At 41.2% G+C, this 111,087-nt stretch carries 125 protein-coding genes, 3 tRNA genes and 1 CRISPR repeat array (2 of these 129 cut by a window edge); of the genes, 73 read left to right on the top strand and 55 right to left on the bottom strand.

The genetic code is table 11. From position 1 onward, the window contains the following. The 10 genes in view from CP948_RS03620 to CP948_RS03575 are tightly spaced (at most 27 nt apart) and all read left to right on the top strand, a layout consistent with a single transcriptional unit that may run on beyond the window. Positions 1-526, top strand: the 3' portion of a protein-coding gene (locus CP948_RS03620) for a CoB--CoM heterodisulfide reductase iron-sulfur subunit B family protein (protein ID WP_096601187.1). It extends 434 nt beyond the left edge of the window; 526 of the gene's 960 nt are visible here — the last part of the coding sequence; its start codon lies off the left edge, out of view; its stop codon occupies positions 524-526. A gap of 8 nt (positions 527-534) precedes the next feature. After that, positions 535-1,008, top strand: coding sequence for a glycine cleavage system protein H (gcvH, locus tag CP948_RS03615; protein ID WP_096601185.1), 474 nt, complete (start codon positions 535-537; stop codon positions 1,006-1,008). Then, complete coding sequence (locus tag CP948_RS03610) at positions 1,008-1,265, top strand: thioredoxin family protein (protein WP_096601183.1); 258 nt, start codon at positions 1,008-1,010, stop codon at positions 1,263-1,265. The genes gcvH (CP948_RS03615) and CP948_RS03610 overlap by 1 nt, the downstream gene beginning before the upstream one ends. Next, positions 1,262-1,651, top strand: a complete 390-nt coding sequence (locus tag CP948_RS03605) for a DsrE family protein (RefSeq protein ID WP_096601181.1) — start codon at positions 1,262-1,264, stop codon at positions 1,649-1,651. The genes CP948_RS03610 and CP948_RS03605 overlap by 4 nt, the downstream gene beginning before the upstream one ends. 27 nt (positions 1,652-1,678) lie before the next feature. Then, positions 1,679-2,125 (top strand): glycine cleavage system protein H, encoded by a 447-nt coding sequence (gene gcvH, locus CP948_RS03600; protein WP_096601179.1) that lies wholly within the window; start codon positions 1,679-1,681, stop codon positions 2,123-2,125. Continuing rightward, positions 2,116-3,120, top strand: a complete 1,005-nt coding sequence (lipS1, locus tag CP948_RS03595) for a LipS1 family lipoyl synthase (protein WP_096601177.1) — start codon at positions 2,116-2,118, stop codon at positions 3,118-3,120. The genes gcvH (CP948_RS03600) and lipS1 overlap by 10 nt, the downstream gene beginning before the upstream one ends. Continuing rightward, a complete protein-coding gene (gene rdgB / locus CP948_RS03590; RefSeq protein WP_096601175.1) occupies positions 3,111-3,722 on the top strand; it encodes an RdgB/HAM1 family non-canonical purine NTP pyrophosphatase in 612 nt (203 codons plus the stop codon). Before lipS1 ends, rdgB begins: the two co-directional genes overlap by 10 nt. Beyond that, a complete protein-coding gene (locus tag CP948_RS03585) occupies positions 3,719-4,834 on the top strand; it encodes a radical SAM protein (RefSeq protein WP_096601173.1) in 1,116 nt (371 codons plus the stop codon). The genes rdgB and CP948_RS03585 overlap by 4 nt, the downstream gene beginning before the upstream one ends. Continuing rightward, the gene (locus CP948_RS03580; protein ID WP_096601171.1) at positions 4,831-5,121 is read left to right on the top strand and encodes an FUN14 domain-containing protein; all 291 of its coding nucleotides are present in this window, start codon (positions 4,831-4,833) and stop codon (positions 5,119-5,121) included. The genes CP948_RS03585 and CP948_RS03580 overlap by 4 nt, the downstream gene beginning before the upstream one ends. Then, complete coding sequence (locus CP948_RS03575) at positions 5,121-5,492, top strand: DUF309 domain-containing protein (protein ID WP_096601169.1); 372 nt, start codon at positions 5,121-5,123, stop codon at positions 5,490-5,492. The genes CP948_RS03580 and CP948_RS03575 overlap by 1 nt, the downstream gene beginning before the upstream one ends. On the opposite strand, the gene dnaE is transcribed toward CP948_RS03575, so the two are convergent. Beyond that, the gene (dnaE, locus tag CP948_RS03570; RefSeq protein WP_096601167.1) at positions 5,469-8,942 is read right to left on the bottom strand and encodes a DNA polymerase III subunit alpha; all 3,474 of its coding nucleotides are present in this window, start codon (positions 8,940-8,942) and stop codon (positions 5,469-5,471) included. The two genes, CP948_RS03575 and dnaE, sit on opposite strands and share 24 nt — an antisense overlap. Before the next feature lie 33 nt (positions 8,943-8,975). Here dnaE and leuD point away from each other — a divergent pair, with 33 nt between their 5' ends. The 3 genes from leuD to CP948_RS03555 are packed head-to-tail and all read left to right on the top strand — an operon-like array spanning position 8,976 to position 10,705. Next, entirely contained in the window at positions 8,976-9,479 is a 504-nt protein-coding gene (gene leuD / locus CP948_RS03565; RefSeq protein WP_096601293.1) for a 3-isopropylmalate dehydratase small subunit, read from the top strand. Further along, entirely contained in the window at positions 9,472-10,023 is a 552-nt protein-coding gene (gene pyrE, locus CP948_RS03560) for an orotate phosphoribosyltransferase (RefSeq protein ID WP_096601165.1), read from the top strand. The genes leuD and pyrE overlap by 8 nt, the downstream gene beginning before the upstream one ends. Positions 10,024-10,030: 7 nt before the next feature. Continuing rightward, a complete protein-coding gene (locus CP948_RS03555; protein ID WP_096601163.1) occupies positions 10,031-10,705 on the top strand; it encodes a Crp/Fnr family transcriptional regulator in 675 nt (224 codons plus the stop codon). On the opposite strand, the gene CP948_RS03550 is transcribed toward CP948_RS03555, so the two are convergent. Both CP948_RS03550 and CP948_RS03545 read right to left on the bottom strand, forming a co-directional pair. Beyond that, the gene (locus CP948_RS03550; RefSeq protein WP_245810074.1) at positions 10,702-11,898 is read right to left on the bottom strand and encodes a M16 family metallopeptidase; all 1,197 of its coding nucleotides are present in this window, start codon (positions 11,896-11,898) and stop codon (positions 10,702-10,704) included. The genes CP948_RS03555 and CP948_RS03550 overlap by 4 nt on opposite strands. A gap of 53 nt (positions 11,899-11,951) precedes the next feature. Further along, complete coding sequence (locus CP948_RS03545; protein ID WP_245810073.1) at positions 11,952-13,205, bottom strand: M16 family metallopeptidase; 1,254 nt, start codon at positions 13,203-13,205, stop codon at positions 11,952-11,954. A 114-nt stretch (positions 13,206-13,319) separates the two neighbouring features. On the opposite strand from CP948_RS03545, the gene CP948_RS03540 reads away from it, so the two are divergent. From CP948_RS03540 to CP948_RS03520, 5 genes are read left to right on the top strand one after another with little or no spacing between them, the layout of a single operon-like run. Continuing rightward, positions 13,320-14,321: a substrate-binding domain-containing protein gene (locus CP948_RS03540; RefSeq protein WP_096601157.1), complete on the top strand. Its 1,002-nt coding sequence runs from the start codon at positions 13,320-13,322 to the stop codon at positions 14,319-14,321. Positions 14,322-14,335: 14 nt separating this feature from the next. Beyond that, positions 14,336-15,094, top strand: a complete 759-nt coding sequence (gene modA / locus CP948_RS03535; protein ID WP_096601155.1) for a molybdate ABC transporter substrate-binding protein — start codon at positions 14,336-14,338, stop codon at positions 15,092-15,094. Further along, complete coding sequence (locus CP948_RS03530) at positions 15,091-15,492, top strand: TOBE domain-containing protein (RefSeq protein ID WP_096601153.1); 402 nt, start codon at positions 15,091-15,093, stop codon at positions 15,490-15,492. The genes modA and CP948_RS03530 overlap by 4 nt, the downstream gene beginning before the upstream one ends. After that, positions 15,485-16,153, top strand: coding sequence for a molybdate ABC transporter permease subunit (gene modB / locus CP948_RS03525; protein ID WP_096601151.1), 669 nt, complete (start codon positions 15,485-15,487; stop codon positions 16,151-16,153). The genes CP948_RS03530 and modB overlap by 8 nt, the downstream gene beginning before the upstream one ends. Positions 16,154-16,164: 11 nt before the next feature. Further along, entirely contained in the window at positions 16,165-17,040 is an 876-nt protein-coding gene (locus CP948_RS03520; protein ID WP_245810072.1) for a sulfate/molybdate ABC transporter ATP-binding protein, read from the top strand. Here CP948_RS03520 and CP948_RS03515 read toward each other — a convergent pair. Further along, positions 17,016-17,669, bottom strand: a complete 654-nt coding sequence (locus tag CP948_RS03515) for a septal ring lytic transglycosylase RlpA family protein (RefSeq protein WP_096601147.1) — start codon at positions 17,667-17,669, stop codon at positions 17,016-17,018. The genes CP948_RS03520 and CP948_RS03515 overlap by 25 nt on opposite strands. Next, positions 17,666-18,901, bottom strand: a complete 1,236-nt coding sequence (locus CP948_RS03510; protein WP_101495084.1) for an RNA-guided endonuclease TnpB family protein — start codon at positions 18,899-18,901, stop codon at positions 17,666-17,668. The genes CP948_RS03515 and CP948_RS03510 overlap by 4 nt, the downstream gene beginning before the upstream one ends. 481 nt (positions 18,902-19,382) lie before the next feature. Then, a CRISPR array of direct repeats spans positions 19,383-20,208; the repeat unit is 29 nt; unit sequence GTTTCTAATGTACCGTGTGGAATTGAAAG. A 27-nt stretch (positions 20,209-20,235) separates the two neighbouring features. Between CP948_RS03510 and carB the strand changes: the two genes are divergently transcribed. Then, positions 20,236-21,834: a carbamoyl-phosphate synthase large subunit gene (gene carB / locus CP948_RS03505; protein ID WP_096601291.1), complete on the top strand. Its 1,599-nt coding sequence runs from the start codon at positions 20,236-20,238 to the stop codon at positions 21,832-21,834. After that, a complete protein-coding gene (locus CP948_RS03500) occupies positions 21,831-22,367 on the top strand; it encodes an NTPase (RefSeq protein WP_096601145.1) in 537 nt (178 codons plus the stop codon). The genes carB and CP948_RS03500 overlap by 4 nt, the downstream gene beginning before the upstream one ends. Here CP948_RS03500 and CP948_RS03495 read toward each other — a convergent pair. Further along, complete coding sequence (locus tag CP948_RS03495) at positions 22,341-23,093, bottom strand: prepilin peptidase (RefSeq protein ID WP_096601143.1); 753 nt, start codon at positions 23,091-23,093, stop codon at positions 22,341-22,343. The two genes, CP948_RS03500 and CP948_RS03495, sit on opposite strands and share 27 nt — an antisense overlap. 17 nt (positions 23,094-23,110) lie before the next feature. On the opposite strand from CP948_RS03495, the gene CP948_RS03490 reads away from it, so the two are divergent. The 4 genes from CP948_RS03490 to CP948_RS03475 are packed head-to-tail and all read left to right on the top strand — an operon-like array spanning position 23,111 to position 25,871. After that, a complete protein-coding gene (locus CP948_RS03490) occupies positions 23,111-23,569 on the top strand; it encodes a hypothetical protein (RefSeq protein WP_096601141.1) in 459 nt (152 codons plus the stop codon). A gap of 25 nt (positions 23,570-23,594) precedes the next feature. Further along, entirely contained in the window at positions 23,595-24,596 is a 1,002-nt protein-coding gene (gene ilvC, locus CP948_RS03485) for a ketol-acid reductoisomerase (protein ID WP_096601139.1), read from the top strand. Then, a complete protein-coding gene (locus CP948_RS03480) occupies positions 24,593-25,216 on the top strand; it encodes a CDP-alcohol phosphatidyltransferase family protein (protein WP_096601137.1) in 624 nt (207 codons plus the stop codon). Before ilvC ends, CP948_RS03480 begins: the two co-directional genes overlap by 4 nt. Continuing rightward, on the top strand, positions 25,209-25,871 hold the full coding sequence (locus CP948_RS03475) for a 2,5-diamino-6-(ribosylamino)-4(3H)-pyrimidinone 5'-phosphate reductase (protein WP_096601135.1): 663 nt from the start codon (positions 25,209-25,211) through the stop codon (positions 25,869-25,871). Before CP948_RS03480 ends, CP948_RS03475 begins: the two co-directional genes overlap by 8 nt. Here the strand turns inward: CP948_RS03475 and CP948_RS03470 are convergent. Both CP948_RS03470 and CP948_RS03465 read right to left on the bottom strand, forming a co-directional pair. Continuing rightward, a complete protein-coding gene (locus CP948_RS03470) occupies positions 25,864-26,160 on the bottom strand; it encodes a hypothetical protein (protein ID WP_245810071.1) in 297 nt (98 codons plus the stop codon). The two genes, CP948_RS03475 and CP948_RS03470, sit on opposite strands and share 8 nt — an antisense overlap. A 40-nt stretch (positions 26,161-26,200) precedes the next feature. Beyond that, positions 26,201-26,449, bottom strand: coding sequence for a hypothetical protein (locus tag CP948_RS03465; protein ID WP_096601134.1), 249 nt, complete (start codon positions 26,447-26,449; stop codon positions 26,201-26,203). 36 nt (positions 26,450-26,485) lie between these two features. Between CP948_RS03465 and CP948_RS03460 the strand changes: the two genes are divergently transcribed. Continuing rightward, positions 26,486-27,061: a tRNA threonylcarbamoyladenosine biosynthesis protein TsaB gene (locus CP948_RS03460; protein WP_096601132.1), complete on the top strand. Its 576-nt coding sequence runs from the start codon at positions 26,486-26,488 to the stop codon at positions 27,059-27,061. Here CP948_RS03460 and CP948_RS03455 read toward each other — a convergent pair. After that, positions 27,058-27,669 carry a 7-cyano-7-deazaguanine synthase gene (locus CP948_RS03455; RefSeq protein ID WP_245810070.1) on the bottom strand — a complete coding sequence of 204 codons (612 nt, stop codon included), beginning with the start codon at positions 27,667-27,669 and terminating at the stop codon, positions 27,058-27,060. The genes CP948_RS03460 and CP948_RS03455 overlap by 4 nt on opposite strands. After that, on the bottom strand, positions 27,659-28,378 hold the full coding sequence (locus CP948_RS03450) for an SDR family oxidoreductase (RefSeq protein ID WP_096601130.1): 720 nt from the start codon (positions 28,376-28,378) through the stop codon (positions 27,659-27,661). The genes CP948_RS03455 and CP948_RS03450 overlap by 11 nt, the downstream gene beginning before the upstream one ends. Before the next feature lie 173 nt (positions 28,379-28,551). On the opposite strand from CP948_RS03450, the gene cimA reads away from it, so the two are divergent. From cimA to tsaD, 4 genes are read left to right on the top strand one after another with little or no spacing between them, the layout of a single operon-like run. Next, positions 28,552-30,135 carry a citramalate synthase gene (cimA, locus tag CP948_RS03445; protein WP_096601128.1) on the top strand — a complete coding sequence of 528 codons (1,584 nt, stop codon included), beginning with the start codon at positions 28,552-28,554 and terminating at the stop codon, positions 30,133-30,135. Between the two features lie 3 nt (positions 30,136-30,138). Next, complete coding sequence (locus CP948_RS03440; protein ID WP_096601126.1) at positions 30,139-30,525, top strand: hypothetical protein; 387 nt, start codon at positions 30,139-30,141, stop codon at positions 30,523-30,525. Next, a complete protein-coding gene (locus tag CP948_RS03435) occupies positions 30,522-31,760 on the top strand; it encodes a S41 family peptidase (RefSeq protein WP_096601124.1) in 1,239 nt (412 codons plus the stop codon). Before CP948_RS03440 ends, CP948_RS03435 begins: the two co-directional genes overlap by 4 nt. Then, positions 31,757-32,755, top strand: a complete 999-nt coding sequence (gene tsaD / locus CP948_RS03430) for a tRNA (adenosine(37)-N6)-threonylcarbamoyltransferase complex transferase subunit TsaD (protein WP_096601122.1) — start codon at positions 31,757-31,759, stop codon at positions 32,753-32,755. The genes CP948_RS03435 and tsaD overlap by 4 nt, the downstream gene beginning before the upstream one ends. On the opposite strand, the gene CP948_RS03425 is transcribed toward tsaD, so the two are convergent. Next, positions 32,726-33,133 carry an NUDIX hydrolase gene (locus CP948_RS03425; RefSeq protein ID WP_096601120.1) on the bottom strand — a complete coding sequence of 136 codons (408 nt, stop codon included), beginning with the start codon at positions 33,131-33,133 and terminating at the stop codon, positions 32,726-32,728. The genes tsaD and CP948_RS03425 overlap by 30 nt on opposite strands. Positions 33,134-33,168: 35 nt before the next feature. Here CP948_RS03425 and CP948_RS03420 point away from each other — a divergent pair, with 35 nt between their 5' ends. From CP948_RS03420 to CP948_RS03410, 3 genes are read left to right on the top strand one after another with little or no spacing between them, the layout of a single operon-like run. Next, the gene (locus CP948_RS03420; protein ID WP_096601118.1) at positions 33,169-33,444 is read left to right on the top strand and encodes a hypothetical protein; all 276 of its coding nucleotides are present in this window, start codon (positions 33,169-33,171) and stop codon (positions 33,442-33,444) included. Positions 33,445-33,447: 3 nt separating this feature from the next. Then, positions 33,448-34,506 (top strand): threonine synthase, encoded by a 1,059-nt coding sequence (gene thrC, locus CP948_RS03415; RefSeq protein ID WP_096601116.1) that lies wholly within the window; start codon positions 33,448-33,450, stop codon positions 34,504-34,506. Then, the gene (locus CP948_RS03410; protein ID WP_096601114.1) at positions 34,503-35,117 is read left to right on the top strand and encodes an L-threonylcarbamoyladenylate synthase; all 615 of its coding nucleotides are present in this window, start codon (positions 34,503-34,505) and stop codon (positions 35,115-35,117) included. The genes thrC and CP948_RS03410 overlap by 4 nt, the downstream gene beginning before the upstream one ends. Here the strand turns inward: CP948_RS03410 and thyX are convergent. Beyond that, positions 35,107-36,033: an FAD-dependent thymidylate synthase gene (gene thyX / locus CP948_RS03405; protein WP_096601112.1), complete on the bottom strand. Its 927-nt coding sequence runs from the start codon at positions 36,031-36,033 to the stop codon at positions 35,107-35,109. The two genes, CP948_RS03410 and thyX, sit on opposite strands and share 11 nt — an antisense overlap. Positions 36,034-36,061: 28 nt before the next feature. On the opposite strand from thyX, the gene CP948_RS03400 reads away from it, so the two are divergent. Next, positions 36,062-36,133, top strand: a tRNA-Val gene (locus CP948_RS03400). Positions 36,134-36,135: 2 nt separating this feature from the next. On the opposite strand, the gene lspA is transcribed toward CP948_RS03400, so the two are convergent. From lspA to purB, 3 genes are read right to left on the bottom strand one after another with little or no spacing between them, the layout of a single operon-like run. After that, the gene (gene lspA / locus CP948_RS03395) at positions 36,136-36,627 is read right to left on the bottom strand and encodes a signal peptidase II (RefSeq protein WP_096601110.1); all 492 of its coding nucleotides are present in this window, start codon (positions 36,625-36,627) and stop codon (positions 36,136-36,138) included. Continuing rightward, a complete protein-coding gene (gene purL / locus CP948_RS03390) occupies positions 36,585-38,825 on the bottom strand; it encodes a phosphoribosylformylglycinamidine synthase subunit PurL (RefSeq protein ID WP_096601108.1) in 2,241 nt (746 codons plus the stop codon). Before purL ends, lspA begins: the two co-directional genes overlap by 43 nt. Positions 38,826-38,836: 11 nt before the next feature. Continuing rightward, a complete protein-coding gene (gene purB, locus CP948_RS03385; protein WP_096601106.1) occupies positions 38,837-40,144 on the bottom strand; it encodes an adenylosuccinate lyase in 1,308 nt (435 codons plus the stop codon). 50 nt (positions 40,145-40,194) lie between these two features. On the opposite strand from purB, the gene purF reads away from it, so the two are divergent. After that, entirely contained in the window at positions 40,195-41,586 is a 1,392-nt protein-coding gene (gene purF, locus CP948_RS03380; RefSeq protein ID WP_096601104.1) for an amidophosphoribosyltransferase, read from the top strand. Here purF and kdsA read toward each other — a convergent pair. Genes kdsA through CP948_RS03355 form a run of 5 tightly spaced genes read right to left on the bottom strand, consistent with a single transcriptional unit; the run spans position 41,556 to position 45,997 of the window. Further along, a complete protein-coding gene (gene kdsA, locus CP948_RS03375) occupies positions 41,556-42,326 on the bottom strand; it encodes a 3-deoxy-8-phosphooctulonate synthase (protein WP_096601102.1) in 771 nt (256 codons plus the stop codon). The two genes, purF and kdsA, sit on opposite strands and share 31 nt — an antisense overlap. Before the next feature lie 11 nt (positions 42,327-42,337). Beyond that, positions 42,338-43,096, bottom strand: coding sequence for an oxygen-binding di-iron domain-containing protein (locus CP948_RS03370; protein WP_096601100.1), 759 nt, complete (start codon positions 43,094-43,096; stop codon positions 42,338-42,340). Between the two features lie 38 nt (positions 43,097-43,134). Further along, a complete protein-coding gene (locus tag CP948_RS03365; protein WP_096601098.1) occupies positions 43,135-44,385 on the bottom strand; it encodes a beta-barrel assembly-enhancing protease in 1,251 nt (416 codons plus the stop codon). Continuing rightward, complete coding sequence (locus tag CP948_RS03360) at positions 44,382-45,113, bottom strand: PP2C family protein-serine/threonine phosphatase (protein ID WP_096601096.1); 732 nt, start codon at positions 45,111-45,113, stop codon at positions 44,382-44,384. The genes CP948_RS03365 and CP948_RS03360 overlap by 4 nt, the downstream gene beginning before the upstream one ends. Next, positions 45,113-45,997: a KaiC domain-containing protein gene (locus tag CP948_RS03355; protein ID WP_096601094.1), complete on the bottom strand. Its 885-nt coding sequence runs from the start codon at positions 45,995-45,997 to the stop codon at positions 45,113-45,115. Before CP948_RS03355 ends, CP948_RS03360 begins: the two co-directional genes overlap by 1 nt. Positions 45,998-46,059: 62 nt before the next feature. On the opposite strand from CP948_RS03355, the gene galU reads away from it, so the two are divergent. Continuing rightward, a complete protein-coding gene (galU, locus tag CP948_RS03350; RefSeq protein WP_096601092.1) occupies positions 46,060-46,950 on the top strand; it encodes a UTP--glucose-1-phosphate uridylyltransferase GalU in 891 nt (296 codons plus the stop codon). Here the strand turns inward: galU and CP948_RS03345 are convergent. Then, positions 46,916-49,507 (bottom strand): BamA/OMP85 family outer membrane protein, encoded by a 2,592-nt coding sequence (locus CP948_RS03345; protein ID WP_096601090.1) that lies wholly within the window; start codon positions 49,505-49,507, stop codon positions 46,916-46,918. The two genes, galU and CP948_RS03345, sit on opposite strands and share 35 nt — an antisense overlap. Before the next feature lie 22 nt (positions 49,508-49,529). Here CP948_RS03345 and CP948_RS03340 point away from each other — a divergent pair, with 22 nt between their 5' ends. Then, on the top strand, positions 49,530-50,648 hold the full coding sequence (locus CP948_RS03340) for a pyridoxal phosphate-dependent aminotransferase (protein WP_096601088.1): 1,119 nt from the start codon (positions 49,530-49,532) through the stop codon (positions 50,646-50,648). Here the strand turns inward: CP948_RS03340 and CP948_RS03335 are convergent. Further along, a complete protein-coding gene (locus CP948_RS03335; protein WP_096601086.1) occupies positions 50,633-51,286 on the bottom strand; it encodes an OmpA family protein in 654 nt (217 codons plus the stop codon). The two genes, CP948_RS03340 and CP948_RS03335, sit on opposite strands and share 16 nt — an antisense overlap. A gap of 158 nt (positions 51,287-51,444) precedes the next feature. On the opposite strand from CP948_RS03335, the gene frr reads away from it, so the two are divergent. After that, entirely contained in the window at positions 51,445-51,999 is a 555-nt protein-coding gene (frr, locus tag CP948_RS03330; protein ID WP_096601084.1) for a ribosome recycling factor, read from the top strand. Here the strand turns inward: frr and CP948_RS03325 are convergent. Both CP948_RS03325 and CP948_RS03320 read right to left on the bottom strand, forming a co-directional pair. Then, positions 51,986-53,320 (bottom strand): glycosyltransferase family 2 protein, encoded by a 1,335-nt coding sequence (locus CP948_RS03325; protein WP_096601082.1) that lies wholly within the window; start codon positions 53,318-53,320, stop codon positions 51,986-51,988. The genes frr and CP948_RS03325 overlap by 14 nt on opposite strands. 33 nt (positions 53,321-53,353) lie before the next feature. Next, entirely contained in the window at positions 53,354-54,484 is a 1,131-nt protein-coding gene (locus CP948_RS03320; protein ID WP_096601080.1) for a glycosyltransferase family 4 protein, read from the bottom strand. A gap of 316 nt (positions 54,485-54,800) precedes the next feature. On the opposite strand from CP948_RS03320, the gene CP948_RS08975 reads away from it, so the two are divergent. From CP948_RS08975 to CP948_RS03280, 8 genes are all read left to right on the top strand, one after another. Then, on the top strand, positions 54,801-54,905 hold the full coding sequence (locus tag CP948_RS08975) for a winged helix-turn-helix domain-containing protein (protein WP_101495083.1): 105 nt from the start codon (positions 54,801-54,803) through the stop codon (positions 54,903-54,905). A gap of 98 nt (positions 54,906-55,003) precedes the next feature. Next, positions 55,004-56,275, top strand: a complete 1,272-nt coding sequence (gene glyA, locus CP948_RS03310; RefSeq protein ID WP_096601285.1) for a serine hydroxymethyltransferase — start codon at positions 55,004-55,006, stop codon at positions 56,273-56,275. 32 nt (positions 56,276-56,307) lie between these two features. After that, positions 56,308-56,793, top strand: a complete 486-nt coding sequence (locus CP948_RS03305; RefSeq protein ID WP_096601078.1) for a roadblock/LC7 domain-containing protein — start codon at positions 56,308-56,310, stop codon at positions 56,791-56,793. Beyond that, positions 56,790-57,359 carry a GTP-binding protein gene (locus tag CP948_RS03300; RefSeq protein WP_096601076.1) on the top strand — a complete coding sequence of 190 codons (570 nt, stop codon included), beginning with the start codon at positions 56,790-56,792 and terminating at the stop codon, positions 57,357-57,359. Before CP948_RS03305 ends, CP948_RS03300 begins: the two co-directional genes overlap by 4 nt. Next, on the top strand, positions 57,337-58,473 hold the full coding sequence (locus CP948_RS03295; protein WP_096601074.1) for a DUF8082 domain-containing protein: 1,137 nt from the start codon (positions 57,337-57,339) through the stop codon (positions 58,471-58,473). The genes CP948_RS03300 and CP948_RS03295 overlap by 23 nt, the downstream gene beginning before the upstream one ends. Then, complete coding sequence (locus CP948_RS03290; protein WP_096601072.1) at positions 58,470-59,366, top strand: c-type heme family protein; 897 nt, start codon at positions 58,470-58,472, stop codon at positions 59,364-59,366. Before CP948_RS03295 ends, CP948_RS03290 begins: the two co-directional genes overlap by 4 nt. Positions 59,367-59,385: 19 nt before the next feature. Continuing rightward, entirely contained in the window at positions 59,386-59,919 is a 534-nt protein-coding gene (gene mog / locus CP948_RS03285; RefSeq protein ID WP_096601070.1) for a molybdopterin adenylyltransferase, read from the top strand. 15 nt (positions 59,920-59,934) lie between these two features. Next, on the top strand, positions 59,935-60,993 hold the full coding sequence (locus CP948_RS03280) for a DnaJ C-terminal domain-containing protein (protein ID WP_096601068.1): 1,059 nt from the start codon (positions 59,935-59,937) through the stop codon (positions 60,991-60,993). Here CP948_RS03280 and CP948_RS03275 read toward each other — a convergent pair. The 6 genes from CP948_RS03275 to CP948_RS03250 are packed head-to-tail and all read right to left on the bottom strand — an operon-like array spanning position 60,983 to position 64,074. Continuing rightward, on the bottom strand, positions 60,983-61,558 hold the full coding sequence (locus CP948_RS03275) for a 3'-5' exonuclease (protein ID WP_096601066.1): 576 nt from the start codon (positions 61,556-61,558) through the stop codon (positions 60,983-60,985). The genes CP948_RS03280 and CP948_RS03275 overlap by 11 nt on opposite strands. Before the next feature lie 17 nt (positions 61,559-61,575). Beyond that, positions 61,576-62,073 (bottom strand): peroxiredoxin, encoded by a 498-nt coding sequence (locus tag CP948_RS03270; RefSeq protein ID WP_096601064.1) that lies wholly within the window; start codon positions 62,071-62,073, stop codon positions 61,576-61,578. Between the two features lie 36 nt (positions 62,074-62,109). Then, a complete protein-coding gene (locus tag CP948_RS03265; RefSeq protein ID WP_096601062.1) occupies positions 62,110-62,520 on the bottom strand; it encodes an NUDIX domain-containing protein in 411 nt (136 codons plus the stop codon). Positions 62,521-62,523: 3 nt separating this feature from the next. Then, the gene (gene trxB / locus CP948_RS03260; RefSeq protein ID WP_096601060.1) at positions 62,524-63,465 is read right to left on the bottom strand and encodes a thioredoxin-disulfide reductase; all 942 of its coding nucleotides are present in this window, start codon (positions 63,463-63,465) and stop codon (positions 62,524-62,526) included. Then, positions 63,465-63,785 (bottom strand): thioredoxin, encoded by a 321-nt coding sequence (gene trxA, locus CP948_RS03255; RefSeq protein ID WP_096601058.1) that lies wholly within the window; start codon positions 63,783-63,785, stop codon positions 63,465-63,467. Before trxA ends, trxB begins: the two co-directional genes overlap by 1 nt. 1 nt (position 63,786) lies before the next feature. After that, complete coding sequence (locus CP948_RS03250; RefSeq protein ID WP_096601056.1) at positions 63,787-64,074, bottom strand: ArsR/SmtB family transcription factor; 288 nt, start codon at positions 64,072-64,074, stop codon at positions 63,787-63,789. Between the two features lie 89 nt (positions 64,075-64,163). Between CP948_RS03250 and CP948_RS03245 the strand changes: the two genes are divergently transcribed. Then, entirely contained in the window at positions 64,164-66,149 is a 1,986-nt protein-coding gene (locus CP948_RS03245; RefSeq protein ID WP_096601054.1) for an LPS-assembly protein LptD, read from the top strand. On the opposite strand, the gene rpe is transcribed toward CP948_RS03245, so the two are convergent. The 9 genes from rpe to CP948_RS03200 all read right to left on the bottom strand — a co-directional run bounded on the left by rpe (position 66,127) and on the right by CP948_RS03200 (position 72,217). Continuing rightward, the gene (gene rpe, locus CP948_RS03240; protein ID WP_096601052.1) at positions 66,127-66,795 is read right to left on the bottom strand and encodes a ribulose-phosphate 3-epimerase; all 669 of its coding nucleotides are present in this window, start codon (positions 66,793-66,795) and stop codon (positions 66,127-66,129) included. The genes CP948_RS03245 and rpe overlap by 23 nt on opposite strands. Positions 66,796-66,799: 4 nt before the next feature. Then, a complete protein-coding gene (locus CP948_RS03235; RefSeq protein ID WP_096601050.1) occupies positions 66,800-67,372 on the bottom strand; it encodes a CDP-alcohol phosphatidyltransferase family protein in 573 nt (190 codons plus the stop codon). Positions 67,373-67,384: 12 nt separating this feature from the next. Next, positions 67,385-67,472, bottom strand: a tRNA-Ser gene (locus tag CP948_RS03230). Positions 67,473-67,488: 16 nt separating this feature from the next. Beyond that, the gene (gene pstB / locus CP948_RS03225) at positions 67,489-68,262 is read right to left on the bottom strand and encodes a phosphate ABC transporter ATP-binding protein PstB (protein ID WP_096601048.1); all 774 of its coding nucleotides are present in this window, start codon (positions 68,260-68,262) and stop codon (positions 67,489-67,491) included. A 4-nt stretch (positions 68,263-68,266) separates the two neighbouring features. Continuing rightward, positions 68,267-69,154, bottom strand: a complete 888-nt coding sequence (pstA, locus tag CP948_RS03220; RefSeq protein WP_096601046.1) for a phosphate ABC transporter permease PstA — start codon at positions 69,152-69,154, stop codon at positions 68,267-68,269. After that, a complete protein-coding gene (pstC, locus tag CP948_RS03215) occupies positions 69,151-70,128 on the bottom strand; it encodes a phosphate ABC transporter permease subunit PstC (RefSeq protein ID WP_096601044.1) in 978 nt (325 codons plus the stop codon). The genes pstA and pstC overlap by 4 nt, the downstream gene beginning before the upstream one ends. Positions 70,129-70,140: 12 nt before the next feature. Continuing rightward, entirely contained in the window at positions 70,141-71,136 is a 996-nt protein-coding gene (pstS, locus tag CP948_RS03210) for a phosphate ABC transporter substrate-binding protein PstS (RefSeq protein ID WP_096601042.1), read from the bottom strand. Next, entirely contained in the window at positions 71,133-71,372 is a 240-nt protein-coding gene (locus CP948_RS03205) for a hypothetical protein (RefSeq protein ID WP_096601040.1), read from the bottom strand. Before CP948_RS03205 ends, pstS begins: the two co-directional genes overlap by 4 nt. Positions 71,373-71,422: 50 nt before the next feature. Next, positions 71,423-72,217, bottom strand: a complete 795-nt coding sequence (locus CP948_RS03200) for an SAM hydrolase/SAM-dependent halogenase family protein (protein ID WP_274536691.1) — start codon at positions 72,215-72,217, stop codon at positions 71,423-71,425. A gap of 220 nt (positions 72,218-72,437) precedes the next feature. Here CP948_RS03200 and CP948_RS03195 point away from each other — a divergent pair, with 220 nt between their 5' ends. Next, the gene (locus tag CP948_RS03195) at positions 72,438-72,785 is read left to right on the top strand and encodes a hypothetical protein (RefSeq protein WP_096601037.1); all 348 of its coding nucleotides are present in this window, start codon (positions 72,438-72,440) and stop codon (positions 72,783-72,785) included. On the opposite strand, the gene CP948_RS03190 is transcribed toward CP948_RS03195, so the two are convergent. The 3 genes from CP948_RS03190 to CP948_RS03180 are packed head-to-tail and all read right to left on the bottom strand — an operon-like array spanning position 72,778 to position 75,444. Further along, positions 72,778-73,758, bottom strand: a complete 981-nt coding sequence (locus CP948_RS03190) for a glycosyltransferase family 9 protein (protein WP_245810068.1) — start codon at positions 73,756-73,758, stop codon at positions 72,778-72,780. The genes CP948_RS03195 and CP948_RS03190 overlap by 8 nt on opposite strands. Then, the gene (locus tag CP948_RS03185; RefSeq protein ID WP_096601033.1) at positions 73,697-73,930 is read right to left on the bottom strand and encodes a MoaD/ThiS family protein; all 234 of its coding nucleotides are present in this window, start codon (positions 73,928-73,930) and stop codon (positions 73,697-73,699) included. The genes CP948_RS03190 and CP948_RS03185 overlap by 62 nt, the downstream gene beginning before the upstream one ends. A 5-nt stretch (positions 73,931-73,935) precedes the next feature. Continuing rightward, positions 73,936-75,444 carry a hypothetical protein gene (locus CP948_RS03180; protein WP_245810067.1) on the bottom strand — a complete coding sequence of 503 codons (1,509 nt, stop codon included), beginning with the start codon at positions 75,442-75,444 and terminating at the stop codon, positions 73,936-73,938. A gap of 60 nt (positions 75,445-75,504) precedes the next feature. Here CP948_RS03180 and CP948_RS03175 point away from each other — a divergent pair, with 60 nt between their 5' ends. Next, the gene (locus CP948_RS03175; protein WP_096601031.1) at positions 75,505-76,290 is read left to right on the top strand and encodes a CsgG/HfaB family protein; all 786 of its coding nucleotides are present in this window, start codon (positions 75,505-75,507) and stop codon (positions 76,288-76,290) included. On the opposite strand, the gene mgtA (CP948_RS03170) is transcribed toward CP948_RS03175, so the two are convergent. After that, positions 76,287-78,968, bottom strand: a complete 2,682-nt coding sequence (gene mgtA / locus CP948_RS03170; RefSeq protein ID WP_096601029.1) for a magnesium-translocating P-type ATPase — start codon at positions 78,966-78,968, stop codon at positions 76,287-76,289. The genes CP948_RS03175 and mgtA (CP948_RS03170) overlap by 4 nt on opposite strands. 132 nt (positions 78,969-79,100) lie before the next feature. On the opposite strand from mgtA (CP948_RS03170), the gene rpmF reads away from it, so the two are divergent. Genes rpmF through mgtA (CP948_RS03150) form a run of 4 tightly spaced genes read left to right on the top strand, consistent with a single transcriptional unit; the run spans position 79,101 to position 83,627 of the window. Continuing rightward, positions 79,101-79,286, top strand: coding sequence for a 50S ribosomal protein L32 (rpmF, locus tag CP948_RS03165; protein ID WP_096601027.1), 186 nt, complete (start codon positions 79,101-79,103; stop codon positions 79,284-79,286). After that, complete coding sequence (plsX, locus tag CP948_RS03160) at positions 79,286-80,299, top strand: phosphate acyltransferase PlsX (protein ID WP_096601025.1); 1,014 nt, start codon at positions 79,286-79,288, stop codon at positions 80,297-80,299. The genes rpmF and plsX overlap by 1 nt, the downstream gene beginning before the upstream one ends. Then, complete coding sequence (locus CP948_RS03155) at positions 80,299-81,222, top strand: beta-ketoacyl-ACP synthase III (RefSeq protein WP_096601023.1); 924 nt, start codon at positions 80,299-80,301, stop codon at positions 81,220-81,222. The genes plsX and CP948_RS03155 overlap by 1 nt, the downstream gene beginning before the upstream one ends. Continuing rightward, the gene (gene mgtA / locus CP948_RS03150) at positions 81,195-83,627 is read left to right on the top strand and encodes a magnesium-translocating P-type ATPase (RefSeq protein WP_096601021.1); all 2,433 of its coding nucleotides are present in this window, start codon (positions 81,195-81,197) and stop codon (positions 83,625-83,627) included. Before CP948_RS03155 ends, mgtA (CP948_RS03150) begins: the two co-directional genes overlap by 28 nt. On the opposite strand, the gene CP948_RS03145 is transcribed toward mgtA (CP948_RS03150), so the two are convergent. After that, positions 83,624-84,721, bottom strand: a complete 1,098-nt coding sequence (locus CP948_RS03145; protein ID WP_096601019.1) for a DEAD/DEAH box helicase — start codon at positions 84,719-84,721, stop codon at positions 83,624-83,626. The two genes, mgtA (CP948_RS03150) and CP948_RS03145, sit on opposite strands and share 4 nt — an antisense overlap. An 83-nt stretch (positions 84,722-84,804) precedes the next feature. On the opposite strand from CP948_RS03145, the gene CP948_RS03140 reads away from it, so the two are divergent. Next, positions 84,805-84,894, top strand: a tRNA-Ser gene (locus CP948_RS03140). A gap of 1 nt (position 84,895) precedes the next feature. Here CP948_RS03140 and CP948_RS03135 read toward each other — a convergent pair. Next, positions 84,896-85,186 carry a 2Fe-2S iron-sulfur cluster-binding protein gene (locus CP948_RS03135; protein ID WP_096601017.1) on the bottom strand — a complete coding sequence of 97 codons (291 nt, stop codon included), beginning with the start codon at positions 85,184-85,186 and terminating at the stop codon, positions 84,896-84,898. 50 nt (positions 85,187-85,236) lie between these two features. Further along, entirely contained in the window at positions 85,237-87,081 is a 1,845-nt protein-coding gene (gene mnmG, locus CP948_RS03130) for a tRNA uridine-5-carboxymethylaminomethyl(34) synthesis enzyme MnmG (RefSeq protein WP_096601015.1), read from the bottom strand. Between the two features lie 21 nt (positions 87,082-87,102). On the opposite strand from mnmG, the gene CP948_RS03125 reads away from it, so the two are divergent. After that, on the top strand, positions 87,103-87,879 hold the full coding sequence (locus tag CP948_RS03125; protein WP_096601013.1) for a glycosyltransferase family 2 protein: 777 nt from the start codon (positions 87,103-87,105) through the stop codon (positions 87,877-87,879). Further along, on the top strand, positions 87,870-88,823 hold the full coding sequence (gene mtnA, locus CP948_RS03120; RefSeq protein WP_096601011.1) for an S-methyl-5-thioribose-1-phosphate isomerase: 954 nt from the start codon (positions 87,870-87,872) through the stop codon (positions 88,821-88,823). Before CP948_RS03125 ends, mtnA begins: the two co-directional genes overlap by 10 nt. Here mtnA and epmA read toward each other — a convergent pair. Continuing rightward, positions 88,813-89,694, bottom strand: a complete 882-nt coding sequence (gene epmA / locus CP948_RS03115; protein WP_096601009.1) for an elongation factor P--(R)-beta-lysine ligase — start codon at positions 89,692-89,694, stop codon at positions 88,813-88,815. The genes mtnA and epmA overlap by 11 nt on opposite strands. Positions 89,695-89,726: 32 nt before the next feature. Between epmA and CP948_RS03110 the strand changes: the two genes are divergently transcribed. Continuing rightward, on the top strand, positions 89,727-90,341 hold the full coding sequence (locus CP948_RS03110) for a histidine phosphatase family protein (protein ID WP_096601007.1): 615 nt from the start codon (positions 89,727-89,729) through the stop codon (positions 90,339-90,341). Here the strand turns inward: CP948_RS03110 and CP948_RS03105 are convergent. From CP948_RS03105 to tsaE, 5 genes are all read right to left on the bottom strand, one after another. Continuing rightward, entirely contained in the window at positions 90,338-91,081 is a 744-nt protein-coding gene (locus CP948_RS03105) for a carbon-nitrogen hydrolase family protein (protein ID WP_245810066.1), read from the bottom strand. The genes CP948_RS03110 and CP948_RS03105 overlap by 4 nt on opposite strands. 247 nt (positions 91,082-91,328) lie before the next feature. Beyond that, positions 91,329-92,120, bottom strand: a complete 792-nt coding sequence (locus CP948_RS08840; RefSeq protein ID WP_180764082.1) for a hypothetical protein — start codon at positions 92,118-92,120, stop codon at positions 91,329-91,331. Between the two features lie 65 nt (positions 92,121-92,185). Beyond that, positions 92,186-92,617, bottom strand: coding sequence for a transposase (locus tag CP948_RS03095; RefSeq protein WP_180764081.1), 432 nt, complete (start codon positions 92,615-92,617; stop codon positions 92,186-92,188). A 24-nt stretch (positions 92,618-92,641) separates the two neighbouring features. After that, positions 92,642-92,860 carry a carbon-nitrogen hydrolase family protein gene (locus tag CP948_RS03090; RefSeq protein WP_096601003.1) on the bottom strand — a complete coding sequence of 73 codons (219 nt, stop codon included), beginning with the start codon at positions 92,858-92,860 and terminating at the stop codon, positions 92,642-92,644. Next, entirely contained in the window at positions 92,817-93,239 is a 423-nt protein-coding gene (gene tsaE, locus CP948_RS03085; RefSeq protein ID WP_096601001.1) for a tRNA (adenosine(37)-N6)-threonylcarbamoyltransferase complex ATPase subunit type 1 TsaE, read from the bottom strand. Before tsaE ends, CP948_RS03090 begins: the two co-directional genes overlap by 44 nt. A gap of 23 nt (positions 93,240-93,262) precedes the next feature. Here tsaE and CP948_RS03080 point away from each other — a divergent pair, with 23 nt between their 5' ends. From CP948_RS03080 to hisIE, 4 genes are read left to right on the top strand one after another with little or no spacing between them, the layout of a single operon-like run. After that, positions 93,263-93,730, top strand: a complete 468-nt coding sequence (locus CP948_RS03080; RefSeq protein WP_096600999.1) for a hypothetical protein — start codon at positions 93,263-93,265, stop codon at positions 93,728-93,730. Next, positions 93,708-95,057, top strand: a complete 1,350-nt coding sequence (gene hslU / locus CP948_RS03075) for an ATP-dependent protease ATPase subunit HslU (RefSeq protein ID WP_096600997.1) — start codon at positions 93,708-93,710, stop codon at positions 95,055-95,057. Before CP948_RS03080 ends, hslU begins: the two co-directional genes overlap by 23 nt. After that, positions 95,054-95,530: a hypothetical protein gene (locus CP948_RS03070; RefSeq protein ID WP_096600995.1), complete on the top strand. Its 477-nt coding sequence runs from the start codon at positions 95,054-95,056 to the stop codon at positions 95,528-95,530. Before hslU ends, CP948_RS03070 begins: the two co-directional genes overlap by 4 nt. After that, positions 95,527-96,147 carry a bifunctional phosphoribosyl-AMP cyclohydrolase/phosphoribosyl-ATP diphosphatase HisIE gene (gene hisIE / locus CP948_RS03065; protein WP_096600992.1) on the top strand — a complete coding sequence of 207 codons (621 nt, stop codon included), beginning with the start codon at positions 95,527-95,529 and terminating at the stop codon, positions 96,145-96,147. Before CP948_RS03070 ends, hisIE begins: the two co-directional genes overlap by 4 nt. Position 96,148: 1 nt before the next feature. On the opposite strand, the gene CP948_RS03060 is transcribed toward hisIE, so the two are convergent. From CP948_RS03060 to CP948_RS03050, 3 genes are read right to left on the bottom strand one after another with little or no spacing between them, the layout of a single operon-like run. Next, on the bottom strand, positions 96,149-97,231 hold the full coding sequence (locus tag CP948_RS03060) for a 5-(carboxyamino)imidazole ribonucleotide synthase (protein WP_096600990.1): 1,083 nt from the start codon (positions 97,229-97,231) through the stop codon (positions 96,149-96,151). After that, on the bottom strand, positions 97,231-98,937 hold the full coding sequence (locus tag CP948_RS03055; RefSeq protein WP_096600988.1) for an FAD-dependent oxidoreductase: 1,707 nt from the start codon (positions 98,935-98,937) through the stop codon (positions 97,231-97,233). The genes CP948_RS03060 and CP948_RS03055 overlap by 1 nt, the downstream gene beginning before the upstream one ends. A gap of 23 nt (positions 98,938-98,960) precedes the next feature. Further along, on the bottom strand, positions 98,961-99,614 hold the full coding sequence (locus CP948_RS03050) for a DUF202 domain-containing protein (protein ID WP_096600986.1): 654 nt from the start codon (positions 99,612-99,614) through the stop codon (positions 98,961-98,963). A gap of 51 nt (positions 99,615-99,665) precedes the next feature. Between CP948_RS03050 and CP948_RS03045 the strand changes: the two genes are divergently transcribed. The 13 genes in view from CP948_RS03045 to CP948_RS02985 are tightly spaced (at most 11 nt apart) and all read left to right on the top strand, a layout consistent with a single transcriptional unit that may run on beyond the window. Beyond that, the gene (locus CP948_RS03045) at positions 99,666-101,060 is read left to right on the top strand and encodes an Rne/Rng family ribonuclease (protein WP_096600984.1); all 1,395 of its coding nucleotides are present in this window, start codon (positions 99,666-99,668) and stop codon (positions 101,058-101,060) included. Further along, entirely contained in the window at positions 101,038-101,952 is a 915-nt protein-coding gene (locus tag CP948_RS03040) for an outer membrane protein assembly factor BamD (RefSeq protein ID WP_096600982.1), read from the top strand. The genes CP948_RS03045 and CP948_RS03040 overlap by 23 nt, the downstream gene beginning before the upstream one ends. Continuing rightward, complete coding sequence (gene rsfS / locus CP948_RS03035; protein WP_096600979.1) at positions 101,949-102,281, top strand: ribosome silencing factor; 333 nt, start codon at positions 101,949-101,951, stop codon at positions 102,279-102,281. Before CP948_RS03040 ends, rsfS begins: the two co-directional genes overlap by 4 nt. Further along, a complete protein-coding gene (locus CP948_RS03030; protein ID WP_096600977.1) occupies positions 102,278-103,432 on the top strand; it encodes a DUF1049 domain-containing protein in 1,155 nt (384 codons plus the stop codon). The genes rsfS and CP948_RS03030 overlap by 4 nt, the downstream gene beginning before the upstream one ends. Continuing rightward, on the top strand, positions 103,422-103,994 hold the full coding sequence (locus CP948_RS03025; RefSeq protein ID WP_096600975.1) for a GTP-binding protein: 573 nt from the start codon (positions 103,422-103,424) through the stop codon (positions 103,992-103,994). The genes CP948_RS03030 and CP948_RS03025 overlap by 11 nt, the downstream gene beginning before the upstream one ends. 1 nt (position 103,995) lies before the next feature. Continuing rightward, positions 103,996-105,408, top strand: coding sequence for a hypothetical protein (locus CP948_RS03020; protein ID WP_096600973.1), 1,413 nt, complete (start codon positions 103,996-103,998; stop codon positions 105,406-105,408). After that, positions 105,389-106,063 carry a response regulator transcription factor gene (locus CP948_RS03015; RefSeq protein ID WP_096600971.1) on the top strand — a complete coding sequence of 225 codons (675 nt, stop codon included), beginning with the start codon at positions 105,389-105,391 and terminating at the stop codon, positions 106,061-106,063. The genes CP948_RS03020 and CP948_RS03015 overlap by 20 nt, the downstream gene beginning before the upstream one ends. Next, a complete protein-coding gene (locus CP948_RS03010; protein ID WP_096600969.1) occupies positions 106,053-107,372 on the top strand; it encodes a sensor histidine kinase in 1,320 nt (439 codons plus the stop codon). The genes CP948_RS03015 and CP948_RS03010 overlap by 11 nt, the downstream gene beginning before the upstream one ends. A 3-nt stretch (positions 107,373-107,375) precedes the next feature. Further along, positions 107,376-108,083, top strand: coding sequence for an energy transducer TonB family protein (locus CP948_RS03005; protein WP_096600967.1), 708 nt, complete (start codon positions 107,376-107,378; stop codon positions 108,081-108,083). A 2-nt stretch (positions 108,084-108,085) separates the two neighbouring features. Then, positions 108,086-108,883, top strand: coding sequence for a 2-amino-3,7-dideoxy-D-threo-hept-6-ulosonate synthase (locus CP948_RS03000; protein ID WP_096600965.1), 798 nt, complete (start codon positions 108,086-108,088; stop codon positions 108,881-108,883). Between the two features lie 11 nt (positions 108,884-108,894). Beyond that, positions 108,895-109,707, top strand: a complete 813-nt coding sequence (locus tag CP948_RS02995) for an enoyl-ACP reductase FabI (protein ID WP_096600963.1) — start codon at positions 108,895-108,897, stop codon at positions 109,705-109,707. After that, positions 109,704-110,885: a pyridoxal phosphate-dependent aminotransferase gene (locus tag CP948_RS02990; protein WP_096600961.1), complete on the top strand. Its 1,182-nt coding sequence runs from the start codon at positions 109,704-109,706 to the stop codon at positions 110,883-110,885. The genes CP948_RS02995 and CP948_RS02990 overlap by 4 nt, the downstream gene beginning before the upstream one ends. Before the next feature lies 1 nt (position 110,886). After that, positions 110,887-111,087, top strand: the beginning of a protein-coding gene (locus CP948_RS02985) for a high affinity choline transporter 1 (RefSeq protein ID WP_096600959.1). Its footprint extends 1,185 nt past the window's final position; the window shows 201 of its 1,386 coding nt (coding positions 1-201); the start codon lies at positions 110,887-110,889; its stop codon lies off the right edge, out of view.

Below are 111,087 nucleotides of genomic sequence, written 5' to 3'. Positions count from 1 at the left end.
CAAAAGACCTCTAAGAGGACTCAAAGTTGCCAATTACTACGGATGTCTTTACACAAGACCTCACTTCTACGCAAGGACATACGCACACGCAGGAGGTCAAGATGAAGAAGCAAGGCCAAGAAAGAGAGACACCGCAGATGATGACGAACACCCCTATTATATGAACGCTCTGCTGGAGGCAGCAGGAGCTACCAATGTGGAGTTTGAGCCTATGCACACCCAATGTTGCGGAGGACCCCACTCACTGTCTGATGAGATGGTGTCTGAAAAGTTCGTAATGATGATCCTCCAGACAGCCAAAAGAAACGGAGCGGACATAATAGCAACGGAATGCCCGCTATGCCATGCTTCCCTTGAGATGTACAGACACAGGCTTATGATGAAGGGAGTTCCCGATGTAGATGTGCCTGCTGCATACTTCACTCAACTGCTTGGTTTGGCTTTTGGTTATAGCGCTAACGATGTGAAACTCAAGGATAATCTCTCAGACCCACTTCCTGTGCTCAAAAGACTTGGCCTTGCGTAGGAGGCTTGATGGGACTGGGTGGTCCTACCAGTAAGGAATGGGAGTACAACGGTTGCGTTGTACCCCTTGACCTTTATTACGATATAGAAACGCAGACATGGTTTAGGATAAACGAAGACGGAACTGTGACCATGGGTCTTACCGATGTGGGACAGGTAAGAGCAGGTAGGCTTTTGCACGCGAGAATAAAAGAGCCAGGCAAGTACATAAAGAAGGGCAAGCCTGTGGCTTCCTTAGAGAGTGGTAAGTGGGCAGGACCAATAAACGCGGTTATAGAAGGCGAGGTGATAGAAAGAAACGAAAAGGTCCTTGAACAACCTGATATAATAAACTACGACCCTTACGGAGAAGGCTGGGTTGCTAAAATAAAACCTGCGGACTTAGAGAGGGATATTAAAGACCTTGTCACTGGTGAAAAGGCTATAGAAGAAATGAAAAAGTACATAGATGAATGGGACATAGTCTGCATGAGGTGCACATGATGGGAGCAAAGGATAAGCATGTGATCCTTTTGGTATCCCAATGGTGTGCCACATGTCCCGATGCGGATATGCTTTGGAGAAAATTACAAGCTGAATACGGTTTTAAGTACGATGTGCTTGATGTGGCTCAGCCAGAAGGTAAAATGTGGGCAAAGAAGCTTATAATTAGGTCTGTGCCTTCTACTATAATAGATGGGAAACTCGTGTTTGTAGGTGTGCCAGATGAGGCAGAAGCAAGGAAGGTAATAGAATCATGAAGGTGGTTATCCTCATGACCAGTGGTCCCAGAACACCTTGGAGATGTGCATCGCCTTTTTATATAGCAGCTCTCATGGCTTCTAACGAAGCGGAAGTGGAGATGTTCTTTAATATGGATGGTACAAATCTTCTTAAGCGCGGTGTGGCTCAAAAGATAGTTCCTGCAGAGCCTAATTGCCTTTCTCCCAACGGGAAAAAACCAAAAACGGTCTATGACTTCATGAAAGATGCCAAACAGGCAGGCGTTAAGTTTTACTCCTGCAAGCAAGCAGTGGACTCTTTGGGGCTCACCGAGGAAGACCTTATAAAAGAACTTGATGGGATTGTTCCAGCCAGTGAGTTTGCCCTTAGGGCACTGGAAGCGGATAAAGTGTTAATATTTTAAGAAATCTCATACATGGGAGGTATAGATATGGCAGTAGTTAATGGGTGCAACATACCCGAGGACTTGCTTTACGATGTAGACCCAGAGGCTAACGCCTTCACTTGGGCAAAGGACAACGGTGATGGCACTTTCACCATAGGGCTCACCTCTGTAGCCGCTGCTATGGCAGGAAGGCTCGTAGCTTACACACCCAAAAAGGTAGGTAAAACTGTAGACAGGCGCAAAAGCGTTGCTACCATTGAAAGTGGAAAGTGGGTGGGACCTGTGCCTTCTCCATTAACAGGCGAGATAGTTGAGATAAACGAAGCATTAAAGGGAAACCCAGCTCTTGTGAACGATGATCCCTACGGTGCAGGATGGATAGCAAAGATAAAGCCTTCTAATCCTGACGAGGTGAACCAGCTTCTTAAGGGACAGTCTGCGGTGGAAGCCCTGACTAAGGTAATAAACGAGAAGGGTATAAAGTGCGGTTGATAGACCTTCCTGAGGGTGTGTCTTTGGACCACACCCTCCTTGAAGAACTTCAAGAAGGTTTTGAGATAAGGAAAAAGTTTTTTGGCAACACTATATACTTTCATAGTCCAGGCTTTAAACACTACGAGGTAGATGACTTTAAGGTGAGTTCCGGTCCCAAGTTTGTGGACATTTCCATAACGGGGAGACACTGTGAGCTCATGTGTGATCACTGTGCTTCTAAGATCCTTTGGCACATGATACCAGCAACCACACCGGAAGAGCTTATAAAAGTGGGAGAAGAACTCAAGAAAAAGGGCATACAAGGTGTTCTCATCTCAGGAGGATCTAACAAAGACGGTGTTGTGGAGCTTATGCCCTTTCTGAAGGCTATGAGATACTTAAAGGAAGAGCTGGGTATGATCCTGACTTGTCATGTGGGACTTGTGAGCAAGGGGCTCGCAGAAGGCTTAAAAGAAGCACAGGTAGATGCAGTTCTTTTGGACATAATAGGTGATGACAGAACTATAGCGGAAGTTTATAAAATGCCACACAAAAGCGTAAAAGATTACGAAACATCTTTGAGAAATCTCAAAGAATACGGACACAACATAGTCCCCCATGTTATTATAGGGCTTCACTACGGGAAAATTTTGGGAGAATACAGAGCTATAGACCTTATCTCGGATTTTGAACCCTCAGCCTTAGTATTAGTAGTAGTCATGCCTTACTATGGAAAAGCTAAGTTCCAATTGCTACCACCACCAAAAGCAGAAGATAGTGCAAGAGTAATATTGCATGCAAGGAAAAAACTACCTACAACCCATGTGGTGATAGGCTGTGCCAGACCTGCTGGCGAGGAAAGGCTTAGGTTAGATATGTACGCTCTCCATGCTGGAGTCAATGGCATCACTTTTCCAGCGGAGGGTGTTTTCTCTTACGCAAGAAAAATGGGTCTTTCGCCTGTAGTTTCCCAAAACTGCTGTTCAACTGTTTTTATGCCACAATGGAGCTAAAGAGGATACTTTTAGCAACGAGCAATCTAAGAAAGGCAGAGGAGATGAAGAGGCTATTAGAAGCTTATTCCTTTCAAGTAGAAGTTCCTAAAGAGGAGATAGAGGTTCAGGAAGTGGGTTCAAGCTTTTTGGAAAATGCTTACATAAAGGCACAAGCTTACTACGAAAGGTACCGTATGCCTACCCTTGCAGACGATTCAGGGCTTGTGGTTTATGCGCTTGATGGCTATCCGGGAGTTTTTTCCAGCAGGTTCTACGATCATGAGTATGGAGGAAAAGAAGAGGTAAAGACTTCAAAGGATGAAGCCAACATAAGGAAACTACTTAGATTGATGGAGGGTATAAAAGACAGAAGAGCCAAGTTTGTAGCTTTCCTCATCCTGAGTTTGGGAGACGCCGGGTACTGGTCAAAAGGTGAGTGTGAAGGCAGTATCCTTGAAGAACCAAAAGGTTCAGAAGGCTTTGGTTATGATCCCGTCTTTCAGCCAGAAGGTATGCAAAAGAGCATGGCACAGCTAAAGTCAGAAGAGAAGGATGCCATATCCCATCGTGGAAAAGCCATCAGAAATCTTATTAAAATACTTAGAGGAGGTAAGTTATGAATAAATTGGTACTTGAAAAACTCACAGAGCAAAAGGAAAGTCCCGAATATCTTCAGATAAGTATGGCTGCCGCTATGACTTTAGGTTTAGTTCCCGGACAGTTCTATAGGAACACTAAGCTAAGCTGTATAAATACGCTTTTGACCTATCCATCTGGATGTCATGCAGACTGTGCGTATTGTGGTCTTCAGAAAGCAAGGGATATGGAGTACTCCAAAAAGAACTTCATAAGGGTGGAGTGGCCTACCGTAAAACTGGAAGACATCATAGAAAGGTCAAAAAGTGTAGGTCATGTAGAACGACTCTGTATAGCTCAGATCACGCACCCAAAGGCTATAAGGGATACTAAGTATGTGCTCAAAAGGGTTTTGGAAGAGCTGGGAGATAAAATCTTCGTATCTTTGCTTATAAACGCAACGGGAACCACATACGAAGATATGGAAGACTATAAAAAGCTTGGTGCTGATACTGTTACTGTAGCTATAGATTGCGCAACACCAGAGATATTTGAGAAGCTAAGAGGAAGACCCATGAAAAGCCCTCACAGGTGGGAAACCTTTTGGAAGGTGTTAGAGTGGGCTTGTGATGTGATGGGAGATGGTTATGCAGGTTGTCATCTGGTAGTAGGTCTTGGAGAAACAGAGCAAGAAATGATACAAACCATACAGAGGGTCAGAGATTTAGGCGCAAGAACTCACCTCTTTTCCTTCTGGCCAGAAGAAGGCTCCATGATGGAAAAGGAAAAGCCATGTCCAGCACCACAGTACAGAAGAGTACAGTTCGCCAGATACCTTATAGACAACAAGATAGCTCGGTACGAGGACATGAAGTTCAACGAAAAAGGACAGGTGGTACACTTCGGCATAGACCAAGATACCTTTGAGGAGATCTTTTGGAGTGGAAGACCCTTCATGACTTCTGGATGTAGAGGTAAAACTACTGAGGTTGCCTGCAACAGACCTTTTGGTGATAGTTCAGTAAGCGACATAAAAAGCTATCCCTTCAAGCCAGAAAGAAGCGACCTTAAAAAGATAAGGAAACAGTTGTTTGATTACGAAATGAACACAAATTACCCAGATATTTTGAATCCAAGCGTGCTCAGATACCAATGAGCGTTGAGGAGCTTGTAGCAGACTTGGGCTACGGAGGTTTTGCAGGTTTTGTGGTAGGTTTTGCTGTAAAGAGAGTGTTAAATATTTTCCTTATGCTCTTGGGGCTTTACATACTCTCTTTGCTGTGGCTCAAGAGTAAGGGTATAATAGACATTCATTGGTCAGCCTTTTTGAATATTTTTAAAGGCATGTTTGAAGGTTTTAACAGCTTCATTTACGGAATAGTTAGACAGGTAGCTTTTTCTTCTGCTTTCCTTGGTGGTTTTTATCTGGGGTTTAAAATGTGATGAGTGTAGAAGAAGATATGCTTCTTACTGTCAAGAAGCTTTGGGAGGAAGGAAAGTTTTACGAAGCTCATGAGGTGTTGGAAGACATATGGCGACTTTTCCCCAAAGAAGACAAGCTTTCAAGAAACTGCTATCAGGGGATTATAAGGCTTGCCATAGCGTACTACCACTACAAATGTGGAAGAAAAGACAGCGCTTTGAGAGTACTCAAAAAAGTGCAAGCCCAGCTAAAAGAATGTCCAAAGAATTTTAGATACATAAACATAGATTACATGCTCTCTTTCGTAAGCTCCTCCATAGAATGTTTGGAGAAGGAGGAGGACATAAAGGATTTTCCTAAGTTTCATTTAAACTATCAGTTTGATGTCTAACTTCTTTAGTTCTTCTAATAGTTCCGCGGAGGGCAGGACCTTTATGCTTGGGTCCGCCTGTAGTAGTGTTCTGTAGCCGTTTATCCGAAGGTCTAAGATAAGCTCTTTTCCTTCTTGATTGCTGTGCTTTGTAAGGCAGTTTTTTAGTTTTGTGAGCTCCTCATCTGAAAGCTCTCTGGTGAAAACCAAAGTTAGATACATGCTCTCTCCTTTTATGAACTCCTCTGGTTTGTAAACTTCTCTGACTATAAGCTTAGTCTCTTCGTACTCTTCTTCGTGCTCCACATCGCACTTTAGAACTACGAGGGCATCTTCCTTTAGGATCTCTTTATTGCTTTCGTATATATCTGGAAAAGCTACTGCCTCAGCTATACCCGTTTTGTCCATAAGGTAAAAGCTTGCCATGTAAGTGCCGTTTTTGGTCTTTTTCTCCTTTAGCTCTGATACTACACCCGCAAAGTAGTAAGTGCCTTCTTCTAACTCTTCAAGTTCCTCAAGCCATTTTACCTTCCCAAGAAGCAGTTTTTCTATGGGGTCTATGGGATGTTTAGATACGTAAATGCCTAACACTTCCTTTTCGTACTTTAAGGGATCTATGGTGTTATCCTTGTTTGTGTCCTTTGCACCAAAGAGGTCTCCTAAGGGAATAACACCGTTCTTTAAGGTTTTGTCTATGTTAGAGAGTAGTTTCTCCCTGCTTTCTCCTGTAAAATCAAAAGCGCCTGCCTTTATGAGAGCTTCTATCACCTTTTTATTAACCTTCCGCTGGTCTACGCTTCTTAGAAAATCGCTTAAACTGTTCCATTTTTTCTTTCTACATTCCACTATGGATTTGGCTGTATCTTCTCCTACACCCTTTATTCTTGCAAGACCAAACCTTATTTTCCCCCTTCCCACTATGGTAAAGTCCACTTGGCTCTCGTTTATGTCAGGTGGTAGTATGGTAAAGCCCATGTTTTTTGCATCTCTTATGAGGTTTATAAACTTTTTATCGCTTTTCTCTGTGGAGAGCTTTACTACAAAAAACTCTTCTGGGTAGTGTGCCTTCATGTAAGCGGTCCAATAAGATATGTATCCGTAAGCTACTGAATGAGATTTATTGAAAGAGTAGCTGGCAAACTCCTCTATGTCTTCCCACAGCTTTCTTACTTTTTGCTCGTCATAGCCTCTCTCTACTGCCCCTCTTATGAACTTCTCCCTCATCTCTTGCATGACATCTTTTTTCTTCTTACCTATAGCTTTTCGTAGAGTGTCCGCTTCACCCGGAGTGAAACCGCAAAGTATCTGAGATATTTTCATTACCTGCTCCTGATACACTATGATGCCGTAAGTGTCTTTTAGAACTGGCTCAAGCTCTGGGAATATGTACTCTACAGGTTCTTTTCCGTGCTTCCTGTTTATGTAGCTATCTACAAGACCACTTTTTAGTGGTCCTGGTCTGTATAGTGCTAATACTGCCACTATGTCATCAAAGTTATCCGGCTCCAACCTTTTGAGAAGATTTTTCATACCTACACTTTCAAGCTGAAAGACACCCGTAGTGTTTCCTGCCCTTAGAAGCTCATATACTGCAGGATCGTCCAAAGGCAATCTAAGGTAGTCTATGCTTATTCCATGCCTTTCTTCTACTAACTGCTTCATCTTTTTTAACTCGGTGAGGGTTTTGAGTCCCAAAAAGTCCATTTTTATGAGTCCCACTTCTTCCAACTTGGTCATGTCAAACTGGGTCGCAAGGGTTTTGTCTTTGTCGTAATAAAGAGGTATGCGTTCGCGCAAGGGTATAGGAGATATGACTACTCCTGCAGCGTGCAAAGAAGTATGCCGTGTGAGCCCTTCAAGCTTTAGAGCTATTTCCACAAGGGTTTTTATTTCTGGGTTTTCTTGACACATCTTTCTGAACTTGCTCACGCTGTCCTCTATGTCCCTTCTGTGCTGTCCGTATTTTTCCAAAAGCTCCTTTATAGGTGTTATGTACATCTCCTCTAAGGAAAGCCAAGTACCTTGAACATCACCCTGTGGTATAAGTTTTGCAAGGGTGTCTGCGGTGGAGTAAGGCACTCCCAAAGCCCTTGCCACATCTCTCAGGGTTTGTTTTGCCTTCATCACATTGTAAGTTATGATCTGTGCCACATTCTCTTCGCCGTATTTTTCCTTCACATACTGTATAACCTTGTCCCTGTTTTCCATACAAAAATCCACATCAATGTCTGGCATAGATATCCTGTCTGGGTTTAAGAACCTTTCAAAGAGAAGACCATGCCTTATAGGGTCCACATCCGTTATACCAAGAGAAAAAGCAAGCAAAGAACCAGATGCAGAACCTCTTCCGGGACCTACGGGTATCCCCTGAGACTTAGCCCAGTTTATAAAGTCCTGCACTATGAGAAAGTAGCCCTCAAAACCCATCTTTGAGACCACTTCCAATTCGTACTCCAGCCTATCCCAGTATTCTTTCGTATCTTTTGCAAGCCCCTGCTGTATTCTCTGTTTTAACCCCTTTATGGCAAGTTCTCTTAGAAAATCTCCGGTAGTCTTATCACCCGTATCGTATTTTGGCAGTAAGTACCCTCCGCTTTCTAAAAGTTCAAAGGTATCTGATGTTTTTTCTGCTACTTCAAGAGTGTTAAGAAGAGCCTTTTCCCAACCTTCAAACTTGCCTTCAAACTTCTTCCACACCTCCTCTGGACTTGCAAAGTGTAGCCCTTCGTTCGCACACTTAAAACCTACACCTTGTTGTATTTCCATCAGGGTTTTTTTCATCTGTATAGCCATAAGAACCTGATGAGCAAGTCTGTCGTCAGGATTTAGATAATGGGAATCGTTAGTAGCGATCAGCTTAACTCCCAAACGCTTCGCTATGTCTATAAGGACTCTGTTAGCTCTTTCTTGCTCCTCAAGGGAGTTAGATTGCAGTTCAAGATAGAGGTTTTCTCCAAATAGATCTTTGAATTTTTTTACCCAATAGCCTGCCTTCTCCTCATCACCTATGGATGCGTAGTAAGTAGGCACGCCCTTTAGACACGCAGTTATGGCGATAAGACCTTCACAGTATTCACTTAGAACTTCGTAATCTATCCTCGGCTTGTAGTAAAAACCTTCTTTGTAAGATATGCTTGAAAGCGCCATCAGATTTTTAAGCCCTACATCGTTCATTGCTATTAGGATGAGGTGATGGTTATACCTATCTGTTATGTTATCTTCAGAACCCTTTCCTCTTTTCTCGTGGCGTGAGCCTGTGGTAAAGTATGCCTCCATACCTATGAGAGGTTTTATACCTTCCTTTTTCATGCTTCTGTAAAAGTCAAGAATGCCAAAAAGATTCCCGTGATCCGTTATGGCAACCGCTTTGTAGCCTAACTCTTTGGCTTTTAGTGCAAGGTCTTTTATCTTTATTGCTCCGTCAAGAAGCGAATACTGAGTATGAAGGTGCAGATGCACAAACTCTCTCATGGTTATAAACCTATTATAAGTTATAATTTTCACATGGTTATAAGAGGAAAGGTTTGGAAGTTTGGCGATAATGTGGATACAGATCAGATAATACCTGCCAGATACTTAAATACTTCTGACCCCAAGGAACTTGCCAAACATGTCATGGAAGATTCCGAACATCCTGACTTTGCACAAAAGCACAATCCAGGAGACATAATAGTTGCAGGAAAGAACTTTGGTTCTGGCTCTTCCAGAGAGCACGCACCCATAGCGATAAAGTATGCTGGTGTGCCTGTAGTTATAGCCAAGTCCTTTGCAAGGATATTTTTCAGGAACGCCATAAACATAGGCCTTCCCATTGTGGAAGCTCCTGAGGCAGTTGACGAGATAAACCACGGAGATGAGGTAGAGGTTGACCTTGATAAAGGCATAGTTAGAAACCTAACGACTGGTAAAGAGTATACAGCTACCAAGTTCCCCAACGAACTTCAGGCTATACTAAAAGCAGGTGGGCTTATGGAGTATGCAAAACAGAAACTAAGAGGCAATGCTTGAAGAAAAACTTAAGAAGATGATCTTAGAAAGATCCCTAAGAGTAGCGCAAGAACCCATATTTAAGTTATCCTCGGGAAGATACAGCAGGTATTACATAGACCTCAAGCAGATAACCCTTGATCCAGAAGGAGCACACCTTGTAGGTAGCGTAATGTACTCTGCTATAAAGCCTCTAAAACCACACGGAGCAGGGGGGTTAACTCTTGGAGCTGACCCCATAGCTTATGCGGTAGCTTTCGTATCTTATCTGGATGCAAACCCAATAAAACCCTTTGTGGTTCGGAAAGAAAAAAAGATGCACGGCACCGGGAAACAGGTTGAAGGTCTGCTGAAGCCCGGTGAAAAAGTTGTGGTCCTTGAAGATGTGGTCACTACCGCAAGTTCCTCCTTGAAGGCTGTAAGAGCATGCAGAGAAGAGGGTTTTGAAGTACTAGGCGTTTTTTGCATAGTTGATAGAGAAGAGGGCGGAAGGGAAAACATAGAAAAGGAAGGACTAAAGCTCTATTCTCTTTTTAAACTTTCTCAGCTTTTGAAGGAGGTATAATTTTCACATGGTTGAAGAGAGAGAAAAAGAGATATACTATTACGCGCACAAACTGTTTCCTTTTGCACCAGAAGACTTTAAAAAAGAACTTTCTACAAGATCTCAGAAGGTGCATGTACCGGCAAACACCATAGTGGGATCTCCGGGAAGTTTATGCCAAGCATCCCCCATAGTTTTGGAAGGTTCTTTAAAAGTTTACTTACTTTTAGAAAGCGGAAGGGAGATCTTCCTGTATCGCATAACTGCAGGTGAGACTTGCATGTTTACCAACATCTCCATACTAAAAAACATCCCTTACCCGGCTTACGCAGTTGCTGAAGTAGATACAACAGGGCTTCTTTTAGATGTGCGCGCGGTGAGAGATCTTTTTGAAAAGTACTCTTACTGGAGAAACTTTGTCCTTGAGATGATAGCCAAAAACTTTTACGAGCTGTTTGTTATGCTCAACGAGCTCTTGTCAAAAAGGGTGGACAAAAGACTCATAAAGTACCTTTACGAAAAGTCTCTAAAGAGTAAGATTCTTAGACTAACGCACGAAGATATAGCTAAAGACATAGGAACCGTCAGAGAGGTTGTATCAAGACTCTTGAAGGATTTAGAAAAAGATGAAATAATTCAGCTGGGAAGGGGTGAGATAATAATAAAGGATGTGGAAAGATTAAAGAAGGAGCTTAGTTTTTAGGGCTCCACCACAACACACTGATGTTTGTCTAAATATTTCTTCTGAACCTCAAGAACCTCCTGATAGCTTACGCTTTCTACTTTCTCTGGATAGAGTTCATCCATCTTCCAACCCAAACCCATGATCTCGTAAAATCCTAAATACCATGCCTGTTTGAGTCTTGTTTGATGATCAAGGAGGAAATCACCCACAAGCTTGCTTTTAGCAAGCTTTACATCTTCTTGAGTAAGCTCTGAAGATTGAACTACTTTTATGAGGTCTTCTAAAGCGGATTGACTTTTTTCAGGTGAGGTTCCCACATAAGCAAACATTCTAGGAGAAAGGAGCCTCGTAGGATAGTAAGCGTAGGTGGCATAAGCGTATCCCTTCTTTTCTCTTAACTCTTTGAAGAGCTTTGAAGTCATGCCATTTCCCAAAGCACTCACAAGCACTTTAAAACTGTAGTAGTCCTTATCCTCTATCTTTGGGGCATTAAAAGCGCATAGCAGGGTTGTCTGTGCACCTGGCCTTTTTACCTTCTGTAATTGACTTGTCTGTATATAAACATCCTTTTTACCAATGTCAAAGGCACCTATAGGCATTTCTAAAAACAAGGGCTTTATCATAGTCTCTACCTTCTCAGGTTGTATATCTCCAACTATGCTGACCACTACGCTTCCACCTTTGAGCAGATCCTTCCATCTGTTTATCAGGTCATCTTTGGTTATGCTCTTTATGTCTTCCTCTTTTCCCAAGGGAGAAACTTCGTAATCAGTTCCTTTAAAGGTTAGTGTCCTAAGATGTTCCATGGCAAGCTCATATCCCCTTTCTCTTTTGGACCTTATAGCACTTATTATGTTTGTCTTTTCTCTGCTGATGTCTTCTTCGTTGAATGCAGGTTCGTAAAGCATACTTCTTATCACTTCAAGCCCTCTTTGCAGACCTTCCACTTTTGTCGCAAAAGCTATCTCTACATAATCATCTGTAGTATTTGCGGATATACTGCCACCATAATCTTCAAAGGCACTGGCTATGTCATAAGAACTGTATTTTTTTGTACCTTTTGTAAGAAGTGTTGTGATAAGATTTGTAATACCTTTTTTGCTCTCTCCATGCACACCAGACTTTATGAATATAACACCCGCAACTATGCCCTTTCCGTGAGTCTGTTTTATTATTAGCCTTACACCATTATCAAGCACTACGCTGTGCACTTTTTCACCTCCAAAAGATAAAGTAAGAAATATCAGTATAAAAAGTAAAGCACTCATCTTTTAGGTAGCATAAGTACTTCGTCGTAGTTCTCTTTGTTTAGGCAGTTTTCTAAAACTTTCAGGACATCTTGTTTTCTAACAGACTTTATGTTGTTTTCAAAATACTTGTAGTAGTCTAAGAGTCCCACAACGGTTATTGAGTAGCCTATATAGTAAGCATCACTTGAAACCTTCTCTAAGGAAAATATCTCTGAATTTATCAACCTTTCCTTTGCTTTTTTCAGCTCCTCATCAGTTAGCTGGGAACTCAATTGAGTTAGAATTTCTTTTAAGCGCTCTTTGACCTGTGCGTACTTTTCAGGATCAAAAGTGGCACTTATAACATACATGTTGTCCTGTGGTCTTGCCAAGTCTCCAGTATAAACACTATAAACCAAGCCTTTTTCCTTTAACTCCCTGTAAAGCACAGAAGTCCTTCCACTACCCAAGATTTGGTCTAATACCACTAAAGCGTAGTATTCCTTTGAACCTATCGAGGGGACTCTCCAACCTATTATCCAGTAAGCCTTTTCTAATCTGCTATCCGTGATCTCTTTAAACCTGACACCCATCTGCTCAGGTTCTGTAGGTATATGGGGTCTTACAACAGGCCTACCTTCCTCTTTGCCAAAGGTGTTTATAACCTCCTCTTTTACTTGATCCGGGTCTACATCTCCTACCACTACTATGTACATATTCTTAGGTTGGTAAAAGTTCCTGTAGAACCTCAAAAGGGACTCTCTTGTAAATTTTTGTATGGTCTCTTCGTAGCCTATAATGGGAAATCTATAAGGTGATACTTTGTAAGCGAGCTTTTCAAATTCCTCCCAAAGGACTGTTGATGGGTTGTCCTTTCCTCTTTTTAATTCTTCTATGACTATAGGTTTTTCTTTTTCTATCATATCTTCAGACAGGAGTGGTTTTTGTGTTAGCTGATACAGGATCTCCAAAGCCGGCTTCCAGTAAGGCTTTGCTATTTCTATGTGATAAAAGGTGTACTCCTTAGAAGTACCTGCGTTTATGTTGCCCCCCATACTTTCTACCAACTTGTCTATTTGGCCATAAGGATACTTTTCTGAGCCGTTAAAAAGCATGTGCTCTAAAAAGTGTGCCATACCTTTTTCTTGATAGTTTTCATATATAGAACCCACTTTGAACCATACATGAAGAGCAACCGCTTGAGTGTCATCTCTTCTTTTTACAATCAACTGTGCACCGTTAGGTAGCCTGTATGTGTAAAGCTCCTCTGCCAAAACCAAACTTGTCATAAGCACCTCCAAAAACAATAATATAAGAAATTTCATGCAAAAGATTATAATGGTTCAATTAGTTTCCTTACAAGGTTTGACATTTTTTTTAGCGGATATATATAATATATTGTCATGCGCTATAACAGGGTAAAAAGCTACAGGCTCAAGAGGGGGTTGTCTCAAGAAGATCTCTCTACACTTACGGGGATACCAAGAACCACCATAAGCGCCATAGAGTCTGGAAGAGCTCTTCCTTCTGTAGATTACGCTTTGAGGCTTGCAAAGGCTTTAGGTTGCACCGTGGAAGAGCTCTTTTCACCAGAAGAAGAACCCATAACCTTCGAAGCTTTCAAAGGAGGACCTTTTATAAGCGCAAAGATGTCAAATAGAGAAGTTCTTTATCCTGCGGGCTTTATGCCACCTGACGGATTTTATAGCAAAGGTGAGATACACCGCCTTAACAAAAATCCTTTACCTACCTATGTGTTCGCAGGGTGCGATGTCTCTATAAATTTAGTGTCTTATCAGCTTTTAGAGGAAGGCATCAGGTTTATAGTTATACACGCTTCCAGTGAGAGGGCTCTAAGGCTTCTGAAGGAGGGGTGGGTGCATATTGCCGGTATACATTTGGGTAGTTTTGAGGAAAACTTAAAAGTGGTTAGTGAGTATCTTGGAAGGGGCTTTCGCCTTGCTCAGCTTTTTTCTTGGGAGGAGGGAGTGGCTCTGAGGGAGGGCTTAGAGGTAAAAAGCCTTCAGCATCTTAAAAACTCCTTCCTCCTTTGGCTTTTAAGAGAAAAGGGCACAGGTGCCAGAAAGGTGTTCGAGGAGATAAAGGAAGACATAAGACCCACACAATGGAAGGAAGTTTCTGGTAGCCACAGGGACATAGCCTTTAGCCTAAGGAACGGCTTTGGTGATGCGGGGATCACTACAAGGCTTTTTGCGGTGGAGTATGGGCTTGGGTTTTTCAGTGTCAAAAGGGAAGACTACTGTATCTGCTACAGAGAAGAGCTTGAGGAGGATAAATACTTTCAAAGGGTTATAAATGCTCTGACTTCCAAAGTGTATAGGGAATGTTTGGAAAACCTTCCCGGATACTACGCAAGCAAGAAGCTTGAAATAGCAAGATTATAAAGGAGGTGTATGACATGCTGAGGACTCTTTTCTTTGCTCTCATGGTGGCATTTTCTTTCTCAAGGGCGGAGCTCATAAGGGTCTTTGCTGCGGCAGACCTTCAGTACGCTCTCAAAGACATAGCACAGCTCTACGAGAAGGAACATCCACAGGACAAGGTGGAGTTAATATTTGGCTCTTCGGGTAAGGGCACCGCTCAGATAAAGGCAGGCGCACCCTTTCACATCTTCTTCTCAGCGGACATGAAGTATGTGGAGGTGCTATACAAAGAAGGATACGTAATAACCAAACCCAAGCCTTACGCTATAGGTAGGTTGGTAGTTTGGGTAAGAAAGGATTCGGGTTTAGACCCCTCTAAGTTTCCTCAAATTCTGTTAGACCCAAAGGTCAGAAAAGTAGCTGTGGCTAACTGGGAACACGCACCCTACGGAAGGGCTGCTAAGGAGGCTTTGGAAAACTACGGCGTTTTTGACAAGATAAAGGACAAGTTGGTGCTTGGAGAAAACGTGTCCCAAACCGCAAGCTTTGTTTACTCTGGTTCTGCGGATGTGGGTATAATACCCCTCTCTTTGGCTGTGTCTGAGAACATGAAGAAAGTAGGCACCTATTGGCTTATACCAGAGGACAAGTACAAACCCATAGTGCAAGGCTATGGTATTACTAAGGTTGGTGAAAACTCCCAAGCGGTAAGGCGTTTTTACGAATTTGTGCTATCTCCAAAAGCGGTGGAGATACTCAAAAAATACGGTTTTGATGTACCCAAGGAGAAATGAACCTACTCAGGGGAAGAGTGGAGAAGGTTGAGTTTGATCACGGAATTTCTCATGTGGAGGTAAGCACTCATATAGGCACTATACACTCCGTAGTTTTAGAAGAGAGGGGAGAGGGGGCGGGTTTTATCAAGGAAAGCTCTCTTGTAGATTGTTTTTTTAACGAAACAAGCCCTGTGCTTACACAAGAGCCCATCGCTAACATAAATACTTTTGATGGGGTCGTAAAAGGTTTGGAGGTGGGAAAAGTGCTGTGCATGGTGCACGTGGAGAAAGGGGAAACAACTCTAAAGGTTCTTCTTTTGAAGCAGCAGGTGGATCTTCTTGGATTGTCTGAAGGTAAAAAGGTCTTTATCTTTTTGCCACCATGGCATGTAGCTTTGGAAGTAGTCCATGAGTGAGTTCATTGTACCCTTATGGCTTACCCTAAAGCTCTCCTTTTGGACAACCCTTATTCTTTTAGTTATTGGAATACCTTTGTCCTACTATCTTGCATACACCAAACACAGAGTGAATACCCTTCTGGAGGCTGTGATTTCCTTACCTCTGGTGCTTCCTCCTACGGTTTTAGGATTTTACCTTCTTCTGCTTTTCAACAAAAAAGGTTTTTTAGGATATTTGTGGTACAAGCTTTTTGGAAAACAGCTTGTGTTTCACTTTGAAGGCATAGTGCTTGCATCTATTATCTACAGCATGCCCATGATGATCCATCCACTAACTGCGGGATTCAGATCGGTGCCTAAAAACCTGATAGAAGCAAGCTGGACTCTTGGAAAGTCTAAGTTAGAGACGCTCCTGAGGGTTATACTTCCCAATATGAAGGCATCTATACTTACAGGCTTGGTGCTCTCTTTTGCTCACACTGTGGGTGAGTTTGGTGTGGTGCTCATGGTGGGGGGAAGCGTAGAAGGAGAAACTAAAGTAGTGTCTATAGCAATATACGATGCGGTAGAAAAGATAGACTACTCAACAGCTCATCTGTATGCCTTTATCCTTTTGAGTTTTTCTCTGCTTGCCCTCTTGAGCCTTTATATCCTAAACAGGAGGTGGAGCATCTCTTGATAAGGCTTGACGTGAAAAAAAGGCTCCACGGTGCAAAGGGGGATTTCGTCCTTAAGGTAGAGCTTGAAGTAAAGGAAGGGGATTTTCTTGTAGTTTTTGGTCCTTCCGGTAGCGGAAAAACCACACTTTTGCGTATGATAGCAGGACTTGAAAAGCCAGATGAAGGCTACATAGAGGTAAAAGGTAAGGTTTGGTTTGACTTCCAAAAGGGTATAAACCTTCCACCTCAAAAAAGGGATGTGGGTTTTGTCTTCCAAGACTACGCTCTTTTTCCTAACATGAGTGTTTTTGAAAACATAGCCTTTGGTATGAAGAGAAGGGATAAAGATAAGATCATGGAACTCCTGAGAATGGCAGGTATGGAGCATCTTGCCAACAGAAATCCCACATCTCTATCAGGAGGACAAAAACAGAGGGTAGCACTCCTGAGAGCCTTGGCAAGAGAGCCCAGCATACTTCTTTTAGATGAACCCCTTTCAGCCCTTGACCATCAAACGGCACAAGTTCTTAGAGAGGAGATAAAAAACTTTCACAAAAATTATGGGATAACTGTCATCATGGTTTCTCATGACAAAGAGGACGCTTTTAAACTTGCAAACCGAGTGGTGTATCTGTTGGAAGGAAAAGTTTTAGCGGAAGGAACACCTAAGGAAGTTCTCTTTTCGCGCAGAAGCTCACCTAAGTTTTCCCTAAATGCTATACTTTTGGAAAAAACTTACACAGATGTAGTTTGTGTGCTAACCCTTGCTATAGGTTCTGAGCTGGTGCAGGTGGTTGTTGATAAAGATACTGCAGAAGAGTTAAGCGTAGGAGATACAGTGCTTGTCTCCGCAAAAGCCTTTGTGCCCGTGGTTCGCAAAATTCACTCTCCGCACCTTAAAACATAAGCTATCACCCTAACCTCGCCCCTGTTAATCATACCCAGTTCTCTTGCAGCACCATAAGAAAGGTCCAACACTCTTTCTTCTTTGAAAGGTCCCCTGTCTATAACTTTAACAACAACTTCCCGTTGGTTTTCCGTGTTTATTACTTTAAGCATGGTTCCCAAAGGTAGGGTTCTATGGGCTGCGTACATGCCGTACATATCGTAAGGAATACCGTACGCAGTTTCTCTACTGTGATAGGGCTCTCTGTAATAGCTTGCTAACCCTTCTATCTTTGCAGGACATTCTGTGATACCTTCTTTTCCACACCTTTCTATTTCAAGCTTTGCAGGAAAAGGGTTTCCACCGAGAATGCTCTTGTACTTTTCTGGAACACACACTCCATCAACATCATCATCGCGCATAACCGCTATAGTTATACTTTTTTGATTTTTCAGGTTAATTATCTTTACCTTACTCCAAGGCTGTACCAACCCACTTCTTGCTCTGTTTCCTTCACAATAAAAACCCTTTGTGTATATGGGACTATGGCAATTAACCTTTAACCCACCTTCATAACGCTTTGGCTTTTCTTTTATCACCACAGAACAACCACTCCAAAATACAAAAAAGAGCACAAAAAACACTCTCATAGCGAAGAAAGTGAACTACTACCACTTACAGAAGTGGTAGCTTCCTGCTTCATAGAATGTTGACTCGTAGACCGATGATAAATCATCGTTCCGCCGTCAGAGCATTCTCCACAGGCCTGAGTTCGGGTCGTTCCAACCCTACTTAATCCTACTTTATACAAATTTTTACTTGCATTTATGTCTCTATCGTGGAAGGTATTACATTCTGGGCATTCCCAATATCTATTAGATAATCTTAATTGAGTATTGATATATCCACACACACTGCAAGTTTTAGATGATGGATAAAATCTGTCTACGATAATCAATTCTCTACCATACCAATTTGCCTTATACTCTAAATATCTCAAGAATGTTCCCCATGATACATCAGAGACTAATTTAGAGAGCATTGACTGTTGTAAAGCTTTAACAGATAAACCCTCCACCACTATGACTTGGTTTTCGTCAATAATGGCTTTGGATGTCTTGTGTAAAAAATCATTTCTTGCATTGGATATGTATTCGTGTAATTTTGCTATTTTTTCCCTTGTTTTCTTATAGTTGTTAGAGCCTTTTTGTTTTCTTGATAATTGTCTTTGTAGTCTTTTTAATCTTTTTTCGGCTCTTACAAGATATTTTGGATTTTCTATTTTACAGCTTCCATTATCATTTGTAATTATTGCAAAATCTTTAAGTCCTAAATCTATTCCACATATTTTTGATTTTGGTTGTTTTATTTTATTTTGAACTTTGTCTGTTTCTACTAATATGCTTACATAATAATTTCCACTTTTTGTCTTTGTTATTGTAGCAGATTTAATTTTTCCTTCAAAAATCCTATGAAGTTTTATTTTTATTCCGGTTTTCACTTTTGGTAAGTAAAGCAATTGTTTTTCAAAATCTATTCTTATAGTGTTCCCTTGATTATTTGTAGTGTATGATTGTTTATCTTTTTTCTTTTTGAATTTAGGTAGTCCAAAATGTTTTTTGTTTTTAAAATAATCCCTAAAAGCTTTTTCTTGGTTTAACTGAACATTAGCTAATGCTAAACTATCAACTTCTCTTAAAAATTGGTATTGCTTTTTGTATTTAGCAGGAGTGATTTTTGGTAATTTTTCTTTATTATTCAACGCATTTAACTTTCCTTCAAGCATTTTATTCCAGACAAAGCGACATGCTCCAAATGTTTTAGCAAAGAACTCCTCTTGCTCTTTGTTTGGATATATTCTGTATCTGTATGCTTTTAGCATTTTTCTTTACCTTGATTTTATTTTCTATTCCCATAAATATTATATACCGAAACCTATTTTTATCAGTAAGCAATTCATCTCCGACTTTAGAAGATTCCAGACTTCTTGCTGGAAGTGTTAAAGCTAAAACCAACAACACACTTTATGATATATATCATAAGCAATTTCTCTCTCTAAGGATTAAAATCAAAAAAAGGATTGAGGGGTTTTATAAGCCCCTTGTCATCTTGACAGTTGAATAAGGACTGTGTTTGTAAGATTATAGGGGTAGTATACCTTTGATGTCTTCATCAAAACATTTTGGTGTTTTGATGTTTTGATGAGGTACTTTTGGAACTGTTGAGTTTCAATAGTTAGAAATGGCAATTTTTCAGCCCCTTTTTGGGAACTGAAGATTTCCGAAAATTAACTTCATTTGAAAAGGGTACCCCTTTTAGCAAAGTGTTGATGTATAATGTTTTTCTTGAATATCTCTTTTGGGGTTTCTAATGTACCGTGTGGAATTGAAAGAATATACTCATGCTTTAAATTTAGCTCCAAAAACCTCGTTTCTAATGTACCGTGTGGAATTGAAAGCAAAAAGCACTTCTTTCATCTCACCTACCTCCTTTTGTTTCTAATGTACCGTGTGGAATTGAAAGTAGTTTTAGCTCTAAGAACTGTTCCCTTGTAATCCTTGGTTTCTAATGTACCGTGTGGAATTGAAAGACTATACGAACAGGTTTTAGATACTGCTTATCAATATGTTTCTAATGTACCGTGTGGAATTGAAAGTGTCTTTCAAGGATTAGAAAATTTCGTAAGGGGGTTGTTTCTAATGTACCGTGTGGAATTGAAAGGTTCTTTTGTGATGATGATGCGCTTGTGAATTGAATGGTTTCTAATGTACCGTGTGGAATTGAAAGCCAGAATATTGACTATGGCTCCAAGCTTTGAGTATTGATTGTTTCTAATGTACCGTGTGGAATTGAAAGTAGAGAGGATTGAACCTAAAAGATACCTCTGGATAGTGTTTCTAATGTACCGTGTGGAATTGAAAGTTGCGAAGACGCTCTCGGTTGGGTCTATAGGGTCTTCCATGTTTCTAATGTACCGTGTGGAATTGAAAGTTTCAAAAGCCATACCAGAGTTTAGCAGGTTTGAGCGTTTCTAATGTACCGTGTGGAATTGAAAGTACACTCAAACACATAAAACTTTCTTTTTCTCTTTGGTTTCTAATGTACCGTGTGGAATTGAAAGTGGTCTTCCAGCTCCAGCTCCTTTTCAAACCTTACCTGTGTTTCTAATGTACCGTATGGAATTAAAAGGCAAATAGGGTTATAATAAAAGTTTTAATGAAAAAGGTTCTTATTCTTGGGAGTGGTCCTAATCGCATTGGTCAGGGTATAGAGTTTGATTACGCATGCGTGCATGCTATATACGCTTTGCGTGAGGAGGGTATAGAAACCATTATGATAAACTGCAATCCAGAAACGGTATCCACAGACTACGATACTGCGGACAAGCTATACTTTGAACCTATTGTTCTTGAAAATGTGCTTGAGGTGATCAGAAGAGAAAAGCCTGATGGCGTGTTTCTACAGTTTGGTGGGCAAACACCACTAAAACTTTCCCTTCCCCTCAAAAAAGCAAATATCAACATACTGGGCATACAGCCAGAGAGCATAGACATAGCAGAAGACAGGGAACTTTTTAAACAGCTTATAGACAGACTGGGTATAAAACAGCCACCGAGCTCTGCGGTAAGGTCAAAGCAAGAAGCACTAAAGGTAGCAGAAAGCATAGGATACCCTGTTTTGGTAAGACCCTCTTATGTGCTTGGTGGCAGAGCTATGAGGATAGTTTACGACGAGGAGGAGCTCATAAGCTATCTTGAGGAAGCAGTTAGTGTGAGCTACGAAAGACCTATACTTATAGATAAGTATCTGTCTGACAGCGTTGAGGTGGATGTAGATGCAATAGGTGATGGGGAAGACTATCTTATTGGTGCGGTTATGGAACACATAGAAGAGGCAGGTATTCATTCAGGAGACAGTGCGGCATGCATACCACCCTACACACTAAAGGAAGAGGTTATAAATGCAATAAAAGAACAGTCCAAAAAAATAGCCAAAGCACTTTCTGTGAAAGGTCTTATAAACCTACAGTTTGCGGTAAAGAACGATGAGGTTTTTGTGCTTGAGGTCAACCCCAGAGCTTCCCGAACTGTGCCTTTTGTAAGCAAAACTATAGGGTATCCTCTTGCAAAACTTGCAGCCAAGATAGGTGTAGGTAGAAAGCTAAGACAGTTAGTCCCAGAGGTTTTTGATAGAATAAGAAAGGGAGATGTGCATATTGCGAGCGACTTTATGAGTGCAAACAAAAAGCTATACGCGGTAAAGGAAGTGGTGTTTCCTTGGAAAAGGTTTCCGGAAGTAGACCCACTGCTTGGACCAGAGATGAAAAGCACGGGAGAGGTTATGGCTATAGATGAAGAGTTTGGGATGGCATACTACAAGGCTCAGCTTGCGGTAGGCAACAGATTACCCACAAAAGGAAGAGTTTTTATAAGCGTTGCGGACAGGGACAAGGAAAAGGTCATTGATCTTGCCAAAGGGTTCAAAAAAATAGGCTTTGAAGTTTGTGCCACCGCAGGCACTCACAAGTTTTTAAAGGAGCACGGGATAGACACCATACATGTCCTAAAGGTGTCCGAAGGAAGACCCCATGTAGTGGATATGATAACTAACGGGGAGATAAACTTGGTGATAAACACACCAACGGGCAAAAAAGAAAGAAGCGATGCCTATTACATAAGGAGGGCGGTAGTGCAGTATGATGTTCCATACACCACAACAGTCAGAGGAGGCTATGCCATACTTTCAGCCATTGAGTGTTTCATAAAGGAAGGGGGAAAGCTAAGGGTTTATGCGCTACAGGACCTATACTTATGAAAGTAGTCTTAACAGGTCCTCCGGGCATAGGTAAAACTACACTGGTAAAAAAAGTGGTAGAGCGGATCAAGGATAAAGCGGTAGGCTTTTGGACTGAGGAAGTAAGAGATAAAGTCAAAAAGGAAAGGACAGGCTTTAGGATAGTAAGCACAGACGGAAAGTCCATCATATTCGCAAGCAAGTTCTTCACTTCCAAACACTTGGTAGGCTCTTATGGAGTAAATGTGGAAAGGTTTGAAAGTATAGCTTTGCCAGTTCTTGAGAGAGCTTTGAAAGAAAAAGACAAGATAGTAGTTATAGACGAGGTAGGAAAGATGGAGCTCTTTTCTGAGAGGTTCGCAAAGATGGTTTCTTTACTACTTTCTGATACTAAGCGCTCCATGCTTATCACCATACCCATAAGAGACGTGCATCCCTTAGTAAAATGGATAAGAAGACATCCCCAAGTGGTGCTTATGGAATTAAAAAAAGAAAACAGAGACGCTCTGCCAGAAGAGATAGTCAATTTACTGTTGCAGGATTATAGGACTTAACCAATCCCTTAGCATAACGCCCACAAAACATCCCAAAGACAGGAAAGGACCATAAGGCACCGCAAAGGAGATGTTTTTATACTTGATGATAAGAGGAATGGCGTACAAAAGCCCAAATAAAGAACCAAGGAATACAGCAGATGCCACACCCCAAACACCAGCCACAGAACCTATAAAAGCCATAAGCTTTACATCTCCAAACCCTATACCCTCTATCTTTCTGACTTTCACATAGAAAATGTATATGAGAAAGAAGGGCACAGCCCCCACCAAAGCACCCACTACACTATCCCAAAAGGTGAAGTTTTCCCTAAAGAAGGAACTCACCAGCCCAAAGGCAAGCCCACCCAAATTTAGACTGTCTGGTAGTGTAAAGGTATCCCAATCTATAAAGGAGAGTATCAAAAGCAGTGAAAAAAACACGAACATAACAAAACTTTCAAAGCTTAAAGACCATTTAAAGTAGCAGAGGAGTGCCAATAGTCCAGACAGAAACTCCACCAAAGGATACCTAAGGGATATGCTTGCAAAACAATCCCTACACTTTCCTTTTAGAAGGAAGTAAGATATTATGGGTATGTTGTCATACCACCTTATCTTAGAACCGCACGATGGACAGTGCGAAGGAGGACTTATTATAGACTCCCTTCTGGGAAGACGGTATATAAGCACGTTGTAGAAACTTCCCAAGACACTACCCAAAAGGAACACAAAAAGATAATCCATTTCGTATATTTTAAATTATGGGCTTGTTTATTGAGGACCTTTTAAACTTTGGGAATCTTATGGATGCAGAAATAGACATACAACTACAGAAGGATCTTTTAAAAAGTGCTTACCCTAAGTTAAACTTTGAGCTTGATGATGGACTTTTGAAGATACAGGTGGAAACCAAAGGACTGTTATTTAAGAAAAAAAGAGAGATCAGGCTTTCGGAAAACACAGATAGCGTCAAGAATGACAGAAACACGGGCAGGAGGTACATACTTATGAGAGCTCTTACAAAAGACATACCAGAAGAGCTTATAAAGGAAGAAGTTTTCTTGGTAGATGGCGAGCTTTTTGGTATGGATGTATGGCCTGCGGTTAAGCTAACGGAGGTTTACGAAAAGATACCCAAGCAGTTTAAAGAAAGGCTTACTCTTACCAGATACAAGCTCAAGAAAGACGGTATAAGGATCTTCCTAAGGGTGGAAAAGTAGTATAATTTTTTTTGGGAGGCATAATATGGCTAAGATTTACTACGAAGAAGACGCTACTCTTGAACCTCTAATAGGCAAAACTGTAGCCATCTTAGGGTATGGTAGTCAAGGACACGCTCATGCGTTAAATCTCAGAGATAGTGGGATAAGGGTAGTCGTAGGCCTACACCAAGGTAGCAAGTCTAAGCGTAAGGCTCTTGAGGGTGGTTTTCCAGTTCTTGAACCTGCAAGGGCGGTGCAAGAAGCTGACGTAATTATGTTTCTAACCCCAGACACGGTACAACCTCAAATATACAAAGAGAGTGTGGAGCCTTATCTCAATCCAAGTAAAAGTCTTGCCTTTGCTCACGGCTTTAACATACACTTCAAACAGATAGTGCCACCAAAGGAAGTAGATGTGTTTATGGTAGCACCAAAAGGACCTGGACACTTAGTAAGATGGATGTATGAAGAAGGCAAAGGTGTTCCAGCACTCATAGCTATATATCAGGATGCAAGCGGTTATTGTAAAGATAAAGCTCTTGCTTACGCAAAAGCCATAGGTGCTACAAGGGCAGGAGTGATAGAAACCACCTTTAAGGAAGAGACAGAAACGGACCTGTTTGGAGAACAGACAGTACTCTGTGGAGGTGTTACTGCGCTCATAAAGGCAGGATTTGAAACCCTTGTAGAAGCTGGTTATCAACCTGAAGTTGCTTATTTTGAATGTCTTCACGAACTTAAGCTCATCGTGGATCTTATATACCAGTATGGTATAGCGGGCATGAGGTATTCCATATCAGATACCGCTAAGTACGGTGATGTGACGCGTGGAGAAAGAATATACAAACTCATAAAACCCCTCATGAAGGACATACTTAGTGAGATACAAAAGGGAGAGTTTGCCAAGGAGTGGATATTGGAAAACCAAGCTGGAAGGCCTGTGTTTAACGCTCTTTTGGAAAGGGACAGAAGGCACCTTATAGAAGAAGTGGGTGAGAAGTTAAGGGAGATGATGCCTTGGATAACGGGTAAGGAGCTCAAATGAACCTCACCAAGAGAAGAGAAGCTCTAAAGAAGGTTTACACACCCGTTGGCGTGATGCTTTACAAACTTCACCTTCCTCCTAACCTGATAACTCTTCTCTCTTTAATTCTTGGAATGGCATCTGCTTACTCTTTCTACCACGGGAAACTCCTAACAGGTGCCAGCTTTTTAATACTTTCTGGGCTTTTTGACCTTGCGGACGGTACAGTGGCAAGACTTTCAGATAGAGCCTCCAAGTTTGGTGCGGTCTTTGACTGGATCGCAGACAAGTGGGTAGATGGGTTCGTTTTGGGAACAGTGGGATACTTTTACGCAGGACCCTTTACTGCCATAACAGTAGTGACTGCATCCATGCTTCACTCCTTCATAAAACCCGTGGTTTATTCCGAAATAGGATACCAAGCGCGCATAAAAGGTAAGATAAAAGATCCCTTAGAGGGTGTTGGCTTTTTTGGAAGACCAGAAACGCATCTGACACTTGTAATGTTTGCGGTGTTAGAAAGAGTGAACGCCCCCGTAGGCTTATCTTTAGGCATAAAACTTATAGCTCTTTTGACCTTACTGTCTCTTCTTTTGAGAATACTTTACCTTTACAAACACTTTGGGAGGGACTATGAATAGGCCATATGTGATCATAGTCTCGGAGGTAAGCGTTGACGGAAAGTTAACTCTGTACAGAGGAGCATCCAGCAAAGAGCTTATGACACTAATGGATCAAGAAGCTTACAGATATCTCCATGAGATAAGAGCTAAAGTGGATGGTATCATGGTAGGTTGCGAAACAGTAAGGACAGACAACCCAAGCCTCACGGTGAGGTATGTTCAAGGAAAAAATCCTGTCAGAGTAATCCCATGCTCCACCGCAAATGTTCCTTTAGATGCCAATATTTTCTCAAAGGACGCACCCACTCTTATAGTGACTACAAAAAGAGCACCCGAAGAAAAGTTGGAAAAGATAAGAGAAACGGGAGCGGAAGTGTGGGTAGTAGGAGAAGACCTTGTGGACTTTGATGCTCTTATGCCTATGCTGTTAGAGAGAGGAATAAATAGTCTTATGGTAGAAGGCGGTGCTTCTATAAACTGGGAGTTCATAAAGAGGGGCTTTGTGGACGAGATAAGACTTATACACTTGCCAGTTATAGTAGGTGGTGAGAATGTGCCTACCCTTGTAGGTGGTGAAGGTTTTAAAAAGCTTAGAAATCTTATGCATCTTAGACTAAGGGCACACTTCAAAAGAGGGCATCACCTCATCACCGAATGGGAAGTGGTCAGGTAGAATCCTTAAGTTTATTATGACAGTAAGGACATACTATTGCCTTTATGTGAACCTCACTATAACACATGGGACACCTTTTCCTACCCTTGAGATACAGAAAAATGTTAAAGTGGAAAAGGTACTTCAGAAGAAGATAGAAGGAGAAAATGCCTAATATGATCAACCAAGCCTTTATAGGTGTGAAAATCTCGTAGTATTTTATCCAGAGATAAGTGGCTGATATGGATGCTATCCAAAAGGCTATCCTTCTGTCTAAAAAAACCTGAGCAAGTACATGAATTAGTGCCATCCAAATAAAAAACTGTAGCAAGGACTCCCTAAATAACGGTTCAACGGTTTTTAACCAGTCCATTGAGAACCCAGCCTCTGACTATCAGATGAAGGAATAAACCTATGTGGAACACCAAAAGGTTCATAAGAAAACCCACATAACCAAAAGACTTGAAAATGTAGAAAAAGAACATTCCTGTCAAAACAAGCCTTACCAAACTTGACAGATATAGCCATCTTGTATATCTGGAAAGTATGTACAGATTCTCCACATAAAAGACACCCATCAAGAAGCTAATAAGCAGCATACTGAGATTTTACCACAGTTATAATAGTGTAGCGTAATGAGGATCCTTTCCCTTGATACTTCCTTTTCCTTCTTAAACTTTTCGGTGATTGATGAAGGGAAGGTGATCTTTTTGTGCTATATGGACAACTCAAAGAAGACTCTTGAGAACTTACCCAAGGTGTTGGCAGATTACAAAATAAGACCTCAGGATTACGATGCCTTTGCCGTTTCTGTAGGTGTAGGGTATCTTACCTCAGTGAGAATTGGCATAACCTTTATAAAAGGTTGGGCTTACCTTTTTAATAAGCCAGTAGTGGGATATGAGAACCTTGAATTGATGGCAAAGCACACACATACAAACTTTCCCAAAATACCTTGTTTAAAGGTGAGCCACACCATATTCTACAGGATAGTAGAGGAAGACAAAATATCGGAAATAAAGACAGCTAAGGAGTGCCCTTCACAAGGTTATGTAATAAGCTTGAAAGATCATGCCATAGAGGGTAGCAATGTGGTTCTTGAGTTTTTCCCCTTCTCCGCTTACGGCGGTATATACGCTTACGAAAAGCTAAGCTCTGGATACAAAGGTGATGACCTTTTCCTTTTGGAACCCCTTTATGTAAAATCTTAGCCTACAGCTAAAGCCTCTTGTCTTTCTTTGCACTTTATACACTTTCCACACGGAACTATTTTCCCTTTTATCTTTCTGGGATTGGCACACGAGAGGGTAAGGTGATAAGGTACTACGCTGAGTCCCATCTTTACTACTTGAGCCTTTTCAAGTCCAAACAGAGGTGTTTCTATAAAAAACTCTTTGCCCAAACCCTTAGCTATGAGTTTTTCCAATTCTTTCAGATACTCTGCTGTGTTATCCGGAAAAGCATAAAGCCCAAGACTGCCTATAGCTAACCTGTTTATGTCTTTAGAAAAAGCGTAAAGAGCACATGTAGTTATAAGGGTCATGTTCCTCAGGGGTATGAAAATGTCCTGTATAGTTTTTAAAGTTTTTCTTGGAGATGCTAGTCCTTGCACCTTTAGAACTCTTAATGCCATAAGGTTTGGATAATTTCTCTTGGTGTATCTCCAGAGATTTATTGCGTTTTCAAGTTCAAGGCTCTCCCACTTTTCTCCGGTTTTTACGTAGACGGGATAAACCAAATACCCCTTTTGGAGGTACATGTAAAGTAGGGTAGTGCTTTCTACTCCACCGCTAAAAAGTACCGCTATTCTAACACTCACCGGATATGTGCCTCCCACTGTCCAAATTTATGATCTCTCCTGTTATACTTTGGGCTTCCAGCAAAAACTCAGTGAGTGCCATTACATCTTCTATAGAAACCTGCCTTTTTAGTGGCGTCTTGTTTATGTATTCCTTCCACTTCTCCTCCGAAAAGTCCTCTGGTTTTAGAGTAGGTCCAAGAGCTATGGCATTAACAAGTACATGAGGCGCAAACTCCTTTGCTAACACCTTTACCGCAGTGTGAAGAGCTCCTTTTGAGATAAAATACGCAGAGTAGTTTTTGTAAGGCGTGGTATTAGTAGCCCAGTCCCCAAATGCTACTATCCTGCCTTTAGTATCACCAGAATTATGAAGCATGTATGGGTAAAGAAGTTTACTCAGAAACAGAAAAGCTTCTGTATTTGGGACAAAGTGTGCATACAGGTCATCCCTTTTCAAAGACTCAATGGGCGTAGAAAAATATGGACTTGCGCTGTGTATAAAAGCGTCTATTCCATTTAAGTAATTCACAGCCTTCTCTACTACTTTCAGATAGCTGTTAGGGTCTGACAGGTCTGCTTGAATGCCAAGGGTATCCTCCTTTAGAAGCTCCTCTACCGTTTGAGTGTGTGTACGGTAAACGAAGGCTATTTTGTACCCATTGTTTATGAGTTTCTTGGCAATGTGAAAACCTATCCTTCTTACACCCGTTATGAGCACTCTCTTCATAGATTGTATTATACGAAATCGAGTGCTATCTCATAATTTAAAATGTTTCTTGCGGTTAGAATTTCTTTTTTTCTTAAACTTTTAATAACAAACTCCCAACCTTTTGGCAAATTACCGAATCTTAAATATCTCCAATGTGAAAGTAAAGAAATGTATATTATATTTAAACTTCTATGGATAAGGTGCTTATTTACGATACCACCTTAAGGGATGGCTCGCAAGCTGAGGGTATAAATTTTTCTGTAGAAGATAAGCTTCGCATACTTGAAAAACTTGATGAGTTTGGAGTGCATTACGCGGAGTGTGGATGGCCAGGAGCTAACCCCAAAGACACCATACTTTTTGAAAGGCTCAAAAAGATAAAGACTCAGAACTTGAAAGTCGTCGCTTTTGGTTCTACCAGAAAGGCAGGTAAAAAGGTTCACCAAGATCAACAGATAGAGAACCTTCTAAGGTCTGGTGCACGTGTGATAACCGTGTTTGGTAAAAGCTGGGACTTTCATGTTATTCAAGCTATGGGAACGAGCCTTGAGGAGAATCTTGATATGGTTTACGAAACGGTAAGATACCTAAAAGAGCACGTAGAGGAAGTGATCTTTGACGCAGAACACTTCTTTGATGGGTACAAAAATAATCCAGAGTATGCTCTATCAGTGCTTAGGTCTGCTCTTGAGGGTGGTGCGGATTGGATAGTTTTGTGTGATACAAACGGAGGATGCCTACCTAATGAAGTTTACGAGATAACCAAGGCGGTTAAGGAATCTTTCCCCCAGGCACGCATTGGTATACACGCTCATAATGATTCAGACACAGCTGTTGCCAACTCTTTGATGGCTGTATTGGCAGGAGCAAGGCAGGTGCACGGCACTATAAACGGTATAGGAGAAAGAACAGGAAATGCTAATCTATGTTCCATCATACCAAACCTTCAACTAAAGCTCGGTTTTGAGGTTATACCTCCAGAGAATCTTAAAAAACTTACAGAACTTGCTCACTTTGTATCAGAAGTTTCCAACATACCTCTTCCCAAAAACATGCCTTATGTAGGAGAAAGCGCCTTTACTCACAAGGCGGGTGTTCATGCTTCCGCTGTGATGAAAAGGTCAGAAACTTACGAACATGTAGACCCATCTCTGGTAGGCAACAGAAGAAAGGTGACTGTATCGGACCTTTCTGGCAGGAGCAACATACTATACAAGCTTAAAGAGATGGGTATTCAGGTAGATGAGAGGTCTCCAGAACTCGTCAAGCTTGTTGAAAAGATAAAGGAGCTGGAGAAAGAAGGCTATCACTTTGAGGCAGCAGAGGCATCTTTTGAGCTTTTGTGCAAAAGGCACTTTGGACTTGTTAAAAACTACTTTGATCTTGATGCCTATCGCGTGCTTATAGCAAGAAGAAGTACGGATGTATCACCTGTATCTGAAGCTACCGTAAGGCTCTATGTAGGGGATATAAAGCAACACACTGCAGCGCTCGGCAATGGACCTGTAAGCGCGTTAGACAGATCTTTGAGAAAAGCCTTGGAGGAGTTCTATCCCAATCTCAGAGATGTACAGCTCATAGACTACAAAGTGAGGATAGTTAATGAGTCGGAAGGCACATCCGCCAAGGTAAGGGTGCTTATAGAATCTACAGACGGAAGAAGGAAGTGGGGCACGGTGGGTGTTTCTGAAAACATAATAGAGGCTTCTTGGATAGCCCTAACAGACAGCTTGATATACAAACTGCTAAAGGATGAGGAAGAGGGTATAATTTAATCTATGAAGAAAGGGATCATCCTCTCTTCCGTATTTCTCCTGTCTATGGCAGAACCTGTTAAGGTAAATACGCAGTTATCCGTAAAGGTGGTGGACAGAGAAGGGATCACTCACCAACTTAAAGGTATAAGCTGTAATGGAAGAACCTACCTGAAGGTCAAGGAAGGAGGTGTTGAATATGCAGTACCTTTTGAGGATGTTAGACACATAAGAGTGCTTTCTCAGAAAGAAGATGGCCTTGAAGTGGATGTGGAACTCAGAGGAGGCTTAAAGAAACACATAAGGTTGGACTTAGGGACATACTGCACATCCATATCAGAACTTGGCAGAGCAAACTTTTACATAAGAGATGTGAGGGATATTTTTATAGAGAGAGGAGATGGAAGATGAAGAGAGCTAAATTTTTAGGCTTACTGTTTATCACTTTTAGTGTGGGTTTTTTGCTTGGTATAGCGGGTGGCGCTCCCAAAGACAGGGGTGGTGAAGATGATTACAAATACTTCAGGCTTTTCACAGATGTGTTTAAAGTTGTGAAAGAAAATTATGTGGAGAATGTGAGCACAAAAGACCTAATTTATGGTGCGCTCAGTGGTATGATGAAGTCCTTAGACCCTTTTTCTGCCTTTTTTACACCTGAACAATACAGAGAGTTCAAAGAAGAAACGGAAGGTGAGTTTGGTGGTGTAGGTATAGAGATAAGTATGGAGAAAGGAAGACCTGTTGTAGTATCACCCATAGAAGGAACACCTGCCTACAAAGCAGGCATAAAGCCTGGAGACATAATAATTGAGATAAACGGAGAGGACACATCCAACATGATGCTAACAGATGTGGTGCAAAAGATAAGGGGAAAGCCTGGCACAAAGGTGAACTTGACCATAATAAGGAAGGGTAGTGATAAACCTCTCAAGTTTGAGCTTGAAAGAAGTCTCATAAAAATAGAGAGCGTCAGGTGGACAAAGATAGATGATGTAGGTTATATAAGACTCGTGCAGTTCAATGACGGTGCAGGCGATCAGATGGAAAAAGCCATAAAGAGTCTTCTTTCTCAGAACATAAAAGGACTTATCCTTGACCTAAGGAACGACCCTGGAGGACTTTTAACGGAGGCGGTAAACGTTGCAGAACTTTTCATCCCTGAAGGTAAGCTCATAGTATACACCAAGTCAAGGGATGGCGAAATAAACAAATACTTCTCCAAGAGAAAACCCATTGTGCCTGAAGACATGCCTCTGGTAGTTTTGATAAACAAGGGTTCTGCCAGCGCGTCCGAGATAGTCACGGGTGCTCTTCAGGACTATAAGAGAGCTGTAATAGTAGGAGAGAAAAGCTACGGTAAGGCATCTGTACAGAACATTATGCCTCTTGAAGATGGTTCTGCCATAAAGCTTACTGTAGCATACTACTACACACCTTTTGGAAGACTCATACACAAAAAGGGAATAACACCAGATGTGCAAGTGAGTATGGACGAAAAGGAGGAAGAAAAGCTCCAAGAAACCATAAGACAAAAGAGGATGCAAGGAGATCACCAAAAGCTCATACTTCTGCCTGAGTTAGATCCTCAGCTAAGGAAAGCTATTGAGATAATACACAAAGGGCAAGCTATAAAGAAGGCTGCATGATAACCCTTGCCATAGAAACTTCATGCGACGAGACAGCGCTTGCCTTCCTCTCCTCAGAAAAAGGTATAATAGGTGATATACTGCTATCTCAAACTGTACATTCAGACTTTGGGGGTGTGGTACCTGAGCTTTCGGCAAGAGAGCATACAAGAAACATACTCCCTCTGTTTGATAAACTTTTGAAAAGCACCCATGTGGACATATCCCAAATAGACTTTATATCTTTTACGCTCACTCCTGGGCTTATTCTCTCTTTGGTAGTAGGTGTTGCTTTTGCCAAATCTCTGGCTTATGCTCTGGGAAAACCTATAGTGCCAGTGCATCATCTTGAAGGACACATATACTCAGTCTTCTTAGAAAGACCTGTGGAATACCCTTTTATCTCTCTTGTGGTGTCTGGTGGACACACGGACATTTACCTTGTTGAAGACTTTGGCAGGTATACTTTCTTAGGTGGAACTCTTGATGATGCGGTAGGAGAAAGCTATGACAAGGTGGCAAAGCTCATGGGGCTTGGCTACCCAGGAGGACCCATCATAGATAAGCTTGCACAAAAAGGAAAACCCACTTATGCGCTACCCAGACCTATGATAAAGAGCTCAGACCTCAATATGTCCTTCAGCGGTCTAAAGACAGCAGTTAGACAGATAGTGGAGAATGGTAAATATGTACCAGAGGACCTTGCTTGCTCTTTCCAACAGGCGGTAATTGACATCTTGGAAATGAAGGTTATGAAAAGTGTAGAGATGACGGGTGTAAAGCGCGTAGTTGTGGTAGGTGGAGTATCTGCTAACTCAGAGCTTAGGAAAAGGTTTAGCAAACTTGAAGCCCTTGGCTATGAAGTTTACCTTCCTCATCCTAAGTTTTCTACAGACAATGCCTGTATGATAGCGTATGCAGGCATGCAAAGGTTTAAAAGAGGTATCACCGCACCTCTTGATATAAATCCAGAACCCAACATACCTTTAGAGGTCTTTGGAAAAGAGTGGAGCTAATTGCAAAGCCTTTTTGAATATCTCTTTGTCCCCTTTGTATTTCAGAAGCTTTTGTGCCTCCTCAATAGGAAAGAACCTTGCATCTTGAACTTCCCAAGATGCCTTTGGTTCTCCTTCCTTGTATTTCATCAAAAAGTAAACTACCTTCTTTTTGACCCTTTTGCCATTTTTGGTATAAAAGTACTCAATCTCACCTATTTTTTGAAGCACCTCACCTTTTACTGCGGTTTCTTCCTGTACTTCTCTGATAGCGGTATCCTTTGGGTCTTCTCCTTCCTCTACCATACCTTTTGGAAAAGTCCAAACTCCAGAAGGACTTTTTATAAGGAGCACCTGATTCCCTTTTAAGAGAACACCACCTGCAGAAAACTCTTCCATCTATGTGATAAAATATAAGCAAGGAGGAAAAAAATATGCAAGAAGAGAAGAAAGAAGAGATAAGTCTAAGGGAAGAGATTGAGAGGCTGGAAAAGGAACTCAAAGCTCTCAAAGAGAAAATAGGCATTGAGGAAAAACCTATAGTGCAGGTACCTATCGAAAAGGCAAGAGAAATAGCCACTTCACTTTTGGACGTTGCTAACAGGATCATAAGGGTTGCTTCAGCTGCAGCATCGGGTGCTATAGAAGGTGCCAAGAAAGAATTGGAAAAATCCAAGGAGGGCCAAGAATCGCAAAAGAAAGAGCAGTAAGTTATGAACTACTGGCGCGGTGTGATACACGAATACAGAGAGTTTTTACCAGTTTCCGAAAACACACCTGTAATAACTCTATGTGAAGGCAATACACCACTTATACACGCAGAAAATCTTGCAAAAGCTATAGGTTTTAAAGGTGATATATTTCTAAAGTACGAAGGACTAAATCCAACGGGATCTTTTAAGGACAGAGGTATGACCTTAGCCATATCTAAAGCTGTAGAGAGTGGCAAAAAAGCAGTCATATGTGCATCTACAGGAAACACCTCTGCTTCCGCTGCTGCTTACGCTGCAAAGGCTGGGCTAAGAGCCTATGTTATTCTTCCAAAGGGTGCTGTAGCCTTGGGTAAGCTCTCTCAAGCAGTCATCTATGGTGCCAAAGTGATAGCTCTACAAGGGAATTTTGATGATGCCTTATACATGGTTAGGAAGATAGGAGAACTTCTACCTGTTGAAATTGTCAATTCGGTAAATCCTTTCCGTATAGAGGGGCAAAAAACCGCCTCTTTTGAAGTGTGCGATGCTTTGGGAGAAGCTCCTGATTACCACTTTATACCCGTTGGAAATGCAGGGAACATAACCGCATACTGGAAAGGCTACAAGGAGTATTTTAAGCATGGTAAGATCAAAAAGCTCCCAAAAATGATGGGATGGCAAGCAGAAGGAGCAGCTCCCATAGTAAAGGGTTATGTGATAAAAAACCCTCAAACTATTGCTACCGCTATAAAGATAGGAAACCCATACAGTTGGCAACAGGCTCTTGAAGCTTCCAGTGAGTCTGGTGGAAGAATAGATGCAGTCAGCGATGAAGAAATACTAAACGCTTATAAGCTTGTAGCTTCAAGGGAAGGTATATTCTGCGAGCCAGCCTCTGCAGCGTGCATAGCTGGACTTATAAAACTCACAAGGGAAGGCTTTTTTAAAGGTGGTGAGACAGTAGTATGCACATTAACGGGAAATGGCCTTAAAGACCCAAATACAGCTATGAGTGTGTGCGAAGAGCCTATAACTCTTCCACCCGATTTGGATAAGATCATAAAAATTATAGAACTATGAGGGTGGTAGAAGCTAACCAAGCGGGGCTAAAAGAAGCGGTCAAAGTGTTAAAAGAAGGTGGGATAGTTTTCTGTCCTACAGACACTATATATGGGCTTGTAGCTGATGCTACAAATGAACAAGCGGTAGAAAGACTCTACTCCATAAGAAGACCTTCAGGAAGGCCCTTTATAGTGCTCATTCCTGACAAAGAATGGCTTAGATTTTTTGATCTGTATGCAGACGAAGAACTCTGGGACCTTCTTGATACGCACGCTACCGTGATCTTTTACAAAAAAAACTCTATTCCCTTATATCTCACAAGGGGAAAGAAGAGCATAGCCATAAGACTGCCAAAAGAGGACAGTTTTGTTATGAAGCTTATGCAAGAGCTAAACGCACCTCTTGTAGCACCCAGCGCTAACCCAGAAGGGAAGGATCCGGCCGTTGATGTAAGTATAGCACAAGAATACTTTGGCGATAAGATAGACCTTTATGTGGATGCTGGATACATAAAAGGAGAACCATCAACCATAGTCAGGCTTATTGGAAAGAAGGGTTTAAGGTTAGTAAGAGAGGGAAACATAAAGTTCAAAGACTTTCTTGAGCACGCAAAATGCATCATAACCTGAAAGTAGCGCTATTTTTATAGCCTACCATACTTACTATAGCCTCAGCGAACTCTCTTATTTCTTTCTGCGCTCCTTCGTGGGTCCTCAGGCGTATAAAGTTGTCTAAAGAGATTCTCGGAACTGTCCAGTAAAACCTTGTGTGCATAAACTGTGGAAGTATGCCTCTGGCAAGCTCTTTGGCAACTCCCTTTTCTATCATGTTTTCGTAAAGGGTGCGTAAGTCCTCTATATACCATTTTATCTTCTTCATAAATAGGGAGTTCCAAGGTTCATCTATCTTTTCGTCTGTTGATGCCTGTTTGTTTTTATCAGATTGTTTACGCAAATAAGAAGGTATGTAAAAAGAAGGTTCGTAGCTCACGTACCTCCTACTCACCTCGTTAAAAGATCCAAACCTGTGTCTGTGCCACTGTCTTGCAACAAAGAGAGGGCATTCTACAACAAAGGTGTAATAATCCATAATTGTACCAAGTTCAAGCTTATCCACAAGCCCTATCCATCCTGAAGATGTCTCTATCCTCTGGGAAACATAGAAGCTGTCTGTGGAATAATCCTTCGCATCTTCTCCGTGAATAACAGCGTAAGCGGTTGGTAATTTGTTCTTCACCTCTTGCTTGACATCTTGTGGCATGTGTTCAAGTGCGTTTATAAAGTTCCTCAAGTTTAACCACACATAACCTCCTGCCCAATAAACTTGGAAGACGGGACTCTGCACCTTTTGAAGAAGAGAAATCCAAACTTCCTTGTCCCCTTCAAAGGCAATTATTACATGCTCAAAGGGACTGGCATGTCGGTGATCAAAGAGATACTTTATAAGCTTTTTGTCCCTTTCAATGTCCACCTTATCATCTTTACCAAAGGACACTCTGGCACACCTGACTATCCTTTGGTCAGAACCCATGATGTGTATTTGCATAAAGAACCATTATAATATTTATCCAAGAGGGCGATTAGCTCAGAGGTAGAGCGCCATCCTCACACGATGGAGGTCGGAGGTTCGAATCCTCCATCGCCCATTTTAGTTTTTGCAGTGGCTATTAGAAGGACTAAAAGACAATGTAAGCAAAAGTAATATGGCTACACTTATGCCCATGTCCGCAAGGTTAAAAGCAGGCCAAGAGAACTTACCGTATGATATGTATATAAAATCCCTTACATAACCTAAAAAAAGTCTATCATGGAAATTTCCTATAGCACCACCAGCCACCATACCCATAAGGAGAGCGGTTGTTGTATCTTTGCGTTTAATGGCATACAAAAATGTAAGAACAAGTGCTACCAACGGACTTAAAAGCACAAGGGGCAGCCTAATGATATCTGGTGCATTTGAGAGGATACCAAAAGCTACTCCTTTATTGTAAACAAGCACTAAGTGTAAAAAGGGCAGTAAACTTACCTCTCTGTTATAAAGGTAGTGCTCAGCCAGCTTCTTAGTTACCAAATCGCTTGCTAAGATGAAAAAAAAGGTTATAAAGTATGCGACAAGGCTTTTTCTAAGGTGTTTTTCCATAGTTCCTCCAAGGGTTCTAACTTTTCCTCCATTACCGGTTCGTCGTAAAGCTCTATCCTTAATATCCCGTCATCTGTTGTCCTACCTAAGAGTACCCAATCTATACCTTCCGCTTCTGTGATGTCTTTAAAGGTTTCTGCATCTTCTTTTTTTACGCTCACCACTACCCTAGTAGGATTTTCAGAAAATAAGAAGAAGTCAAGCCTTTCACCTGTATAGAGGTTTATGGTGGCACCTAAGGAAGTTCCAAAAAGGCATTCCAACAGGCACACCATTAAACCACCCGTTGAAACATCATGAGCGGATAGTATGAGGTCTTCATTTATCAACCTAAGAAGTAAACCATGGAGGGCTTTTTCCTTTTCAAGATTAACCTCAGGTACATCCCCTAAAACTTTACCGTGTATTCTCTTGAGAAACTCACTTCCGTCAATTTTTGAACCTCTTCTTAGGTCTCCGATAAGAAATATGAGATGCCCATCTTCCTTAAACTTATGGTCTAAAAACTTTCTGTTTTCTACTACACCTACCGCTACTACTACGGGAGTTGGGTATATGTTCCTTGCAGTCTTTTGCTCCACAGTCTCGTTGTAAAGAGACACATTACCACTCACCACTGGGACACCAAAATATTGGCAGGCATCTGCCATACCCTTTATAGCCTGTTCCAACTGCCACATGATCTCTGGCCTTTCGGGATTGCCAAAATTAAGACAGTCTGTTATGCCTACGGGCACTGCACCTACACAGGCTAAGTTTCTACACGCTTCCGCTACTACAAACTTCCCACCTTCGTAAGGGTTTAGGTAGGTCATGCGAGAGTTTCCTTCCATGGTTATGGCAATGAGTTTGTCGCTCTTTATCTGGGGTCTTATAGGCCATTTTATGCGAAGCACCGCAGCATCACCACCTGGCTTTAACACTGTGTTTGTACCCACCTGATAGTCATACTGGCTATAAATCCATTCCTTTGCACATATGTTGGGAGAGGATAAAAGAGTGTATAACGCTTCTTTGAGATCCACTTCTGGCAGTTGCTCCTGATGGAAGTTTCTTATCTCCGCTATGTAAGAGGGTTCCTTTCTCTCTCTTACATAAACTGGTGCCTCTTCCACTATAAGACTTATGGGAAGTTCTGCTACTACCTGCCCATTGAAAAAGGCTCTAAAGTATCCATCGTCGGTAAGCTTGCCCACCAGAGCACACTCCAAGTGGTGGCTTTTTGCCACCGCTTGTATCTCATCCACCTTTTCTGGGTCTGTTATCAAGAGCATCCTTTCCTGACTTTCCGAAAGGAGTATCTCGTAAGGCTCCATTCCTTCTTCTCTGAGAGGGACCTTTTCAAGATAGAGCTCTACACCCATACGGGACTTGTTGGCTACTTCTGAGCTGGCACCTGCAAGTCCCGCTGCTCCCAAGTCCTGTAATCCTACCACTAAGTCCTTTTCAATGATCTCCATGATGGCTTCTATGAGCTTTTTACCAAAGTATGGATCACCTACCTGTACATGAGACCTTTTTGATTCTTTGTCCTGTGAAAACTCACCCGAAGCCATCACCGCGCCGTGTATGCCATCTCTTCCCGTTGAAGAACCTATAAGCACAAGCACCTGACCCGGCTCTTTTGCTCTTGAGGTGTAAATTCTACCTGCTGGTAAGACACCTAAGCAAAAAGCGTTAACAAGAGGATTAGTAATGTAGCACTCTTCAAAAAAGGTTTCACCGCACACATTAGGTACACCTATGGAGTTCCCGTAATGGCTTATACCTTTGACCACACCTTTTACTAAATGCTTCGTTTTGGGATCGTTAAGGGGACCAAACCTCAGTGAATTACCAAGAGCTATGGGCCTTGCACCCATAGAAAGCACATCTCTTATGATGCCACCAACACCAGTTGCTGCACCGTTAAAAGGCTCTATGTAAGAAGGATGGTTGTGGCTCTCAACTTTGAAAGCTATCCACACATGCTCATCAAGCATTACTACGCCTGCGTTCTCACCCGGACCCTGAACTACCCTTTCGGATTTTGTAGGAAACATCTTGAGAAATACCTTTGAGGACTTGTAGGAGCAGTGCTCTGACCACATGGCTCCCAAAATCCCAAGCTCCACGTGGTTTGGCTCTCTTCCCAGCTTTTCCAGTATGCGCTCGTATTCTTCTTTAGTAAGTCCGTGAAGTTTGTATATCTCTGTCATCATCACATGTATTATAGAGCACCAAACACCTTTTGGTATATGTGGTCTATGTTTCTTAGAAAGCTCCTTGGGTCTGTCGCTGACTGTATGTCCTGCGGACTAAGAAGGGATCTTGCTTCCTCATCAAGAAGTAGTGCTTCTTTAAAGGGTATGCCTTCCTGCCAGCTTTTCATGGCACACCTTTGGACTATCTCATAAGCTTTATCCCTTGGTGTTCCTTTTTCCATGAGGATTACTAACACCTTTGAAGATGCATAAAGTCCGTAAGATAGCTCCATGTTTTTCATCATCCTATCTTCGTTTATCACAAGACCTTTTAGTATCTCTAAAAAGAGATTTAGCATGTAGTCAAGGGCTATGGTGCTATCGGGAATTATTATCCTTTCTGCGGAAGAGTGGGATATGTCCCTTTCGTGCCAGAGCACCATGTTCTCAAGAGCCACCAAAAGGTTGGCTCTTAGCACCCTCGCAAGACCACATATGCGTTCTGAGTGTATGGGGTTTTTCTTGTGAGGCATGGCAGAAGATCCCCTTTGACCTTCTGTGAAGGGCTCTTGAAGCTCCAAAACCTCGGTTCTCTGTAAGTGTCTTATCTCTGTGGCAAACTTCTCAAGGGATGTGGCACAACAGGCTATTGCATACATAAGGTCTGCATGTCTGTCTCTATGCACTATCTGAGTGCTTGCAGGCTCTACTTTTAGTCCCAACTCCTCAAGGGCTATCTGTTCTACCCTTGGATCAAGGTTTGAGTATGTTCCCACTGCACCAGAAAGCTTACCGTAAGATACACTCTCGTATGCTCTCAAGAGCCTCTCTTTGTTTCTTTTCATCTCGTCATACCACACTGCAAACTTTATGCCAAGAGTTATGGGTTCTGCGTGCACACCGTGAGTTCTTCCCATCATGAGAGTGTGCTTGTGTTCAAAAGAAAGCTTTTTTAACTCTTCAAGCACAAGCTCAACATCTTTAAGGATTATCTGCAAGGCTTCCCTCATCTGCAGTGCAAGAGCGGTATCTACCACATCTGAAGATGTAAGACCCATATGAAAGTAGTGAGAATAAGAGGGTATTTGCTCTGATATGGCGGATATAAAGGCAAGCACATCGTGTTTATAAGTCCTTTCATAATCTTTTATCTTTTGGACTACATCTTCATTTACAAAAGTCTTCTTTTTTATTTCCTCAAAGGCTTCCTTTGGTATCTTCCCAAGCTTAGACCAGGCACTGCAAACTGCGAGCTCCACCTGTAGCCATGTTTTAAACTTATTCACCTCTGACCATACTTTTCCTATCTCTTCTCTTGTGTAGCGCTCTATCATGTAAAGAGTATTTTATACGCTTTTTTTCATTTTGCGTTAAATTCTTATGTATGTGCGGTATATTTGGAATTTTTAATGTGGAGCAGGCACAAAAGTATGCCTTTTACGGCATATACGCTTTGCAACACAGAGGACAAGAAAGCGTAGGTATAGCGGTTTCTGATTATGAAAAGATAAACGTGGTTAAAAAAACGGGTCTTGTTTTGGAATCCATAAGTCCTAAGGATATGGAAACACTAAATGGAAATATCGCTATAGCTCATGTGAGGTACTCCACAGCGGGAGACCTTGGGTCTGCAAACGCTCAACCTCTCTTGAGGAAAACCTCTCTTGGTCCAGTGGCACTGGTGCATAATGGAAACTTGGTAAATTACAATACCTTAAAGGCTCAGCTTCAAGAAAAAGGCATAAATCTGTATCACACTTCAGACAGTGAGCTTTTGCTTGCTCTTCTTGATGCGGAGGAGTATGTACCTGAGCATATAAGGCTTCATCCAGAGGACACTACGCTACTGCCCAAGGTCTTTTACGCTCTTAGCAAGGTAAAAGGTGCCTACAGTGTTATATACATGTTCAAAGATAGATTAGTGGTTGCCAGAGATGCTTTCGGCTTTAGACCTCTTCTTGTGGGCAGGCTAAAAAACGCCTTGCTTTTTGCATCCGAAAGCTGTTCTTTTGACATACTGGGAGCTCAGCTTTGGAGAGAGGTAAAGCCAGGTGAGGTGATAGTGGTGGATAAAAAAGGCATAAGAAGTTATCAACTCTTTCAGCAGGAAAAAAAAGCCATGTGCATATTTGAATTTGTATACTTTTCCAAGCCCGAGAGCTACCTCTTTGGAGACTGGGTCTACAAAGTGAGGAAAGCTATGGGTATTGCCCTTGCCAAAGAAGATGACATAATTGCAGACATAGTAGTGCCCGTTCCCGATTCTGGTTTAGTGCCTGCCATAGGTTACTCTCAGCAAAAGGGTATCCCCCTTGAGTTGGGCATCATAAGAAATCACTATGTGGGAAGAAGCTTTATAGAGCCTACACAGGAGCTAAGAGACATAAAGGTTCTCATGAAACTAAATCCTAACAGAGCGGTGCTTGAAGGCAAAAGGGTCGTAGTCATAGATGACTCTTTGGTGAGAGGCACGACTTCAAAGAAGATAGTTAGCATGTTAAGACGCGCAGGTGCAAAAGAGGTGCATCTCAGGATAGCCTCTCCTCCCGTAGTAGGTCCTTGTTATTACGGCATTGATACACCTACGAAAGAAGAACTCATAGCCAACAGGTTTACCAAAGAAGAGATACAAAAGTTCATAGGCGCAGACTCTTTAAAATACCTTTCCTTAGAAGGTTTAAGAGGTTGTGTAAAAGATGCAAATGAATTCTGCGATGCTTGTTTTAGCGGTGTTTATCCTGTTGCTTACGAAGATACTGCGCTTCGTATCCGTTGAACAGTCTCGACCACCATCTGTAGAGAGCTTAGGGGTAGCATGTTGGGACCGTCGGAGAGAGCATTGTCTGGGTCTGGGTGTGTCTCCATAAAGATGCCATTACAACCTACCGCAACAGCTGCGCGTATTAAGGGCAGTACAAACTCCCTTTGACCTGAGGACCTATCACCCGCACCACCCGGAAGCTGTACGCTGTGTGTGGCATCAAAGATCACTTTGGTAAATTCCGACATGATAACCAAACCTCTAAAATCCACTACCAAATTGTTATAGCCAAAGGATGTACCCCTTTCTGTTATGTAGTAATCCACAGCTCCGGCATGTTTGAGCTTTTCCACGATGTTTTTGGCATCCCAAGGTGCTAAAAACTGTCCCTTCTTTACATTCACAGGCTTCCCCGTCTGCGCTGACTTTACTAAAAGGTCTGTCTGCCTGCTTAGGAATGCAGGTATCTGTATTATATCCACTATCTGCGCAACGGGTTCCACCTGCCAAGTTTCGTGTACATCCGTGGTGATCCTAAGTCCCAGCTCCTCTTTTACTTTTTGGAGTATTTTTAGACCCTTCTCAAGCCCCGGACCTCTGTATGACCTTATTGAAGACCTATTTGCTTTGTCAAAAGAAGACTTAAAGACAAAAGAAAACTCAGGGTAAATCTCAGAGAGGCGTTTTAACTCTTCAGCAACCTGAAAAACTACCTTTTCACTTTCTATCACACAAGGACCAGCTATGATCATCATGCTAAGTTCACTCACACGGGTAATTTGTACTTATCTTGCGTCATAAGATCAACACCCACCTCAAGGTTTTCAAGCCATTCAAGAAACCTGCCCACCATCTCTCTTCCTTTAAATATAGCTCCATGCTGAGGAGCTATCATCTCAACATCAAGCTGTCTTACCATATTCACCCAGAACCTTAGGATCTTTCCACTTGCCATATACCTTTTGTGAAATCCTTCCATATACTTTATGTGCGTCTCAAAATCCTCCACAAAAAAGTAATCCTGTCCCAAAGAAGCCCCTAAGTCTCCGGAAAATAGGATCTTTGAACATGGGTCGTATACCTGAAAATTACCCGGAGAGTGCAGAAAGTGAGCTGGCAATATTAGAAGTTCACAGCCGTTTAGGTTCAGCTTGGTACCACTGTCATCTATAGGAATAACCCTTTCCTCCAGTTGAGAGTCAAGACCAAAGTGAGGTAGAAATCTTGTCCAAAGCTTGGATATGTACGCATAAGCTTTTGTTGTCATAAGCCAGCCATTTATAGAAGCCACTATGTCAGGGTCTTGGTGAGACAGGAGTATGTACTTTATGTTTCCTGTAGGTATAAGTATGGATATGTCCGAGAGGAGCTTAGGGAATACCTTGTGTCCTCCGGGATCCAATAGCATGCCCTCACCTTTGTGGATTATAAGGTACTGATTTGCCTGCACCGCACTTGCTGGTGTAAGTTCTTCGTAGAAGGCTACTTTGTGATCCTGAGTGTTAAAGATCAGCTTGGCGGTCATTGCGCACCTCCTGTGATCTAGATCATCTTAAAATTCTATCACATGTTTTGTAATCTTCTGAGCCTTTCTTGAGCATCTTTTGACCATTCTGCTTTACCTTGGGACAGCTCCAAAGCAGTCTTGTAGTGGTATACTGCTTTTGAAATGTCTCCTAAGGCTTCGTAATCCCTACCAAGGTAATAGTAAGTGTCTGCATGATCAGGTATAAACTTTTTGGCCCTCTCAAGTCTTTGTACGGATTCTGAGTATCTTCCCATCTTGAAAAGCACAAAACCATAAACATAGTTTGTAGAGAAAACTTCAGGCACTATAGAGTAAGCAGTCTGAACTTGTCTAAGTGCTTGTGATATATTGCCTTCCTTTGCAAGTATATAAGCTATGTAAAGGCGCGCTTCGTAGTTATCATGGTAAAGTTCTACTGCTCTCATGAAGTGAGAAAGGGCGATGGAGTAATTCTTCTGCTGATAAGCTTTTTTGCCTGCGTAAAACTCTCTGTAAGAATTCTCTGTTTGTTTCAAAAGCTTTTTAATGTTTTGAAACTCGTCTGTATCGTATATGAGGCTTCCTGAGGGCTTTATGTTTTCTATCTCTCTTTGGACATCCTCTATTCTACTTTGAGGAAGGGGATGTGTTTGGAGCCATTCGGGAACATTTGTCCTTTCCATATTCTTGAAAGTTTCAAAAACACCCAACAGTCCTCTTGGGTCATACCCAGCTTTTAGCACATACACAACCCCAAGTTCATCTGCTTGTCTTTCCTGATCTCTGCTAAACTTAAGAGCCAAAAGCTGACCTCCCACTTGACCAAACTGCAAAAGTGCCTGAGCGTAAGGCTTATCAGCCAAAAGAACAGAACTTATGTTATAGAGCAGGTTTATAGCGTACATCTTTTCTAAAAACTTTGCATGATGCCTCGCGTTTATGTGTCCAAGCTCGTGTCCCAACACTCCTGCAAGCTCACTCTCGTTATTTAGCTTGAGCAAAAGTCCCCTCGTGATAAATACAGGTCCTCCCGGAAGAGCAAAGGCGTTAACTGTGTCCGAATTCACCACAAAAAACTCATAGGGCAGCCTTCTGGGCGTGTGTTTGGCTATGCTCATGCCAACGCTTTTGACATATTCTTGTACTCTTTTGTCCGGATATAGACCGTCGCTCTCTTCTATGGCATAAGGGATGTAGCTTTTTCCTATGCGCAGCTCTTCCTCTTCCGGAAGAATAAGCGAGCCAAAATCAATAGCCTTTGCACAGCTCATAACAAAAAGAAGCGGTATTAATAAAAGCCTTTTCATAGAATATCAACCCTTATTAGAGTTATGTTGTCCGTGGCGGTTCTTGAAAGGGCCACACTCATTAGCTCAGAAGGCGGTAATGCCAGTTCGTAATCTTCCACAAGCTCCCAAAGTCCATCAGAGCATATGAGAAAACTTTTGTAATTTTTTATGCTCTTTATAAAAACCTCAAACTCCCTAAAGGAAGAAGAACCGATAAGTGCAGAAGTAAGCATATGCCTGTGGGGATGTTGTTTGGCTTGATTCTCCGTAATATAGCCAAGCTTGACTAATCTTTCTACTTCCGTGTGATCTTGAGTAAGCTTTTCCACCTTATTGTCCTTTATGCCGTAAACTCTGCAGTCTCCCACATTGAACACTATGGTATCCTTCTGAGTAAGGACAAGACCGGCCAACGCAGAACCAAGACCGTAATAATCAGGATTTTGTTTTGCAAAGGCTTCAAGGTTATCTCTTGCTTTATGCAAAGCCATGTTAATACTTTCTGCAGAGTTGGGTTTTTCCTCCATAAGAGTCTTGAGAACCATGAGGCTTGCCCTTTCACCGCACGCGTGCCCCCCCAATCCATCTGCAACCGCAAACAGAAAGTAATCCTTTTCTTCCTCTACGCATAAGGGGAAGCTCATCATTTCTTCCTGAATGAGTTTGTCGTTTATAAGCAAAGCATCCTCATTTTTTTCTCTTATATTTCCTCTATGGGTTATCCCACAAGCTTTTACGCGATACATCATCCCGCAGAAAGGACAGGACCTATTTTCACAAGACCCAGCTCTGTTATCTCCATAAAGTGTGTGCTCGTATCGTGTCCGCAAAGCCTACAACCATCTATCCGGAAAAGCCTGACTATTTCTCCTACAGGTTTTTTGTATATCTTTGACTGTGCCTGAGTAAGGATCAGTTCCTTAGAAAGCACCATAGAACAGTCCACTATGTGGCTTACCGCATAACCACCAGCCGCCTCCGCAGTCAGTTCCTCGTGTCCACTCCTCTTTTGTGATATAAATATAGCTGTCTGATACCACTTTTTCATGAAGTTAAAAAGTTGTCTTACTATCACCCTTGCCATCATCTCTTTTGCTTCATACAAACCCGTAACCGAGTCTATCACTACATGTCTTACCTTATATGTTTTTATGGCATACGCTAAGGTAGCAAGTAAGTCTGGGATGTTTTCTCTTAACTTTGCGTGGCTTGCCGCATCTATAAGAATTATTCTATCCTGCACACTTTCAAAATCCACACCCATGGCCTTTGCCCTTTCACGCAACCCAACACTCACAAAGGGCGCAGGTGCCTCAACAGTTATAAAAGCCACAGGTTCGTTTCTTTTTGCTTGAGTTATAGTGTACTGTTCCGCTATAAGAGTTTTACCCGTGTCAGAAACGCCCGTTATGTTCGTAACTGAATACGCCGGTATGCCACCTAAGGGTTTTTTTATTACTTTACCTCCCTGAACTTCTGCGGTAAAGAAAAGTTCATCAAGTCCTTCTACGCCTGTAGGTACACCGTACATTTTTGGAGCTTTCTTTACCGCCTCTCCCGCTACCCATATGCTCTCTTCTACTACCTCTGGTTTTCTTACCTCTTCTGATTCTTTAAATTTTTCCTCCATAACTCTTTATTATATGCTCAATTTGAAGTATGTATTATATTAATTTTAGGGGGTATAGTAAAATGCAAGTGAGAAAAGCAGTTCTTCCAGTAGCAGGATGGGGAACGAGATTCTTACCGGCTACCAAAGCGATGCCCAAGGAGATGTTTCCCATAATAGACAAGCCAGTGATACAGTTTATTGTTGAAGAGTGCCTGTCTGCAAACATTGAGAATGTAATCTTTGTAACAGGAAGACACAAAAGACCAATAGAACACCACTTTGACATAAACACGGATTTGGAAAAGCATTTGGAACAGTGTGGAAAAACTGAACTTTTAAAGAGTATAATGGAAATAAGCAGGTTAATAAACCCTATATACATAAGACAGAAGGAACAGTTGGGTTTGGGTCATGCGGTTTTAGTCGCGGAACCGGTAGTAGGTTATGAACCTTTCGTAGTCGCTTTGGGAGACATTATAGTTAAGGACGAAAGGAATGTATTGGAGAAGATGATAGAAGTATACAATCGCTTTGGTAAGAGCGTAATAGCTGTTTTTGAAGTAGATACAAAGGACATCTCCAAGTACGGTATAGTAAACGGGAGGCACATAGAAAAGGATATATACATTATAGATGACCTTGTGGAAAAGCCAAAACAACAGGAAGCACCTTCAAACCTTGCCATAGTAGGCAGATACTTGTTCACTCCAAGAATATTTGAAAAGCTCAAGATCACGCCCCCTGGAAAAGGTGGTGAGATACAACTAACAGACGCCATAAGGCTACTTCTTGAGGACGAAGCTGTTTATGCCATAAAGATAGATGCGCGGGTTTACGATACAGGAACACCTATTGGATACATACAAACTGTTCTTGATTTTGCACTCCAAAGGGAAGACCTAAGAGACGAGCTAATAGCTTACCTAAGACAGCTTATCAGTAATAATATCCCACAGATAGATACAGTCTAAGCCTTTTGGGTATGTCTCTTTCAAGAGGAAAGGCTACATCAAACCTGATGGGTCCTACAGGTGTCTTTATACCCACAGACGCGCCAACATCTTTCTTGGGGTTTCTTATAGCATGGGAAAGTTTGTCTCCCACATTTCCCACATCTGCAAAAGCTATAACCACAAGAGGACTCTTTATAGGAAATTCAAGCTCTAACCTTCCAAAGGTATAGTACCTTCCACCACTGGGTTGTCCAACACTTTCAAAACTGTAGCCCCTAAGATCTCTTAATCCTCCCAGAAAGAACCTATCAAAAACGGGTGCTGATTTTCCCACATATCCTCCTGCAACTTTAAAGCTAAGGTTTATACCTCTTCTTAGTGGTATCAGATAAAAGGTTGAAAGCTCAAACTTTGTATACTCTCTATCACCTACCGCCCTACTTAGAGTTATACTGTCGTAGTGTACCCTTTTTGGTGAGAATAGGTTGTCCTTGTACTCTCTTAGTAAAAATACTCCGTACTTGTACAAGTCTACCACTTCACCCAAAGCGGAATTTGTAGTCCTTGATAGTGTGATACCTACAGATGTATTATCCGTTATCCTGTATCCAACGCTTGAGCTTATACCCTTTGATGTAAGGGTGTAGTTAAGGTGTTCTTCATAATTGTTAAAAAGGGAAGTTCTTAACCAAAGCTTTCTTGTAAATAAAAAGTTGTCAGATATATCCAAGCTGTAGAGTTCTCTTTTACCAGTTCTTCTGTAGCGAAAATTTGTGTTTAAACCTATTCCCAACAGATTTTTCCATCCTAAGAAGGTGTCTAAAACCACCTTCTCTTGTGTGTTATAACCCAAAGATATGTCGTAGATACCCCTTTTATCTTCCGCTAACTGTATGAGTCTATGGACCTTTTTTGCCCCTCTGTCAAGAAAAGTGTCTATTTTTACACCACTGAATAAGTCGCTGGATATGAAGTTGTTGATTGTTCTATCTGTGTCTTTTTCAGAGTAAAACTCATCTTTTACGGTCATGTAAGCAAGCTCCTTAGGACTTGTGTGTAAATAGCCGTAATATATGTCCTGCCCCAACCTGTACCTTGGTCCTTTACTTACTGTGTAGGTGTAGGTGTAATAAACACTGTCCACAGATTCGTCAATGGATACATTAGTATCAAAGTCCCCCTCCATGTAGCCCATTTCCTGTAAGTATTTCTTTATATCAAGGTTCAGTTTTTCTATAATGTGGGTGTCGTATATGGCTGGCAGTATGTCATTATACTGTCTGAAAATTTTTGCGAGTTTTTTATCATCGCCTTGATAAAGGATCTTTCTCAGGATCTGCCTTTTACCTTTGTTTATAACAAGCTTCACATAAGCTTCCTTTTTTTCTTTGTCCAAATTTAGACTAAAAGAGCCTTCTGCAAGTGTGTATCCTTCCTCTTTGAGTCTATTTAACCTTTCTTCTAAGATGGAGCTTATTTTATCTTCGTCGTAAGGAAATTCCGTATCCTCTAAAAAGGCTGTGTATCTTTGACCTTCTTTGATATAAAAGAACACACTATTTCCCATAGCTTTGTAAGATACATTTACATCAAAAAAACCCTTCTTTCTGTATGCAGACTCTATATTTTCTTTTGCTTCTTCAAGGGAAAAAATATCCACACCTTTTTCTTTCAGTCCAGAAATGTTAAGGAGCTGTTCATGACTAAAAAAAACTGCTCCTTCAAAGTTTATGCTGTACCTATTTCCTTCAATGATGTTAAAGATGGGATAGGCTATGTGCCCCCTGCCGGAAATAGCTTTGAACGTCCCTACCGGATGTCTAAAAAGGTTAGAAAAGCCTTCTAAAAGAGATCCCACTATCCTAGTAGGCTTTTTCTCTATGCTATCATCTACAGGAAAGAGTACGCTAAAAAAGGGCCCTTTGGTTCTTTCTTTCCTTATACCCTTGAAGTACACAAAACTGTCCAAGTATCCCTCATCCATGTAAAAATCTTGCAGAGCAAATACTTTTTCTTCAAACTGGCTCTCTTTAGCTACACGCCCCTTAACTATTTGAATAGCTCTGCTGAGCTTATCACTCTTAAAGGTTGCACCTTCGTAAATTCCACCTCCGGTGAAGTAAATGTCCCCTTCTTCTATACTTATGTAAAGGTAAATATATCCGTCTTGAGAAGTCTCAAAAGTTACAGCTACCTTTACATCAAGAAAGCCCTCATCTCTGTAAAGCTTTTTGAGTCTTTCCTGTATGCTCTCTTTGCTGATATCTTTAACAGGCATACCTTTGTAAAGCCCTAACCTGCTCATTATGGTATCCTTCCAGAGGGATAAATTACCTTTTATGATGACCTTTTTGAGGATAGGGTATCTTTCTATGTATATGTAAGTGTCCTCTCCTTCTTTCTTAATAGAAACATCTTTTATACCTTCTATATGTTTGATCACTTCTACTATGTCCAGATAGTTATCTTCATTTATGACCTTTTCTATGTTGTTTTTGGGAAGGGGATAGTTGGAGATAATAAAAACTTTTGATAGAGCCATGATGGGGAATAAAACTATAAGAAAAAAAAGCATAGTATAATTTTACCTTCTAAGTATGCAAAGAGCGGATAAAATAAGCCCCTTTGTGGTAATGGACATATTCAAAGAAGCCATAAGTATGGATGATGTGGTGCATATGGAGATAGGAGAACCAGACCTTGACCCACCACCGGCAGTTTTTGACCACCTTGAGAGAGCCATTAGGGAAAGGAAGTACTTCTACACACCCAGCTTGGGTATATGGGAACTAAGGGAAAAAATAGCAGAGCATTACTACACAAAGTATAAGCTAAATGTATCCCCTAACCGTGTGGTAATTACCCCAGGAAGTTCCGGGGCCTTTTTAGTTGCTTATGCTATCATTATGAGCGCAGGGGACAGGATCATCCTACCAGACCCATCTTACCCGTGCTACAAAAACTTTGCTTATCTTCTTGATATAACACCTGTTTTTGTACCCGTTGACGAAAAAAGTAGGTTTACACTGAGTGTAGATGCCCTTAAAGATTATGAAGATATAAAGGCTCTTCACATATCATCACCTAATAACCCCACTGGAACCTTATACACCAAAGAAGAACTCTCTACGCTCGTAGGATACTGCCAAGAAAGAGGTATCTACTTTATATCAGACGAGGTTTATCACGGACTTTCTTACCAGCAGGAGGAGCACACCGCTCTTGAATTTTGGGACAGAGCTATAGTTATAAATGGTTTCTCTAAATGGTTTTGCATGCCCGGTTTTAGATTGGGTTGGATGATCTTACCAGAAGATATGCTACAGAAAGCAGAAAGAGTCATACAAAATGTGTTTATATCTGCCCCTGCATTAAGCCAGTACTCCGCTCTTGGAGCCTTTGATTACACTTACTTAAAGAGCGTAAGAGAAACCTTTAGAAAAAGAAGGGACATCCTTTACGAAGGATTAAAAGATGTCTTCCGAATACCGGTAAAACCTCAGGGAGCTTTCTATATATGGGCAGATGTGAGTAAATACACCGAAAACTCCTTTATGTTCTGTAAAGAACTTCTAAAGGAGGCTAAGGTGGCTCTCACTCCCGGTATTGATTTTGGTAAGAATAACACCACAAAATTCGTAAGGATATCTTATACAAAGGAAGAAAATGCCCTCAGGGAGGGCATAAGGAGAATAAAAGATCACTTAATGAAGTAGATTCTAACTACTCTTTGCTCTGCGTACTTGGGGCTTATCATCTTGGCAACTTCCTTACCGTAAGATGCGATTCTTATCCTTCCTATGTCAACACCTTTCTTTGCAAGATAAGATGCTACCATCTGCGCTCTGTGTGTAGAAAGATCAAAGTTGTACTTACTTGAACCTCTTGTATCTGCAAAACCCACTACGAGCACCTCTCTGGCATCAGACTTTATCTTGTCCACTATTTCATCAAGCCTTTTTTCCTGAGACTTTTTTATGTTGAACTTATCAAAATCAAAGTAGACCGCTCCTACCTCCTCGAGTTGCCATTCACCTTTGACTCCTTCTACTTTTCTACCCTCCAATGCTCTTATTCTCTTTTCGTGATCATCCGCTATACCTTCAAGCTTGTTAACCCTCCCCTCAAGGTCGTTTACCTTATTCAAAGCTTCGTTAGCTTTGTTTAAAGCCTCTTCTGACTTCCTCTTTGATTCCATTATAGCATTAAAGTACCCCTTATAACACTTGTCTAAAAGATACTTACTGTAAACTTCCTTGGGGCTACCACACGGATCAAGACTCTTCTCTGGACTCTCTTCCGCAAAGGCTACACTGCCTAAGAGTGCTAAGGAAAGAAGTATAGACTTCCTCATTTTACTACCTCCTTTATTATTGCTGAAGTTTATTATATACCCAAAGCATGAATTTTTCATGAAAAATCAACAGAACCAAAGAACGCTGGATTTTTTAAAAGTGGTATAATAACAAAAATGCCCAAGGTTCCGAAAATGAAGTCTTTGGGGGTAAAGTCATGCTACAGGAGATAGAAGATATACTCAAACAGATGGAAAAGGACATGAAAAAGAGCGTGGAACACTTCAAAAACGAGATAGCAGGACTAAGAACAGGAAGGGCAAGTACATCACTTGTGGAAGAGCTAAAGGTAGAGTATTACGGTTCCAAGGTTCCTCTCAAACAGTTAGGTAATATATCTGTGCCAGAAGCTAACCAAATAGTTGTGCAGGTTTGGGATGCCAACGCGGTATCCAGTATAGAAAAAGCCATAATGGAAGAACTCAACCTAAACCCACAAAGGCAGGGAAATACGCTGAGAATAACCCTACCACCTCTTACTCAGGAAAGGAGAAAAGAACTAGTAAAACTTTTGCACAAAATGGCTGAAGAGGCAAGGGTAGCGGTAAGGAACATTCGCAAAGATGCAAAAGAGACTATAGAAGAGCTTGAAGGTATATCAGAGGACGAAATAAAGAGAGGTTTAGAAAAACTTCAAAAACTTACTGATAAGTACATAGAACAGATAAATCAGTTGACAGAAGCAAAAGAAAAGGAGATCATGGGAGGGTAGAAACCTTAGACTGCTTATAAACCCAGAGAAAACATAAAAAGAGTAAGATGGATAAAAGACAAACATAAACACCTATCCATCTTTTTTCAATTATACATATTAAGAGTTCAGCAAATGTTAGAAAAAATAATAAAATTTCACCAATATAAAGTGCTTTTTCTCTTTCTCTGGATTTTGGAGTCCTATAAAAGGAGATATCAATGGGCACTAAAACTCTTATAGGTGCATAACTCATCGGAAAAAACAGTGAGAAGTAAAATACTAAAGCTAAGACAGATTCAGAAAAGGTTAGTCCATCTATCTTTCTGAAAATCCACATGAAGCTATAAAGCCTTGAAACTAAAAAACCCGTTAACAAACCTGCGCCTAAAAAACTAAGCAATCCACCTGCATAGGTAAAAATCAAAGAATAGATAAGGGGTGTATGCCAAACGGTGTTCTGTATGAAGAAGGCTACTTTTTGTTTAAAATTTAGCTTCTTTGTAAAAATCAAAGCGGTAAAGTGCTTTAGTAGAGTTTGAGCATTCCCATAAGCCCACCTGAATCTTTGTTTTCTACAAGAAAACCATGTGAAAGGCATCAAACCTTTTCCCACACTCTCATCCACATATACACCTTTAAATCCTTTTAAATTCATCCTAAGACCCATCTCACTATCTTCTGTTATTATCTGTTCGCTCCATTCACCTGTTTCTTTTATGGATTTTTTCCTTATAAAACCCACGGTTCCCATAAAAGCAACTGCGCTTAACACATGACACATCCTCATTATCACCGCAAAGAAGTATCTATAAGAAAGATACATGGCTTTGTAAAAGAGTGTCTTTGGAAAGTCTCTGTAATCTTGAGGAAACTGCACAATGGCTATCTCGTCATTGAAATAAGAGACACCTTTTCTTATAAAATCTGAACATACACGATAATCACTATCAACCACTCCTATTATTTCTGTTTTGGGATGGGATAAGCTCATGGCTTTGTTAAGTGTTCCTCCTTTGTAGCCTGCGGTCTCTATATAGTGATACTTAAAAATCCTGCCTTCTTTTTCACAGTAATCCTTTATAGGCTTTCTAAGGGCGTTCTCGGGTGTGTTATTGACAAGAACGAGCACCTCGTAGTTTTTATACTCTTGTTTCTTTAAGCTTTCAAGGGTGCTTATTACTACATCTGGTGGCTCTTTATGTATGGGTACATGTATGCTCACAAAAGGCTCATCAATAAGTTTTTTTGGTTCTGGTTTTTTATACATAAGTGCATACCTCAAAAAGTACATTTCCAAGAGATAAGGCATTAAGCCAAGTATAAAAAATATCCAGTCCATGTCTTTACCTCTACAAGTTTTTTAAAGTGGATACTAAAGTTTGTTAAGTATTACAGATGGACTATTATGGAGTATCTTTTGCCTTATTGTTTCCCAATTTTCAATGACTTTTTGATATGCCTGTAGATAGTCTTTTACCATTTTTTGATAAGTGAAGTTTTCTTCAACATGCCTTCTACAATCTTTGGGATCTATTTTGTCTGCATACTTTTTGTATGCTTTTACGAAAGAGCGTATAAGTTCTTCGTCCATAAAGCGTGGTTTTTTCCTTGCTTTTATCAAAACACCCGTTTTCCCATGAAGAACCACTTCTTTTGCGGAGCCTCTGTCCGCAACGAAGACAGGTGTTCCACAAGCCATAGCTTCTATCATAACTAAGCCAAAGGGTTCCCTCCACTGCATAGGGAATATAAAGGCAGATGCCTTACTCAAGTATTCTACCTTTTCTTCAAAACTTAACTCTCCGAGAAAAACTATGTTTCTGCCATCTATGTGGGGTTTTATGTATTTTGAGAAATACTCTTCTTCTTGCGGTGTATCTACTTTTACTATCAAATAAAGCTTTTTTCCGAGAATTTTAGCTATCTGTATGGCTTCTGCAACACCTTTTTCGTAAGTAGCTCTTCCTACGAACACCAAAAAGTCTTCCTTTTTATCTTGGAAGGGAAATAGCTTTACATCTATACCGTTATAAACTGTTGCTATGTAATTAGCAAAAGGTAAAGGCTCTCTTTGGTTGTTGGATATAGATATCATTGGTGCATGTGCCAAATGAGGAAACTTTCTATAAAGTTTGGAAAAGCCTTCTAATAGAGAGTGTATAGTAAAGATCACTGGCTTTTTGAAAAGAGGGAGTGAAAAAAACCATTGGGGGTTGTGTGGGTAAAAGTGGATGTGTATGATGTCAAATTCTTCTTGTCTTGAAAGCACATGGCAAGCTTCCAAATATTCGTAGTAAGCTATTTTCTGTTCATCTTTCCAGCCAAGGGGAGGGCATATGGGTATAACTTGACCCTCTACTTTTGAACCTTCCGAGGCAAAAAGTGTGCAGTCTATACCCTCTTCTTTGAGACCTTTTATAATGTTATAAACTACAAGTTCGGTGCCCCCGTACTTTTCCGGAGGTATTTGGTAAATGAGGGGACCTACCTGTGCTACCCTCATGGCCACAAAAAAGACCTGTCAGGTAGCTTATTAATAATTATAACATTTTTCTTTGCGAAATTCAAGGCTTAAAATTAAAACATTATGAGGCTTTTATTAGTAGAAGATGATAAAGCCTTAGGAAGACTTCTCAAAAAAGGATTAGAAGAGGAAGGTTTTTTGTTGACTGGGTTTCTAACGGACTTATAGCCCAAGAGTATGTAAAGGAAAAATCTAATTCTTATGAAGTAGTCATGGAGCTGAAACTTCTCATGCTCCTTGCTTTGAATTCCAACAAAGTAATGTCTAAAACTTACATAGCCCAGAAGTTATACGGATGGGAATAATAGAAGTACTGATAAGTAGGCTGAGAAAAAAGATAGATCCCCACGGTAGATATATAAAAACAGTGAAGGGATTGGGATACATACTTAAGATATGAAAAGTCTATTTTTGCGAGTTTACTTGGTTTTCCTTCTACTTTTTTTCAGCGCCTTCCTTCTTGTTTACTTTTTATATAATATTTTTTACGGAGGAAAAATGAGACATCTGTTTAATACAGACCCAGAAGTTTATTCGGCTATAGTAAAAGAATACGAAAGACAGTTCTACCATTTTGAGCTTATCGCTTCAGAAAACTTTACTTCTCTTGCGGTTATGGAAGCGCAAGGTTCTGTAATGACCAATAAGTATGCAGAGGGCCTTCCCCACAAAAGGTATTACGGTGGTTGTGAGTTCGTGGACATAGTGGAAGACTTAGCTATAGAAAGAGCAAAGGCACTTTTTGGTGCAGAGCATGCCAATGTACAACCTCACTCGGGCAGTCAGGCAAACATGGCGGTTTACATGGCAGTGTTAAAGCCAGGGGATACCATAATGGGCATGGATCTAGCACACGGTGGACACCTTACTCACGGCGCTAAGGTCAACTTTTCAGGGAAAATATACAACGCAGTCTACTACGGTGTGCATCCAGAAACGGAAACCATAGATTACGATAGCATGTACAAAATAGCAAAAGAGCACAAACCCAAGCTCATCATAGGTGGTGCATCCGCATACCCCAGAGTTATAGACTGGGAGAAGATGAGAGAAATAGCGGATAGCGTAGGTGCTTACTTTATGGTGGATATGGCACATTATGCAGGCTTAGTAGCGGGCGGTGTGTATCCCAATCCGGTACCCTTTGCTCACTTTATAACCTCTACCACTCACAAGACTTTGCGCGGACCAAGAAGCGGGTTTATTCTCTGTAAAAAGGAGTTCGCAAAAGACATAGATAAGTCAGTATTCCCGGGAATTCAGGGTGGACCTCTCATGCATGTTATAGCAGCCAAGGCTGTAGCCTTCAAAGAAGCTATGAGTGAAGACTTTAAAGAGTATGCAAAGCAGGTTATAGCCAATGCCAGAGCTATGGCTGAAGAGTTTATGAAAGAAGGTTTCAAGGTGGTCTCTGGAGGAACAGATAGCCACATAGTACTTTTGGATCTAAGAAATACAGGCCTTACGGGTAAAGAAGTAGAAGAGGCGCTTGGTAGAGCTAACATAACTGTTAATAAAAACGCAGTTCCCTTTGATCCATTACCTCCAGTAAAGACTAGCGGTATAAGAATAGGTACTCCAGCAATGACTACCAGAGGTATGAGAGAAGATGAAATGAGAAGAATAGCCAAGCTTATATCCAAAGTCATAAAGAACATAACAGATGAAAAGGTAATCAATCAGGTAAGGCAAGAAGTTATAGAGATGTGCGAGGAGTTCCCTCTCTACCCAGAACTTAGAGAAAAAATATCTACACTAAAACAAGCGTAAAGATATAAACTTTTAATGGAAAGGGGGAAGCTATGGAACTTGATCTTATAGAGTACGAGATAGAAGACAGTATAAAAAATAAGATCAGTAGAATTCTTGAAAATCTTATTTCCAAAACATCCGCTCACATAGTAGTTCTAAGCGATGATGCAGGCAGAATTGTAGACATAAAGGGTAAAGAAACTGCGGAAGATAGGTCGGAATTTATAGCAAGCCTCATGAGCGGTATATTTGGAGCTGCTTCAGAGATGTCCAAAATGCTCTCTATAGAGGAACTTGACCTTCTACAGTTTGAAGGTAGAAAGGTTGATGTGATAATAAAAGCTATAAAACCCAGATTCCTCATAGGCATATTAGTGGATAAAGGGGTTGCATTAGGAAGCGTTAGACTATTTTTGAGAGAAGCATCTCAAGAGCTTGAGGAAATTTTTTCTAATATAAAACTCTTACCTGCCAAAAAGATAAAGGTGGATGTGAAAACTCTTGAGGAAAAATTAAACAGGATCATAGGGGCATGAAGCTAAAGCTTGTTTATTTTGGTTCAAGCTTAGCAGGTAAAAGCACCAATGTGAAAAAGCTATACGAAATTCTTAAAGATAAGGGCATAGCTAAGGGGGATTTTGTGAGTATGGAAACGGACGAGCAGAGAACACTTTTTGTAGAGATGTTTGTAAGCAGTATAGACATAGATGGAGTAAATGTAGATGTGAAGATCTTGACCACACCCGGACAGTTTAGACTTCACCCACTCAGAAAGGTCATTATGAAAGGTGTTGACGGACTGGTTTTTGTAGTAGACAGCAGTATAGAAAGAAAACAGGTCAATTTTCTGGTGATGAGGGAAACAGCAGCGGTGTTGAAAGAGCAAGGAGAAGACCTCATGAGGTTTCCAGTGGTAGTTCAGTACAACAAAAGAGACCTTCCAGATGCCATGCCAATAGAAGAGATGCAGATGATGTATAACCCTTGGGATGCGGACTTTGTAGAAGCGGTAGCCATAGAAGGTAGAGGTGTATTAGAGACTTTTGTAAAAGCCATTAAGAACATATTGGTGTTCAAGTATGCAAAAGATAGCTCTTTATAAGGACCTTAGCTTAGAGACTGTAGACCTGAAAAACTTAATGCAGGAAGTAGCGCACAAAAAACTATCCGGGTATTTCAAGATATCTTATTGGAACTCGGACGATTACTTACTTTATACAGAAGGAGATTTTTTATGGGGTGTAAGTATAGATAGAGATGGGACAAGAAGGGAGATAACAGCACAAAACTACGAACCCAAAAACACAGAAGGTAGCGTATCCTTCTATCAGGTGCCTGTGGTTAATCTGCTCATATTCAAACACCAGTATAACGCACCACCAAGCCCTTACAACTTTGCAGGTTATGGTCAGGAGTTCCTTGCGTGTGTTAAGCTTTCGCACATTGACATATACAAACTCATGGAACAGATAAAGAGGTCTCATATAGACGGATATCTCATCATGTGCAACAGGGAAAGGTTCACCTTTATGCTTATGTTCCAAAAAGGTCTTCCTATATGCTCTTACCACCATAACCTTTATACCTCAAGCAACCTTCAGAAAGTAGAGATACAAAGGGACGATAGCTATGTGGCAGTTTATGTAACAGAACCTGAGCTTCCTCTGATCATATCCTCCATGAGCACGCTCAAGAAGGAAAGAGAAGGAACCGTTGCCAGTGAAGAAGAGCTTACTCTTTTCAGGAAAGAAATAAGTAACAGAAAATTAAGTGCACTTCTTGATCTATTCCTCTATAGTGGTGAAAGGTTATATGAATTCTTTTATCGTGGTGCTTCTCTCTTAAAGCTTTTGCATAACATGGACCAGATAGACACAACAAGCCATGGTATAGCTCCCGGTACTAAAAATAACTTTTCCCTTTACAGTCTTGATGTAAAGGAGTCCCCTTCACCCATACAGGTGGAGTTTTACGAAGGTACAGAACAAGAATACCTTGAAGAGGAAAAGGTAAATGCTGTAAAGACGCACTTTATTGAGGAGATAGGACCCATAGGGCCACTACTTTGGAATAAAATACTGAAGGACAGAGGTTATACGGAAAGGAGCATGAAGAAGGAAGATCTCAAAAAACTTATAGATGTGCTGTATAGAGAGATTCCAGATAGTATGCACGCAAATAGGTTTTTAGAAAAAGTAAGGAGGGTTGTGGAATGAAACTGCCTTTGCCAAAAAGTATAAGGTGGAAAGTAGGTCTTCCCATCTTAGTTATAGGCATAGCCTCAGGTTTAGCGGTGGGTTTTTACTCTTACCAAAACTCCGTGGATCAAGCCAAAGATACCACAAAGGAGAAAATAAAAACTGCCATGACCTTTACCAAAGCATCAAGAGAGTATGTAAGAAGCATACTAAGACCTAAAATTGACGAAATTTTGGCAAGCGGTTGTTCCAAAGAGGACTTTATACTTGAAGCCCAATCTTCGAGCTTTTTCACTGCATCTATCTTCAAAAAAGTGAGCGAAGAGATGCCTAACTTTGCACTAAGACAGGTAGCTTTTAATCCTCTAAACCCTAAGGACGAACCCAATGAGCTTGAAGCCAAAATTATAGTCTTTATGAGAAACACTGGGAATAAAGAGTACTCTGATATAACAAACTACAAAGGGGAGAGGTACTTTGTTTATGCATCCGCAGTGGTGCCAGATGCAAGCTGTTTGAGGTGCCACGGTCAGGTGCAGAACATGCCAAAAGTAATTCAGACTTTATACAAACCTCAGCACGATCTTAACTGGGAAGTGGGAAAGGTTCAGGGCGCTGTCATGGTATTTGTGCCTTTTGAATCAACCATATTAAAAGCTCAGTTAACGGGTCTGTACAGAGGGCTATTCATTTTTGGTCTCTTTTTAGCTCTGACTCTCTTTATACTCTTTTCCCTTGACAGACTAGTCTTTAAGCCTGTGGAAAAGTTAGAAAGAAAGGCGGAAGAAATAGCTAAGGGTAATGTAGATGAGCCTGTTGACATCAAGTCAGATGACGAGATAGGAAAGCTTGCGGAAGCTTTTGAGAGAATGAGGGTAAGTATAAAGAAGGTGATGGATCTTCTCAAGTGATTTTTGTATAATCTTTTCCATGCAGGAGAAAGCTAAGATAGGAGTGCTTACCATATCAGACAGAGCAAGTAGAGGCGAGTATGAAGATATAAGCGGTAAGTACATCATAGATTACCTTAACGAAGTTTTAACCTCACCCTTTGAGGTGATCTACAGGATCGTTCCTGATGAAAGGGATATTATAGAAGGTGCTCTTATACACATGTCTGATGTGGAGAACTGTTGTCTTATACTCACTACTGGAGGTACTGGTCCAGCACCTAGGGATGTCACCCCTGAGGCAACGCAGGCAGTTTGTGAAAAGATCTTACCCGGCTTTGGAGAGCTTATGAGAAGCGTGTCTTTGGCACAAGTGCCTACAGCTATACTCTCAAGACAATTAGCAGGGATAAGAGGTAAAACTCTAATAATAAACCTACCGGGAAAGCCACAGTCCATTAAGGTTTGTTTAGATGCGGTTTTTCCCGCAGTGCCTTACTGTATAGACCTCATAGGTGGACCTTACATAACTACAGACGAAAAAAAGATCAAAGCCTTCAGACCTCCAAAGTGAAATAAATTAAAAAGAATGCGCATAAAGGATTACTATCAGATATTGGGAGTAAGTAGAGACGCTACAATTGATGAAATAAAGAGAGCTTACAGAAGGCTTGCCAGACAGTACCATCCAGATGTTAGTTCTGAAGAAGATGCTGAGGAAAAGTTCAAAGAGATAAACGAAGCCTATCATGTGCTTTCTGACCAAGAAAGGAGAAAGCAGTACGATAGCATCCTAACAACAGGTGATGAGAAAAAGTACAAGGACTTTATGGAGTATATACAGGAATTTTTAGAGAGCATATGGCAGGGTATGAGAAGAGCACCAAAACCCAAAAAAGGTGCAGATATAAGGCTAAAACTTGAGCTCTCCCTTGAAGAGGCAGCCTTTGGGTGTGAAAAAGAGATAGAGTACGAAAGGTGGATGGACTGTCCTTCCTGCGAAGGCAAAGGCTACATGGGGCAAATGGAAAAAGTAGTGTGTCATGCCTGTGAAGGTACCGGTAGGAGAATAAGCGGTATATTCAACTTCCCTAGACCTTGTTCTGTATGTAAAGGCAGAGGATTCATAGTAAAAAATCCGTGTCCTTCCTGCGGAGGAAGGGGAAGAGTAGCCAAGCATAGTGTTATTAAGGTAAAGGTTCCTCAGGGTACAGATGACGGCGAGATACTAAAAGTTCCGGGCAAAGGACACATGGGGGAGAGAGGAGGGGAAGCAGGAGACTTATATCTTAGGGTAAGCCTAAAACCTCACCCCGTTTTTAAAAAGATAGGTAAGGACCTTCACACAGAGGTTTTTATTTCTTTCCCTTTAGCTGTTTTGGGAGGGATCACTAAGATAAAAGCTCTTGACGGTACTTACCACGAGGTGTTTGTGCAACCCGGCACCGAGTGTGGTTCCACAAAGAGATTTAAAGGTTTGGGTTTTCCCGGAGGAGACCTTGTGATCACCTTCAGAATAGAGGTTCCAAAAAATGTAAACGCAAACATGAGGTCCATTCTTGAAAAGCTTGCTAAAGAGATGAGAGAAGAAGGAATAGACTACACAGGTGGAATGATAAATAAGATATTAGGTATACTCAGGCTTTAGATATTTTCTTTATTTCTAAGTAGTCGCCTACTTTCAACTGATTCCAAAGGAGGTTTAAAAGCTCTATAAAAAGATACGCAGTCGTTTCCGCATCATCAAGGGCTCTGTGTAGTCTTCTGTACTTTATGTTGAAGTAATCAGCAAGGTCTTTGAGAGAGTATTTTTTTATATGGGGAAGTATATTCCTCGCAAGGTTCAAAGTACATATGTGGGGATGTTTGAATCTTTTTCCGTAAAGGGTTCTGTAAGCTTTATCTATAAAAGCTATGTCTTTTTCTATGTTGTGGCCTACTATGATACTATTTCCTACAAACTTGAGAAATCTCGGCAGTACCTCGTAAATACTTGGCTTTCCCACTATCATAGCGTTTGTGATACCCGTGAGTTTAACTATCCTTTCTGGTAGCAGATAGCCGGGATTTACTAAAGAACTGAACCTTTCTGTAATCACACCACCCTCTACCCTCACACAGGCTATCTCTATTATATCCGCACTTTCCTCATCAAAGCCCGTGGTTTCTATGTCAATGCTCACGAAGGTACTCTCGAGTAGAATCTCTTTCATTATGTTATCATTTTAGCTTATCTGGATGTTATATATTGAAGCACCTGATGAGGGTCAGAGGCAGGGTCTACTCCCCTGTAGATTTTCTCTACAATACCTTGCGGGTTTACTATTATTGTGTCTCTGGAACAGAAACCTGCTATAACCGTAATACCGTATGCCCTTGCCACTTGTCCCTTAGGATCTGAAAGAAAGGTGACTCTCAGTTGGTACTTTTCTTTAAACTTCCTTATGGCTTCTAAACTATCTGTACTTATACCAAAAACTTTGGTGTTAGCTTTCTCAAAAGCTGGCATAAGTTTTGTGTATTCCTTTGCCTGCGTAGTGCATCCGGGAGTGTCTGCCTTAGGGTAAAAGTAGAGCACCACCCATTTACCAATATAATTTTCTAATCTTTCTATCTTTCCTGCATCCGAGTAAAGAGCAAATTTGTAAGCAGGCTGACCTTCTTTTATAGGTTTCCCTGTAGATGCTATGCCTAAAAAGCTAAGAAGGGATAGTATAAAGCTTTTCATGACTTTATTTTCCTCCTTTATTTTTTAAATTACTACCTAACTCCTAATGAAGTCCAAAAGTATCTGCTTGTGGTCAAAAACTAATTTTTCAAAGGGTATATCCTCAAGTTTTACGACATAAACCTTCTTGGCATCACTGCTCGCATGGGGTTTGCCCCACGCATCAAGAAGGAAGACCAACGACACTACATGAAATCTGGGATCTCGTTCGGGGTGAGAATAAACTCCAAATAATCTTTTTATGTTTGCATCCAGACTAGTCTCTTCTTTTACCTCCCTGAGTATAGCTTGTTCTACAGTTTCCCCTATCTCCACAAACCCACCTGGCAGGGCAAATCCGTAAGGTGGATATAACCTCTCTATGAGCACTATACCTTTGAAAAAATTTCCTTCCCAAAGCCTTACTATGCCATCTACTGCAAGAAAGGGTGTCTTAGGTTTTTCCATAAGTTAAAAGTTATGCTCTATATACTTTTCCGCTTCTATAGCTGCAATACATCCCTCACCTACCGCAACAGCTACCTGACCCGTTGAGCCCTTTCTACAATCTCCTGCCGCAAACACTCCCTCTACATTAGTTCTCATCCTCTCATCAGTTATCACATACCCATTCTCGTCAAGCTCAACGAAACCTTTCAAAAAGCCTGTGTTGGGTTCCAAACCTATGAATATGAACACACCTTCCACCGCTAACTCAGACATTTGACCCGTTTTTGTGTTCTTGAGTATAAGTTTTTCAACAGCATGGTTTCCTTTTATTTCCTCCACCACAGTATCAGGAATAAACCTTATCTTAGGATTGGAAAAGACTTTTTCCTGCAGGTGTTTTTGCGCTCTTAATGTATCCCTTCTGTGTATGAGATAAACTACGCTACCAAACCTTGTGAGAAAAAGAGCTTCTTGTGTTGCAGAATCACCACCACCAATAACCGCTATAGGAGAGCCTTCAAAGAGAGCTCCATCACAGGTGGCACAGTAAGACACTCCTCTGTTTAAAAATTCGCTTTCTCCCGGAACCCCAAGCCTTCTTGGATTAGAGCCTGATGCTATAATAACGGTTTTTGCTCTAATTAACTGATCATTTCTCAGATGAATAAATATCTCCTTACCTTCCTTCTCTAACTTTACCGCTTCCGCTTTGACCACTTTTAGCCCAAATCTTTCTGCTTGAGCTTTGAACCTCAAAGATAGCTCTTTACCGCTTATACCTTCTGGAAATCCCGGATAGTTTTCTACAAGGTCTGTTATGGCTATCTGTCCGCCTATGGTCCCCTTTTCAAGCAGAAGGGTATTTAGTTTTGCCCTCGCACAGTAAAGACCTGCGGTAAGACCCGCAGGACCACCACCTACGATGATGCAGTCGTAAAGGATGTCTTCGGAGATCTCCACCATCAGATGTGACTAAGTATCATCTGCTTGAGAGCTTCCTTAGGCTGGACCCCTATTCTTGTGTCCGCCACCTCACCCTTATAGAAAAGCATTATGGTAGGTATAGCTCTTATACCGTACTGCATGGCTATGTTTGGGTTTTCATCTGTGTTTAGCTTACCAAACTTAACTTTGTCGCCCAGTTCCATAGCAAGTTCTTCTATAATGGGTGCTATGATCCTACAAGGACCACACCAAGGTGCCCAAAAGTCCACTACAACTGGCTTGTCAGAGTTTATCACTTCAGTATGCCAGTTGCTCTCATTAAGTACTATCACACCCATTCTAAACCTCCTTACTGAGAATTTTGTAGATCTCTAACACTCTTTCATCTTTGATATAGTAGCACACTATGGAACCATCTCTCTTACAACCTACTATACCTTTACTTCTCAAGACACTAAGGTGTTGAGATACATTAGGTTGTGAAGTGTTCAAAAGCTCACTCAGGTTTTTTACACACTGTCTGCCTTCAATAAGTACTGAGATGATCCTGAGCCTTATAGGATGCGCCAGAGCTTTCAAAAATTCTGCCCAAGCTTCTAACTTATCTTCAGAAAGCACCTCTACCATTTTTTTCACCTCATATGTTGATATTCTACCATAATACAATAAGAATATCAATCGTTTTTTAAATTTAGACCGTAGCGTATAATATTCAAGTGTTAAGGACGGGGATTATTCTCGCATTATGCACATCCTTTGCCTTTTCTGCAGAGATATTTTCTGACTACCTTGAAAGGTTGCCTGACAAAACGCTCATAGCGAAAGGTCGTGTACAGGCTTATTACGAAAAATACTACTTAGAGGCAGATTATGTTAGGTATAATCCGGAAACTAAGGAGGTTTATGCTGAAGGAAATGTTTACGTTAAGTCCTTTGATGGTAGGATTGAGGCGTGGGGCAGGATTGCTTTTTTGAACCTTAGAGAGGACACGGGATATTTTTTGGATACTAACGGACGGTTTGAAAAGTTTTACATTACTGCACAGCGAGTAGATAAAGATAAAGAAGTTTATTATGTTGAGAAAGGAGACATAACCACATGCCCACCAAGCAGAAAGGAGATGACACTATGTTTCTCCCATGCCAAAGTGACTGAAAAGTATGTGTTTTCTTACAATAACTCACTGAGGCTTTTTAAGCTCCCTATTGCTTACTTACCTTTTTCTGTATTTCCTGTAGGTGATAGGCGCTCGGGACTCTTACCTCCTGTTATAGGCTCCAATACATACAACACTTTTATATACCAGCAACCCATATACTGGGCTATATCACAAGACAAAGACGCCACTCTTACCCTTGACATCAGAGATAAGCAAGCATCGGGGCTTTCTCTGGAATACAGGCAGGCTATATCAAAAAAGAAAGATGTGTACGCAGATGTAAGCCTATACAAAGAGCCTACTCCTCCCGGCAGGTGGTGGGAAGGAAGAGACCTTAGCACTTTTAGGGAAAACAGATACAGGATAAAGTTTGACTTAGATCTTGGTAATTTAAAAGCCGGGCTTGATACAGCATCTGACCCTTACTTTCTTCAGGATGTTTATTTACACACCAAAGACAAGACTATTCCTTACTTAACATCTTACATTTCTTACACTAAGGATACTGATAGCATTTTATTTAACTTCAATGCGGAGAGATTTTACGACACTACTTCGCCAAACAACAAGCAAACACTTCAAAGATTGCCAGAGATAGGTTTGTATTACAAAGACAGACAGCTTTTTGGAAAACTTTACTTTAATGCAACCTTCAATTACACTAACTTTTATAGAGAAGTAGGACCAAGAGCCCACAGAGTGTTGTTATTTCCTCAAATAGCTCTTCCACTGAATGTATTTGGCAGAGTTATATACTCTACTTTGACTTTTGAAGAAGGTTTTTATTTTTCATCTAACTTATCCAACACAGACAAAAGCTTTTCCACTGTTCACCTGAGCGAGCGCTTACCTTTTTTCTTTGATAAAAAGTGGAAAGACTTAGACCTTAAAAATGTTTTGGAACTTTCCTACAGCTACAGACCAAAGGGTTATAACAATCCAAGATTTGACAACCTTGACAGCATAGATAAAGAGAATACCCTCAGGCTTACCTTCAGAAACTACACCTTTTACAAAGGAAGACAGGTTTTGAGCTGGTACTTAGAAGGAGGATATAGCTTCTTGGAGAGCTTTTCTTTTGGTGGACAACAGATAAATAAAAAATTTGTTCCCGTAAGAAGCATAATTTCGTTATTCCCTTTCCCTTTTGTGAATTTAAACAGCGACGTTCTTTACGATCCAAATCATACTCAGATCTTAAATAACACTACTTATCTTAACATTTATTTAAAACCATCTAATATTACCTTAGGTTATGTGCAGTCAAAAGATATTTCGGGAAACAGACTCAATGACCAACTCCTTATTTCCGCAAATTCTTCTTACAAAAACATAACCATGACCTTTGGGCTAATACACGATAACAGGAGCAACAAGGATCTTTTGAGGCAGATAAGGTTAGATTACGCGGGTGCGTGTTGGAGTTTTGGCTTGCTTTTAAAAGATAACTACGATGGCAACAGGAAGAAGTACATAAAGGAGGTATTTTTGACCTTCAATGTGTTTGATCTGCAAAAACTTACACTGCCTCTAAGGAGATGAGTTTTTCCTTTATCCTTCTTGTCTGCTCTTCTATATTCTCATAGGAGAATATACCCGAGCCTATTACAAACACATCCGCTCCAGCAAGTGCTACCTGCTTTATGTTCTCTTCCTTTATACCGCCGTCAATCTCTATAAGGATATTGGGATTTATGCTGTTGACCATCTGCCTGAGTTTTTTAAGCCTGTCTATGGATCTCTCTATAAACTTCTGTCCACCAAAACCTGGATTCACAGACATAAGCAAGACAAAATCTGCATAATGAAGGGCCTCCTCTATAGCATACAGAGAAGTTCCCGGGTTTATTACCACACCTGCTTTGGCACCCAGGTCTTTTATCAGTTGTAATGTCCTGTGGATGTGTGGGTTGTTCTCTATGTGCACACTTACCCAATTGGCTCCTGCCCTTACAAACTCAGGTATGTATCTATCCGCATTTTCTATCATGAGATGTACATCTAAGGGTAGTTTACAGTGTCTTCTTATGCTTTCTACGAGGACAGGACCAAAGGTTATGTTGGGAACAAAATGCCCATCCATCACATCAAGGTGTATAAGGTCCGCACCACCTCTTACTACCGCCTCTATTTGCTCACCCAATTTCCAAAAGTCTGCAGAAAGCACAGAAGGTGCAAGGAGTTTCATACTACTATTTTAACTGTCTTTTGAAGGCAAAAACTCTCTGAAGTACCGTTATAAGAGAACCAAAAAGTATAACAAGGATAGATATTTCTATCATGTTAAGAGCTATCCCTACAAGTAATGTTAGCCATCTTTCTGTTCTTTCAAAAGTTCCCACATTTAGAGTATATCCAAGACCTTCAGCTCTTGCTTTTGCGTAACTTACCCCAAAAGAGAATACCAAAGCAAGTAGGGACAAGAAAGATAAGTAATCTTCCTCTGCTGAGAGGCTAATGGCTATGAAAGGTGAAGCGTCAGAAAATCGGTCTACAAGGGAGTCTAAAAAGGCACCAAAATCGCTTTTAGTTCCGTTTTTTCGCGCAAGGGAGCCATCTATGGCATCTGCAAGGCCACCTAAAGCGAGGAATGCAAAACTCCAAAAGTACATGTGCCTGTAAAGAAGGACAGAGCCTACTATGACAAGGACTAAACCCAGAAGAGTTATTGTGTTGGGATTTATATGCGCTCTTGTAAGCACAGTCAATACTGGCTGTATGCTTCTTTCAAAGTGAGGTTTTATTTCTCTTACCAAATAACTCATCTTCTTCCCTTACGGCGAGGGAGGGATTCGAACCCCCGGTGGGCTTTGAACCCACAGCGATTTTCGAGACCGCCCCGTTCGTCCACTCCGGCACCTCGCCTGATATTAATTATAGCTTATCCAAATCTGCCAGTTATGTAATCCTCTGTGAGCTTTTTATCTGGCTTTGTGAATATCTTCTCCGTGTAGTTAAACTCTATAAGCTCACCAAGATACATAAAGCCCGTGTAATCGGATATTCTTGCAGCCTGTTGCATGTTGTGAGTGACTATGACTATGGTTATCCTCTTTTTGAGTTCTACTATGAGTTCCTCTATCTTTGCGGTGGATATGGGGTCAAGTGCTGAGGTAGGCTCGTCAAAGAGAAGAACCTCAGGCTCAACCGCTATAGCTCTTGCTATGCACAGTCTTTGCTGTTGTCCTCCCGATAGGGAAAAGGCACTTTCCTTTAACCTGTCTTTTACTTCATCCCAAAGAGCTGAATCCTTCAAGGCCTGCTCTACTCTGTCCTTTAGCTCGCTTCCTTTTATACCTTTTAGTCTCAGTCCAAAAGCTACATTATCAAATATGGACATGGGGAAGGGGGTAGGCTTTTGAAACACCATACCTACTCTACTCCTTAGGTCTATAAGATCCACATCTCTGTCAAATATGCTCTTATTATCAAGAAGTATATCTCCCTCGTACCTATTTCCCGGATACAAATCATGCATTCTATTAAAACACCTCAACAAAGTGGTCTTCCCACACCCAGACGGACCTATTAGTGCGGTTATTTTTTTGTCGTATATGGGTATGTTTATGTTTTTTAGAGCCTGGTTTTTTCCGTAATAAAAGCTCAGATTTACTACCTTCATCCTCTCTTTCAAAAGGGTCATAACTTCGGGCATCTACTTACTCCTCCTTGTCTTTACTCCTTGTGAAAGAACGAACTATGTATGTTAAGGGTCTTAGTAGATTTCCGTGTAACACAAGTTTAGCTGTTATTGAAAGCAGAAGCACACCCATGGTGAGTACAAAAGCTGCTGCCCACGCTTGCTCGTGCCAGTATTGGTAGGGTCCCATAACATAATCAAACATGGTAACGGTAAGGGAAGCCATAGGTTTCATAAGGTTCAGGTTCATGTAAGCGTTGTTAAAAGAAGTAAATAGAAGGGGAGCGGTCTCTCCTGATATCCTGGCTACTCCTAGTAGCACGCCTGTAAGTATGCCTACCTTAGCCGCTCTGAGAATGACGCTCTTTATAACCTGCCACTGATAGGCACCTAAGGCGTATGCTGCCTCTCTCATCTGCTGAGGTACCAGCTTTAACATCTCATCTGTGGTTATAGCTATGACTGGTATCATAAGCAATGCAAGAGCAACTGCACCGGCAAGACCATTGAAGTGTCCAAGAGGCTTTACCAAAAGGGCATAAACCACCGCACCTATCACTATAGAAGGTGTGCTTACCATTATGTCCGTTATCTGTCTGAAGATTACAAATAGCCTGCTGTGTCTCGCATACTCAGAAAAAAATATGCCTGCAGCTATACCTATGGGAACACCTATAAGCGTACCAAGAGATGTAAGTATAAGGTGTCCTACGAACGCATGTCTTAGACCACCTCCCTCTACGCCTGTGGGTGTAGGATCTAAGTATATAAGCTCTGGTTTTAGGTACTTAAAGCCGTTAACAAACAAGGAGTATAGTATCCAAAAAAGCCAGAATATACCGTACACCGCCATAAAGGTAGAGAGACTGAGCATGAAGAAGTTTAAAAATTTTCTGTAGGTCTTCATGTCTTCCACCTCTTTTCTAAGCGTAATATCATATACTTAGCAACAGCAAGAAGAATGAAAGAGATCAAAAAGAGAATAAATGCCAGCAAGTACAGAGAGGATAAATACAGTCCTGTGTCCGCTTCGGTAAATTGGTTGGCAAGAGCTACAGTTATGGTGGTAAAAGAATCAAACAAGGACTTGGGTATCTGAGGGTTGTTTCCAGCAACAAAGGTCACTGCCATGGTCTCACCTAAGGCTCTACCAGTAGCTAAGATGAGGCCGCCTGCTATGCCACTTGCCGTGTAAGGTATGACCACGTGTCTTATAACCTCCCACTGGGTTGCACCAAGGCCATACGCAGACTCCTTCATAATGGAAGGAACCATATTAAAGCTATCCCTTACTACAGAAGCCATGAAGGGTATGATCATGATGGATAGCACCAAACTCGTTGTTAACACGTCTACCCCAGTGGGTATGCCAGAAAATAACTGACCTATTATAGGTAAATGGCTCAGTTTATCCTGTAGCCAAGGTTCTACTTTATCACCCATTACTGGAGCAAGTACCAAGAAACCCCACATACCGTATATGATGCTGGGTATTGCAGCTAAGAGCTCTACTGCGGTGGATATAATAGGTTTTAGCCACTTAGGTGAAAGCTCTGTTATAAATATGGCTATACCTAAAGAAACGGGAGCGGCTATGAGCATAGCCAGAAAGGTGCTTGTCAGGGTGCCTACCACCATGGTAAGTCCACCAAAGTCACCAGCTACAGGATCCCAATTGGGATTAAGTAGGAATCTTAGTAGTCCAAAGGTGTCTATGGCTAATTTGGACTCTTTAAAAAGTATAAAGATTACGATAAGAGGAAATAAAAGGCCCACAAAGAGGGCCCATATGCCAAGGGAAATCTTTACAAACTTGTCTACCCTGCCAGCGCGTATCTTGATACTGTTGGCTCTGTCCTTTACGGAGCTCACTATCTGCATATTATAACATCATCAGGGAGCAACACCGTGTTCCTTCCAGTATTCAAATATCATGTTCTTCACATTTGAGGGCATGGGTATGTAGTGTAGCTCCTCTGCATATTTGTCTCCGTTTTGATAAGCCCACTTGAAGAAAGTTGTAGCTTTTTTAGACCTTTCTGGTTGATCCTTTGCAAGGAGTATGAAGGTGGCACCCGCTATAGGATAGGTATTTTTTCCGGGTTGGTCTGTGAGCACTTGGTAAAAGTGTTTGGATTTGTCCCACTTAGCGTATGATGCTGCTGATTGAACCGTTTTGATGCTGGGCTCTACAAACACACCTTCCCTGTTTTTGATCCTTGCCATAGGCAAGTTGTTTTCTTTTGCATAAATGTACTCCACATAGCCTATACCACCTTGAGATCTTTTGACATAATTTGTAACACCGGGGTTACCTTTACCGCCTACTCCTGTAGGCCACTTGACAGAAGTACCATAGCCTATTTTTTCTTTCCACTCGGGACAAGTCTTGGAAAGCCAGTTGGTAAATATCCAAGTAGTACCAGAGCCATCGGACCTGTGAACCACCACTATGGACCTGTCTGGTAGATTCACATTAGGATTAAGCTGTTTTAGGTATGGGTCATTCCACTTTTTTATCTTACCCATGTATACATCACATACAGCTTTGGCATCTAAGTTCAGTACTGTCTTTCCGAGTTCAGGAACGTTATAGGTTATCACTACAGCACCTATAACTGTTGGAAACTGCAGAAGACCGTGCTTGTTTAGTTCTTCTGGCTCCAGTGGTGCATCAGAGGCTCCAAAATCCACAGTTCTGTTTATGATCTGCCTTATACCACCACCAGAACCTATACCTTGATAGTTTACTTTGTTGCCTGTAGCTTTGTAAAACTCTGCAGCCCATCTTGTGTAGATGGGTTGAGGGAAAGTAGCTCCAGCTCCCGTGATTTCCATGGCTATTGTTATGGTACCAAAAGTCAGAAGGGCTAAAGTAGTCTTTTTCATGGTTTTACCTCCTTACTTAGATTTTTCTCCACAGCTTTTTGTATCATACTCTCTATCTCTTTGTTTCTTTCGTCCATATCTTTGCGAAACTGCTCAGAAAGCTTCATGGCTTCTTCCGGTGTTATGATGTTCTTTTCCGTTAAAAGTTCTAACAAAGTATCCAGTGCAGGATGATTTGTGCCCGCAAAACTCAAAAAAGGTGTGCATAGCACGGCGATTATAAGGATTCTCTTCATGTTTCTACCTCCTTGCTCTAATATACTGCCTAAGAAGTGTTAAGAATTGGTTAAGATGTGTAAAGAATCACCTCTTCTCCCCTTTTGACTTCTAAGAGAGCTTGTGCATTGCCCATAGGTATAAATAGTTCCATGTAGCCAAAGCTTCCGCACACAAAGGCCGGTTCCTTTTCTTTCTTTTGAAGGAAGTAAGAAACAACATCCAATTTTCTTCCTCTGAACTCTCCGTATATGTAGTTTCCGCACGGGATATTGGTAATACAGTTGCCAAACTTGTCAAAGTAGATAATCTTCCCAACTACTTTATTTCCCAAAAGTTTTGGCTCTTCCCAATCTAACAAAAACTTGTACTCTATCCTTTTACCTACATTTTCCAAAGGTGTACCTTTGCTAATGTGTCCCGCTACAGGTGCAAAGACATCCCTTCCGTGAAAGGTTTCGTTAATTCTTGGCAGGGTGAACCTCTCTATCTTGTAAGCAAAGATATTCTCTTTTATATCTTTCAAAGCAAGGTCAAAGATGCCGTTGTGAGGACCTACAAAAAAGTACTTACCGCACCTTAGTGCTAAAGGCTCTCTCTGAGAACCTACCCCCGGGTCTACCACACATACAAAGATGGTGTTTTCTGGAAAGTACCTATAGTGAGCTTTCAACAAAAGCGCTCCCTCAAGCACATTGAAGGGTTCTACTTGGTGGCTTATGTCCACAAGTTGAAGCTCTGGGTTAATAGACAACATGACTCCTTTCATAGCACCAACAAAACCGTCCTTTGTGCCAAAGTCTGTAAGAAGTCCCACTATGGGTCTCACAGAGTGTTTAATAATTCCCAAAGCTTTGTCCTCCAAGACTTCGGTAGTCCCTCCACTCTGAAAAGGAGCTAACCATGCTTGCTACCTTCAAAAGACAGCTAAGGGTAATCACACCTATATTATTATAGCTTGTTAGGCTTTTGAAGGCTGTTTTAAGAAACCAAGTTCTGTCAATGCTCTGGGCTTTTTCAAACACCCTCTCTCATAACTTGAAAATTTTTTCCATCTGACTCAAATTATAATTGAGGTTTGAGCCATGGATATAGCATACCTTGAGGACTTACTGTTTAAAAGCGTTGCCAAAGAAATAGAAGATCTGTACCAAGAGGTCTTGCAGATGTACAGCTTTGATGAGGAGGTGCTCAACATCGCCAGGAGCATAAAAGGTATGTGCGATTACATACTCAGCATCTACAGAGAGATCCCTAATCCCGAAAAAAAGTTAGACGCATCTCTCTACACGACCCTTTACAATGTGCTAAAAGATATGAAGGCGACTCTGTATGACCTTACAGTAGCAGAGGGAGAACAGCTTTACTATGTCATATCTTCTGCATACCAAAAGCTCAACGGAGCTAACAATCTTCTTGAAAGGCTCACCTAATTAGTGTAAGCAGAGCAGATGCTACTGTCTGAGGCTCTATTTGCAAACACTCATAAGTTTTTAGTTTGCAATGGCCTTTTCCGTGAGGATCACAAGGTTGACACTTTAAGTTTTTTAGGAGAACTATCCCCTCATCTGGATACAAAGAAAAGCCCAAGGTGGGGTGTGTACCTCCGTATATCTGAACCGCTTTTGTGCCTACCGCCCTTGCCATGTGTAAAAGCCCAGAATCATTACCTACAAAGGCACGAGCCAGCTTGATAACTGCAAGAGTATCAACAAGAGAAAGTTCACCACACAGATTTACGCCATCAAACCCTTCTGTCAAAAGCCTGTCTTGTCCATCTCCTACCAAAACCACCTTAATACCTTCTTTCTTTAGAAGGTCCACCACCTGTTTAAAATAGGGATACCTTTTCTTCTTGTACCTGGCACCAGGTGCTATACACACAAAGTTATCTCCAAGCTTTTCCTTCCACGCTCTTAGTCTTTCCTCTGAGACTTCTATGTTAGGTCTAAATCCCTTCTGACCGATAGCCTCCAGATAAGCGTCTACTACGTGGTAAGGTTTTCTGAGGGCTTTAACATATACCGCTAACCTTCTCCTTATGCTCTGCTTGTTGTAGCTCTTCCAAGAGCCTCTTATAAAAAGCCTAAGGACAATGGTCTTTAGATTTTTCTGAAGGTCCACATATAAATCAAAACCTTTCAATTTTTTAAGGGTATCCTCTTGAAAGAGTTCTTCTTTTTTTACCTGTATTACGCTTAGTCTTTTGTCATCTTCAAATATATCTCCATAAGGTTCAAAAGTAAGAAGATGAGGATGATAACCCATGTCTTTGAGAGGTTCTACAACACACGAAGAGAGCACCACGTCGCCTAAGGAGGATAATCTTACAATAAGAGCTTTCTTATCCACCGCTAACAGGAGGTATAAGAGCCACCCTTTCGTTGCCCTTGAGCTGGTAGTCATCACTCACATACTCTTCGTTAACTGCAAATTTTATTCTCTCCAAAAGGTCCTTGAGATCTGGATATCTGCGAACAAGTTCAAGCCTAAGTTCTCTCACACTACCGCTAAAATCTATCTCTTCCTGATCCTTTTTCAATCTCTCTCTCAGTATGGAAAAGTAAAGGAGTTTCATTTTATTTAATATAAAACCTTTTGGGAGCTTACTTCTACATAATAGGTCCCGTCTTTGGAATAGCATCTGAGAGTGTAGTTTGGGAGCTTATCAAACATCCTTATGAGCTTTATGTAGCTTCTCCACGGAGGAATCCTGTCAACGGTAAGTTCCGTACCTTCTTGAGAAAGATTGAGAGAACACCATAATAGATCACTGTCTTTCTTAAACTTTAAAAGGATGTATTTATCCGTAAGCTCGTATTTGGATACCTCAAGGTTAGCTTGTGGAAAGGACACCTTGTTATCCCCAGGAGCCAAACGTACGCCTATTCTTTTACCGTTTGGGTATCCTGCTTCTACATACAGCTCTCCTTCGTAGGGTATTTGGATAACTCCTCTCGCTGAGCTTTCGCAGGAGCCTTCCATTGTGAAGTTTCCATCCGTTGAGTAAATACGGAGCTTTGCAGAAGGACTTAAACCTTCAAAGTTTATACTTTTAAGTTTCATTTCCAAAAGAGCGCTTCCAGTAAAGTTCTGCAACTTGATGAAGGTACTGTATCGCATAACACACGGTTCTTTTACAGTACCAAGCACCTGAAGGTAATAAGTCAAGTAAGGTTTGTATACAAAAAGCTCTCGGTACGATACGGGAAACCTTATGCCAGCGTATTCCCCAAAGAGCCTATAAGCGTCAGGTTTTTCTCCTGTAAAGTGTACATCCAAAACTTTACACTCACCCTCCTCCTGACAAGCCCTTTGGAAGTTCACAGAGTTTTTGGCTACAGAATAAAAAAGTCCATCAGCATAACCTGTGAAGATGAGCGTACCGTCTGAGAGCATCTTTTCAGAAGATACACTCAAAAAGGTATCTTTTGCGCTTAACACACCTTCATAAGAGCCGTAAACCTCCATACTGCTTATGCCCTCAGGAAGACTAAATGGTAAGTTGTACTTTCTGTAAATTAAGAGCTCCGTATTAGAAGGTTCTTGAAGATACCTAAGTCTCCAGCCTTTACCATCATAGTAAGCAACATAAGAACCTACCATGTAAGCGGACTCACTTTGAGAGGTTGAAAAGTTTGCGTTTAAGCTATAAAGGTCTTCACTCAGAAGGTAGAAGTCCACATCTTTTGCTGGCTTCCATTTATCAGCAAAAACTTCATAAGAGGAAACACTCTGTTGAGAAGGTTTCATGTCCATTATTAAGGTGGTATCTTTTTGCAGGTCTACTGTTTTATTTGCGTAATAAACAGGATTACCCTCAGGATCGTATATGGCAGATTCTATAAGTCTTTCACTACCTTCAGGAACGCTCACAGAAAAAGATACCTTATCTCCCGGATAAAAGATACCTTCCTTAGTCTGCACTATGGGTTCAAACTCTTCACCCGAAACTCTAATTGATACCTTTGTGTAATAGGGCGCAATGGAGGTGTTTAGTTTCAGGACTATGTCCACACTCTTTTGACCTCCTCCACACGCCACCAACCAGAATAAAAAAAGCACGCAAAGAGCAAGTTTAAGTAAACCCATTGTCAGATATCCCCATTGAGAGGTGTTATAGTATTATAATAACGCATCAGGAGGAGGAAGATGAGAAGGACTATCTTGGGTGTATCGCTTTTAGCGTCTCTAACTTTTGCAGAAGAGAGCAACACAAAGACTACGGAAAGACAGATACCTGTGGTTAAGTGTTCTGCTCCAGTTTATTCTATAATGGTGATGGAGTTTGACTGTAAGGCTAACTCCTGCCAAGATTCCTATGCTGGAAATCCAAAACTCGCTTACATTTATGAGGTGCTTTCAGGTAGCGGTGGAGTAAAGGGGTTTGGCAAAGGACTTTCCACCATGTTGACAAATGCACTAAAAGCAACAAACTGTTTTAAGATAGTGGACTTAGAACAGTATGAAAAGATGAAGAAACTTCTTGCTGCTACAGGACAAGAAGTAAAGCCTCCTAAGGTGGATTACACCATTTTGGGTTCTATCACAGCTCTTGAGCTTGAAAGAAGCGGTGGAGCGCTTGGAGGTGGACTTATACCCATTCTTGGAGCTATAAATGTAAAGAAAGACATTGCCAAGCTTGGCGTTGATGTGAATGTGATGAAACCAGAAACTCTTGAAGTAGCTTTTTCTCAATCTTTTGATGCAAGCTCAGAAAAGTCCTCCTGGGGACTTTTTGGTGCAGGATGGGGAGGAAGCGGTGCTGCAGGTGGTGGTTGGAGCGTCAGCAAAAACTTATCTTTGGACATGGTAGCAAGAGATGTGGTGGTCCAAATAGCTAACTCCTTAGCTGAGAAGTTAGTGCCCGACAAGATAGTGCAAAGGCCTGCACCACCAAAGAAAGAGGAAAAACAAGAAGTACAACCCGGTAGTTAAAAAAGATCACCGTACCTTTTGATGAACCTGCCTTTTAAAAATTGAGCCAGTGTGAGGTATCCCATTATGGCAGGTAAAAGAACATACCAGAAATAAAGACTTGGAAGAGGTCTCATACCAAGTTTCTCACCAAACACTGTAAAAGGCAAGAGGCTACCTATAAACAAAGCTATGGCAGTGAAAAGAACAACTAATAGTCCGGGAAAACTTCCTATTAGAGGAAGTTTTTTTGTCCTTAGCATGTAAACTACCATAGTTTGCGTCCAAAGGCTTTCAACAAACCACCCAGTTTGAAAAAGAGATACAAACTGATTTTTTAATCCGGTAGACAGATGGTTATAAGTGCCTAATACTGCCGGACATACGACAAAAAACAGCATAGCGAAAGTAAAAATATCAAAAAGGGAGCTGGCAGGTCCAAACCACAGCATAAAGTTTCTAATTCTTTTTGCAGACCACCTTTTGGGTCCTTCTATGTACTCTTTATCTACTCTATCAAAGGGTATAGATGTCATAGAAAGATCATAAGTAAGGTTTAGAAAAAGAAGTTGGAGTGGAGCCATGGGTAAGAAAGGTAGAAAGACGCTGGCAACAAGTACAGAAAAGACATTTCCGAAGTTAGAACTTGCGGTTATGGATATATACTTGGCTATGTTGGCAAAAGTCTTTCTTCCTTCTACAACACCGTTTTTAAGTACCATAAGGTTTTTTTCCAAAAGAATTACATCTGCAGATTCCTTTGCTATATCAACAGCATTATCTACGGATATGGCTACATCAGCTTCTCTCATAGCAGGTGTATCGTTTATACCGTCTCCCAGAAAGCCTACTATGTGTCCCTTACTTTTTAGAACTTTTATTATCCTCGCTTTCTGTGCAGGAGTTAGCTTGGCAAATATGGTTGTTTCTTCTATCACACCCATGAGTTCTTCATCACTCATTCTTTCTATTTGATCTCCCAAAAGTACATGCTTTACATCTATTCCTACTTCTTTGCATATCTTTTTAGCCACTATGTGATTGTCCCCTGTTAGTATCTTTATATCTACACCACAGGCTTTTAGTGCCTGTACAGCTTGGGGAGCGGTTTCTTTGGGTGGGTCAAGAAAAGCCAAAAAACCCATAAGCACCATATTACTCTCGTCCTTAACTCCAAAAATACCTTCCGGGGGTACATGGTTTTTTTGAGCTACTGCAAGCACTCTCATGCCATCTTCGTATAACTTTTCTACCATCTGGAGCACTTCAGCTTTTATTTTGTCAGTAAGAGGGATCACACGGCCTTTGTACTCCACCAAACTACACACAGAAAGAACCTCTTCTACCGCACCTTTTGTGATGAGCTGTCTCTTTTTACCTCCTGCAACAGTACTTTCTAAAACCACGGACATCCTTCTCCTAACAAAATCAAAGGGTATCTCATCTACTTTCTTGTAGACCTTCTCTAATACGCTTCCTTCCATGCCTTTTTCTCTGCCGTACTCTAAAATGGCTACATCAAGGAGGTTCTTCAGACCCGTTTGGTAATAGCTGTTTAAAAAAGCATGTCTAAGCACCCTCTCTTCCTCTTCTCCGTGTATGTCCATGTACTTTACAAGGATCACCTTGTTAAGTGTAAGGGTACCCGTTTTGTCTGTACATAGCACATCCATAGAGCCAAGATTTTGTATAGAGTCAAGCCTCTTCACTATGGTTTTGCGCCTTGCCATCGCCACTGCACCTTTTGCAAGGTTAGTAGTCACTATCATGGGTAGCATTTCTGGTGTGATTCCTACCGCTACCGCAAGAGCAAACAAAAGAGCATCAAACCAGCTTCCTTTTGTGAGTCCGTTTATAACAAAAACTAACGGGAATATAACCGCTATAAACTTGATGAGAAGTTTACTAACTTCGTTAACACCTTTCTCAAAGCTCGTTTGGGATCTACGACCTACAAGGCTTTTAGCTATAGAACCTAAATAAGTGCTTTCACCGGTAGCCAGTACTACGCCTATACCAGAACCGCTCGCCACGCTTGTTCCCATAAAGCAAATATTTTCAAGGTCCAAAGGGGTTGGTTTTTCTAGAAGCTCTTTGATAAGGTTTGGGTACTTCTCAACGGGCTCGGACTCTCCAGTAAGAACCGCCTGATTTACAAATAGATCTTTTGAACGTAGAATCCTTAGGTCAGCAGGTACCAAGTCTCCCGCAGACAGATAAACTATATCACCAGGAACAACCTCCTCTATGTTTATTTCCACTATACCCTCGTCCCTTCTTTTGACCAATACAGTAGTGTGAACCATGGCTTTGAGCTTTTGGGCTTCAAGATTAGACTTATACTCCTGCAAGAAGCGCAAAACACCGCTCACTATTACCATCACGCTTATGATGATTATGGTGCTCCAGTCCCTTTCGTCTGGAGGTGCAAAGAGAACATCCGTCATATAGGATACCATTGCAAGAAACACGAGAATCCCGATGAAGGGATTTATAAAGGCTTTTAATAACTCTATGTACCATGGGGCTGGCTTTTCATGAACTATCTCATTACTGCCAAATATCTCAAGTCTTCTCTTTGCCTCATGTGTAGATAACCCCTCTTCTGAGCTATCCAAGGAATAAAACAGCTCCTTTATATCCTTTTTTGCAAACTCCACAAGCCTATCAAAGTTGTAGCTGTTTTTTCTCCTCTTCATCGGGAAAGTTAATTATATTTGCGTATCCAGATGTTTCCTACTAAGGATATGATAAGCTTTATAAAAAATTCATGTTGTGGGTTTGATGTTATAATATAATCAATAAACTCTTAGCTCAGGAGGCAATGAATTATGGCTGTTCCTAAAAGGAAAACATCCAGATGGAGAAGAGATCAGAGAAGAGCACAGAACTTTTTTTCAAAGGTAAAGCCTTTGTCCCTTTCTTCGTGCCCTAACTGCGGAGAGCTTATACTTCCCCACAGGGTATGTCCATACTGTGGGCACTACAAAGGTAGGGAAGTTATTAAAATCAGTTGATGGATAAGCCAAGAATAGCAGTTGACTGTATGGGGGGAGACTACGCCCCCGAAGAGATAGTTAAAGGATGTTTGTTGGCTTCCAAAGAATTTGATCTAATCCTCTACCTCGTAGGCCAGCAAGAGAGAATAGAAAACATATTGGGAAAGAATTACGATAAAGACAGACTTCAAATAGTCCATGCGGAAGATGTAGTAGGTATGGGTGAGCCTCCTTCAAATGTGCTCAAAAAGAAGAAATCATCTCTATATGTTGCTGGGCTATTGCTCAGAGAAAATCTGGCGGATGGGTTGGTTTCTGCAGGAAACACTGGAGCGGTACTTACCGTAGGTAAGTTTTTGGTGGGTGCTCTTGAAGGTATAGAAAGACCAGCCATAGGTGTAGCTCTGCCTAATCCAAAGGGTAGGACGGTTCTTATTGATGTAGGCGCAAATGTGGATTGCAAACCTAAGCACCTTTTGCAGTTTGCCATAATAGGACATACTTACGCTAAGGAGATCCTTGGCATACAGAATCCAAGAGTAGGCATTCTCAGCATAGGTGAGGAGGAAGGTAAAGGCAACGAGCTTGTGAGGGAATCTTACATACTTCTCAAAAAAAGCAAGCTGAACTTTTTAGGAAATGCAGAGGGGAGGGATATATACGCTGGGACCTTTGATGTGATAGTGTGCGACGGTTTTGTGGGAAATGTGATACTAAAAGCTAGTGAAAGTCTTGGTATGGCAGTTTTGCAGATGATCAAGGAAGAGGTTCAAAAGAGCTTGCTTGCCAAAATAGGAGCCTTGCTTATGAAACCTGCCCTCAATAACTTTAAAAAGAAGGCGGATTTTGCAGAGTACGGAGGTATACCTCTATTGGGTGCAAAAAAGCCCGTTATAATAACTCACGGAAGAGCAAATGCAAAAGCTATAAAGAATGCCATAAGAGTAGCCAGCGAGTTCTACCTCCAGCATTTTAACGAAAGACTAACAGAAGAACTAAGAAACCTAAGCCCCAAAGAGGTAAAGATCTAATGGGAACTACCATAGCAGGTATAGGAAGATATCTGCCTTCCAAAGTACTTACCAACTTTGATTTAGAAAAAATGGTTGATACATCTGATGAGTGGATCACTACAAGAACGGGAATAAAAGAGAGACGCATAGCGGATCGGGAAAGTATAACTCACATGGCTTACATAGCCAGTTTAGAGGCTATAAATTCTGCTGGCATAAAGCCTGAAGACATAGATATTATCATCTTTGCTACACTCACACCAGAACTGAGATTTCCTTCTACCGCGTGCCTTTTGCAAGCAAAATTAGAAGCCTCAAATGCCTATGCCTTTGATATATCAGCAGCCTGCAGTGGTTTCCTATACGGACTTGACTTAGCGGACGCTTACATAAGGTCTGGCAGAGCAAAAAACATACTCTTGGTTGGAGCGGAAAAGCTGTCTGAGATAGTAAATTGGGAGGATAGAAGTACCTGCGTGCTCTTTGGAGACGGTGCGGGTGCGGTGGTTCTCTCTCAAGGAGATGGCCAAATACTATCTTCAAAGATGAGATCGGACGGCAACTTCTGGGAGATACTGTATGCCCCTAAGTGTGGATACATAAGCATGAAAGGGAAAGAACTTTTCAAGCTTGCGGTTAGAAGTATGGAAGAGGTTTGCAGACAGGTTATACAAGAAGCAGGTGTGAGCATTGAGGAAGTTAGCATGATAATACCCCATCAAGCAAACATAAGGATAATGGAAGCACTTGCAGAAAAGTTGGGTATACAGAAAGAGAGGGTTTATTCCAACATACATAAGTACGGAAACACAAGTGCTGCATCCATACCTATAGCCATGTACGAAGCTTACACAGAAGGAAAATTAAGAAGGGGAGACCTAATCCTTCTTACCGCTATGGGAGGAGGGCTCACATGGGGAGCGGTTCTTCTGAAGTTTTAGGTATATCCTCAAAAGAAGCTCAAGAGAGACTAAAAAAGTACGGTTATAACAAAGTTGAAAAAGGAAAAAGGCTAAGTGATTGGGAAATTCTTATAAATCAGTTTAAAAACCCTTACACTCTTTTGCTTTTGTCAGTGGCTTTATTATCCATTTTCTTAGGAGAAAAAACGGACACTTTTGTCATAGCAAGTATAGTTCTGTTGGGTAGTCTTTTAGACTTCTGGCAGGAAAGGGGAGCTTACAGAACAGTAGAAAAACTACTCTCTATGGTAAGGGTCTCCGCAACAGTGATAAGAGATGGTGAAGAAAAGGAGATTCCTATAGAGTATATAGTTCCTGAAGACATAGTAGTGCTAAGGGCTGGAGATATGGTTCCTGCTGAGGGCACAGTGCTCAAAGAAAAAGACCTATTTATAAACGAAGCTCTAATGACAGGGGAGGCTTACCCAGTAGAAAAGAAAGTGGGTGATTACCTCTACATGGGCACACATGTGGTCAGCGGTTTTGGTGTTATGAAAGTTATAAAGACTGGTAAGGATACTGAATACGGAAAGATATTACAGAGACTAAAGTTAGGCAAAGGTGAAACAGACTTTGAACACGGTCTTAGGAGGTTTGGCTATACCCTATTTGAGGTGGCAACTCTTCTCACACTTTTGGTATTTGCGGTAAATGCGTATTACAACAGGGGGATCATAAACTCTCTGCTCTTTGCACTGTCCTTAGGAATAGGTATAACACCGGTACTTCTTCCAGCGGTAGTAAGCGTTGGACTTTCTTACGGTGCGAGGCATATGGCTCGCAAAGGTGCTATAGTAAAAAGATTAGCATCCATTGAAAACTTCGGAAGCATGACAGTTCTTTGCTGTGATAAAACGGGAACGCTCACAGAAGGGAAGATGAAGGTATACGCTTTTAAGAACATACTTGACGAAGATGACAAGAAAGTAGCTCTATTTTCCTATGTAAACTCTTATCTTCAGACGGGTTATAAAAACCCTGTAGACGAAGCTATAAAGGAGTGGATGAGATCAGAAGACATATCTGAATTTAAAAAACTTGACGAGCTACCCTATGACTTTAACAGGAAGAGACTTTCAGTACTCGTAAGAAGAGGAGAAGAAAACCTTTTGATAACTAAGGGCGCATACTCTCATGTGCTGGAAGTGTGCAGTTATGCACAAATAGGAGGAAAGATACATGACTTGCATGAGGTTTTAGAAAATGTAGAGAAAGTTTATACAGATTATAGCCAGCGCGGTTTTAGATTGATAGCTATAGCCTACAAAGTTGTGGAAAAGGAATCCGTCAGTTATGAAGATGAAAAGGACGAAATATTTCTTGGCTTTGCAGTCATGCACGACCCTATTAAGGAAGATGCCAAAAATGTTTTAAAGAAGCTTTTAGATTTAGGTGTGGAGTTGAAGATCATCACAGGAGATAACAAACTCGTTGCGGAATATGTGGCGCAACAGATAGGTTTACAAGGTGGCGTCATAAGCGGTGAGGATTTCAGAAAACTTTCTGAAGAAGCTCTCATAAGCAGAGTAAAGGACACTTTTGTTTTTGCGGAACTATCACCTCTGCAAAAGGATGCGGTGGTCAGAGCTCTCAGAAAAGCAGGCTATGTGGTAGGGTATATGGGAGATGGAATAAACGATGTTGCTGCCATGAGAAGTGCGGATGTAGCCATATCTGTAGAGAACGCTGTAGATGTAGCAAAGGAAAGTGCAGACATAGTTCTTCTAAAAGCAGATTTAGAAACAGTCATAGATGCAGTATTAGAGGGTAGAAAAACCTTTCTGAACACTATGAAGTATCTATTTATGCAAACAAGTTCCAACTTTGGAAATGTGTTTTCCATGGCTGGTGCTTCTTTCTTAGTGCCCTTCTTACCTATGCTACCCAAACAGGTATTGACTGCAAATCTTCTAACGGATGGTGCGGTTATGTCTATACCAACAGACACAGTAGATGAAGACGAGATAAAAAGTCCAAAAAGGTGGGACATGAGCTTTATAAAGAGGTTTATGTTCTTTTTTGGTATTCTAAGTTCCATCTTTGATTACATAACCTTCATCTTCTTGCTGTACATATTCAAAGTCCGTCCAGAAATGTTTCGTTCCACATGGTTCTTAGAGGGGCTTCTTACTCAAGTCCTCGTATTACTCGTCTTACGCACCAAAAAAGCTTTCACGAAGACTAAACCATCACCTTCGCTTATACTCACTGTAGTGCTTGTTGTATGGCTTGGCTTTTTTCTACCCTTCACCCCTTTAGGTAATATACTGGAACTAAAACCTTTGGATAATAGACTCTACGCCTTTGTTTTTATAATCACCTTTACTTACCTTTTATCGGTAGAAGTTCTGAAGAAGTTCTTTTACAAAAGGTATAACTTCTAAACTCCTGTATATCTCTCCTTTACTTTTTTGATCCTCCAGAGGGCTCTACTGTCTTCTGGAGTTATCAAGCTATAAGCTTTTCCGTAGCTTCCTATCCTTCCCGTCCTACCTATTCTGTGTATATAAACTTCTGGGTCCTCTGGTATGTGATAGTTTATTACCAAGCTCACACCCTTTATATCAAGACCCCTTGAAGCTACATCCGTAGCAACCACCGTTTTCACCTTACCTTCTCTGAAAAGCCTAAGAGCATTCTCCCTCTGTTTTTGCGTCATATCACCATGTAAGGACACCACATTAAAACCCCTGTTTTTGAGTTCCTGAGATATTTCCCTTGCATCCTTTTTAGTTTTTACAAAGATGATGACTTTCTCAAGCAGATGTTCTCTAAGAAGCTTTTCAAGTTCGGATATTTTTTGCCTTGGTGAGCTGAGCTTTATGAGTCTCTCTTCTATCTTGGGTTTTAACTGGTCAGATATGACCTTTACTACTTTATAGTCTTCTTTTAGATGCCTTTTGGCTAAAACTTCTATCTGCTTGGGTATGGTGGCAGAAAAGAGAAATGTCTGTCTGTTAGTAGGCGTTTGAGCGATTATATACTCAATATCTTCCGCAAAACCCATATCTAACATAAGGTCTGCCTCATCAAGGACAAGAAAGGAGATGCCACTCAGGTTTAACAATCCTCTGTTTATAAGGTCCTTTATCCTACCGGGGGTACCTACCACTATGTTGGGTATGGTCTTGCCGAGAAAGTCTACATCTCTTCTTACAGGCGTGCCACCGTAAAATACAGCGATTTTGAGTCCTTTGTACTTGGAAAGAGCGTATAACTGCTCTTTCACCTGAAGTGCAAGCTCGCGCGTTGGCGTTAAAACAAGAGCCTTTAGTCCATCACCTTTGTTTATCTTTTCTATTATTGGTATGCCAAAAGCAGCTGTTTTACCTGTTCCTGTAGCTGCCTGTCCCATAAGGTCGTATCCTTTTAAAGCTAAAGGGATGGCTTCCTTTTGAATGGGTGTGGGTTCTTCAAAACCCAGTTCTGCAATAGCTTTTCTTAAGGGTTCGCTAAGTTGTTGAAAGTTAAACTCCATAAATACCTCCTCACTTAATTATAAGCTGTTTTTAACTTTTTGCAAAAATTCCTACTGGTTTTTATAATTAAATACTACCCTTAGGAGAGGTGGCCGAGTGGTCTAAGGCGCAGCACTGGAAATGCTGTGTACGGGTAATCCCCGTACCGCGGGTTCGAATCCCGCCCTCTCCGTTTAATCCGTTTCTATTTCTATGATATCCGGAGGTTCTTTTTCTATAACAAGCTGACAGGTTAGTCTTCTGTTTTCCTCATACTCACCTATTCTCCAGAGGGTTTCCTCTTCGGCTTCTGACGGCTCTGCCAGGTATTCCAAGCCCTTTTTTACTGTGCATACGCAAACCCCACATTGACCGTCCGTGCAACCAAACTCTACTCCTGCTTTTTCTATCTCATGGTGAAGCTCACCAAACCGGACACCTACAGGAATATCAAAGATCTTTTTGTTTATCTTAACCTTAGCCATGGTTTTTATTCTATTATGTAAAACGTTTTTTCACACTGATATGGCTCATCTTAGTCTAATTTTCCTAAGTAAGCAAGAAGTGCAGTTATTGTAGCAGGAGTAATACCGTCTATGCGTGAAGCCTGACCCACTGTAATGGGTCTAAAGCGCTTGAGCTTTTCCTTTGCTTCGTTTGTTAAACTGGGTATCTTATCGTAGTCTATGTCCTCAGGAATCCTCACATCTTCAAGTTTCTTAAGCTTTTCGTTAAGCTTCCTTTCTCTCTCTATGTAAGGTTCGTACTTTAGCTCTATCTCCACCTCCTCTTTTACGTAAGGATGCTCAGGAATTTCAAAACCCAGTTCTTTAATGTCTTCTATACTGCGTTCTGAAGTGAGTAATTGAGAGGGAGTGTAGCTTCTAACATCAGAACCTATAGCCACCGCTACTTTAACGCTCTTGTAAAATTCCATCCAGCTTTCTATCTCCTTCTTTAGCTCTTTGACTAACTTGTACTGCTCCTCACTTAAAAGTCCAAGGTTATATCCTATATGCGCAAGCCTCAAAATTGCGTTGTCCTGTCTAAGATATAGCCTATACTCAGACCTTGAGGTGAAGAGCCTGTAAGGTTCTAATACACCCTTTGTGGTGAGGTCGTCAACCATTATCCCTATGTAGCTCTCGTCCCTGCGTAAGTAGATGGGTTCTTTTCCAAAGGCTCTGAGTGCAGCGTTTATACCTGCAAGGATGCCTTGTCCTGCAGCCTCTTCATAACCAGTGGTGCCGTTGAAGTTACCCGCATGAAAAAGCCCTCTTATCTTCTTAGTTTCCAATGTAGGGTAAAGCTCTGTTGGGGGTACCACATCGTACTCTATAGCATAGGCAGGACGGATAAGCTCCACCTTTTCAAGCCCCGGTATGCTTCTGTAGAGCTCCCATTGGATCTCTTCTGGTAGAGATGTGGAAAGACCGTTGGGATAGATCTCTATAGTGTCCCAGCCTTCGGGTTCTAAGAATATCTGATGTCTCTCTTTGTCAGGAAACTTTACCACTTTGTCCTCTATAGATGGACAGTAACGTGGTCCTATACCTTTTATTAAGCCACCGTAAAGGGCTGTTCTGTGTAGGTTCTTGCGTATTATCTCGTGAGTTTTGGGAGTAGTATAGGTTATCCAGCAATTTACTTGGGGTTTTCCTTTGGAAAACCAATAAGTGCCCACAGGGTCTGTCCAAAAGGAAAACTTGGGAGGTGGATCGTCTCCTGGTGCTACCTCAAGAGCGGAAAAGTCTATGGTTCTTTTGTCAAGCCTTGCGGGAGTACCAGTCTTAAATCTAAGAAGTGTAAAGCCGTTTCTTTTGTAGAACTCGGAGAGTCCCTCAGAGGGGGGTTCCCAAGCCCTTCCTCCACGGAAAACTTTATCACCTATGTATATGGTTCCGTTCAGGAAAGTGCCCGTAGTGACCACCACAGCCTTAGCTTTGTATTCCAATCCTAACCTTGTTTTCACACCAACAACCTTGTTGTCCTTTACGAGTATATCTACTACTTCATCTTGCTTTATGTAAAGGTTTTCTTGATTTTCACAAACTTTCTTCATGTACTCTCTGTAGAGCTTTTTATCCGCCTGCGCCCTTGGAGACCAAACCGCTTTGCCCTTTCGTGTGTTTAGCATTTTGAACTGTATCCCTGTAGCATCTATAGCTTTTGCCATCTCACCACCTAAGGTATCTATCTCCCTCACCACTATGCCCTTAGCTATGCCTCCTATAGCAGGATTGCAAGACATCTGACCTATACTGTCTGCGTTTAAAACAAACATAACAGTTTTTGCACCCATACGTGCAGAAGCCAAAGCCGCCTCTATACCCGCATGTCCACCACCTATAACTACTACATCAAATTCGTCCACCATCATAAGTTATAAAATATATTAGCGATGGCTAACTATCCAAAGCTTTCTGTTTTAATTCGCGCAAAGGATGAGGAGAAAAACATAGGAAGAGCTATAAAAAGTGTTAAAGACTTGGCTGATGAAGTGATAGTTTTGGATTCAGGTTCCAAAGATAACACGGTAGCTATTGCCAAGCATTTAGGTGCTAAGGTGTTTTTTAAAGAATGGGAGGACTACTCAAGTCAGCTCAATTACGGTATTGGCTTGTGTGAAGGGGAATGGGTGTTTGTTCTTGATGCGGACGAAGAGCTAACAAAAGAGCTCAGGCAGTCCATAAAAACAGCCATAAATTCTGGTGAGTTTGAAGTTTATATGGTCAACAGGAGAACCTACTACATGGGAAGGTTCTTATCACACACTTGGCAACCAGAATGGAGAATAAGGCTTTTCAAAAAAGGTAAGGTGCGCTTTGAGGGGAAGCTTCACGAAAAGGTGGTGTTTTCTGGCAGGGTGGGAAAACTAAAAGGGTATCTTAACCACTACTCTTTTAAGAGCCTCTACCACCATTACGCTAAGTCCTTGGACTATGCCAGAATGATGGCAGAAAGCATGAAAAAGGAAGGAAGGAAGTTTAGAATCTACAATCTTTTGTTTAATCCTTTCTGGTCAGCCTTCAAGGTTTACTTTCTCAAACTTGGTTTTCTTGATGGTTTGCGTGGGCTTTCTGTTGCCTTTTCTACCTTCCTTTACGTTTTTTTAAAATACATATTTTTGCTTGAGCTTGAGCTAAAAGAGAGATACGGAGATGAGCTATGGAAGTAAAAGCCTTTTATTGGAAAGGGGATCACTTGCTTTTGCTTGACCAGAGGGAGCTTCCAGAAAGGGAAGTATGGCTCAAGCTTACGGATCATCTACAGGTAGCTGATGCTATAAAGAGTATGGCTGTAAGAGGTGCACCTGCCATAGGATGTGTGGCAAGCTACGGTTTTATATTGGGAATTAAAAAAGAGGACCCACAAAAGGTTTACCAAGTTCTTAGAAATACGAGGCCTACTGCTTATAACCTCTTTTGGGCTTTGGAAAGGATGATGAAGGCTCTTAAGGAAGGGAAAGACCCCGAAAAAGAAGCCATGAGTATAGAGCAAGAAGACTACAACGCTAACAGAAGGATGGGAGAGCTGGGCAAAGACCTAATACCAGACGGAGCTAATGTGCTCACCCACTGCAACACAGGGGCCTTGGCAACAGCAGGCTGGGGAACCGCTTTGGGAGTTATAAGGTCTGCTCATTACTCAGGTAAAAAAGTGCATGTATTTGTAAATGAAACCAGACCTTACCTTCAGGGATCAAGGCTCACCGCATGGGAACTTCTCAAAGAAGGTATACCTCACACGGTAATAACAGACATGACTGCAGGCTTTCTTATGAAAAAAGGTCTCATAGACGCAGTTTTGGTAGGTGCAGACAGAATAACCAAAAGGGGAGATGTGGCAAACAAAATAGGCACTTACACCCTTTCGGTGCTGGCAAAAGCTCATGGAGTGCCTTTCTATGTGGTAGCACCCACCTCCACCTTTGATCCCAACATAGAGAGCGGAGAGGACATACCCATAGAGGAAAGGTCTGAAGAAGAAGTAAAATCTTTCAAAAATTGCACTTTGGCACCCAAAGAAAGCAGAGCTCTTCACCTAGCTTTTGACATAACACCTGCAGAAAACATTACCGCCATAATAACCGAAGAAGGTATAAAGTACATCAAACCATAAAGTCAAGCTCTTCTATGCTATCAATACCTTTTAAAACCATAAACAATCTTTCAAGACCTATGGAACAACCCGCGCACGGTGGAAAGTTATCATAAGCAGAGATGAGCTCTTGGTCAAGAAGCATATCCCTTCCCTGCAAATACCGTTTCATCCTCCTTTCTATCTCACTTCTGGAAGTCTCTTCTGTCCAACCGTTGGCTATTTCTACGCCTTTTATGTAAAGCTCAAACCTTTCCGCATAACCATCTTTTACCTTGGCATAAGCGCTAAGCCTTGCAGGAAAGTGAGTTATGAAAGTGGGCATTTCCCAACCTAAATGCCTCTCTACCTCTATGTATATCCTGTAAAAGAGTGTCTCCCAGTCTTCCTCCTCCTCAAAGGGATAACCGTAAGATATTAGATTGTTTTTGAAAACTTCCTCATCTTCAGAAAGTATCACGCCAGCGTATTCCTCAAAGGCATGTTCAAGTCTTAGAGTTTTGTAGCCTTCTGAAAAACCAAGGTATTTTAAAAGCTGTCCTATTTCCTCTATAAGATAAGTGTAATCCTTACCTATCTTATACCACTCAAGCATGGTGAATTCAGGTCTGTGGAGCTTTCCGCACGGATCTTTCCGGAAAACCTTGCCTATTTGGAACATATCTACAGGATACTTGCTAAGCAGTTTCTTCATAGAGTTTTCTGGTGATGTCCTAAGCCAAAAGGTCTTTGGACAGTTTCCTGCACTTTCCCACTCAAGCTTAAAAGGTTCCACATATGGATCTATGTTAGGATACTTCTGTAATATGTTGGTATAAACTTCAAGATAGCCTCTTTGCTTGAAAAACTGTCTTACTTGGTCTATAAAAAGGCTCCACTCTTTTAAAAGCATGGTGTGATATAATGATAACGCATTTATCGGTTATGAAGCGTCTTTTTTTGGTCAGACACGCACAAAGCGAATACAACGAAAAGGGCATATTCCAAGGTAGGCTTGACAGCGACCTTACTCCTCTGGGTTTTGTTCAGGCAAGGCTCACCGCCAAGGAACTATTAGATAAAAATATACAAGTAATATACACATCCCCTCAAAGAAGGGCATACAAAACAGCACTCACCATAGGAGACATACTTCACCTTGAGCCCATAGTAGATGAAAGGTTAAGGGAGATGTCCTTTGGTGAGTACGAAGGAAAGCCTTTCTGGAGTTTAGTAGAAGAAAATAGAGAGCTATTTTTAAACTGGCTTGCTAACCCACTTAAAAACCCCCTTCCTACCCAAGAGAGTATGGAAGAGCTTGAAAAGAGGGTAAAAAGCTTTTTAGAAGAAATAAAAGAAAGTCCTTACGAGAACATACTCATAGTTGCCCATGGTGGTACCCTTCATGCCTTAATATGTCTATCCGTAGGACTTGGACTTGAAAACCTCTGGAACATACACATGGACAATACGGGTATAACGGAGCTTCGCATAGATAAGAACAAAGCACAAATAGGTTATCTCAACAGACTTTGCCATGTAAAAAAGCTTACCCCCTAATCCTCCACTGGTAGAAGCTCTCTCACCTTTTCTACTTGTACAAGGTCTATGGATGCTGATAGAACCGCATCACCTTTTTCTGCATAAGAAAGTACGCTTCCCCAAGGGTCATATATACCAGAGCATCCAGCGTAATCTTCTTTTCCCACTTTACCCCATGCGTTAGAAGCTATAAGGTAAGCTTGGAGCTCTATCGCTCTTGACTTTGTAAAGATCTTCCAGTGTTCTTTTCTACCTTCTCCCCACATGGCTGGCACTGTAATTATTTGAACTCTTTGCCTTTTTAGCTCCAACACTAAGCTTGTGAATCTAAGCTCAAAGCATATAAGGATACCTAAGTTCCCAAAAGGTGTTTGAAAAACTGCGTTTTTAGCTCCTGCGCAAAAAAACTTGTCCTCTTGGTAAAGGGGAAAAAGCTTTATTTTGTGTCTCTTGCCCAGCACCTGCCCGTTGCTCAGCACTATAGCGGTATTGTAGGTGCAGGTTCCCTCTTGTGTGGGGTAAGTTCCAATTAGGGTTAAGTTCTTCTCTTTTGAGTGTTTTGAGAGTTCTATTAATACATCTTGTGTGGCTTGAGCGTGTTTTGTCATGTTTTCGTAATCAAACCCACACTGCCACATCTCAGGAAGTACCACCAAAGAACCATCTTTCACATCCAAGAGAAGATCTAAGATTCTTTTTAGGTTTTCTTCCACCTTACCAAGAGAAGGTCTTATCTGTAAGCTGTAAACTCTCAGCATTCTCAAAAATTATAAGCCTCCCTTCAGGCAGAAACTCTATCCTAAACCTTCTTAAAGTATGGATTCTGAGTGAGTAAGCCCCGTGCCTTACCCCTGAGGTACTTAAACCGCTCAGAAGACAAGTTTTGTAAAAACCTCTCTACCTGCTATCTGAGGGTTTGCTCCACACGGCGCAAATGCAAACTCTCAAGAGCTTGCATTCACGTCCGCATGAAGCCTTATACCACAACATTAACGCATCCACTGGCTACATAGAAAGATTTAAAGGTATGCTCTTTGTCTGACACACTTGGAGAAGAATAAGAGGCACACAAAGCTTAACCTCAAGCTGATTATTTGTTAACGTCACTGGTGATGGCAAACCTCCACAATACAATTTTCCGTCCCTATTCACACACTCCACACTATAATGACCATTCGCAGACACCCCACCTATAAGAACATTACCCACGTATACATTTACGCAATTCGCATTAGTAGAGTAGTCTATATTCAGCAATACAGACTGACCATTTGATAGACTGCTAACTAGCTGACCTGTCAGCTTGTCTACAACGCTCAGAGTGTTAAACACAAGAGAAAGGAGTGAAGGGAGTATCCCAAGGGGTTCGCATGCTTTTACGCTAATAATACCTCCATCTGATCCTCCACTACCTCCACCTGATCCGACACTACCACCAGAACCACCAGAACTTCCACCGCCACCACTACCTCCACCTGATCCGACACTACCACCAGAACCACCAGAACTTCCACCGCCACCACTACCTCCACCTGATCCGACACTACCACCAGAACCACCAGAACTTCCACCGCCACCACTACCTCCACCTGATCCGACACTACCACCAGAACCACCAGAACTTCCACCGCCACCACTACCTCCACCTGATCCGACACTACCACCAGAACCACCAGAACCTACTGAAGAACCAGAATCACTTGGGAGAGAACCTCCACCGCCACCACCACAACTTGCAAGCAGGCCCAAAGACAGAGCTAAAGCAAGCACCTTTTTCATACCGCCAGGCTCAAACATCTTTCTACACCTCCCTAGAAATATATTATTAACAACAAAAAAGTTAAAGTTAATAATGGGATTTGTCAAGAGTTTTTGAGGCTGTTTGAAAAATCCCAGAACATTGACATAGCTTGATTTCTTAAAACAGCTCTCAAAAGCTCAAAAAATAAGTAAAGCTTCCAAAGCACCAAAAAGTTATACACCGCAAACCTCGCAAGCACATATAAGCTCGCAAGATCATATATCCTCGTGTTGTCCCTATCATCCATTAGGTTCTTCACATTCCCTATCAACTGTTCTATCTTGTATCGTACCCTCTTATACAGCTCCTTGTGCATCTCATATTTCTCCTTAGCCCATAACCTCTCTTGGCTTCTGACCTTTACACGCAAACTCTCCCTCACTGGAACTACTGCAACCATACCCATTTGCTTTATCTCCTTGAGTAATTCACTCTCCATACTGTAATAAGCATCTCCCAAAAAGTAAAAAGCTCTGAAAGGTATATCCTTCAATTGTAGGGAGCTTTTTGCTATTTTTCAAACAGCCTCAGAAATTATAGGACTAATCACAAAGACCTCTTGTGTGGCTTGAGCGTGTTTTGTCATGTTTTCGTAATCAAACCCACACTGCCACATCTCAGGGAGTACCACCAAAGAACTATCTTTCACATCCGAGAGAAGATCTAAGATTCTTTTTAGGTTTTCTTCCACCTTACCAAGAGAAGGTCTTATCTGTAAGCTGTAAACTTTTAGCATTCTCAAAAATTATAAGCCTCCCTTCAGGCAGAAACTCTATCCTAATGATCACATCACAGTAAGTCAGGTCCGTAGGCCACTCTATTAGCAAAACACCCTGACCGATAAACTCTGTGATATCAAGGTCTTTTACTCTGTAGAAGTCTACATGTATAATCTTTCCTCTTTTTGTAGGATACTCATTCACCAATGTAAAGGTGGGGCTTCTGACCTGATAACCTTCTAAGATCTCCATACCCTGCGCTATACCTTTTACAAGAGTAGTTTTCCCAGCACCGAGCGGTCCCACAAGACAGATAACTTCATCACCTTTAAGAGACCTACCTATCTGTCTTCCCAGCTCAAGGGTTTGCTCTTCAGAAGTGGAAATTATCTTCATGTGTGCTATATTATAAAAGCATTATGGAATTTTTCTTCTTCGCCGATGTTTATGCGGACAGGCATCTTATTGACTACTACATAATCACCTTTAAGCTGTTAGATGAGAGTATGGTGATTACAAAAGAGTGGGAAGGCAGGAAGTATATAACGGAGATAAAAGACTGGGAGGAGTTTAAGAAAAATGCCTATGATATAGTGCTGTATGAGTTTGGTGATGAAGTAGAAAGATTCACGGACATAGAGACCGCCCTAAGAACCGCTTACAAAATGGCTTACACGGAAGCCTCAAGAAAAGTTCCTAAAAGCATACTGCCTTCTGTGGGTATAGGAGCACCACCCCTTGACGTTATAAGAAGAGTGTTTCCTGTAAGCTTTGAGTTTGAAAGATTTCCTGCTAACATAGACCTTTTCCTTGAAAAAATAGTCAAAGAGACTGAAGAAGAAACTACAAGAAGTGAGTTTAACGATGATGACGAAATCCCTTTCTGACCTCCTTGAAGAGCTAACTCCCAAAAAGATAGTGGAGGAGCTTGACAAGTACATAGTAGGTCAGGAGAGAGCCAAAAGAGCGGTAGCAATAGCTCTCAGAAACAGGTGGAGAAGGCAAAAGCTTCCCGAACACATAAGGGACGAGGTAGCTCCCAAGAACATACTCATGATAGGTCCCACGGGTGTTGGGAAAACAGAGATAGCAAGAAGGTTAGCACAGCTAATAAAAGCGCCCTTTATAAAGGTTGAGGCAACCAAGTACACAGAGATAGGCTATGTGGGTAGGGATGTGGAGTCTATGGTGAGAGAGCTTGTGGAAGTATCTTACCAAATGGTAAAGCAGGAGAAGATACAAAAAGTAAAGGAAAGAGCTAAAAGGTCTGCAGAAGAGAGGATACTTGACTATCTTGTTCCACAACAGCTTAGCTTTGGTATAAGAGAATCGCAAGATGTGAGCAAAAGAGAAGCTATGAGAGAGAAACTAAGAAGCGGTGAGCTTGATGAGAAGATCATAGAGATAGACGTGCAAGAAAAGACCGCACCTTTCATAGGGATAGCTGGACCTCCGGGACTTGAGGACTTAGAAGAGCAATTAAAGAACATGCTGGGTAGCATTATGCCAACAAGAAGGAGGAGGAAACTGAAGGTAAAAGAGGCTTTACCCCTTCTTGAACAGGAAGAAGCGGAAAAGCTCATAGATCCAGAAGAAGTGTCCCGTGATGCCATCTACAGGGCGGAAAACTTCGGGATAATATTTATAGACGAGATAGACAAAATAGCGGTCAAAACTCCCGGTGTAGGTCCTGGCGTTTCAAGGGAAGGTGTTCAAAGAGACCTTCTGCCCATAGTGGAGGGAACTACAGTAAAGACCAAATACGGACCTGTTAGGACGGACCACATACTCTTTATAGCGGCAGGTGCTTTCCACATGGCTAAACCCTCTGACCTTATACCTGAACTTCAGGGAAGGTTTCCCATAAGGGTTGAGCTTAGTCCCCTTACAAAGGAAGACTTTGTACGCATACTAAGAGAACCCAAGAACGCACTCACCAAACAGTATATAGAGCTTTTAAGAACGGAAGGTGTTGAGCTGGAGTTTACTGATGATGCCATAGAAGAAATAGCACGGATAGCAGAAGAGGCAAACAATAAGACAGAAAACATAGGAGCAAGACGTTTGCACACTGTTATGGAAAAACTGCTTGAGGACATATCTTTCAACGCACCTGACATGGAAGGTCAGCACATAATAGTGGATGCTAAGTTTGTCAGGGCAAAGTTGGAAAGCTTAGTAAAAGATGTGGAGCTCTCCAGATACATACTATGAGGGACATACCACTGCGCATACTTATAGAGAGGCTTGAGGATCTCATCACCGCTCAGCAAAAGCTTGCGAGTCTGATACTCTTTGTAGAGGATCAAAAGGTAGAGCTTTCTGTACCTACCACCATTGACATGCTTTATGCACATATGGAAATGCTTGAGCTCGTTTCAGAAGTGATAAGCTCCTTTCAGGATATATCAGACAGCTATATAAGAGAGTACGCAGTTATGCTTACAGCAGAAGCCTTATCTTGGATTGGTTTTATGCTTCCTTACTTGGAAGCCTCATCTCCCATATTTATAGAACACCTGAGCGTGGTTCCAAAGATAAAGAGTATAGTTTCCTTTATAGAAAGGTTTGGTTCTGAGGTAGATTTTCTTTCCTCCGAAGAGATATTAAAGACCATTGACGCCATATCTAAGACTATCATGTATCAGCTTTTTGTGGCGAAAAGATCCTATGAGGCCATGTCATGATGAACCTTAAGTTCAATCAAGAGGGGCTTATCCCAGTAATAGTTCAGGACTACAAAACTGGCGAGATAAGGATGTTTGCTTGGGCAAACCAAGAAGCATTAGAAAAGACACTTCAGACAGGTTATGCTCACTACTACTCAAGGTCAAGGCGATCCATCTGGAAGAAGGGAGAGACATCAGGCGAACTCCAAAGGGTTGTAGAGATAAGGGTAGATTGCGATGAAGATGCTCTTTTGTATATAGTGGAGCAGGAAAAAAACATAGCCTGCCATACGGGAGAGAGAAACTGTTTTTTTAGAGGTATTGACGGTGAGAAGGTAAAAAAGGTTCTGCCTTTTGAGACACTTCAGAGGCTACAGGAAGTTATAAAAAGCAGGATAGAAGAAAAGAGAGAAAACTCTTACACCTACAAGCTTTATACGCAAGGCGAGGATAGAGTGCTACAAAAGTTTGGAGAAGAAGCGGTAGAAAGCCTTATAGCTTTGAAGAACGGAGAGAAAGAGCCCATAAAGGCGGAGCTTTCGGACATGCTTTACCACATGCTTCTTATGTTAACTATAAAAAATGTTGATGTCTGCGAGGTACTTGAGGAACTAGCCAGTAGGTTTAAAGGATGACCTAAACACCCTGAGTTTGATATGTAAGGTGCAGTATTGATTTTATTTTTTCTTCAACTTCTTTTTGTGTGTTTGCTACTATGTTGATGTGTCCCATCTTTCTTCTTTCTCTCTTTTCTTTTCCATACCAATAAAGTTTTGAGCCTTCAACAGAGAGCAAGCTCCTTAGGTCTATGTCTTCCAAAGATACTCCCAGAAGGTTCACCATGCCAGAAGGTAGCTTGAGACTTGTAGAACCCAAGGGTAGGTCTGTGATAGCCCTCAAAAGGTTTTCAAACTGAGAGGTATAACAACCGTCTAAGGTGTAGTGTCCTGTGTTATGAGGTCTTGGAGCCATCTCGTTTATAAGCACCTTACCATCTTGGCAGAAGAAAAATTCAACCGCAAGAAGTCCCACAATGTTTAGATCCTCCATAAGAGATGTTAGTATGTTATGTGCTTCTTTCACATGCATGCCGCTTGTGTAGTTATATAGCAGTATACCTTTTTCGTGATGGTTTATAGTCATAGGATAGACCCTTGTATCTCCCCTTTTACTTCTTACGCCTATCAGAGAAAACTCAAAAAGAAAGTTTACAAACCTTTCCACTAAAAAGTTCTCGTCTTTTGGGTGGTTTTTAAATATCTCATCTACCTGCAAAAGACTCTTTACTAAGTACTGACCTTTCCCGTCATAGCCAAGCTTTTCCGCTTTAACTACTGCAGGAAGGCCAAACTCTGCAAGCCTTTTGTAAAGCTCTTTTCCCTTAGCAAAGGTAAACTCTGCGGTGGGGTACCCCATTTTCCTGTAAAAGGACTTCTCACGGAGTCTGCTGGATTTTAACCTTAAAACTTCTGCAGAAGGACTAAGAAGGTGAGAAACCTTTTCCACAAGTTCTTGCTCTATATGTTCAAATTCGTAAGTTATCACATCACAGCTTTTTAGGAAAGTCTCCACTTGCTCTGGTGTAAAGCATGCGTCTGCTACCTTACAAGCTGGTGATTTGGGATCTTTATCAAGAACGAAAAACTCAAAACCTAATTTTCTGCCTTCTAAAATAGTCATCCAACCCAGCTGTCCACCACCAAGAATACCTACTCTCATCAATACTTCCTCTCAGCCGGCTGGTACTTGGTGATCCTGACAGGTATGTATTCTATGGTTAATTTTCCGTTCTCCTGCCTTACTAAAGTGTGTTTAAGAAAGTTCTCATCGTCTCTTTCTGGATAGTCCTCCCTGTAATGACCTCCTCTTGATTCTCTCCTGTGAAGTGCACAGAAGGCTACTGCCCTCGCTATCTCTATCATGTTTCTGAGTTCCATGACCTCTATTAGGTTGGTGTTAAACACCTTTGATTTATCTACAACAGGTATTTTCTCCCACCTTTCAAGAAGTTCCGATAGCTCCTCATAGGCAGAAGCCAAGGACTTTTCGTCCCTAAAGATGCCCATTTTCTCCCACGTTATTTCTCCCATCCTTTTTCTTATTTGTGCAAGCTTTTCTGAACCTTCCCTTCTTATGAGTTTTTCTATGTACTCCTTTCCAGCGTTTTCTTCCGCTTTTGTTAGGGGTAGATGCTGGCTATACTTGGCATACTCCCTTACCGCTATACCACAGAACTTGCCAAAAACTAAGAGCTCTATCAAGGAATTTCCACCGAGTCTATTAGCTCCGTGCACAGACACACAGGCACACTCACCTACAGCGTATAACCCTTCAAGAGGTGTAGAAGAAGTTATGTAGTTTTCCACATGAATGCCTCCCATACAGTAATGAGCGGTAGGCCTTATGGGAACAAGGTCGGTGATGGGATCCACACCCTCAAAATCTATGGCGAGCTGACGCACTTGCGGTAGCCTTTCTTTTATCTTTTCTTCACCCAAATGCCTTAGGTCTAAATAAACATATGCGGATGTCCCCTCTCCTACACCTCTGCCTTCTCTTATTTCGTACTCTATGGCTCTTGATACCATGTCCCTTGGTGCAAGCTCCATCTTCTCTGGTGCGTACCTGGACATAAAACGCTCCCCAAATTTGTTAAGCAGGTACCCACCTTCACCGCGACAGGCTTCGGAAAGCAGTATACCCGTTTTGGCAAGTCCAGTAGGATGAAACTGAATGAACTCTATGTCTTTAAGAGGCACACCGTTGCGTAAAGCTACCGCTACACCATCACCTGTATTACCTACTGCGTTGGTGCTTCTCTGCCAGTAAATCCTTGCAAAGCCCCCTGTTGCTAAAACTACCGCTTTTGTCCTGAGGGTAATGACTTCACCGTTCTTTATGTCGTATATGCTAACTCCCTTTACCCTCTGACCGTTGTGCAAAATGTCTATTAGGAAAAACTCGTTATAAAAGTCTATGTTATCTTTAGAAAGTGCTTGCTCAAAGAGAGTGTGCAGTATTACGTGGCCTGTCCTATCCGCAGAAAAGACAGTCCTAGGAAAGGACGCACCTCCAAAGGGCCTTTGGGCTATCCTCCCATCAGGAAGTCTTGAAAAGGGCACTCCCCACCTGTCAAGCTCGTATATAACCTCTGGAGCGTTCTCACACATAAAAAACACAGCATCCTGATCCGCTAAAAAATCCGAACCTTTTATAGTATCATAAGCGTGCGTTTCAGGACTGTCATCTTTTATCACATTACCGAGCGCTGCGTTCACACCACCTTGCGCTGCACCTGTATGGGAGCGCGTAGGATAAACTTTTGATACAACCGCTATTTTTATATCTTCATCCCTCGCACACTCTATAGCTGTTCGTAGCCCAGCACCGCCTGCACCAACAATTACTACATCGTAAGCCCTCATGGTAGCAATAATTTTAACTTACTTTAGATAATCTTGAGCACATAAAAGGTTAGAACCAAACATGCCAAAAATATCACGGCGCCGTAGATCTTATATAGCCATGTGTGTGTCCTGTAATAACCTGCGTCCACCTGCCTTATAGTTCTATAAAAGTTTATAGTACCAAGTATAAGTGTGAAGAGTCCCACAATTATTATGAAAACTCCCACACCCACAAGAGTTCTGTGATCACCTCTCAGATGTATGTTGAAAACTTTCTCTAACTGTTCTAAGAAGAACTCAAACTTCTCTATAACGAATCCAAAAACTATGAGAGATATGGAAGTCCTTATCCATGCAAGAAAAGTCCTTTCCGCAGCCATATAAATCCTTGGATCAGTAACTTCTTTTGGGGACACTTCTATACCTCCTTCTATGTATTTTATGTCCAAGTAAAAGGTAAGTATACCTGCAATTATAAGAAAGGTACCCACTATGGATAAGGCTATAGCTATGTGCTCCAAGAATACGGATAAATGTATCTTCTGGGTTATATCTGCAAGCACCTCCAACTTCCTTAAAAAAACCGCAAAAGATAGGGTGTAGAGGGAAAACCTTATATAACCTAAGTAAGTTCTTTCAACAGACATGTATATACGAGCATCCTTTGCGGATGGAAGGTGCTTAGCTATAAGCATACTTACAAAACAATTATAATTCATATTTTTTTTAGTGTTAATATATTTTTGATGGCAAAAAGCTTGTTGGTGCTTTCTAATCAGGAAGGTTTTTTTTCTTTTCTGATAGAAGGGGTAGAAATACAAAAGATAAAGGTGGAAAGGCGGGGGCTTTTGAGGATAACGGATAGCATATTTAAAGGTAAAGTAAAGAAGTTAGTAAAGGGCATGGACGGAGCTTTTGTTGATATAGGGCTTGAGAAGGAAGCTTATTTACCTCTTAGGTCCCAATGTAAAGGAGAGAACACGGAACTACTAAGAGTAGGAGAAGAAGTGATCGTACAAGTGCTTAGAGAACCAGTAGGGGAAAAGGGAGCAAAACTGACAAGAAGGATAAAGTTAATAGGCAAATATGTCATATACCTACCTAACACAAATGAAGTAAAATGCTCTTCAAAACTGGAAAAGGAAGAAAAAGAAAGGTTAAAGTATATAGCTTCGCGCTTGTTTTCCCAACATGGGTCTAACTGTGGTATTATATTCAGGAAACACGCTTCAAAGGCAAGCGAAGAGGAGATCCTAAAAGACATAGATAACTTAAAAAAACTGTGGCTCAAAATCTTAAAAAAAACTTCCGCTCAGAAAAAACCGGGCATACTTCTTGAAGAGTATCCTTCTTATGTAAGGTTGATAAAAGACCACTGGCACGAGCTTGAGGAAATAGTAGCAGATAGCCCCTATGTATGGAATGATATAGTATCCTTCCTTGAGGAGTTTGAACCTTCTTTGGTAAAGAAAACTGTGTATGTTAAAGATGTTGGCGCTTATATAAGCAGGTACAGAATACACGAAACTTTCAGAAAGATGCTTAGTAAGTATGTTTGGCTAAAGGGTGGAGGTTATTTGGTTATAGAAGAAACAGAAGCCATGACGGTAATTGATGTAAACAGCGGGGAACCTTATGGAGAGTCTCACGAAGAGAACGCAGTAAGTACCAACTTGGAAGCATCAAAAGAGATAGCTCGGCAGATAATACTTAGGGACATAGGTGGTATAATTGTTATAGACTTTATTGATATGAAGAAGCAAGAAAATAGAGACTTGGTCATAAAAGCACTGCAAGAATCTTTTGGAGAAGAAGCTTGTAATGTCCAAATTTACGGTTTTACAAAGCTTGGACTCTTAGAAATGGCCAGAAGGAAAAGTGGGGAGAGTCTCTCTTCTTTACTTACCGAAAGCTGTCCGTTATGCAAAGGAAAAGGAAAGGTACGCAGTAAAAGTCTGTTAGCCTTTGAACTTGAGAGAGACCTAAAAAGTGATCTTCATGGTGTAGTTGACTTGCATGTGAATCCTCAGAGCCTGAGCGTAGTCAAAGGTGTGATAGAAAAGAGCGGAATAAAGTATGTGAACTTAGTTGAGGACCCAAATGTGGATTACAACGACTATGAGATACATTACAAGGCATAGAAGGTTTGTATTCTTAGGACTGCTTATGCTTATCTTCAGCTGTGCTAAAATGACAGAAGAAAAAAGAGCTAAGTATGCTATTGAGTATTACCAAGAAGGCATGACAGCGTATGCCAACAGAGACTACTCAAAAGCGATAGAAAAACTAAAAGAAGCTCTCAAGTATCTTGAGAACCTTACACCAGAGCAGATAAAGGATGCCAAGTATGCTATAGCTGAAAGCTATTACATGAAAAAGGATTACATAAACGCAATAGTTTACCTTGAGGACTTCCTCTTTTACTACCCGGATATACCGGAGACACAGAAGGCTTACTTTATGTTAGTGGACAGTTATATGAAGGTGGCACCAGACCCCTATAGGGATCAAACCTACACCCTCAAAGCCATAGATAAAGCCAAAGACTTTTTAAGTAAGTTCCCTCAAAGTCCTTATGCGGATAGAGTTAGAAACATAATAGAAGACGCACAGAAGAAACTTGCCACGCACGAGTATCTCATAGGTAGGTTTTACGAGGACTTTGGCTACTACTATTCAGCATCTTTAAGGTACAGGGATCTGCTCATAAACTATCCAGACCAGATATCGGATGCAGAGGTGTCCTTTAGGTATATTAAGTCCCTACTTTTGGTGAGGTTGCAGGCAAAAAGACAGGAAGAGAAGTACAGAAACTGGATAGAGGAGGCTAAAAAGCACCTCAAAGAAGCAAAGACTGAAGATGACAAAAGAGCCATTCAAAAGAGAATTGCTTTCCTTGAGGGAGAAATAGAAAGGTGGAGGCGTATAGCGGATGAGAGCTACCAAGAGGGACTGAAAAACATGGAGAAGTACAAGAGCGTTTATGGAGAAAACAGCTACTACAGAGAGCTCAAAAAGTATGTAAAGAGATGACGGAAAAGTTAAAGCTTATAAAGGAACTTCTTGAAAACAAGAAAGGTGAAGATATAGTAGTGCTTGATGTTTCAGAATTTACCAACATAGCAGATTACTTTGTGATAGCAACTGCAAACTCTTCTGTTCATGCAAAAGCCCTTGCGGACTATCTAACTCAAGAGCTAAAAAAACACGGCATAGAGCCAGACCATATAGAAGGTTTAGAAAACGCCCATTGGATACTTATAGACTATCTTGATACTATAGTGCACATATTTCAGAAAGAATGGAGGGAATATTACGATTTAGAGTGGCTCTATGGAGGCGCAAGGAGGGTTGAGGTATGAATTTTATAAAGGTGCTCGTTGCGGTAGCTTTAATAGTTCTGTTCCTTGTGTTTGTTGCCCAGCATGCGTACTATGTTCAACTGAACTTTTTTGGTATGGTTTACCAAGTTCCTCTTTTTGTAATAATACTCTTCTCTTTTTCCGTAGGTTTTATACTTCCCACTTTGTACTTTTTGATGAGGGACCTAAGACAGAGCACCTTTAGGAAAAACCTGATGAACGGTATATCCCATTTAGCTCGTGGCTACTTTCAAAAAGCTGAAGGAGAACTACTATCAGCTTCAAAAAAGAGAGAAGAAGTGGCGCTCATTACCATCAAAGCCATAGCGGAAAGGGGAGAAATTCACAGAGTCCAAGAACTAAAGTTCAATAGAGAAAGGGGGCTTGTAGATGCTCTCCTTGGCTACTACTTGCTTAAGGCAAAAGATTATCAGAAGGCTAAGGAGAGCTTCCTTTCTGCTCTTTCAAAAGATCCCTCTAACTTGATAGCTTTGAAAGGTCTAAGAGACATAAGCTTTTTAGAAAAAGACATGTCTGCTTGCATAAGTTATCAGGAAAATGTTTTAAAACTGTGTGAAAAGTGGGAAAAAGATTTACAAAAAAAGGTTTTTGCGGAAGTGCTTGCATACGCTTCTGAGATCCTATTGGAAAACAGGGAAGAGTTTGTGAAGAAAGCCTTTGACACATACAAAACTTTTTATACTCAGGCTATTTGGATAAAGTATCTGCTTGAAAAAGGAGATTTAAAAGAAGCTAAAAAGCAATTAGATAAAGTCTTCTCTGGGGGTATACAGAACGAGGCGCTTGCCATCTTGCATCAAGATGAAGAAAAGCTAACTAAGATTATGGACTTTATCAGGGAAAGACAAGAGAGTATAAATCCAGAGGTGCTTGTAAGGATTTACATAAAGCTGAGCCTCTTTACTCAAATTAAACCTCTTCTGGATAAAGTTTCTGAACCTTTGAAACTGATAGCCTTTTCTTCCGAATCTCACAGAGATATAGACAAAACCTGTGGTGAACTTTTGCAGAAGCTTTACAAACCTTGGGTATGCTCATGTGGTGAGAGTTATAATAGTTATGTACCTCTGTGTGAGAGATGTCTCACTTGGGGGAATATAATGCTAAGGGGGGTAGAAGATGTTGCTTGATGTGAGTAAGAAACTTATAAAGCTCAAAGTGGTGTATTACGGTCCTGCTCAATCTGGTAAAACTACGAACCTTGAAAAGCTCGCACAAAGAGAAGGGCTCAGCCTAATGAAGATAAATACATCCGGAGAAAAAACCTTAGTGTTTGACTTTGCTACAAAAAAGGTGCATGTGGGCAATATGGAGGTCTCTTTTGCTCTTTATACAGTGCCCGGGCAGGACATATATAGGGATATAAGACTTACCGTTGTAAGGGGTGTGGACGGTGTGGTTTTTGTTGCGGATGCACAGAGAGAAAGGCTTGAGGAAAACTTGGAATTTTTAAAGCTACTCAAAGAGGACCTCAAAAAGATAGGAAAAAGCTACGATAACTTTCCCATGGTTATTCAGTACAACAAGATGGACTTACCCAACGCCCTTGATTTCGAAACCTTAGAAAAGAAGATAAACCCAGAAGGTATAACTGCCATATCTGCCAGTGCCATAAAAGGAGAGGGTGTGATGGAAACCTTTAACTTACTTACCAGTAATATGCTACGCAAAGTAAAACAAATGGTAGGTTAAGATGCTTTCGGGATACATAAATACCGCACAAGATGTAGTAGACATTATAAACAGCTGTCTGATAAACAAAGAGGGGATATTAGACTTTTTTTCCAATGGAAGTTTCATATCCCTTTATGTGGAAAAGGGTTATGTGAAAGCATTTTCTACCGCAAATATTCCGAGCAGTAATGTAAGAAATAAGATCGCTTTGCTTTTTTACCACATGTCTGAAGTTTTAGAAAATCCCGAAGGTTTTTTTACCTTCAGAGAGGATAAGCTCAATGAAAATTTTTTAGTTCTTGAACAGCCCATCCAAGCGGAAGAATTAGTCTTACAGCTCCAGCTCATATCTACTGAACTCAGAAGTTTAATAGAAAAAGTCATAACACCTTTTGCGGTTCTAAAAGCACAAAAGCCTTTTGAAGGTATGGAAAGGTATAACGAAAAGAGCCTGTACGAGATCATAAGTTCCTCTGAAGAAAGCATACTGGACACACTACGAAAAGTAAAGGAACTTTTATTGCAAGGATTCCTTGACATACACCAGTTTTACAATATCGGTGAGGAAAAAGAAGAAAAGCTTTACGCAGAGTATATCATAAAGGATGTGGAAGCAAAAAAGATTAATCTTAGCAGTATACTTGAAAACCTCCGACTCAGTAAGTTTACAGGTTTTTTAAAAACACAGGACTTTGAACTTTACTATGTGAAAGGCAAGCCTATAAGCCTTTACCCCATCAATTACGATGTTTTTGAGTTTTTCCTAAATCCTAACAGCTCTGTGCAAGTAAATGTGGTGAGTATGGATGCAGTTTCCATGAACCTTTACATGCTAAGACATTCAGAAAAAAGAAGTATAAGCAACCTTCATAGCGACTTTATTGAGGTAGGTAAGGTATTTATGGGCATTAGCAAATCAAAGAGTAGCGGTCTTATCACGCTTTATACACCTCAAAGAAATTTTCACTTACTTTATGAGGAGGGAAACCTTAGAGGTATATTACAGGAAGAGCAGGGTCATATAAAGGTAGTTTCACAACTAAAGCTTGAAAAACCTTTCTGGGTAGATGTGGTATTTTACGAACCTATGGGTAATATGAGCACCATAGTTTATCTCTTTCTTATAAACCTCGTTTATGGCATACTTCTCAAGCATGTAAGCGATGTAGCTCAAAGCGTTATGGGTTATATAGCCTCTTCGGATATATTCCTTTATGAGGAGGGGTCAATAAGGTACAGGAAAAATCCTAAGGAAGAGGATGATGCGATCCTATCTTTTCTCTCCACACTTCTGGACATAGGTTACAGAACCTTGGGGCAGAAAAAGTTGGAAGAAGCGTTGGAGTCCGCTTTACAGCCTTATAGGGATGTGTTTAAAATTATGGATGTGGAAGAATTTATAAAGTTTCCCGATGAGAGTGCTTCTCGTTGAAGATGACGTTTACTTGGCAGAGATGATAAAGGAGGGCCTGCGTCATAGTGGCTACAGCGTGATTTGGGTAAAGGATGGTTTTTCCGCCATGAGGTCTGCAATGGAGGAGGATTACGACCTTATCCTTCTTGACATAATGCTACCTAAGTTTGACGGCATAAAGGTTCTCAAGAGGATAAGAGAGGTAAAAGATGTTCCAATAATTATGATCACAGCAAAATCACAACTGGAGGATAAGATAGAAGGACTCTTTGCGGGGGCTGATGATTACATAACCAAACCCTTTTCTTTCAAGGAACTACTCGCAAGGATAAACGCTGTTCTAAGAAGGTGTAAAAGGGAAGAAAAAGAAGTTATAAAAATAGGCGAGCTTATAATTAACCCTAAGTCTTATGAGGTGTATTACAAGGGGCGCAGTATAAGGCTTACCAACAGAGAGTTCAAGCTTCTCAAAGTGCTTGCAGAACATGCAGGAGAAGTGCTAAGCAGGGAAAAGCTCTTTGCAAAAGTATGGGGATCTACTTACGGTGAAAATTCTAATGTAGTGGATGTTTACATAAAAAACCTAAGGAAGAAGTTAGAGGACAAACCCCCAAGGCTTATACACACAGTCAGAGGTATGGGTTATATGCTTAAACCACAAGATGTCAGTTAAGTTAAAGTTCTTAGTTTTTTTCGTAGGTGCATACTTAGTGAGTATGATAAGTATAACTCTTTTTACTATTGCCACAGTAAGAGAACTTCTTCTGAATTACACCTATGACTATATGGACTACCAGATAAAACCTGCTATAGAGTTTTATAAAAACTTGCACACTAATCCCAGCAAGTACATAAACTTACTTGCTTCTGATGTAGTTTCCAGAGAGATAGCAAGCGTAGTAGTGGATAAAAAGGGCAGAATACTACATAAAGAACCTTTTATAGACGGTGAAGACCCTAATTTAACACAAGATGATATCATGTTCCTTTTAAGGAGTAAGAAGGGACTTTTAGATGATTATGCTTTTATCGTCAAGGACATAGGTGATTACAAACTGATTCTTCTGGGAAAGATGGAAAAAATAGAAGCCATACAAAAAAGGCTTTTGGTTTTTATGACTTCTTTTTCACTCTTAATATCCTTGATAATAACTCTACTTCTTATGATTTTTATAAAGCGCATGCTAAAGCCTTTGGGATATTTAACAGAAATTTCGCGGGAAGTCTACAAGGGGAACATAAACGTACACATTGAAAAGAGCAGTAGCACAGATGAGTTTGGCGTACTTCAAAACGCTTACAGAGATATGATAGAAAAACTTCAAAGAACCTTTGACTGGCAGAAGGAATTTATAGCGGGTATGGCACACGAACTAAAAACACCGTTGACTTACATAAAAGGACAGCTGGAACTCATAAGTATGGGTATTTACAAGGATGTAAACAAGCTAAAAGAAGTAGTAAAAAACATGTTTATACAAGCAAATAAGATGGAACGCCTCATGAACCATCTTATACTACTTATGCGACTTGAGTCAGGGATTCCCCTTAGGCTTTTTCCTGTAAGCGTGAACGAGCTTTTGGCGGAGATAGATGAAGAGTACGAATTTATAAAACAAACTCATAACTTTAAGGTGGAATACTTAGATGAGGATGTGGAGATCCTTGCGGACAAGGACTATCTGAAGATAGCTATAGGAAATCTGGTTGAAAATAGCTACAAGTACACACAGGAAGGGGGGTATATAAAGGTTTTTTACAAAGACGCCTGTTTGGTAGTGGAAGATAACGGAAGAGGTATAAAGAATACAGAAAAGGTAATTGAAAGGTTTTACAGAGAAGCTCAAGACAAGGAAGGCTTTGGATTAGGACTTGCCATAGTCAAAGCTATAGCGGACGCACATCACTTTCAGCTCATCATAGAAAGTAGGTTAGGTAAAGGAACAAAGGTATTACTATGCACCAGAGGTGTTATAATTTAACAGATGGCTGACAGGATACATACTGAGGAGCTTTTCTACTGGCTTATATCCCTCTTTTTAAACCTTCTGATATTCACCTTCCTCTCCTATCTTTTCCTTCTGAGGATAAACATAAAAGAAGAAACACCACCCTTGAATGTATCCTTTGAGACACCAAAGCAGATAACCCAGGAAGTTAAGTTTTCAAAAGGCAGGCAGGCATACCAAAAGCCTAAGGAAGGGAAACATACATTAGCTAAAGGCAGAAATACCGCTAACATCACACCTATGATAATAAACAGAGATCAAGGAGATATCGCTCTGCCGTCTGGCAGAGAAACTCAAGAAGATGTTTCCGTACTTTCACAAATAGAGCAAAAGGTAAAAGGTAGGAAAGAAACGCAGGAAGAAGGGACAAGAACCAAAGAGATAGGAGAAGTGAGTGCTGTGATATCTAAGGGAGGTGTAGGTTTTGCTGGTGGTGGGGGTAGGGGCATTCTTTACGCTCCACCTTTGCCTAAGTTGGTTTCCGAAGAGCTTCCGTCAACACTGAAGATAAAAGTGTGGGTAGAACCTTCTGGAGAAGTTTCAAGGTTTGAGGTATTACAAAGAAGTGGTGTGCCAGAAATAGACCAAAAGCTTATAGAGTTTGTAAAACGCATAAAGTTTGAACCTATAAGGGAGAACATCCTGCAAACAGGAGTACTTATCTTTAGGTTTAAGGGAGGTTAAAAATGGCAAGTATAGGCAAAGCGGTCAGACTTGAGAGGATTATAGACAGGAATACGAAAAACACCATCATAGTACCTATGGACCATGGTGTTAGTTCAGGACCTATAGAAGGTATAGTTGACATAAGGTCTGCAGTTGATGACGTAGCAGAAGGCGGTGCCAACGCAGTTGTTCTACATAAAGGTATGGTAAAGGCTGGACACAGAGGTAGAGGCAAAGACATAGGTCTTATAGTGCATCTCTCTGCATCAACAGACCTTTCTCCTACAAAGAACGACAAGGTTTTGGTGTGTACCGTAGAAGAGGCTATTAAACTCGGTGCGGATGGTGTATCTGTACATGTTAACATAGGTGCGGACATGGAAAGAGAGATGCTTAAAGACCTTGGGTATGTGGCAAAGGTGTGTGAGGAATGGGGTATGCCGCTGTTGGCAATGGTTTACGGCAGAGGTAAAGACATAAACCAGTACGACCCTAAGGTGATAGCTCACTGTGCAAGGATAGGTGCGGAGCTTGGCGCCGACATAGTGAAAGTCCCCTACAGCGGAGACCCAGAGAGCTTTAGGCTTGCGGTAGAGGGTTCACCAGTTCCAGTGGTGATAGCGGGTGGTCCCAAGATGAAAACAGAAAGGGAAGTTTTAGAGATGGTAAAGGGTGCCATGCAGGCAGGTGCGAGAGGCTTATCTGTTGGAAGAAATATATTTCAGGCAAAGGACAGGGTAAAAATGGTCAAGGCTTTAGTGCATATAGTTCACAAAGGCGGAAGTGTTGAAGAAGCTATGAAAATACTACAAGAATAAAGGAGGACTTTATGGGTATCCTTGAGGGAAAGAAAGCTCTTATTACGGGCATAGCCAACGAAAAGAGCATAGCTTACGGCATAGCAAAAGCCTTTTACAGAGAAGGTGCAGAACTTGCCTTTACCTATGCTAACGAAAAGCTAAAAAGTAGGGTAAAGGAAATAGCTTTGGAGTTTGGGTCAGAGCTTGTTTTTGAGTGTGATGTTTCAAAGGATGAGCACATAAAGAGCCTCGCTCAAGAGATTGGATCTGCGTGGGGAAGTCTTGACATTCTTGTGCATTCCATAGCTTTTGCACCCAGAGAGGAATTCAAAGGAGGAGTTATAGACACATCAAGAGAAGGCTTTAAAATAGCCATGGATATATCCGTTTACTCTCTGATAGCACTCACAAGGGAGCTTTTACCTCTAATGGAAGGAAGGAACGGTTCTATCATAACTCTTACATACTACGGTGCGGAAAAGGTAGTACCTCATTATAATGTTATGGGTATAGCAAAAGCAGCGCTTGAAAGCACAGTGAGGTATTTGGCATACGACATAGCAAAGTACGGGCACAGAATAAACGCCATCTCTGCGGGACCTGTAAAAACGCTCGCCGCTTACAGTATAACGGGGTTTCACCTTTTGATGGAACACACTACTAAAGTCAATCCTTTTGGTAGAGCCATAACCATAGAAGATGTAGGAGACACTGCGGTCTTTTTGTGTAGCGATTGGGCAAGAGCTATAACTGGGGAAGTGATTCATGTGGATAACGGCTACCACATAATGGGAGTGTTTGGTAGGGAAGAGGATATAAAGAAAGAGGTTTTTGGGGAATGAGCCTGTCCAAGAGAGTATCCCACATAAAACCTGCTCCCACGCTACAGCTCTCTGCCAAGATAAACGAGCTAAAAGCAAAGGGTGTGGATATTGTTGGTTTTGGAGCTGGAGAGCCAGATTTTGACACGCCGGACTTTGTAAAATCCGCATGTATGCAGGCAATAAAGGAAGGAAAGACTAAGTACACACCTTCTGCTGGTATCTTAGAGCTAAGAGAGGCTCTCTCTGAAAAGCTCCGTAAGGAAAACTCCATAGAGTACTCTCCGTCTGAGATAGTCATCACAGCCGGTGCCAAAATGGCTCTCTACCTTGTTTTTTTAGCGTTGTTAGATGAAGGCGATGAGGTGCTTCTTCCTTCACCTTACTGGGTAAGTTATCCAGAACAGATCATGCTCTGTGGTGGTCTGCCCGTTTTAGTACATCTCAGAGAGGAAGAGGGTTTTGTACTCACAGCTGAAAACCTAAAGCCTTACATAACAGAGAAAACCAAAATGTTGGTGCTTAACTCTCCTTCTAATCCAACAGGTGCGGTAGTGCCAGAGGAAGAACTCAAAAAAATAGTGGAGATGTGCGTTGAAAAAGGCATATTTATAGTATCCGACGAATGTTATGAAGCCTTCATTTATGATGGTAAAAAGTTTGTAAGTCCTGCAAGTTTGTCCAAAGAAGCAAGGGAGATCACATTCACCATTAATGCCTTTTCTAAAACCTTCTCTATGACAGGTTGGAGAGTAGGTTATGTAGCTTGTCCACAAAGGTACGCAAAGGTGATAGCAGATATTAACAGTCAAACCATATCCAACGCCACATCTTTTGCTCAGTATGGAGCTCTTCAAGCACTAAAAGACCCTCAAGCCAAAACCTTTGTAAAGCATATGAAAGAAACCTTTGAAAGAAGAAGGAACTTAGCTTACGAGCTTTTGCAGGAAATACCAGGTATAAGCGTTGTAAAACCCGAAGGTGCCTTTTACATATTCCCTAACCTTAAGATTTATTCCAACAAACTGGGTTCAGACCTAAAGCTTGTAGAATATTTAATAGAAGAGGGGAAAGTAGCGTGCGTGCCGGGTTCTGCGTTCGGTGCGGAGGGATATGTGAGGATATCTTACTGTGTTTCGGAAGATACCATAAGGGAGGGAATAAATCGTATAAAGACAGCCTTAGAAAAGCTTTCCTAACATGATGCTTCTGTTTGTGCTTCTTTACATGATAATTACCATAGGAATTGGGATATTAGCGAGCAAGTGGGTCAAAAACACCAGGGATTTTCTTCTTGCAGGACGTGGACTTCCCCTTTACATATCCGCAAGCGCTCTCTTTGCCCCTTGGTTTGGTTCAGAAACTGTTTTGGGTGCATCTTCAAAGATAGCCAAAGATGGG

It is taken from the genome of Hydrogenobacter hydrogenophilus (assembly GCF_900215655.1).
GTDB classification, from domain to species: Bacteria; Aquificota; Aquificia; order Aquificales; family Aquificaceae; genus Hydrogenobacter; species Hydrogenobacter hydrogenophilus.
The sequence above is the reverse complement of the archived record's forward strand: the minus strand, read 5'-3'. Positions and strand labels throughout refer to the sequence as shown.

Bases quoted from the DNA above. Each gene is read 5' to 3' on its own strand.
- gcvH (WP_096601185.1), top strand. From the start codon at position 535: ATGGGACTGGGTGGTCCTACCAGTAAGGAATGGGAGTACAACGGTTGC.
- CP948_RS03610 (WP_096601183.1), top strand. From the start codon at position 1,008: ATGGGAGCAAAGGATAAGCATGTGATCCTTTTGGTATCCCAATGGTGT.
- CP948_RS03605 (WP_096601181.1), top strand. From the start codon at position 1,262: ATGAAGGTGGTTATCCTCATGACCAGTGGTCCCAGAACACCTTGGAGA.
- gcvH (WP_096601179.1), top strand. From the start codon at position 1,679: ATGGCAGTAGTTAATGGGTGCAACATACCCGAGGACTTGCTTTACGAT.
- rdgB (WP_096601175.1), top strand. From the start codon at position 3,111: ATGGAGCTAAAGAGGATACTTTTAGCAACGAGCAATCTAAGAAAGGCA.
- CP948_RS03585 (WP_096601173.1), top strand. From the start codon at position 3,719: ATGAATAAATTGGTACTTGAAAAACTCACAGAGCAAAAGGAAAGTCCC.
- CP948_RS03580 (WP_096601171.1), top strand. From the start codon at position 4,831: ATGAGCGTTGAGGAGCTTGTAGCAGACTTGGGCTACGGAGGTTTTGCA.
- CP948_RS03575 (WP_096601169.1), top strand. From the start codon at position 5,121: ATGAGTGTAGAAGAAGATATGCTTCTTACTGTCAAGAAGCTTTGGGAG.
- dnaE (WP_096601167.1), bottom strand. From the start codon at position 8,942: ATGAGAGAGTTTGTGCATCTGCACCTTCATACTCAGTATTCGCTTCTT.
- leuD (WP_096601293.1), top strand. From the start codon at position 8,976: ATGGTTATAAGAGGAAAGGTTTGGAAGTTTGGCGATAATGTGGATACA.
- pyrE (WP_096601165.1), top strand. From the start codon at position 9,472: ATGCTTGAAGAAAAACTTAAGAAGATGATCTTAGAAAGATCCCTAAGA.
- CP948_RS03555 (WP_096601163.1), top strand. From the start codon at position 10,031: ATGGTTGAAGAGAGAGAAAAAGAGATATACTATTACGCGCACAAACTG.
- CP948_RS03545 (WP_245810073.1), bottom strand. From the start codon at position 13,205: ATGACAAGTTTGGTTTTGGCAGAGGAGCTTTACACATACAGGCTACCT.
- CP948_RS03540 (WP_096601157.1), top strand. From the start codon at position 13,320: ATGCGCTATAACAGGGTAAAAAGCTACAGGCTCAAGAGGGGGTTGTCT.
- modA (WP_096601155.1), top strand. From the start codon at position 14,336: ATGCTGAGGACTCTTTTCTTTGCTCTCATGGTGGCATTTTCTTTCTCA.
- CP948_RS03530 (WP_096601153.1), top strand. From the start codon at position 15,091: ATGAACCTACTCAGGGGAAGAGTGGAGAAGGTTGAGTTTGATCACGGA.
- modB (WP_096601151.1), top strand. From the start codon at position 15,485: ATGAGTGAGTTCATTGTACCCTTATGGCTTACCCTAAAGCTCTCCTTT.
- CP948_RS03515 (WP_096601147.1), bottom strand. From the start codon at position 17,669: ATGAGAGTGTTTTTTGTGCTCTTTTTTGTATTTTGGAGTGGTTGTTCT.
- CP948_RS03510 (WP_101495084.1), bottom strand. From the start codon at position 18,901: ATGCTAAAAGCATACAGATACAGAATATATCCAAACAAAGAGCAAGAG.
- carB (WP_096601291.1), top strand. From the start codon at position 20,236: ATGAAAAAGGTTCTTATTCTTGGGAGTGGTCCTAATCGCATTGGTCAG.
- CP948_RS03500 (WP_096601145.1), top strand. From the start codon at position 21,831: ATGAAAGTAGTCTTAACAGGTCCTCCGGGCATAGGTAAAACTACACTG.
- CP948_RS03495 (WP_096601143.1), bottom strand. From the start codon at position 23,093: ATGGATTATCTTTTTGTGTTCCTTTTGGGTAGTGTCTTGGGAAGTTTC.
- CP948_RS03490 (WP_096601141.1), top strand. From the start codon at position 23,111: ATGGGCTTGTTTATTGAGGACCTTTTAAACTTTGGGAATCTTATGGAT.
- ilvC (WP_096601139.1), top strand. From the start codon at position 23,595: ATGGCTAAGATTTACTACGAAGAAGACGCTACTCTTGAACCTCTAATA.
- CP948_RS03480 (WP_096601137.1), top strand. From the start codon at position 24,593: ATGAACCTCACCAAGAGAAGAGAAGCTCTAAAGAAGGTTTACACACCC.
- CP948_RS03475 (WP_096601135.1), top strand. From the start codon at position 25,209: ATGAATAGGCCATATGTGATCATAGTCTCGGAGGTAAGCGTTGACGGA.
- CP948_RS03470 (WP_245810071.1), bottom strand. From the start codon at position 26,160: ATGGCACTAATTCATGTACTTGCTCAGGTTTTTTTAGACAGAAGGATA.
- CP948_RS03465 (WP_096601134.1), bottom strand. From the start codon at position 26,449: ATGCTGCTTATTAGCTTCTTGATGGGTGTCTTTTATGTGGAGAATCTG.
- CP948_RS03460 (WP_096601132.1), top strand. From the start codon at position 26,486: ATGAGGATCCTTTCCCTTGATACTTCCTTTTCCTTCTTAAACTTTTCG.
- CP948_RS03450 (WP_096601130.1), bottom strand. From the start codon at position 28,378: ATGAAGAGAGTGCTCATAACGGGTGTAAGAAGGATAGGTTTTCACATT.
- cimA (WP_096601128.1), top strand. From the start codon at position 28,552: ATGGATAAGGTGCTTATTTACGATACCACCTTAAGGGATGGCTCGCAA.
- CP948_RS03440 (WP_096601126.1), top strand. From the start codon at position 30,139: ATGAAGAAAGGGATCATCCTCTCTTCCGTATTTCTCCTGTCTATGGCA.
- CP948_RS03435 (WP_096601124.1), top strand. From the start codon at position 30,522: ATGAAGAGAGCTAAATTTTTAGGCTTACTGTTTATCACTTTTAGTGTG.
- tsaD (WP_096601122.1), top strand. From the start codon at position 31,757: ATGATAACCCTTGCCATAGAAACTTCATGCGACGAGACAGCGCTTGCC.
- CP948_RS03425 (WP_096601120.1), bottom strand. From the start codon at position 33,133: ATGGAAGAGTTTTCTGCAGGTGGTGTTCTCTTAAAAGGGAATCAGGTG.
- CP948_RS03420 (WP_096601118.1), top strand. From the start codon at position 33,169: ATGCAAGAAGAGAAGAAAGAAGAGATAAGTCTAAGGGAAGAGATTGAG.
- thrC (WP_096601116.1), top strand. From the start codon at position 33,448: ATGAACTACTGGCGCGGTGTGATACACGAATACAGAGAGTTTTTACCA.
- CP948_RS03410 (WP_096601114.1), top strand. From the start codon at position 34,503: ATGAGGGTGGTAGAAGCTAACCAAGCGGGGCTAAAAGAAGCGGTCAAA.
- thyX (WP_096601112.1), bottom strand. From the start codon at position 36,033: ATGCAAATACACATCATGGGTTCTGACCAAAGGATAGTCAGGTGTGCC.
- lspA (WP_096601110.1), bottom strand. From the start codon at position 36,627: ATGGAAAAACACCTTAGAAAAAGCCTTGTCGCATACTTTATAACCTTT.
- purL (WP_096601108.1), bottom strand. From the start codon at position 38,825: ATGACAGAGATATACAAACTTCACGGACTTACTAAAGAAGAATACGAG.
- purB (WP_096601106.1), bottom strand. From the start codon at position 40,144: ATGATAGAGCGCTACACAAGAGAAGAGATAGGAAAAGTATGGTCAGAG.
- purF (WP_096601104.1), top strand. From the start codon at position 40,195: ATGTGCGGTATATTTGGAATTTTTAATGTGGAGCAGGCACAAAAGTAT.
- kdsA (WP_096601102.1), bottom strand. From the start codon at position 42,326: ATGATGATCATAGCTGGTCCTTGTGTGATAGAAAGTGAAAAGGTAGTT.
- CP948_RS03370 (WP_096601100.1), bottom strand. From the start codon at position 43,096: ATGACCGCCAAGCTGATCTTTAACACTCAGGATCACAAAGTAGCCTTC.
- CP948_RS03365 (WP_096601098.1), bottom strand. From the start codon at position 44,385: ATGAAAAGGCTTTTATTAATACCGCTTCTTTTTGTTATGAGCTGTGCA.
- CP948_RS03360 (WP_096601096.1), bottom strand. From the start codon at position 45,113: ATGTATCGCGTAAAAGCTTGTGGGATAACCCATAGAGGAAATATAAGA.
- CP948_RS03355 (WP_096601094.1), bottom strand. From the start codon at position 45,997: ATGGAGGAAAAATTTAAAGAATCAGAAGAGGTAAGAAAACCAGAGGTA.
- galU (WP_096601092.1), top strand. From the start codon at position 46,060: ATGCAAGTGAGAAAAGCAGTTCTTCCAGTAGCAGGATGGGGAACGAGA.
- CP948_RS03345 (WP_096601090.1), bottom strand. From the start codon at position 49,507: ATGCTTTTTTTTCTTATAGTTTTATTCCCCATCATGGCTCTATCAAAA.
- CP948_RS03340 (WP_096601088.1), top strand. From the start codon at position 49,530: ATGCAAAGAGCGGATAAAATAAGCCCCTTTGTGGTAATGGACATATTC.
- CP948_RS03335 (WP_096601086.1), bottom strand. From the start codon at position 51,286: ATGAGGAAGTCTATACTTCTTTCCTTAGCACTCTTAGGCAGTGTAGCC.
- frr (WP_096601084.1), top strand. From the start codon at position 51,445: ATGCTACAGGAGATAGAAGATATACTCAAACAGATGGAAAAGGACATG.
- CP948_RS03325 (WP_096601082.1), bottom strand. From the start codon at position 53,320: ATGGACTGGATATTTTTTATACTTGGCTTAATGCCTTATCTCTTGGAA.
- CP948_RS03320 (WP_096601080.1), bottom strand. From the start codon at position 54,484: ATGAGGGTAGCACAGGTAGGTCCCCTCATTTACCAAATACCTCCGGAA.
- CP948_RS08975 (WP_101495083.1), top strand. From the start codon at position 54,801: ATGGGAATAATAGAAGTACTGATAAGTAGGCTGAGAAAAAAGATAGAT.
- glyA (WP_096601285.1), top strand. From the start codon at position 55,004: ATGAGACATCTGTTTAATACAGACCCAGAAGTTTATTCGGCTATAGTA.
- CP948_RS03305 (WP_096601078.1), top strand. From the start codon at position 56,308: ATGGAACTTGATCTTATAGAGTACGAGATAGAAGACAGTATAAAAAAT.
- CP948_RS03300 (WP_096601076.1), top strand. From the start codon at position 56,790: ATGAAGCTAAAGCTTGTTTATTTTGGTTCAAGCTTAGCAGGTAAAAGC.
- CP948_RS03295 (WP_096601074.1), top strand. From the start codon at position 57,337: ATGCAAAAGATAGCTCTTTATAAGGACCTTAGCTTAGAGACTGTAGAC.
- CP948_RS03290 (WP_096601072.1), top strand. From the start codon at position 58,470: ATGAAACTGCCTTTGCCAAAAAGTATAAGGTGGAAAGTAGGTCTTCCC.
- mog (WP_096601070.1), top strand. From the start codon at position 59,386: ATGCAGGAGAAAGCTAAGATAGGAGTGCTTACCATATCAGACAGAGCA.
- CP948_RS03280 (WP_096601068.1), top strand. From the start codon at position 59,935: ATGCGCATAAAGGATTACTATCAGATATTGGGAGTAAGTAGAGACGCT.
- CP948_RS03275 (WP_096601066.1), bottom strand. From the start codon at position 61,558: ATGAAAGAGATTCTACTCGAGAGTACCTTCGTGAGCATTGACATAGAA.
- CP948_RS03270 (WP_096601064.1), bottom strand. From the start codon at position 62,073: ATGAAAAGCTTTATACTATCCCTTCTTAGCTTTTTAGGCATAGCATCT.
- CP948_RS03265 (WP_096601062.1), bottom strand. From the start codon at position 62,520: ATGGAAAAACCTAAGACACCCTTTCTTGCAGTAGATGGCATAGTAAGG.
- trxB (WP_096601060.1), bottom strand. From the start codon at position 63,465: ATGGTGGAGATCTCCGAAGACATCCTTTACGACTGCATCATCGTAGGT.
- trxA (WP_096601058.1), bottom strand. From the start codon at position 63,785: ATGGGTGTGATAGTACTTAATGAGAGCAACTGGCATACTGAAGTGATA.
- CP948_RS03250 (WP_096601056.1), bottom strand. From the start codon at position 64,074: ATGGTAGAGGTGCTTTCTGAAGATAAGTTAGAAGCTTGGGCAGAATTT.
- rpe (WP_096601052.1), bottom strand. From the start codon at position 66,795: ATGAAACTCCTTGCACCTTCTGTGCTTTCTGCAGACTTTTGGAAATTG.
- CP948_RS03235 (WP_096601050.1), bottom strand. From the start codon at position 67,372: ATGAGTTATTTGGTAAGAGAAATAAAACCTCACTTTGAAAGAAGCATA.
- pstB (WP_096601048.1), bottom strand. From the start codon at position 68,262: ATGCCCGAAGTTATGACCCTTTTGAAAGAGAGGATGAAGGTAGTAAAT.
- pstA (WP_096601046.1), bottom strand. From the start codon at position 69,154: ATGAAGACCTACAGAAAATTTTTAAACTTCTTCATGCTCAGTCTCTCT.
- pstC (WP_096601044.1), bottom strand. From the start codon at position 70,128: ATGCAGATAGTGAGCTCCGTAAAGGACAGAGCCAACAGTATCAAGATA.
- pstS (WP_096601042.1), bottom strand. From the start codon at position 71,136: ATGAAAAAGACTACTTTAGCCCTTCTGACTTTTGGTACCATAACAATA.
- CP948_RS03205 (WP_096601040.1), bottom strand. From the start codon at position 71,372: ATGAAGAGAATCCTTATAATCGCCGTGCTATGCACACCTTTTTTGAGT.
- CP948_RS03195 (WP_096601037.1), top strand. From the start codon at position 72,438: ATGGATATAGCATACCTTGAGGACTTACTGTTTAAAAGCGTTGCCAAA.
- CP948_RS03190 (WP_245810068.1), bottom strand. From the start codon at position 73,758: ATGACTACCAGCTCAAGGGCAACGAAAGGGTGGCTCTTATACCTCCTG.
- CP948_RS03185 (WP_096601033.1), bottom strand. From the start codon at position 73,930: ATGAAACTCCTTTACTTTTCCATACTGAGAGAGAGATTGAAAAAGGAT.
- CP948_RS03180 (WP_245810067.1), bottom strand. From the start codon at position 75,444: ATGGGTTTACTTAAACTTGCTCTTTGCGTGCTTTTTTTATTCTGGTTG.
- CP948_RS03175 (WP_096601031.1), top strand. From the start codon at position 75,505: ATGAGAAGGACTATCTTGGGTGTATCGCTTTTAGCGTCTCTAACTTTT.
- mgtA (WP_096601029.1), bottom strand. From the start codon at position 78,968: ATGAAGAGGAGAAAAAACAGCTACAACTTTGATAGGCTTGTGGAGTTT.
- rpmF (WP_096601027.1), top strand. From the start codon at position 79,101: ATGGCTGTTCCTAAAAGGAAAACATCCAGATGGAGAAGAGATCAGAGA.
- plsX (WP_096601025.1), top strand. From the start codon at position 79,286: ATGGATAAGCCAAGAATAGCAGTTGACTGTATGGGGGGAGACTACGCC.
- CP948_RS03155 (WP_096601023.1), top strand. From the start codon at position 80,299: ATGGGAACTACCATAGCAGGTATAGGAAGATATCTGCCTTCCAAAGTA.
- mgtA (WP_096601021.1), top strand. From the start codon at position 81,195: ATGGGGAGCGGTTCTTCTGAAGTTTTAGGTATATCCTCAAAAGAAGCT.
- CP948_RS03145 (WP_096601019.1), bottom strand. From the start codon at position 84,721: ATGGAGTTTAACTTTCAACAACTTAGCGAACCCTTAAGAAAAGCTATT.
- CP948_RS03135 (WP_096601017.1), bottom strand. From the start codon at position 85,186: ATGGCTAAGGTTAAGATAAACAAAAAGATCTTTGATATTCCTGTAGGT.
- mnmG (WP_096601015.1), bottom strand. From the start codon at position 87,081: ATGATGGTGGACGAATTTGATGTAGTAGTTATAGGTGGTGGACATGCG.
- CP948_RS03125 (WP_096601013.1), top strand. From the start codon at position 87,103: ATGGCTAACTATCCAAAGCTTTCTGTTTTAATTCGCGCAAAGGATGAG.
- mtnA (WP_096601011.1), top strand. From the start codon at position 87,870: ATGGAAGTAAAAGCCTTTTATTGGAAAGGGGATCACTTGCTTTTGCTT.
- epmA (WP_096601009.1), bottom strand. From the start codon at position 89,694: ATGCTTTTAAAAGAGTGGAGCCTTTTTATAGACCAAGTAAGACAGTTT.
- CP948_RS03110 (WP_096601007.1), top strand. From the start codon at position 89,727: ATGAAGCGTCTTTTTTTGGTCAGACACGCACAAAGCGAATACAACGAA.
- CP948_RS03105 (WP_245810066.1), bottom strand. From the start codon at position 91,081: ATGCTGAGAGTTTACAGCTTACAGATAAGACCTTCTCTTGGTAAGGTG.
- CP948_RS08840 (WP_180764082.1), bottom strand. From the start codon at position 92,120: ATGTTTGAGCCTGGCGGTATGAAAAAGGTGCTTGCTTTAGCTCTGTCT.
- CP948_RS03090 (WP_096601003.1), bottom strand. From the start codon at position 92,860: ATGCTAAAAGTTTACAGCTTACAGATAAGACCTTCTCTTGGTAAGGTG.
- tsaE (WP_096601001.1), bottom strand. From the start codon at position 93,239: ATGAAGATAATTTCCACTTCTGAAGAGCAAACCCTTGAGCTGGGAAGA.
- CP948_RS03080 (WP_096600999.1), top strand. From the start codon at position 93,263: ATGGAATTTTTCTTCTTCGCCGATGTTTATGCGGACAGGCATCTTATT.
- hslU (WP_096600997.1), top strand. From the start codon at position 93,708: ATGATGACGAAATCCCTTTCTGACCTCCTTGAAGAGCTAACTCCCAAA.
- CP948_RS03070 (WP_096600995.1), top strand. From the start codon at position 95,054: ATGAGGGACATACCACTGCGCATACTTATAGAGAGGCTTGAGGATCTC.
- hisIE (WP_096600992.1), top strand. From the start codon at position 95,527: ATGATGAACCTTAAGTTCAATCAAGAGGGGCTTATCCCAGTAATAGTT.
- CP948_RS03060 (WP_096600990.1), bottom strand. From the start codon at position 97,231: ATGAGAGTAGGTATTCTTGGTGGTGGACAGCTGGGTTGGATGACTATT.
- CP948_RS03055 (WP_096600988.1), bottom strand. From the start codon at position 98,937: ATGAGGGCTTACGATGTAGTAATTGTTGGTGCAGGCGGTGCTGGGCTA.
- CP948_RS03050 (WP_096600986.1), bottom strand. From the start codon at position 99,614: ATGCTTATAGCTAAGCACCTTCCATCCGCAAAGGATGCTCGTATATAC.
- CP948_RS03045 (WP_096600984.1), top strand. From the start codon at position 99,666: ATGGCAAAAAGCTTGTTGGTGCTTTCTAATCAGGAAGGTTTTTTTTCT.
- CP948_RS03040 (WP_096600982.1), top strand. From the start codon at position 101,038: ATGAGATACATTACAAGGCATAGAAGGTTTGTATTCTTAGGACTGCTT.
- rsfS (WP_096600979.1), top strand. From the start codon at position 101,949: ATGACGGAAAAGTTAAAGCTTATAAAGGAACTTCTTGAAAACAAGAAA.
- CP948_RS03030 (WP_096600977.1), top strand. From the start codon at position 102,278: ATGAATTTTATAAAGGTGCTCGTTGCGGTAGCTTTAATAGTTCTGTTC.
- CP948_RS03025 (WP_096600975.1), top strand. From the start codon at position 103,422: ATGTTGCTTGATGTGAGTAAGAAACTTATAAAGCTCAAAGTGGTGTAT.
- CP948_RS03020 (WP_096600973.1), top strand. From the start codon at position 103,996: ATGCTTTCGGGATACATAAATACCGCACAAGATGTAGTAGACATTATA.
- CP948_RS03015 (WP_096600971.1), top strand. From the start codon at position 105,389: ATGAGAGTGCTTCTCGTTGAAGATGACGTTTACTTGGCAGAGATGATA.
- CP948_RS03010 (WP_096600969.1), top strand. From the start codon at position 106,053: ATGTCAGTTAAGTTAAAGTTCTTAGTTTTTTTCGTAGGTGCATACTTA.
- CP948_RS03005 (WP_096600967.1), top strand. From the start codon at position 107,376: ATGGCTGACAGGATACATACTGAGGAGCTTTTCTACTGGCTTATATCC.
- CP948_RS03000 (WP_096600965.1), top strand. From the start codon at position 108,086: ATGGCAAGTATAGGCAAAGCGGTCAGACTTGAGAGGATTATAGACAGG.
- CP948_RS02995 (WP_096600963.1), top strand. From the start codon at position 108,895: ATGGGTATCCTTGAGGGAAAGAAAGCTCTTATTACGGGCATAGCCAAC.
- CP948_RS02990 (WP_096600961.1), top strand. From the start codon at position 109,704: ATGAGCCTGTCCAAGAGAGTATCCCACATAAAACCTGCTCCCACGCTA.